Genomic DNA, 92,306 nt, shown 5'->3' with positions numbered 1-92,306 from the left:
ATAGCGGCAGGCGGGGGCGTCGCCGGTGCGGGGTACGATGGCGTAGCGCACCGGCAGGATGGGCACGCGTGCGCTGCAGGCAGGGCCGGAGGTGGCGCTGCTGACGGAGGCATTGGTCATGCGAGCTCCTTGCTCAGAGAGACAGTCTTTTCGAACCAGAGACGCACTGCGGCAACTTTCAGTACTGACAAGACTGAAATGCCGTTATTCATACTGTGCTGGATTTCAGGCCCGACTCTATGCTGTAAGAAGTTTCCTACTTACTTGCTGAGATGAGTCGGCGATCAAGTATCTGGAGTTCAAGTGAAAGACAATGCCTCGATCGCTGCTTTTGGGTCGAGGCTGAAAGTGTAAGATTTTATTTGAATGTATAAGTATTGTGTTTGCGCAATATCGTGTGAAAGGTTGCGGTATTTTTGTAGGAAGTTTCGTACTTTGAGATTGTTATATGTTCAGTTTTTGCACTTGGCCATCACTACCTGGCAAGTCCTGGGCGTGCCTCCCGAGCGGCTGGCATAACGCACGCAGTTATTCAGGGATTTCTGTCGCGCAATGCTCAATGTATTGCCCCAGGCCAGGCCACCTTCCCCGGTAGTGGGGACGGCCTTGGCAAAGCAGTTGGAGCCCACTGCAGGCGTGGCGTAGCGTGCCTTGCTGGCGTTGCTGGAGCAGCCGGCGAGAGCCAGGCTGAGGCCGAGCAGGGTGGCCAGGGCCCAGTACGCGTTTGGTCTGCTCATGTATTCCCCTTCTGCGCTTGGCAGCAAATGCCTTGCAGGATATTTCATTACAGCGAAGCGGTGAACTATCGGGGCGTCAAGGGCTCCTTTGCTAAGCGCACCCTGCGCTTACCTGATGGCGCAAGACCATCAACCCTGGGTCACTGAATGAAAAGGAGGCACCGTGACCGCACCTGATCAAACCCTTTACCGCTGTACGCCCAGCCCGCTGCATGCCCTGCTGCTGGCGGGCAGTGTACCGTTGTTCCTTGGCGCGCTGCTGAGCGATATCGCCTACTACAACAGCTACCAGATTCAGTGGAGCAACTTCGCCGCCTGGCTGATCGCCGGTGCCTTGGTGTTCTGTGGGCTGGCTCTGTTGTTCGCGCTGGCCAACCTGATCCGCGCCGAGCGCAAGGGCGGGCGCGCTACGCTGTACTTCGTGCTGCTGCTGGTGACGTGGGGGCTTGGGCTGATCAATGCCTTTGAGCATGCCAAGGACGCCTGGGCGGTTATGCCGTCTGGGTTGGTGTTGTCGGTCATCGTGACAGTGCTCGCGGTGGTGGCCGCCTGGACCGGTTTGAGCAACCTGCGTTCAGGAGGTGTGGCATGAAGCCTTTGCATGCATTTAGCCTGTTGGGCGTGGCGCTATTGCTGAGTGCCTGTGGTGGCGACGGCGAGCCGACCCAGGCCCATGGCCCGGACCCGAAGTTGCCGGAGCCTCAGCGCGGCTTGCTGCCGAGCATGAAGATTGCGCAACCGGCTGCCTGGGGCGAACTGAAACCGACCGTGCCGGAGGGCTTCAGTGTCACCGCCATTGCCACCGGCCTGAAAATTCCGCGCCAGAGCCTGGTACTGCCCAATGGCGACATTCTGGTGGCTGAGGGCCGGGGAGGCAGCGCGGCCAAGCTCAAGCCCAAGGATGTGATCGCCAGCCAGATCAAGGCCAAGGGCAATACCCAGGTCAAGGGTGGCAACCGCCTGACCCTGCTGCGCGATGCTGATGGCGATGGCAACTACGAGGTACAGGCCGTGTTTGCGGATAACCTCAACGCACCGTACGGCCTGGCCTATGCCAACGGCAAGCTGTATGTAGCCAACCAGGATGCGCTGGTGCGCTTTGACTACAAGGAAGGCCAGACCCAGGCCGACGGCCCGCCAACCAAGGTCACCGACCTGCCGGCCGAAATCAACCACCATTGGACCAAGGCGCTGACCATCAGCCCGGATGGCCGCTTCTTGTATGTGGGTATCGGCTCGAACAGCAATATCACCGAGCGCGGCCTGGAGGTGGAGATCGATCGGGCCATGGTCTGGCAGGTCGATGCCGAGACCGGCGCACACCGGCCCTATGCCACCGGCTTGCGTAACCCGACAGCTTTGACCATCCAGCCGCAGACCGGGCAGTTGTGGACGGTGGTCAACGAGCGGGATGAGCTGGGCCCCGACCTGGTGCCGGACTACCTCACTTCGGTACGTGAAGGGGGCTTCTATGGTTGGCCTTACAGCTACTGGGGCCAGCATGTGGATGAGCGGGTGCGGCCGCAGAACCCGGACAAGGTGGCGGCGGCGATCAAGCCGGATTACAGCCTGGGTTCGCATGTGGCTGCACTGGGTGTGGACTTCTCGTCCTCGGCAATGGGCGAGCGCTTTGCAGACGGTGTGTTCGTGGGCGAGCACGGCAGCTGGAACCGGCCCAACCCGGTAGGTTACAAGGTGATTTTCGTGCCGTTCAGCAATGGCAAGCCTGCTGGGGAACCCATCGACTTCGCCACGGGCTTTCGCGGTGAGGATGGCAAGACCCGGGGGCGACCGGTTGGGGTGACGGTGGACCCGCGGGGAGCGTTGATCATTGCCGATGACCTGGCGAATACGGTGTGGCGGGTGACGCGTAATCGCTGAATGCTATCTGATCAAATCGTCAAAGCTAGCTGGCGATGGGCCGCAGAGCGGCCCAATTGCTGACTGACAGGCATTGCGCGTGGGTCAGAAGCGGTAGTTGAAGCTGGCTTCCAGCGTGCGCGGTGCCCCTGGGGTGATCAGGTCGACCGAGCCATGTGCCGAGGCATAGTAGTCACGGTCAAACACGTTCTTCAGGCGCAGCGCGGCATCCCACTGCGGCACGCTGTACAGCAGCGCGGCGTCGAAGGTGGTATAGCCTGGCATCACCACCACATTGTCGAGCGCTGTGTAGCGTTCGTCGACGTAGTTGGCTCCGGCGGCCACACGCCACTCTGGTGTCAGGGTACGTACCAGCCAGACGTTGGCGCTGTTGCGCGGCGTCAGGGTAGGGGTCTGGCCTTCGTTCGCCACGCCATTGGTCTTGCTGTTGGACTTGGTGATTTCGGCGTCCAGGTAAGCGTATCCGGCATAGATTTGCCACTTGTCGGTGAGATGCCCGCTGACGGTGGCTTCAAAGCCATCGGTACGCTGTTCGCCAGCCAATACGGTCAGGTTGGGGTTGGCCGGGTCGGCAGTCTTCATGTTGGTGCGCTCAAGGCGGAACACTGCGGCGGTCAGTGACAGGCGGCTGTCGAGCAGGTCCCATTTGGCGCCGATTTCATAGTTGGTGGTTTCTTCCGGCTCCAGGTGCTGGTTGCTCGGGCTCACCGCGAACACTTCGCCCGAAGGCTGATAGCTGCGGCTGACCGACACGTAGTAGGACTGGATGGCGTCTGGCTGGTAGACCAGACCCGCACGCGGGCTCCAGGTCTTGTCGGTACGATCCAGGTCGATGTTTTGCACGCGGTCGTCGTCGTACTCCTGGCCAAAGATGTCATAACGCACACCGACCAGTGCCTTCCAGTGCGCGTTCAGCTCGATCATGTCCTGCACGTACAGACCGGTGGTCTGCTGGAAGTTGGTGCCCTTGGAAGACAGGTTGGCGGCGTGTTCCGGTACCGGCACCAAGGCATCACGGTACACCGGTACCTGGGCCACGTTGGTCTGGCTCAGCACGCGCTGGTACTTGTCCTGAAAGCCTGCTTCCACGCCGTACAACACGTTGTGCTGCATGCCGGCCAGTTGCGCTTGTTGCTTGAGCTCCGTCTGGTTGAACACGCCGTACTCATCGCGGGCGACGTTGCCACGGTTGAGCTTGATCAGCAGTTCACCGTCGGGCGCGGTGACGAAGCGCGTCGGGCTGCTGTCGGCCAAGGTGTTGTTGCGGTCCAGGTCGTAGCGGTAGTAACGGCTGGTGTTGGTCAGGGTGAAGTTGTCGTTGATGCGGTAGTCCAGGCTGGCTGTAAGCGAGAACACCTCGCTGCGGGCGTAATCCTGGTCCGCATCGCCAGAGCCAAAGCGCTTGTCGCGGTCCACGTCCACCGGGCGGTTGCCCAGGGCCGGGATGCCGAAGTCGATCAGGCGCTTGTCGTACAGGTAGGTGGCGCCCAGGTTCAGTTCCAGGTCGTCCGAGAGACGGAAGTAGGCCGACGGCGCGATGGCCTTGCGGTCGATGTAGCCATCATCGCGGAAGGTGTCGCTGTCTTCGAAGGCACCGGTCACGCGATAGGCCTGGTTGCTTTGCGGGTCGGCCCAGCCGGTGTCGAACTGGGTTCGGCGTTTGCCTTCGCTGTCGACGTTCATGCCGACTTCACGCTTGGGTGTGAAGCTTGGTTTTTTGCTGATGCTGTTGATCAGCCCGCCCGAGGAGCCACGGCCATACAGCACCGCGGCCGGGCCCTTGATCACCTCGACACGCTCGATGTTGGACAGGTCGCGAAAGTACAGGGCGTCGTCACGCACGCCGTCTATGTACATGTCGCCAATGGCGCTGAAGCCACGGATGGTCACCTGATCGCGTTGGCCGTCGCCGTTGGACAGGCCGATGCCGGGCACGTTCTTCAGCACGTCTTCCATGGACTGTGCGCCTTGGTCCTTGATCACGCTTTCGGGAACGACGTTGACGGTTTGCGGGATATCGCGCAGCGGCGCGTCGATCTTCATGGCGCTGCGGCTTTCACTGGCCTTGTAGCTTTGCTGCTCATAGACGCTGCTGACGGCGGTGGCCGGCAGGGCGAGGCTACTTTGCGTATCGGTTTGGGCGGCAGCGTGGACAGCAGTCACAACGAGCAGGCCCAGCATGGAAATGGATGCTGGGGCAACAGACCTTTTTGCCATTACAGGCGACTCTTTGTTGTTATCGGGAGTCACGAATAGTAATGATTTGCAAATGTAAAGCAAGTGTAAAGAATTCGTATTAGCTATAACGGTGATTTCGGCGACGAAATGCGTCGCCAACCGGGAGGGCCGGCAAGGCGGCCGGTAATGGCTATGCTTGTCAGCGCGTGAGCCTTTCACGCGCCTATTCGGACTTGATCACAGGGAAGCTCGCCTATGAACCCCATTCGTACTCTCGCTCGTGCTGTAGCCCTTGCCACGCTGGCCTCTGCTGCCAGCTTCACGGTACAGGCTGCCGGTATCCCCATCGGGAGCGAGGCGCTGGAAAGCCATGTCACCACACAGGTAACGGCTATCGACCTGGCCACCCGACAAGTCACGGTGAAAGGCCCTGACGAGAAGAAGGATGTGACGTTCCAGCTGACCGAAAAGGCCAAAGCGCTGCCCAACCTGAAAGTCGGTGACCAAGTCGACATCTACGTGACACGCGCCGTGGCCTATGTGCTCAATCCGGAAGTGGGTGGGGCGCCGAAAGCGACTGAAGAGTCCGGTACCATTCGTGCAACCGAGCAAAACCCCAACCCGGGCGGCGAGGCGTTCCGCCAGGTCAAGGTTACCTCTCAGATCAAGAAGATCGACCTCAAGACGCATGAGGTGAGCTTGTTGCCACCGGAGGGCAAGCTGCAGGTGGTCAAGGTCGAGAACCCAGACCTGCAGAAACGCATGAAGAACCTCAAGGTTGGCCAGACGGTTGACGCGATCTACACCGAAGTGCTGCGCGTCGAAACCTCGCGCTGACCTCGGCCGTTGCCGACCTCGGTTACTCGCCTACGATCGGCCGTTTGCGGTCCGGGCAGGCTGGTGCCGGGGAGAGGGCCTCAGTAGCCGGCGGCTTCGATCAAGGCCTGGGGCTCTGCACGATAGGGGTAGTCGACTTGTGGTGTGTCACTGCCGCAGGCTTCGGGTAGCCCGGGTCTGGATGCGCTGTGAGGCCTTGCAGGCCGGGGGATGGCGCTGAAACAGCTGAAGTACCCAGTCGGGGCGGGTCTTGCTGGCATCGTTGAGCCAATTGGCGACTGAGTCCTGGGCGTATTTCTCAGCTTCGGCCAGCAGCGGTACCAGCAACGGCTCGGCCACTTCTGGTTGTTGCTTGAGCGTGGCAATGTGCTCGCACCAAACGCCGCGCGGGCGCAGGATCTCGATGCAGAACCGACGTACCAGCGGGTCTGCATCGCCGGTATGGCGGCCGAGTAGCGCCAGGGCCGCTTCAAGATGCTGGGCCAGGCGCGGGCGCAGGGCAATCCATGCCCATTCACGCACGCCGAAGTGCTCATCGCGGGCGAAGCGAAACTGCGCCAGCAGGGCATTTTCCGCAGGCTGCGAGCGTGACAGGTACGCCTGGGCGAACGCTGCCCAACTGCGCACGGTATCGGACGGGTGCGTGCAGCATTGCTCGAACACGTGCTGGCGCAACGACTCGGCGGCTTGCTCCAGCCACTTGCCCAGCGCCAGGCCAATGGCCGCCACTTTTTTTGACAGGCCCAGTGCCTGGGCCTGGTCCGCACTGGCAGCGAGGTGCTCAACCAATGCTGCTGGCAGTTGGCCTGTCAAGGCGTTGACCAAGGCGGCTTGATCCACCGCCAGGCATTCGGCCAGGTTGCGGGTTGGCAGTTGGCCAAGGTCGATCAGGGACCTTCGGTCGTCGCTCATGGCTAAGGCTCCATGGCAGTGGCACGGTGCAGTCGATTGCCGGCCAGGCGCACGCCGGCCGGAAGGAATGTTTCAGTATGCAGGGTACGAATAGTTCAAGTGCAGGATTTTGATTTCTATCAGTACTGGGGCATGCAGCATCATGGTTGCCATCGATACCTTGGATGAGGACTGCCATGTTCAGTAAATCAATGCTTCTGCTGGCGCTTCCTGCGGCCATGGCGTTGCTTGCCGGTGCGGTGTTGCCGTTTCAGGCCGCAGGTAATGCTGCGGTAGGCCGGGCCCTTGGGCACTGGCTGTGGGGGGCTTTCACATCGTTGACGGTGAGCATGCTGGTGGTGATCGCCGCGCTGTTGATTATCCGGGTACCGGCGCCAGACATGGGCAAGGCCTTGCAAGGGCCTTGGTGGTTATGGATTGGAGGCGTGCTGGGGGCACTGTATGTAGCCGGCGCCGCAGCACTGACCCCGAAACTTGGCGCAGCAGGGTTCCTGGTACTGGTGGTGGCAGGGCAGATCATCACGGCAGTGCTTGCCGACCACTACGGGGCGATGGGGCTGGGTGGCAAGCCGCTTAGCCTGGCCAGGGTGGCTGGCGTGGTGCTGATCCTGTGCGGAGTGTTGCTGGTACAAGGCCCTTGGGCAACGGTGTCAGCGGCCCATTCCTCGGCAGCTGTGAAGGGGCAAGAAAACTGATCAGCGCCCTGCTTGGCTGCAGGCCCATACGGTTTCGCGCAGCCAGCGATGCCCGGCGTCACTGTCCTTGCGGTTGTGCCAGGCTTGCTGATAGTCGAACGAGGGGATGGCCAGTGGCGGCGTGAACTGGCGCAGTGTCCTGTGCTGGCGCAACGACCCCACGGCGCGGCTGGCCACCGTCAGGATCAGGTCGGTGCCGGCCAGCACTTCGACCGCAGCACTCCAGTGTGGCAAGGCCAGGGCAATACGGCGTTGCAAGCCCCGGGCGGCCAGTGCGCGCTCAATTTCATCGAAAGCATCCGGGCGCATGGCCATCAATACATGTGGGCGTGCCAGCCAGTCTTCCAGGGCCATGCCGCCGCTGGCAGGCAGGACCTGGCGATCGGCAACGCTGATGAAGCGATCGGCAAACAGGGGCTGGACGGTGATGTCCTGAGGCAGTTCGGGGAACAGGCCCAGGGCCAGATCCAGCTCGCCATCGAGCAACTGCGCCAACATGGTTTCACGGCTGGCCTGGCTGATGGCCAGGTCCACCCCGGGCGCGACTTGGCGCAGGTGGCGCAGCAGGTGCGGCAGGATGATGCGCGAGGCGTAGTCGGACAGCGACAGCCGGAACCGGCGCTGGGCCCTGGCTGGCTCGAACAGCGGGGTGGCCAGCAGGCTGTCGAGATTGCTCAGTGCATCCTGTAACGGTTGTGCCAGCGATTGGGCGCGGGCGGTAAGGGCCATGCCGCCACCTTGGCGTACCAGCAAAGGGTCGTCGAAGTGTTTGCGCAACTGCGCCAAGGCGTGGCTGACCGCCGGTTGGCTGCGGTGCAGGCGCAGGGCTGCGCGGGTCACGTGCCGTTCACTGAGCAGGGCATGCAGGGCGAGCAGCAGGTTGAGGTCGATCTTGCGCAGTTCATCCATCAGGTGAATGGCCTTGGTCAATTCTGGCGACTCGGATCAGCTTAACAAATGCTTGAGTCTTGCACGCGCATATAAGCTGCTGGCGATAGAGGCTTCTTCGCGGCACATGGATTCTACTAAATGGCTTTATGTTTGATCTGTAATTTACTGATAAAAAAGACTTATCTTCTTGCAGTTGCATGCTGAACACACTGTTCAAAGTAAGTCCGCTTTATCGCTTCAGGCTTGAGCCGCGAGCGGCTGTTGTACGTCTGCTCGGTAATACCGAAGGCAGTCATGCGCATCCAGGGTTTGGGGAATTTGCGTACCTGCAGCTTCTTGCGCGTGGCATACAAGGTCACCCCGGAAAGCTTGGCCTGTTGGGCCTCGGCGGCTATCTGCGCGCCCCAGCTGCAGGTGTGGCGATCGTTCTGGCTCAGTGCCCTGGCTTGGGCGCCGAAAGCGAGGGTGGCCAGCAGGCAGCCGGCCATCGTTGCTAGAAGTACTCGCATGTTGCTGTCCTAAGCATCTGAAAGAAAACGGAGTTTGCCTTCGCTTTCCGCAGCCGTGGGCCAGCAATTTGCCGTCAGGTCACAGCCATGCGCAGAGGGCTGGCCACGGGCCTGCGCAGGCTTGTCCAGGCCAGGCTGGCAACCCAGAGCACCGAAACACCATAGTTAAGGCGTTGATAGAGGCCGAACAGCTGGCCACTCTGCGCCGCCTGGCCCATCAACGCGACGGTGATGATAGCCAACACCACGCAAGCCAGGGAAAACAGCGCCAGGGCGGGGGAGCCGGCAATGCGGTTGCCTAGCCACGCCCATAGGGCGCTGGCCAAGGTCAGCGAGAGGAACATCAGCAGACCAAACAGGTTATGCAGTTGCTGCGAGGTAGATGGCTGTACCGGTGCACAGCCCTGGTCGCAGGGGAACCAGCCGGTGCCCAAACTGCCCATGCCATGCAGCAACACCAGGCCCGCACTCAGCAGCGCCAGCTTCGAGCTGTGCCAGCGCCGCACCAGGCCCCAGGCAAACAGGGCAAACAGCAGGGCCAGAGGGAAATTGTTGACCCGTGGCGACCAGCTGTGGGTTGGCGAACCGGCCGCGCCAAGCTGGCTCATGGCCTGTTGCAGGTGATCATAGCCAGGGTAGGCCTGAGCGGTGAGCCATACCCCCACCAGCAGCCAGAGGGGGATCAGCAGGCCACTGCCGAGCAAAAGGCGGTCGAGGGTTTTCATACTGCAGATTCCTTCCATGGATCAGTGAGCGTGAAGGCGTACAGTACAGACTCGCGCGGACCATGGGCCAGTGATTCTGCGCGTTTTTTCATGGGCCAGGGTCTGCAAAGAGGGGTAATAAATACCGCACGGGGTGTATGTGATCGTACAACTGCTTGCGCTATGATGAGCGCTGTCTTTCAAGGTGAAATACAGGGCAATGACAGAGCAGCAGGTACAGGCAAGGACCCGGCGCAAGCCGCGCAGTCTGGCCCAGGAACTGGTCACGGTGCTGACCGAACGCATTCGCAGCGGCCAGCTCAAGCGCGGCGACAAGCTGCCGACCGAATCGCAGATCATGGCCGAGGAGGGCGTCAGCCGCACGGTAGTGCGTGAGGCGATCTCGCGGTTGCAGGCCGCCGGGCAGGTAGAGACCCGCCACGGCATTGGTACATTCGTGCTGGATGCGCCGGCTACGGGCGGTTTCCGTATCGACCCGGCCACCGTGGTCACCCTGCGCGAAGTGCTCGCGGTGCTGGAGTTGCGCATTGCCCTGGAGATCGAGTCGGCCGGGCTGGCAGCCCAGCGGCGAAGCGACGAAGCCCTGGCCGGTATGCGGGCGGCGCTGGACGAACTCAACGAGGGGGCGGCCCACGCCACTGATGCGGTGTCGGCGGACTTCCAGTTCCACCTGCGCATTGCCCAGGCCAGCGGCAACCACTACTTCGCCGACATCATCAACCACCTGGGTACCAGCATCATACCGCGCACCCGGCTGAATTCGGCGCGCCTGGCCCATGATGACCAGGCGCATTACATGAGCCGCCTGATGCATGAGCACGAGGCGATCTATGAGGCGATTGCCCGGCGTGACAGCGAAGGGGCGAAGATGGCCATGCGCATGCACCTGAGCAACAGCCGCGAGCGCTTGCGCCAGGCGCATGAGGCGGCTGAAGCGCAAGGGACCTGAAGCCTTTGCTGCCAGTACTGGCCTCTTCGCGGGCAAGATAGCCCTGTAGGAGCGGGCTTGCCCGCGAAGAGGCCGGTACAGTCAAAAAGAAAAGCCCCGCCGTGCGCAGGGCTTTCTTGTTGCGTGCAACCGGTCAGATCGCCCCGTCACTCCACTGCCCGTTCACCAACCGCCGCAGCCCCAGCGGGTTGCCGTCGCGCAGTGCCTCAGGCAGCAGTGTCTGCGGGTAGTTCTGGTAGCACACCGGGCGCAGGAAGCGGTCGATGGCCAACGTGCCGACCGAGGTGCCACGCGCATCGGAGGTCGCCGGGTACGGGCCGCCGTGCACCATGGCATCACAGACTTCGACACCGGTCGGGTAGCCATTGACCAGGATTCGCCCGACTTTCTCCTCCAGCAGCGGCACCAGCCAGGCGAAGGCATCGAAGTCCTCCGCCTCGCCGATCAGCGTCGCGGTCAGCTGGCCGCGCAGGCCGAGCAGCGCGTCGCGCAGTTGGTCGTGGTCCTGCACCTCTACAGCCACGGTGGTGGGCCCAAACACTTCTTCCTGCAACAGCGGGTCGGACTCGACCAGCAGGCGTGCATCGGCCTTGAACAGCTGAGCGCGTGCCTGGTTGCCTTCCTGCGCCTGGCCGGCCACATGCTCGATACCGGCATGGGCATGCAGGTGTTCAAGGCCGCCAACGTAGCTGCGCAGGCCGCCAGCGTTGAGCATGGTTTGCCCGGCTTGCTGGTCCAGGTACTGGCCAAGGTCGGCGAGCAGCTGGCTGTACTGTGGTGACTGCAGGCCAATCACCAACCCAGGGTTGGTGCAGAACTGCCCGGCGCCCATGCACACGGACCCCGCCAACTCGCGGGCAATGGCTTCGCCACGCTTGGCCAGGGCGCCCGGCAGGATGATGACCGGGTTGATGCTCGACATCTCGGCAAATACCGGGATTGGCTGCGGGCGCTCAGCGGCCATGCGGCAAAGGGCATCGCCGCCTTTGAGCGAGCCGGTGAAGCCAACCGCCTGGATGGCGGGGTGCTTGACCAGCCACTCGCCCACACCGCCACCAAATACCATGTTGAAAACGCCCTTGGGCATGCCGGTACGCTCAGCGGCGCGCACGATGGCGCAGCCGACCAGGTCGGCCGTGGCCATGTGGCCGCTGTGCGCCTTGAATACCACCGGGCAGCCTGCGGCGAGGGCAGCGGCGGTATCACCACCGGCGGTGGAGAAGGCCAGCGGGAAGTTGCTGGCCCCGAACACGGCGACCGGGCCCACGCCGATGCGCATCTGGCGCAGGTCTACGCGTGGCAGCGGTTGGCGCTCGGGCAATGCCAGGTCGATGCGCGCGCCGAGGAAGTCGCCGCGGCGCAGCACTTGGGCGAACAGGCGCATCTGCCCGCTGGTGCGGCCGCGCTCGCCCTGAATACGGGCGGCGGGCAGTGCAGTTTCGCGGCAGACGATGGCGACGAAGGCGTCATCCAGTTCGTCGAGTTCAGCGGCGATGGCGTCGAGGAACTCGGCCCGACGTGCCGGAGCCAGTTGGCGGAACTCGGCGAAGGCAACGGCAGCGGCCTTGGCGGCCTGGTCCACTTCGGCTTCGGTGGCCTGGGCAAAGCTGTAGGGCAGGGCTTCGCCAGTGCTGGCGTCCAGGCTCTGCAGGCGCTGAGGGCCAGCGGCACTGCGCTGACCGGCGATGAAGTTATGGCCGAGGATTTCAGGCATGGGGTGCTCCTGTGGGATTGAGAGTGGCGTGTGTGAATGCGTGGTCAGGGCTGCGGCATCAGGTAATGGGCGCCGGGTTGAACAGGGTGATGTCGTTGTGCAACCGGTGTTGTTCGGCCCAGGTCTGCTTGCGGCCGCTGGCCACGTCCAGGTAGTAATGGAACAGCTCCCAGCCCAGCTCCTCGATGGTCGAGCGACCACTGGCGATGCGACCGGCGTCGATGTCGATCAGGTCGGGCCAGCGCTGGGCCAGTTCGCTGCGGGTACACACCTTGACCACCGGCGCCATGGCCAGGCCATATGGGGTGCCGCGGCCGGTAGTGAAGACGTGCAGGTTCATGCCGGCCGCCAGTTGCAAGGTGCCACAGACAAAGTCGCTGGCCGGGGTGGCGCAGAAAATCAGGCCTTTGCGGTTGACCCGCTCGCCTGGGCCGAGCACACCCTGGATAGCGCCGCTGCCCGACTTGACGATCGAACCCAGCGATTTCTCGACGATGTTCGACAGCCCGCCTTTCTTGTTGCCCGGTGTGGTGTTGGCGCTGCGGTCGGCGGCGCCTTGCTGCAGGTAGCGGTCGTACCAGTCCATTTCGCGCACCAGCGCGTCGGCAACGTCCTGGTTTTCCGCGCGCGAGGTCAGCATGTAGATCGCGTCGCGCACCTCGGTCACTTCAGAGAACAGCACGGTGGCGCCAGCGCGGACCAGCAGGTCGGCGGCATAGCCCAGTGCCGGGTTGGCGGTGATGCCCGAGAAGGCGTCGCTGCCACCGCATTGCATTCCGAGGATCAGTTCGCTGGCCGGGACCGTTTCGCGGCGGCGCTGGTCGAGCTTCTTCAGGCGGGTTTCGGCCAGGTCCATGATCTGCTCGATCATTTCAACAAAGCCAAGGCTGGCATCTTGCAGGCGGTACAGCCATGGGTCGCTGAGGTCCACCGAAGGGTCGTTGTCGTGCATCACCTGGCTGGCTTGCAGTTTTTCACAGCCCAGGCTGATCACCAGTGCCTCGCCGCCCAGGTTGGGGTTGCGCGCCAGGTTGCGCACGGTGCGGATCGGGATGTAAGCGTCGCGGGCGTTGATTGCCACACCGCAGCCGTAGCTGTGGGTAATGGCTACCACGTCATCGACGTTGGGGTATTTGGGCAGTAGTTCGTTGCGAATGCGCTTGACTGCATGTTCCAGCACGCCGGTCACGCACTGCACGGTGGTGGTGATGCCGAGGATATTGCGGGTGCCGACAGTGCCGTCGGCGTTGCGATAGCCCTCGAAGGTGAAGCCCTCCAGCGGCGGCAGCGGTTGTGGCACTGCATCGCAGCGCGGCAGGCTGTCCAGTTCCGGGGCGGCCGGCATGGCCAGCTGGCTTTCCTGAACCCAGCTGCCTTGGCGCAGGTCTTCCAGCGCGTAGCCGATGATTTGCCCGTAGCGGCGCACGGGCTCGCCCTTGGCGATGGCCACGGTGGCCACCTTGTGGCTTTGCGGCACGCCTTCGATCAGGGTCAGGCCGTCGGCGAAGCGGGCGCCTTCGCCCAAGCCGCCGTCGTTGACAACGACCACGACGTTGTCGTCGTCGTGCAGGCGGACGTAGCGGGGCGAGTCGGAATGTTCGATCAACTGCATGTTTGGGCCCTACTTGTCAGGTTCTCAGGCTTTTGTACATCCGCCCATGCCGGGTGACCCGGCGCGGGCGTGTTTTTTCAGTGACGGGAGCTGGCCAGTTCGCCGTCGGTGGCAGGCTCAGCGTGTGGCTTCGGGGCAGCATCACGCAATTCGATACGCTTGATGGGGCCGACGATAACCAGATAGCTGAATACCGCTACCAGCGCGTTGGCACCCACGTACACAAGCGCCCACTTGAACGAGCCGGTGGCGCTGATGATGTAGCCGATCACGATAGGGGTGGTGATCGACGCGATGTTGCCGAAGGTGTTGAACAGGCCACCGGACAGCCCGGCAATCTGCTTGGGTGAAGTGTCCGCGACCACCGCCCAGCCCAGTGCGCCGATGCCCTTGCCGAAAAACGCCAGCGTCATGAAGCCAACCACCATCCACTCGGCATCGACGTAGTTGCAGAACACCATGGTGGTGGACAGCAGCAGGCCACAGACAATCGGCAGTTTGCGCGAAAACGTCAGCGAGTTGCCGCGGCGCAGCAGCCAGTCGGAGATCACGCCACCCAGGACGCCGCCGATAAAACCACACACCGCCGGCAGCGAGGCGATGAAGCCGGCCTTGAGAATGGTCATGCCACGTTCCTGCACCAGGTACACCGGGAACCAGGTGAGGAAGAAGTAGGTGATGGCGTTGATGCAGTACTGGCCCAGGTATACGCCCAGCAGCATGCGGCTGGTCAGCAACTGCTTGATGTAACCCCATTTCGGGCCGTCGCTGCCGCGCTTCTGGTCCATGTCGACCAGGCCGCCGTTCTGCTCGATGTGCTCGAGTTCGCTTTGGCTGATGCGCGGGTGTTGGCGCGGATTGTAGATGGTCTTCAGCCACACCATCGAGAAGATGATGCCCAGCACACCCATGACCACGAAAACGTGCTCCCAGCCGAAGCTGAACACGATCCAGCCCATGATCGGGGCGAACAGTGCAGTGGCGAAATACTGCGCCGAGTTGAAGATGGCCGACGCCGTGCCGCGTTCCTGGGTCGGGAACCATGCGGCGACGATGCGCGCGTTACCCGGGAATGACGGGGCTTCGGCGAAACCGACCAGGAAGCGCAGGGTGAAGAGGGTGACCACGGCCCAGGCAACCGGCAGGCCACCGACAAAACCCTGCAGCAGGGTGAACAGCGACCAGGTGAAGATGCTGAAGGCGTAGACGTTCTTGGAACCGAAGCGATCGAGCAGCCAGCCACCAGGAATCTGGCCAGCCACGTAAGCCCATCCAAAGGCGGAAAAGATATAACCGAGGGTTACGGCGTCAATGCCGAGGTCTTTCTGCAGGCTGGAGCCTGCGATAGCAATGGTAGCGCGGTCGGCATAGTTGATCGTGGTCACCAGAAACAGCATGAACAGGATCAGGTAGCGCACATGCGTTTTCTTAGTCGCTTGCATGCTGGCAATACTCCCACTAGTTATTTTTGTGCGGGCTCACGAATTGTAACCGGAGTGGGGCAGGCCCACTCCGGGTGCGGCATCTGGCAGGCCGCGGGCCGCGCTTACTGCGGGCCCATCTTGTCCATCAGCGCGGCGAGCATTTCGTACTCTTCGGCGGTGAGGTCGGTCAGCGGAGTGCGCACCGGGCCAGCGTCGTAACCGGCAATTCTGGCGCCGGCCTTGACGATACTCACGGCGTAGCCGGCCTTGCGGTTGCGGATGTCCAGGTAGGGCAGGAAGAAATCGTCGATCAGCTTGGCCACGGCGGCGTGGTCGTCACGGGCGATGGCGTTGTAGAAGTCCATGGCGGTTTTCGGCACGAAGTTGAACACCGCGGAGGAGTAAACCGGTACGCCCAGGGCCTTGTAGGCGGCAGCATACACTTCGGCGGTCGGCAGGCCACCCAGGTAGCTGAAGCGCTCGCCCAGGCGCCGACGGATCGACACCATCAGTTCGATATCACCCAGGCCGTCCTTGTAGCCGATCAGGTTCGGGCAGCGCTCGGCCAGTTTTTCCAGCAGGTCGGCGTTCAGGCGGCAGACGTTGCGGTTGTACACCACCACCCCGATGTTTACCGATTTGCACACCGCTTCGACGTGGGCGGCGACGCCGTCCTGGCTGGCTTCGGTCAGGTAGTGCGGCAGCAACAGCAGGCCCTTGGCACCCAGGCGCTCGGCTTCCTGCGCGTATTCGATGGCCTGACGGGTAGAGCCACCGACACCGGCGAGGATCGGCACCGAGGTGGCGCAGGTGTCGACCGCGGTCTTGATCACCTGGCTGTATTCGCTGGCGGCCAGGGAGAAGAATTCACCGGTACCGCCAGCGGCGAACAGCGCGCTGGCGCCGTAGGGGGCCAGCCACTCAAGGCGCTTGATGTAGCCAGCCGGGTTGAAGTCGCCCTGGGCATTGAAGTCGGTGACCGGGAAAGACAGCAGGCCGTGGGAGAGGATGGATTTAAGTTCTTGTGGATTCATTGTTGTTGGCATCCTGTGGCGCTTGGGTGAGGGGGTGTTGTTTTGCGTTGGAGGTAAGTTATCGTACAACCTGTGCGATGACCAGTCCTTTTTCAGAATTTTGTGTTCTCGCCAGGGTGGCCGTCTGGATAGGTGTGTTGTGGCGCAGATCGAGCGCCGCCCGCGCGGCGCTTCGCGGGTAAACCCGCTCCTACGCTTGTTTCGGGCCAGTTATGCCTGTGGCATTTGCGCGCGGACGCCTTGGCGCATGCCTCGATATCGCGTCGTACAAACAAGGCGGTCGCGCGCGTCTGGCACAGGCGATACTGGCCCGAAACAAGCGTAGGAGCGGGTTTACCCGCGAAGCGCCGCGCGGGCGGCGCTCGATTTCACAGGCGCAGCAGGTACGACGACAAACACATGACGGTCATCGTATCTCTTGATGGGGGGGAGGAAAAACGATCGCGGAGACAGGCACAAGCCCGCCGCCCGATTCCACGGGAAGTGTTCTGGGACCAGCAGAGGGTGACCGGGGAAACGGGGGCGGCCTTGCACCGCCCCGCGATCAAAGCAGAGGAAACTGAAGGTCAGGCCGCGTGCTGGCGCTTGATTTGCGCCTTGCGTACCTGGGCCCGGCAAGCATCGCCGAAAGCCTGGAAGATCTTTATCGAATCAGGGTTCTTCGCCGCCTGCCATTCAGGGTGCCACTGCACGGCGAACAGGAACGGCGAAATGCTTGGCGCGTGAATCGCTTCGACCAGGCCATCTTCGGCACGGGCGATGGCTTCAATACCGGCGCCGAGCTTGTGCAGGCCTTGACCATGCAGCGAGTTGACGCGAATCTCGTCGGTACCCAGGGTGTCGTGCAACCAGCTGCCCGGCTGGATCTTCACCCCATGCACCTGGGCGTACTGCACGTCGACCGGGTCTTCCGGGTTTTCCCGGTGGTCATTGAACCCAGGTTCGGCATACACCTTCTGGTAAATGTCGCCACCCAGGGCCACGTTGATTTCCTGCATCCCGCGGCAGATGCCGAAAATGGGCAGGCCACGCTTGATCGCCGCCTTGACCAGCGGAATGTCGAACAGGTCGCGGTTCTGGTCCTGGCCTTTGCCTGGGGTCTGGTTTTCCTGGCCATACAGGGCCGGGTCGATATTGCTGCCAGCGCCAGTCAGGTAAACGCCGTCGGCCATGTCCAGGTAGGTCTCGAGGTCGTCAGTGCCGCAGCAGGTAGGCACCAACACCGGGACGCAGTCGGAGAACTCGACCAGCGGGGTAATGTATTTGTGGGTCATGACCTGGTAGTCATGGCCTTTGCGCTCTTGGCTGCCCATGGTCATCAGGACGACGGGTTTGCGCAGGGAAGGTTGCTTGTTGCCAATGTTGCTGTTGGACATATGTCACCTTGGGACAGGTTCGACCTGTCGTTGTTGTGCAGGCGCACGGCTCGGGGCCCTGGGTGCTGCCTGTAGCCCCGAGCACTGCCGGCTCGTCAGAGGCGACGATTCCGGTCGGGGCTTGTAGATAGCTTGCCAGAGCCGTTCGATATGTCAAACGACGGAAGTGGGCTTTAGCGCGGGGGATACGCCGTTTTCTGGGGGGTGAAACCGATGCGGGCCTGTGGCGACGTGGGTTTGGCAGGGTCTGCGGTCAATAATATTTAACGATGCAGTTGGGTCATTGCAGCGGTGCAATGAATAGGTCGCTTGAAGTCACCTCGCTCCATGTGCGGCCTTGTGTCGCGAAGCCAACACCGTGGTGGATGGCACGGGCATCGCCCGTGTTCGCGGGCAAGCCCGCTCCCACAGGGAAGGCGCCAGCTTTTAGAAATTGAGCAAGACAGTTGCTCCCACACGCTATCCGCGTTACACCCCCAGGTTTTCAGCGCGGCTTGCGCAGCGCTGCATGCTGGGGGTTGAAGGTGAGGATCGCCAGCAGGGTGAACAATGCGGTCAACCCCAGGCACACCGCCAGCGCCAGCAGGTTCAACCGCTCATAAAGCGCAAACCGCACCAGCTCTACGGCATGGGTGAACGGGTTCACAGCACACAGCCAGTACAACCACTGGCTGGCCTCGCGCATTTTCCACAACGGGTACAGCGCCGACGACAGGAAGAACAGCGGGAAGATCACGAAGTTCATCACCCCGGCGAAGTTCTCCAGCTGGCGGATGGCGTTCGACAGCAATAGCCCCAGGGCACTGAGCATGAAGGCCACCAGCAGCAACGCTGGCAGCGCCATCAGCAGGCCTGCAGCCGGTGGCTGTACCCCGTATAACCAGGCGATGGCGAGGAAGGCATAGACTTGCAGCAGGGAAATCAATGAAGTTGCCAACAGTTTGCTGCCCAGCAGGAACGGGCGTGGCAGCGGGCTGGTCAGCAACACGCGCATGCTGCCCATCTCGCGGTCGTAGACCATCGACAATGAGCCCTGCATGCCGTTGAACAGCAGAATCATGCAGGCCAGGCCGGGGATGATGTACACCTCGTAGGGGATGTAGGTGTCGTAGGGCTCGATGATGGCAATGCCCAGCGCTGCGCGAAAGCCGGCAGCGAACACCAGCAACCACAGCAGCGGGCGTACCAGCGCGCTGAGCAGACGTGTACGCTGCAGCACGAAGCGCAGCCATTCGCGCAGCATGATGCCGTTGAAACATTGCCAGTAAGCGTTCATCGGGCGTTGGCTCCTGAGGGGGCGTTGGTCAAGCGGGCAAAGGCGTGATCGAGGTCACCGCCGTGCTCAAGGCTCAGCGCATCGGCGGTGCCACTGGCCACCAGGCGCCCCTGATGCAGAATCAACAAATCATCGCTGGGCTGCACTTCGTCCAGCAGGTGAGTGGCCCACAGCACACTGAGCTGCTGCTCGCGGCACAACCGGCGCAGGTGCTGGTTAAGCGCCAGGCGGCTGGCCGGATCGAGGCCGACGCTGGCTTCGTCCAGCAGCAGCAGGCGCGGTTCATGCAGCAGCGCGCGGGCAATTTCCACCCGCCGCCGATGGCCGATGTTCAGCTCACGCACACGATCGCGCCGGCGTTCACCAAGGCCTTGGCGGGCCAGTTCGGCTTCGACCCGCAGGTGGCTCTGACGCCGCGACAGGCCATGCAAGGCGGCGTGGTAGCGCAGGTTCTGCTCAACGCTCAGGTCCAGGTCCAGGGTGCTTTGCTGAAACACCACGCCCAGCTGGCGCAAGGCCGGGCGTGCAGCGTTGCGTAGCGAGCAGCCGCACACGCGGATGTCGCCATGCTGCAGGTCGTACAGGCGCGTGAGCAGGGCGATCAAGGTCGACTTGCCGGCACCATTGGGGCCCAGCAATGCGGCGAAGCGCCCAGGTGCCAGGCTGAAACCGACCTGCCTGAGTGCCTCGCGCTGGCCATAGGCAAAGCTCACGTCACTGACGTCGAGGGCATTCATGGTGTCACCACCACGCCCCAGGGGTAGCGCCCGACCTTCACCGACTTGAGCACTTTGAGCTGCTTCACATCGATGACCGAAACGTCACCGCTGACACCGTTGGTGGCCAGCAACTGGCGCTGGTCCGGGGTGAATGCCAGCTGCCAGACCCGCCGCCCGACCAGCAGGTAGTCGAGCACATCAAAGGTCTTGGCATCGATCACCGCCACGTGGTTGGCCGGGCCCAAGGCGACGAAGGCGTACTTGCCATCGGCGCTGAGCTTGATGCCCACTGGCTGGACTTTGTCCGGGTGCACGCCCTTGATCTGGAAGTTCAGGGTTTTCAGCACCTGGCGCGTGGCCACGTCAAGTATGGTCACCGTGCCGCCGATTTCTGCCGAGGCCCACAGGCGCGAACCGTCTTTGCTGAACTCGACGAAGCGCGGGCGCTGGTCGACCAGCGTGCTGTCGGCCAGGGTCTGGGTGCTGGTGTCGATCCAGTGCAGCATGTTGGTGGTTTCACTGGTGTTGACCGCCCACTTGCCGTCAGGGCTGACCGCCATGCCTTCGGGTTCGATGCCGACTTCGATCTGCCCGAGCACCTTGTCGGTGACGGTGTCGATCACTGTCACCAGCGCATCGTCCTCGTTGGACACATACAGCCAGCGGTCGTTGGGGTGCAGGGCGAACTGCTCGGGGTCCTTGCCGGAAGGCAGCTCCTTGATGATCTTGCGTGTGGCCACGTCCATCACCTGCACCCGGTCCGAATCGCTGGCGCAGATGTACAGCAGCTTGCTGTCGTGTGACAGCAGCAAGCCACGCGGGCGCTGGCCCACCGGCAGGGTTTCGGTGACTTCCAGCGTTTGCAGGTCGATCAGGCTGAGGCTGTTGTCCTTCTCGTTGGAGACCCAGGCGGTGGCAGCCATGGCGTGACTGCTGGCCAGCGCCAGGGCGCCCGACAGCAGGCTGGGGTAAATCAGGGCCCGGTGGAAGAGGGGGCGGCGCATGGCGGATTCCTTATTGTTGTGGTTGTCGGGTCAGGGGTAGCTACACGTCACTTCGGGCTTGTCATAGCCCAGGCTGTCCATTTCGTTGAAGGGATGCAGGAAGCCCTCCTGCGGCGAGGTGCTGACCAGGGCGCGGGGCTGAACCAACGGGATCGGCTGGCGCAGTTCGCCGTTCCACGGGCGGTAACTGAGCTTGCGCCCCTTGAAACCGTCCAGCGGCAACTGCTCGCTGAGCAGCAGTTGCTGCAGCGCGCGAGGTTCGGCCAGGCGCAGCTTGCTGGCCGCACTGGCGACACTGCGCACAGCCATCCAGGCGGCGAAGTCACGGTCATTCATCCAGCGCCCGGCCTGGGCCTCGAAGCGTTTTTGCAACTGCGCCGCCCCGAAGGTTTCCACCGTCTTGTGCCAGCCCGTGGGGGTCAGGCCCTGGGTACCGGCCACCGGGCGTGGATACCACGTCTGGTAGGGCAGGTATTCGCCGAAGTCACCGCGCTCGTCGGCCACCAGTACCACGTCGTATTCGGCAGTCTGGGTGAACAGCGGCATGTCGGCCTGGGCGCTGCGGCGCTGGTCGTTGTCGAACGTCCAGGTTTTTTCCGCGACCAGTTGCACGCCAAAACGCTTCACCGACCGCCGCAGGGCAGCGGCGTACGCCTGATCGTCCGGGGTCTGGCCGACCACCAGCAATGCCCGTTGCCATTTGCGCAGCACCAGAAACTGCGCCAAGGCATCGGCCAGCATGGCCCGGCTCGGCAGGCTGTGCAGGACATTGCCCAGGCACTGGCTGCTGCGCAGGCTGTCGTCGGGGCTGCCGGCGTTGAACAACAGGCTGTCGGGCAGGGCGGTAGACAGCGCGCGCAGGCTGGCGGCCGGGGCATTCACCACGAACAGGCGCAGGCCTTGTTCATGCTGGGCCCTGGCGGCTTGCAGCAGGGCCTCGGGGCTGTCGACATTGGCGCTGGTCAGCTGAAACTGCTGCTTCAGGAAGCGCCCGGTGCTGTTGCTGTCGACAATGGCCAGTTCGGCACCTTGGAGCCCGGCATCGCCGGGTTCGGGGATGACGTTGGACAGCAGCGGGCCAGCGGCGGGGCGATAGCCCAGGTAGCCGATGCGTATGTGCAACGGGGCTGCGGCCTGGCCCTGAGCGGCGGGCGCCTGGGGCGTAGCCAGCGTTGCGGCCAAGGCCAGCAGGCAGGTCAAGGCAAGGTGGGCAGGCTGGCGCATAACACACTCCACGGCAGATGGCGCCAGCATAGGAAGCCCGCCGGGAGGGGGGAATATGCAGAAAGTAGCGCTCGGCCGGTACCAAGGTAGTAATTCAGTGCGGGGGCCGCAGTTTTACGATGGTCCACAACGGCCTGAGGAGAACCGCTTGTGCGCCTTGTCAACTTGTCGGCCCTGTGGCGAGTCAACCTCTGGGTCACGTTATGCTTCGCCTTGGTGACGCTGGCTTGTGCCGGGGTGCTGTTGCACCAGGCGGTGGCCGACGTCGAGCGTGAGTTGCAGTCAGCCGAAGCCGTGGTGGCATACCTGGGCGACACCGCCGAACGTGACCCGGCAAACCTGCAGCCCGGCTTGACCAAGAGCCTGCGCCATGTGCGGGTGCACTGGCTGGCAGCGGGTGAGGTGCCAAGGCTGCCGCAAGAGGCCGGTATGGATGCCTGGCTTGGCCGCCAGTTGTTCGGCGAGCGCTACCACAGCAGCCGGCTGCTGGACTTGAGTGATGGCCGCCGCGTGTTGATTGCCGTGGATGCGCGGGATGAAATCGATGAAGTCTGGGACTCCCTGCAACAACTGCTTGGCGTTTGTGGCCTGGCATTGTTGCTTAGCCTGTTGACCATCCGCTGGGCGGTACGGCGGGCCATGGGCCTGCTGGATGAGCTGCTGGGCGCCTTGCACCAGGTCTCAGGCGGGCAATTGACGGCACGCCTGCGCGAAGCCGGCCTGCCGGAAGCGCGCCAGCTGGCCAAACACTTCAACCGCATGGCCGCAACCCTGGAGCAGGCTCAGGCCGACAATGCCCACCTGACCCAGGCCCTGCTGGCGGTGCAGGAGCAGGAGCGTACCCAGCTGGCGCAGACCCTGCACGATGATCTGGGGCAATACCTGGCAGGCATGCGAGCCCAGCTATGCCTGCTGCGTATGGTGGCCGAACAGCCTGAAGTGGTGACGCAGACGGCGCAGGCCCTTGAATTCAATTGCGAGCGCCTGCAGCAGGGTTTTCGCGCGCTGGTGCACAACCTGTATCCGGTGGCGCTGCACTACATGCCGTTGGCCGAGGCCTTCGGGCTGTTGGTGAGCCAGTGGCAGGCCAGCCAGGGCATCGAATGCCGGCTGCGGGTTGGCGAGCACTTGCCGGCGCTGCCTGGGGCGAGCCGAACGCATTTGTACCGCTTGCTGCAGGAGGCGTTGACCAACGTCGCCCGGCATGCCGGTGCCAGCCAGGTGCGGGTGCGCCTGCAGCGCAGTACCAAGGGCTTGCGCCTGTTCATTCGCGACAACGGCTGCGGCGGGTGCCAGCCCCAGCGCCCAGGGGTAGGCCTGCACTCGATGGCCGAGCGCGCCCGCAGCCTTGGGGGGGAGTTACGCATTTTCAGCCGCCCGGGCGGTGGCTGGGCGCTGGCCCTTAACATTCCCGAGGAGGTGCGATGAATATCGTGTTGGTCGATGACCACGCCGTGGTCCGCCAAGGCTACGCCAGCTTGCTGCGGGCGGTGCTGCCATTGGTGCAGGTGCGTGAGGCCGCCAGTGGTGAAGAGGCGCTGGCCAGGGTACAGGAGCAGGTGCCCAACCTGGTGATCATGGACTTTGGCCTGCCCGGTATCAGTGGCCTGGAAACCACCCGGCGCCTGCGCCAGCGCCTGCCGCAATTGCGGGTGCTGTTTTTCAGCATGCACGACGAGCTGCCGCTGGTGCGCCAGGCGCTGGATGCGGGGGCTTCGGGTTACCTGACCAAGAACTCGGCGCCCGAGGTGCTGATCGAGGCGGTACAGCGGGTGTTGGCCGGGCATGCCTACATCGAGCAGCCCCTGGCCACCCAGCTGGCTTGCCTGTCACAGCAAAGCACCAGTGACCCCCGGTTGCAGCGCATGACCCAGCGCGAACTGGAGATATTCACGATGCTGGCCAAGGGCACCCCGGCGCGGGTGATTGCCGAGCAGTTGTGTATCAGTGCCAAGACCGTGTCCAACCACCTGACCTTGCTCAAGAGCAAGTTGCAGGTCAGCTCGCATGCCGAGCTGGTGCATCTGGGGATTGACCTGGGGGTGGTGCGGGTGGCGGGGTGAGGTATTTCATTGCACCTGTTGGGGCTGCGTCGCAGCCCTCCGCGCACAACGGAATGTGTCCAGCCCCCGACATGTGTCCACCCCCGATCTGTGTGTGTAGGAGCGGGTTTACCCGCGAATACGGTGGCGGCAGCAACAGTGAACGGCGGGTGGAAATTGGCCAGCAGGCCCGGCCCTTTCGCGGGTGAACCCGCGCCTACGACGGAATGTGTTCAACCACCGATGCGTGTCCACCACCGATCTGTGTGTAGGAGCGGGTTTACCCGCGAATACGGTAGCGGCAGCAACAGTGAACGGCGGGTGGAAATTGGCCAGCAGGCCCGGCCTTTTCACGGGTGAACCCGCGCCTACAGGCCGCTCATTTGTCCCAGGTTTCAGGGCACCCCTTGCACCCCTCCATGTTGGCCTCCTGAAAATTCCCGTAATGCTGCCGCGCCCCGCGCAAATCGGCGTGTGCCAGGTTGCTCTGGCCAAACTTGGCCTCCTGCAGGTTGGCATCGCCCAGGTTGGCCGCTTGCAGGTCGGCCTTGCTCAACCAGGCCATCTCCAGGTCCGCCGCCTGCAAGTTGGCCTGCTGCAGCTTTGCCCCGGACAGCCTGGCGAACTGCAGGTAGGCTGCGCGCAGGTCCGCCTTTTCAAACTGTGCACCCTGGGCGAACAAGCCCCAGCCTTGAATGGCCACCAGCCTGCTGTTGCTCAGGTCAGCCAGGCGCAGATTGCTCTGTTGCAGGCTGGCGCGGGTCAGGTTGGCACCTTGCAGGCGGGCTTTTTCCAGATTTGCCAGGTCCAGCTGGGCATGACGCAGGTCGGCATCGCGCAGGTCGGCACCGGCCAGGTTCATCTTGCGCAGGTCCTGGTTGGCCAGGTTGGCGCCGCGCAGGTTGGCCCCCGGGCACTGGCTGGCTTCGGCAATCACACAGCCGTTGATGGTCAAGGGGGTATCGTTGCCGGCGTCGTCGGCGCTCACTGCCAAGGCAGGGTATAGCGCCAGCAGCAAGGTAAAGGGCAGGTAATTCATGGCAAAAGCCTCTGGGCAGGAGAAGGGCAGAAACGGGGAGGGGCGCAGGCCGCTCCCCGCTGCAGGTCAACGCTGTGCAGTCTTGTTGTCCCAGCTCGGGATCTTGAACACCCAGAACGAACCACCCTGAGCCACCGGTTTGGTCAGCTCGGCCATGTCGCCGCCCCACAGCGGTACTGCACCGCCGTAGCCCACGGTCACGCCGATGTACTGCTCGCCGTCCTGCTCCCAGGTGATGGGCGGCGAGACGATGCCGCTGCCGGTCTGGAACTTCCACAGCTCTTTGCCCGTCTTGGCGTCGAAGGCCTTGAAGAAGCCGTCGCCGGTACCGGTGAACACCAGGTTGCCCTTGGTCGCCAACACCCCGGCCCATAACGGCAGGTGCTCCTTGTGTTCCCAGACCAGCTTGCCGGTGGTCGGGTCCATGGCGCGCAACGTGCCGACGTGGTCGTCGTACATGCGCTTGATACGGAAGCCCATGCCCAGATAAGCCGAGCCCTTCTTGTAGTTCACTTCCTCGGTCCAGTATTCCTCTTTCCACTGGTTGCCGGGGATGTAGAACAGCCCGGTGTCCTGGCTGTAGGCCATGGGGTTCCAGTTCTTGCCGCCCAGGAACGGTGGCGAGACTTCCACCGGCTTGCCCTTGGTTTCACCCGGCAGCGGCTTGGCCGGGCGTTGGCCGGGGTTTTCCACCGGGCGGCCGGTCTTCAGGTCGATATGGCTGGCCCAGGTGATGTTGTCGACGAAGGGGAAGGCGTTCTGCAGCTTGCCGTTGTTGCGGTCGACCACATAGAAGAAGCCGTTGCGGTCGGCGTGGGCGGTGGCCTTGACCACGTTGCCGTTCTTGTCCTTGTAGTCGAACAGCACCAGCTCGTTGTTGCCGGAGAAGTCCCAGGCATCGTTGGGGGTGTGCTGGTAGAACCACTTGACCTCGCCGGTACTCGGGTCGACGCCGACCTGGCCGGAGGTGTACAGGCTGTCGAAGTCATGCGGGTTGCCGTCCTTCGACGTGCGCGCCCAGGTATTCCAAGGGCCGGGGTTGCCAGCGCCGACAATGATGGTGTTGGTTTCGGGGTCGAAGCTCGCGCTTTGCCAAGGGGCGCCGCCGCCGTGGCTCCAGGCTTCGACTTTGCCGGTTTCGGTGTTTGGGTCGTCTGGCCAGGACGGCGCCTTGACGTCACCGGTCGGGGTGCTGTCCTTGCCGTTCAGGCGGCCCATGTGGCCCTCCACGAAGGGCCGCATCCACACTTCTTCACCGGTGTCCGGGTCGCGTGCGAACAGCTGGCCGACCACGCCGAATTCATCGCCGGAGCTGCCGTGGATCAGCAGCACCTTGCCGCTGGTCTTGTCCTTGATCAGCACTGGCGCACCGGTCATGGTGTAGCCGGCGCTGTGGTCGCCGAACTTCTTGTTCCACACCACTTTGCCGGTGCGCTTGTCGAGGGCGATGACACGCGCATCGAGGGTGCCAAAGTAGATCTTGTCGCCGTAGATCGCCGCCCCGCGGTTGACCACGTCGCAGCAGGGACGAATGTTGTCGGGCAGGCGGTGGTTGTAGGTCCACAGGCGTTTGCCGGTCTTGGCATCGAGGGCGAATACCCGTGAGTACGAACCGGTGACGTAGACCACGCCATCGCTGACGATGGCCTGGGATTCCTGGCCGCGCTGCTTCTCGTCGCCGAAGGAGTAGGACCAGGCCGGGGTCAGCTTGAACACGTTCTTGTCATTGACCTGGGCCAGCGGGCTCCAGCGCTGGGCATTGGTGCCCATGCCGTACTGCAGCACGTCCTGGGTGGTCAGGTGGTCATTGGCGATGTCTTCCCAGGTGACGTTCTTGCCGGCAGGTGCAGCGGGTGTGCTGGCCGCTGTTGCCACATTGCCCAGGGCCAGGCTACCGGCTATCAGCAGGACGCGCACGCTCAGGGCCAGCGGGGAAAGGGCGGGTAGCGATCTTATTGTCATGGTTGCAGTTCCCAGTGGAGGTTTTGGCCTGCACAGGGTGGGGCGCAGCGGCCATCGCGGGATACGGAAAAAGTCCCGCCCTTGCCGGGAATAGTTCCCGCACGGCACCTCAATTGGCCCTTCGCCACAAGCCCTACTACCAAGGGATTAAGGCCCGGCCACCAAAGCAGCATTCGGCCGCCCGCGGGCTGTTTCTAAGATGGCGGCACGGCCTCTGTGGTTGAGGCTTTGTGTGCAATGGTGAGGGCATAACAATGACAACAAAATGCAATGTGTTGCTGGCTGCTGGGTTGCTGGCCGCAGCCGTGCTGACCGGTACAGCCTGGGCCCATGGCAACGTGGTGCCCCAGGCAGTGGAGACCAAGGGCCTGACCCCGATCAAGGACACTGGCGTGAGCCTGGACGGCGACGGCTGGGCCGCGGTCAATCCGTACCGCAGCTCGCCCGAGCACGAAAAGGCCGTGGAAATCGGCGCCTCGGCCTACAACCAGAACTGCGCTGCCTGTCATGGCCTGGAGGCCAAGTCGGGTGGTATCGCCCCTGACTTGCGCATGCTCGATGCGGGTGATGCCGGCGATGAATGGTTCGTCGAGCGGGTACGCCACGGCGCGGTTCGCGACGGCCGCGTGTACATGCCGAAGATGGCCGACTACCTCAGCCAGGAAGCCCTGTGGGCGGTGCGCACCTACCTGGACAGCGTGCACGTCGAGGAGTGACGGCCATGCGTCTGTGGGCGGTGCTGTTGAGTGGCCTGCTGCTGTGTTGCGCGGCGGCCCAGGCGCAGGTGCGCAACTATGACGCGATCATCGCTGCCGGCGAGCTCAAGGTGGCAGTGTACAAGGATTTCGCCCCCTACAGTTTCCAGGACCACGGCCAGCCGCGTGGTGTCGATGTGGAGCTGGCGCAGGCCCTGGCCACGGCCTTGGGGGTACGCCTGCAACTGATCTGGGCGCCACCCGGAGAAAAGCTCGACGATGACCTGCGCGACTACATCTGGCGTGGCAGCCCGCTGCGTCATCAGCAATTGGCCGACCTGATGATGCGGGTGCCTTACGATCGCGCCTACGCGCAGCGGCGCAACGAGCTGGGGGAGCTGGAAAACGCCCAGGTGGTGATGTTCGGCCCCTATCAGCAGGAGCGTTGGCAGGTGGCCTACGATCGCCGTCGCCTGGCCTCGGTGGCCAGTGTCGCGGTATTCCAGCAGCATCCTATCGGGGTCGAGGTGGACAGCGTGCCGTCGTTCTACCTGACATCGGTGTTCAACGGCATGCTCAGCGCCAGGACCCACCATTACCCCAGCGTGCAGCAAGCTTTCGCTGCCATGCAGGCCGGCCAGGTGGACGCAGTGATGGCGATGCGCGGCGAGGTTGACTGGCAGCTGCACCAGGCCGCCGACCCGCAACTGGCCCTGGCAGAAAACGCTTACCCGAACCTTGGCAAACAGGCCTGGGAAATCGGCATGGCCGTACATGAAAGCAACCGGCAGCTGGCCTATGCCGTGGAGGAGGCCATGGAAGCGATGATTCGCGATGGCCGGCTCAAGGCGATGTATGCCGCATACGGCCTGCGTTACGAGGTCCCGGAGATGTATCAATAGGAGTGGCCATGAACTGGCGAGCAACTTTCCTGCTGGCCTGCTGGATGCCCTGGGCCGCCCAGGCTGCGACACAAGGCACCCACACAGACCCGGTGCCTTCTGTGATGTGGGACTTCTACCACAAGCAGTTGCTGGGGCAGGCGGCGTTCGTGTTCGATGACCGTGTGAAGCTTCTGGCGCCGCCCTTTGCCGAGGATGCACGGCAGGTACCGCTGGAGATCGACGCCCGGGCGTTCACGGGCGATGTGGTGCGGATTATCGCCTGGGCAGAACTGAACCCTCTGCCGCGCATCGTCGACTTTCAGCCCGGCGAGCGCGTATTGCCCTGGTTGTCGATCCGCATCCGCATCGAACAGGCCACACCGTTGCGCGCCGCCGTACTGACACGCGATGGCCTGTGGCACGTCGGTTCGACCCTGATCGATGCTGCCGGCGGCGGTTGTACCGCACCCAGCGTGGTGCGCACCCAGCCCGGCTGGGAGGAGCACCTCGGGGAGGTGCTGGGCGGGCGCTACCCGCGTGGCGACAGCAGCCGCCTGCGCCTGCAGGTGGCCCACCCGATGGATAACGGCCTGGTCAGCGGCATTCCTGAATTCTTTCTCAACCATGCCGAGTTGCAAGGTGCAGATGGCCAGCGCCTGGCCAGCCTGGAGCTGTACCCGGCGGTCAGCGAAAACCCCAACCTGGGCTTTGACATTCAGGGCCCTGGGCCAACACGGCTGCTGTTGCAGGACAACAGCGGCAACCAGTTCGAGGCGGCGCTGCCCTGAGCGCGTTGTCTGATTTCACCCTGACCCGAGGCACCGCCATGCGTTGGATCCTGCTGTTGCTGCTGTGCCTGGGGCTGCCGGCCCAGGCTGATCTGGCGTACCGGCTTACCCCCCGGCAGATCGCCGAGGGCACCTGGTTGCTGGAAGGCAGCACCGACAATTTCGCCAAGGCCAATGGCGGCAATGTGGTCAACACCGCGTTCATCGTCACCGACAGCGGTGTGGTGGTGATCGACAGCGGGCCGTCGAAGGGCTATGGCGAGGCATTGCGCAAGGCAATTGCCACCCTCACCGACAAGCCGGTAGTGGAGGTGCTGCTGACCCATCATCATCCTGACCATGTGCTGGGCAACCAAGCCTTTGCCGATGTGCCGATCGGTGCCCTGGCCGGCACCCGCGACCTGCTGCGCCAGCAAGGCGATGCCATGGCCGAGAACATGTATCGCCTGGTCGGCGACTGGATGCGCGGTACCGAGGTGGTGCTGCCGACCCGGGTGCTGCAGCCGGGCGTGCATGAGGTGGGTGGGCACCGCCTGAGGTTGCTGGGACTGGGCGGGCATACGGGTGCCGACCTGGCGATTTTCGATGAAAAGACCGGCGTGCTGTTTGCCGGCGATCTGGTGTTCTACGAACGCGCCCTGACCACGCCCAACAGCCCGGGGCTGGACGTGTGGCTCAAGGACCTGGATACCCTGCAGGCACTGCCCTGGAAACAGCTTGTACCCGGGCATGGCCCGTTGGCCGGTGATGCGCAGCCGTTCGTGCAGATGCGTGACTACCTGGGCTGGCTCGATGGCCTGATGCGTGATGGCGCGGCGCGCGGTGACGACATGGCCGAGATGATCCGCAGCCCCATTCCCGAACGGTTTGCCGGGATCAGCCTGACGCGTTATGAGCTGATCCGCAGTGTCAGCCACCTGTACCCGCGTTACGAGCGCCAGCAGTTGCAGCGCTTGCCATGACATTTACGGTGCCTGTGAGCCCCTGCGCCGTCCGTGCCGCGCTCTATGGCTGCCCCCGTCCATCGCTCAGGCCCCTACCAAGGAACTAGAAAACTCCGCACTGCGGGCAATTGTTGGCAATCGGGTCGGGACCAAGAATTCCCAGCACACCGGGAAATTTTCCCGGGCACAACAAAAAAACCAAAGGTAGCCGTCATGACCCGATCCCCACGTCGCCCCTTGTTCGCCGTGAGCCTGGTGCTCAGCGCCATGCTGCTTGCCGGCGCGGCGCACGCCGCTGTCAGCAATGAAGAAATCCTCCAGGACCCGAAGAACCCGCAGCAGATCGTGACCAATGGCCTGGGCGTCCAGGGCCAGCGCTACAGCCCGCTGGATCTGCTCAACGTCAATAACGTCAAGGAGCTGCGCCCGGTCTGGGCGTTCTCCTTCGGCGGGGAGAAGCAGCGCGGCCAGCAGGCCCAGCCGCTGATCAAGGACGGGGTGATGTACCTGACCGGCTCCTACTCGCGGGTGTTCGCCGTGGACGCCCGCACCGGCAAGAAACTGTGGCAATACGATGCACGTCTGCCGGATGACATCCGCCCCTGCTGCGACGTGATCAACCGCGGCGTCGCACTGTACGGCAACCTGGTGTTCTTCGGCACGCTGGACGCCAAGCTGGTGGCCCTGAACAAGGACACCGGCAAGGTGGTCTGGAGCAAGAAGGTTGCCGACCACAAAGAAGGCTACTCCATCAGTGCCGCGCCGATGATCGTCAATGGCAAGCTGATTACCGGCGTTGCCGGCGGCGAGTTCGGCGTGGTGGGCAAGATCCAGGCGTACAACCCGGAGAACGGCGAGCTGCTGTGGATGCGCCCCACCGTGGAAGGGCACATGGGCTATGTGTACAAGGACGGCAAGGCGATCGAGAACGGTATTTCCGGCGGTGAGGCGGGCAAGACCTGGCCTGGCGACCTGTGGAAGACCGGCGGCGCCGCGCCGTGGCTGGGCGGTTACTACGACCCGGAAACCAACCTGATCCTGTTTGGCACCGGTAACCCGGCCCCGTGGAACTCGCACCTGCGCCCCGGTGACAACCTGTACTCCTCCTCACGTTTGGCACTGAACCCGGACGACGGCACCATCAAGTGGCACTTCCAGAGCACGCCGCATGACGGCTGGGACTTCGACGGCGTGAACGAGCTGATCTCGTTCAACTACAAGGACGGCGGCAAGGAGATCAAGGCTGCCGCTACGGCCGACCGCAACGGTTTCTTCTACGTGCTCGATCGCACCAACGGCAAGTTCATCCGTGGCTTCCCCTTCGTTGACAAGATCACCTGGGCCACGGGCCTGGACAAGGACGGCCGGCCGATCTACAACGACGCCAGCCGCCCGGGTGCCCCCGGCAGCGAGGCCAAGGGCAGCTCGGTGTTTGTCGCGCCGGCCTTCCTCGGCGCCAAGAACTGGATGCCGATGGCCTACAACAAGGACACAGGGCTGTTCTACGTGCCGTCCAACGAGTGGGGCATGGACATCTGGAACGAAGGCATCGCTTACAAGAAAGGTGCGGCGTTCCTCGGCGCCGGTTTCACCATCAAGCCGCTCAATGAAGACTACATCGGCGTGCTGCGCGCCATCGACCCGATCAGCGGCAAGGAAGTGTGGCGCCACAAGAACTACGCGCCGCTGTGGGGCGGTGTGCTGACCACCAAGGGCAACCTGGTGTTCACGGGCACGCCAGAGGGCTTCCTGCAGGCATTCAACGCCAAGACCGGCGACAAGGTCTGGGAATTCCAGACCGGCTCAGGCGTGCTTGGCTCGCCCGTCACCTGGGAAATGGACGGTGAGCAATACGTTTCGGTGGTCTCCGGCTGGGGCGGCGCGGTGCCGCTGTGGGGCGGCGAAGTGGCCAAACGGGTCAAGGACTTCAACCAGGGCGGCATGCTCTGGACCTTCAAGTTGCCCAAGCAGTTGCAGCAAACGGCAAGCGCCAAGCCATAACGCCTGCCTACTGCCGCTTGCTGCCGCTGATCGGTGGCAAGCGGCCCTACTACCAAATGACGAGAGCCCCGCTGCCAACGATGCATTCGCCCGGCACGCGGGGCTTCTTACCATCGGTGCATCGCCTGTCGTGGGACAGGCACCGACCCGCAGAGGCTCAGCATGATCTACGCACAACCCGGAACTCCAGGCGCCGTCGTATCCTTCAAACCCCGTTATGGCAACTTCATCGGTGGCGAGTTCGTGCAGCCGTTGGCTGGCCAGTACTTCACCAACAGCTCGCCGGTCAATGGCCAGCCGATTGCCGAATTCCCGCGCTCCACGGCCCAGGACGTCGAGCGCGCCCTGGACGCCGCGCATGCCGCCGCCGAAGCCTGGGGCAAGACCTCGGTGCAAGACCGTGCGCGGGTACTGCTCAAAATTGCCGACCGCATCGAACAGAACCTGGAAGTGCTGGCGGTTACCGAAAGCTGGGACAACGGCAAGGCCATACGCGAAACCTTGAATGCCGACGTGCCGCTGGCAGCGGACCACTTCCGCTATTTTGCCGGTTGCATCCGCGCCCAGGAGGGTGGCGTAGGCGAGATCAACGAAGGCACCGTGGCTTATCACATCCACGAGCCGCTGGGTGTGGTGGGGCAGATCATCCCGTGGAACTTCCCGCTGCTGATGGCCGCCTGGAAGCTCGCCCCGGCCTTGGCCGCTGGCAACTGCGTGGTGCTCAAGCCCGCGGAGCAGACGCCGCTGTCGATTACCGTCTTTGCCGAACTGATCGCCGATCTGTTGCCGGCAGGCGTACTGAACATCGTCCAGGGCTTTGGCCGTGAGGCCGGCGAGGCGCTGGCCACCAGCAAGCGCATTGCCAAGATCGCGTTCACCGGGTCCACCCCGGTGGGCTCGCACATCATGAAGTGCGCGGCCGAGAACATCATCCCGTCCACCGTCGAACTGGGTGGCAAGTCGCCGAACATTTTCTTCGAAGACATCATGCAGGCCGAGCCGGCGTTTATCGAGAAGGCTGCCGAAGGCCTGGTGCTGGCGTTCTTCAACCAGGGCGAGGTGTGCACCTGCCCGTCACGGGCGCTGATCCAGGAGTCGATCTACGAACCGTTCATGGCCGAGGTGATGAAGAAGATCGCCAAGATCACCCGCGGCAACCCGCTGGATACCGAAACCATGGTGGGTGCCCAGGCGTCCGAGCAACAGTACGACAAGATCCTTTCGTACCTGGAGATTGCCCGGGAGGAGGGCGCGCAGCTGCTCACCGGCGGTGGTGCCGAGCGGCTGCAGGGTGACCTGGCCAGCGGTTACTACATTCAGCCAACCCTGCTCAAGGGCAACAACAAGATGCGCGTGTTCCAGGAAGAAATCTTCGGGCCAGTGGTGGGCGTGACCACCTTCAAGGACGAAGCCGAAGCGCTGGCGATCGCCAACGACAGTGAATTCGGCCTGGGCGCCGGCCTGTGGACCCGCGACATCAACCGCGCTTACCGCATGGGCCGCGGGATCAAGGCCGGGCGAGTGTGGACCAACTGCTACCACCTGTACCCGGCGCATGCGGCGTTCGGGGGGTACAAGAAGTCCGGTGTTGGCCGTGAGACCCACAAGATGATGCTTGACCATTATCAGCAGACCAAGAACTTGCTGGTGAGCTACGACATCAATCCGCTGGGCTTCTTCTAAACCGCGTCGCGGCCTTCGCGGGCTCGCCCGCCCCCACAGGTTCACCGCTGGTTCCAGAACCGGTGCAGAACCTGTGGGCGCGGGCGAGCCCGCAAAAGGGCCGGCACATGCATGGGCTACCCGTACCAACGCACCCCGCCAGCTCGTTCCAAAGTAGCATTCGGTCCGGTCCGCCCCCGTGCATTAATGCTTCTACCGGAATCCTCCGGCACAAGAAGAGGACTTGCCCTATGTGGACTAAACCCGCCTATACCGACCTGCGCATTGGCTTCGAAGTGACGATGTATTTCGCCAACCGTTGATGACGGCCCGGCCATCGCCACGGTGGCCGGATCCTCCTGGAGCATGTGCCTGTGAACCTGATTGATCGCCAGCAAGCCCTTGCCTTGGGGCGAGGCTTGCGCCTGGACTGGGAGCCACAGAAGGCTTGCCACGTGCTGTTGTACGCCGGGGGCATCATCGAGCTCAATGCCAGTGCCGGCTGGGTCCTGGCGCTGCTGGACGGCCACAGTACGGTGGCAACGGTCATCGACCGCCTGGCACAACGCTTCCCCGATGTACCGGGGCTCGAAGAGGACGTACTGGCGTTTCTGGAGGTGGCCCGCGCCAAGTCCTGGATAGAATGACCGGTAGCCCCGCTTTGGTCTGGTTGCTTTCGTGGTGGGATGCTTTACGCTGGCGGTTATCTTCCAGAACAATAAGAACAGGCTTACCAATGAGCCAGAGTTTCAGCCCCCTTCGCAAATTCGTATCGCCTGAAATCATCTTTGGTGCCGGCTGCCGGCACAATGTGGCCAATTACGCCAAAACCTTCGGTGCGCGCAAGGTACTGGTGGTCAGCGACCCTGGCGTGATCGCGGCCGGCTGGGTGGCGGATGTGGAGGCCAGCCTGCAGGCCCAGGGTATCGACTACTGCCTGTACACAGCGGTGTCACCCAACCCGCGGGTCGAAGAGGTGATGCTCGGCGCCGAAATCTATCGGCAGAACCACTGTGACGTGATCGTCGCCGTCGGTGGCGGCAGCCCGATGGATTGCGGCAAGGCCATCGGCATCGTGGTGGCCCATGGGCGCAGCATCCTCGAATTCGAGGGCGTGGACATGATCCGCGTGCCCAGCCCGCCGCTGATCCTGATTCCGACCACCGCCGGCACCTCGGCGGACGTGTCGCAGTTCGTGATCATTTCCAACCAGCAGGAACGCATGAAGTTCTCCATCGTCAGCAAGGCGGTGGTGCCGGACGTGTCGCTGATCGACCCGCAGACCACCCTGAGCATGGACCCGTTCCTGTCGGCCTGTACCGGCATCGATGCGTTGGTGCATGCCATCGAGGCCTTCGTGTCGACCGGCCACGGGCCGCTGACCGACCCCCATGCGCTGGAAGCCATGCGCCTGATCAATGGCAACCTGGTGGAGATGATCGCCAACCCCACCGATATTGCACTGCGTGAAAAGATCATGCTCGGCAGCATGCAGGCGGGGCTGGCGTTCTCCAATGCGATCCTGGGCGCAGTGCACGCCATGTCGCACAGCCTGGGCGGCTTCCTCGACTTGCCCCATGGCTTGTGTAACGCGGTGCTGGTGGAGCACGTGGTGGCGTTCAACTACAGCTCGGCGCCGGAGCGTTTCAAAGTGATCGCCGAAGTGTTTGGTATCGACTGCCGCGGTCTCAATCACCGGCAAATCTGCGGGCGGTTGGTGGAGCACCTGATTGCCCTGAAGCGTGCCATCGGTTTCCATGAAACCCTGGGCCTGCACGGGGTGCGCACGTCCGATATCCCGTTCCTGTCGCAACACGCGATGGACGACCCGTGCATCCTCACCAACCCCCGTGCGTCGAGCCAGCGTGATGTCGAGGTCGTTTATGGCGAGGCCCTCTGACGAGCAGCAGCGGGCGTTGGCCGGGCTGCTGGGGCTGGGTGACCACTCGGCGCGCAAAAGCCATTACCCGGAGCTGTCCGCCCGCCTGGACGAACTGGAAGCCGAACGCAACCGTTACAAATGGCTGTTCGAAAACGCCGTGCACGGTATTTTCCAGGCCAGCCTTCAGGACGGCATGCGTGCCGCCAACCCGGCGTTGGCGCGCATGCTCGGCTACGACGACCCGCAAGCGGTGCTGTTTTCCCTGACGGACCTGGCCGCCAACCTGTTTGACGGCGGTGCCGAGGAGTTACAGGCCATTACCGCAGTGCTCGCCCGTGAGCACAGCCTGCACGGCTACGAAACCCGTTTGCGGCGCAAGGACGGCAGCCATCTCGATGTGCTCATGAACCTGCTGCTCAAACCCGGCCATGAAGGGCTGGTGGAGGGGTTCGTTGCCGACATCACCGAGCGCAAGCTGGCCCAGCAACGCCTGCAACAGCTCAATGATGAACTGGAGCAACGGGTCGCTGCGCGTACCGATGAATTGCTGGAGGCGCGCGATGCTGCTGAAGCTGCCAACCGCAGCAAGGACAAATACCTCGCCGCCGCCAGCCATGACCTGCTGCAACCGCTGAACGCCGCCCGCTTGCTGATCTCGACCTTGCGCGAGCGGCCATTGCCAGAGGCCGAGCATGTGCTGGTGGAGCGGACCCACCAGGCCCTGGAGGGCGCGGAAGACCTGCTGACCGACCTGCTGGACATTTCCCGGCTCGACCAGGCGGCGGTAAAACCGGATGTGGCCGTGTACCGCCTGGACGAGCTGTTCGCGCCGCTGGTCTCGGAGTTCAGCTCAGTGGCCGATGCGGCGGGCCTGAAGCTGCACGCACGGATAGCCGACTACGCCATCAGTACTGACCTGCGTTTGCTGACACGCATCCTGCGCAATTTCCTCAGCAATGCCTGCCGGTACACCGACGAGGGGCGGATCCTGCTCGGGGCGAGGCGCCGCGGTGGTCATTTGCGGCTGGAGGTGTGGGATACCGGGCGGGGCATAGCGCAGGATCGGCTGCAGGCCATATTTCTTGAGTTCAACCAGCTGGACGTTGGCCGCGCTGCAGATCGCAAGGGCGTTGGCCTGGGGCTGGCCATCGTCGAGCGGATCGCCAAGATTCTCGGTTACCGGATTGAGGTACGTTCGTGGCCGGGGCGTGGTTCGGTGTTCAGCATCGAGGTCCCGCTGGGTAAAGAGGTGCCGCTGGCCGCTCACCAGGTTGTGCCGCTGCCAAGCGTCGGCAACCCGCTACCGGGCCGCCGCCTGTTGGTACTGGACAACGAAGTGAGCATCCTCGAGAGCATGGGCGCGCTGCTTGGGCAGTGGGGCTGCGAAGTGGTGACCGCGACCGACCAGGCAGGTGCCTTGCTGGCCTTGCAGGGGCAGGCCCCGGAACTGATCCTGGCCGACTACCACCTGGACCATGGCGTGGTGGGTTGCGAGGTGGTCAGGTATTTGCGTGAGCATTTTGCGGTTGCCATACCGGCGGTGATCATCACCGCCGACCGCAGCGATCAATGCCGGCGAGGCTTGCAGAAATTGGGGGCGCCGCTACTGAACAAACCTGTAAAACCGGGAAAATTGCGAGCTGTATTGAGCCAGTTGCTCCTGGTGCATTGATTGCGCAGGGCTCATTGGTGGCGCGGGTACTGCATTTGCCTGAAGTCTGCGCTGTACCTGTGGGAGCGGGCTTGCCCGCGAAAAGATGAAATGGGGTGGCGCTGTATAACCCCCTGATTTGCCCTGCGAACAAGTAGAGCCGTGAAGGCCCGTTGCGAAGTTTGGATCCAGTGATCAGAAAACTTTACCATTCGGTCAGCTTGCAAGAAATTAGCAAGCTAACTAATGCGGTTTTAAATACCGCTGGTCGGTGCTTTTGCTCAAGAAATGAACGATTACCCTGTTGATGGCTCATATTGGCCAGCAGGTGTATTCGCATGAACTGCACCTGGCATCTCTCAGGAAGTTATCAACCTTAAAACTCATGTGGGTCGCAGGGACTCACATGGGGATTTTTATTGTCTCTGATCATGGAGTAACGCCTATGCCCAACCGAGGCTCAACGGTTGAGTCGCTGTGTATTCATGTTTCAATCCGCTGTTTCAATTAACGATATGAATGGGGTCTTGCCGTTGCGATCACGCCGTTCGCACGCCTGTAGCACGGCCCGCTAGCGCTAATGCATTACGTGGAGAATTCGACGTGGAGTTTAATACAATTATTAGCCTGTTCGGGCAGAAAGAATCCATGGAGCTGGTGCGGTTGTCGGTTATTTATGTTCATTTGCTGGCCTGCTGCGTTGCCATTGGGCTGGTGTTTGCCAGCGATGCCGAGATGGTCAGGGACTTGTTGAAGGGGCATCAACAGGCCGGGCATGACGGTAGGCATATGGCACGTTTACAGAAGTCTGTAACGAACGCCTTGATGTTCTTGTGGCTCACGGGGGCTGCCGTCATCGGTATCGACTACCTTGAAAAAGGCATGGGTTACTTTGCCAATCCGAAACTTCACGCCAAAGTTATTATTGTCCTGTTGCTGACATTCAATGGCATGTTGTTGCACCGTTATGTCCTGCCGGCGTTACTCAAGGCGGGCTCTTTGCTTGACCTGAATATCGGCGTGCGCATGTTTGCACTGTTCTCCGGCGCGTTGTCCGGTGTGTCCTGGTTATATGCGGCAATGTTGGGTGTCGGTCGGCCGCTGGCCTGGAAGTATTCGCTGACCGAGTTGCTGCTGGCCTATCCAGTCATGATCCTGCTCGGCTTTGCCCTGATGGCCGCACTGACCCAGTGGGCGCGCAAACGCACCATGGCCAAAGCGACGCAAGCACCTGTCTGGCCGCTGGCGGGCATTCCTTGCTGATGGCCTGAGGCACTGCGACGGCGCCACGAACCGCAAACCTGGTTTGCGGCGCCGTTGCAGTGCCTGATGTGATTCAGCACGGCAAGCGTGCAACGCTTCCATGATCCGTTGCAAGACTGCGAACCGGCGCTCGCGGTTACAGGTTTGCCTGCACGCTGCGCCCTTTGGCCAGATAGGCGTTGAACTCATCTTCCGGCACCATGCTGCCCCCCGTTCCCCAGACGAGGTGTGTAGCCTGCTGCAGCTGGGTTGGGGTGAAGCCCTGGCGAGCCAGGTACTCGCCGGCTTGCAGCACCCGTAGCATACCGGGTACGCCGGCCAGGGCAGAGGGTTCCAGTTTGACCTTGTCCTGCTCATGGGCGATGACCATCAAGCGGTACAGCTCTTCGTCGGTCACGGTGTAGTAACCATCGATCAGCCGCTGCATGGCTTTGCCGACAAACCCTGATGGGCGCCCGACCGCCAGGCCGTCTGCGGCGGTGATATTGTCGATGCCGAAGTCCTGCACGCAGGTTTCATCATGCAGGCCGGTATAGACACCCAGCAGCATGCAGGGGGAGTGGGTGGGTTCGGCAAAGATGCAGTGCACCGCATCGCCGAACACCAGCTTCAGCCCGAATGCGACACCGCCCGGACCGCCCCCTACGCCGCACGGCAGGTAGACGAACAAGGGGTGATCTGCGTTCACCTGGATGCCAGCCAGGTCGAATTGCCGCGCCAACCGTTCGGCGGCGACGGCATAGCCGAGAAACAGCTGTGGGGAGTTTTCGTCGTCGACAAAATAACAATTGGGGTCTGAAGCCGCCTGCTGGCGACCCTGCTCGACCGCTACGCTGTAGTCGCACGCATGTTCTACCACGGTCACGCCGTTGGCCCGCAGCCTGTCCTTCTTCCATTGCCGGGCGTCTGACGACATGTGTACGCTCACCTTAAAACCCAGCTTGGCGCTCATGATGCCAATCGACAGCCCCAGGTTGCCGGTCGAACCCACGGCGATCGTGTACTGGCTGAAGAATGCGCGGGCCTGGTCGCTCGCCAGTTTGGTGTAGTCATCCGTTGACGTGATCAATCCGGCCGCCAGGGCCAGGTCTTCGGCATGCTTGAGCACTTCATGGATACCGCCCCGGGCCTTGATCGAACCGGAGATGGGCAGGTCACTGTCCGCCTTGAGCCACAGGCTGCCTGCGTTCTGCAGTGATCCTTCTTCGACAAGCACCCGGCGCAGCTGTGGCAGCGGGATGACAGGCGACTCGATGACCCCGCCGGCAGCGGCTGTTTCGGGGAACACAGTGGCCAGGTAAGGCGCGAACCGCTGCAGCCGCGCGCTGGCCGCTTGCACGTCGGCCGCCGTCAGGCCCACATCGTGCAGGGCTTCTGCAGCCTTGGCGATACCAGGGTTGAACCAGCTGGTCTGCTTCAGGGCAACCAGCTCGGCGATGATCGGGTGGCTTTGTTGCCAGGCTTCCAGGGTTTTTCCGTGAATCATGATTTCACCTGCAGTGCAGTCTGTGGGCCGCCAGCAGCAGTCTCGTGACAGGGGGAAGGCGCAGGATAACCCACGGAGTTTCGAACATTACACATTGGTTTTACTGAGGTGTTGCCTGTACCGGCCTGTTCGCGGGCTCGCCCGCTCCCACAGGCCATCACCGCCTTCAAGGCTTGCACAGTACCTGTGGGCACGGGCCAGACCGCGAAAGTGCCTGTCCAGGCACCAGAGGATCTGTACAGTTCGCTTACTCAGCCATAAGGCGGCGCTGGCAGTTCGGCCAGCAGGGTTTTCAAGCCGTCGCTCCACTGCCTGCGAATCTGCTGGTAATAGGCATCGTCGCTGGTAATGCGCTTGCGCGTCATGCTTTCCAGGCTGTTGTTGCGGTACACCAGCAAGTCCAGCGGCATGCCCACCGACAGGTTGCTGCGGATGGTGGAGTCGAACGAAATCAGGCCGCAGCGCAGCGCTTCATCGAGCGGCGTGCGGTAATCCAGGTTGCGGTCGAGTATTGGTCTGCCGTACTTGCTTTCACCCAGTTGCAGAAACGGGGTGTCCGGTGTGGCCTGGAAGAAATTGCCTTGTGCATACACGTTGTAGATGGCCATGGGGCCGCCGGCTATCTGGCCGCCGACGATGAATGAACTGCTAAGGTCGATATCGGCCGTGAGCTTGCTGCGGTCTCTTTTGACCACCTCGCGCAGGGTGTCGGCGACCAGCACCGTTGCATCGTAGAGCGTGGCAACGTTCAGCAGGTGGGGGCCGTTGCCCTGGGTGCGTTGCTGCAGCAGGTTTACCACCGACTGTGAGGTCGCCAGATTGCCGGCGGTCTGCAGCACGATCAGCCGCTCGCCCGGGGTGCTGAAGACGAACAACTTGGTGAACGTGGAGATCTGGTCGATGCCGGCGTTGGTGCGTGAGTCGCTGATGAAGACAAGCCCGTCCTCCAGGTGCATGGCGACACAGTAAGTCATGCGGTTTCCCTTGTGTTGCGTGTGGAAGGGTCTTGCCGCACTCGCGCGGCAAGACCGGTCTGACGCCAGCCTGTCACTGGCGATGCACGTGGACGCTGGCCTGCATCGATTCGGCGCCGCCGCCGCGGCGTACGCCCCTGACCGGACAGGCATCGAGGTAGTCCAGGCCCACCGCCAGCTTCAGGTGACGCTCTGGCCGGGTCAGGCGGTTGGTAATGTCGAAGCTGTACCAGGCTTCGTCGACCCAGGCTTCGGCCCAGGCGTGGCTGGCCAGGTGTTGTTCGTCCTCGGTGCACAGGTAGCCGGACACATAGCGTGCCGGCACCCCCAGGCTGCGTGCGCAGGCCAGGAAGGCGTGGGTGTGGTCCTGACACACGCCTGCGCCACCGTTGAAGGCTTCGATGGCCGTGGTGCCCACCGACGTGGCCCCAGGGCTGTAGGGCATGTGCTCGGCCAGGCCTTGCATCAGCCCGATCAGTGCTGCCCGGTCGCGGTGACTGCCACATTGCCGGGCGGCGAAAGCAATCAGGTTGTCGTCGGCCTGTGTCAGGTGGCTGCCGCGCAGGAACGGCAGGGGCGACTGGCTCTCGGTTTCGTGTTCGCAATCCGGGTCGATCTCGACCTGGCCGTGTGCGGTAAGCGCCAGGTGGCCATGGGGTTTGTCCAGCGTCAGCACATGCAGGATGTTGCCGTAAGGGTCGATCTGGCCCTTGACCTTGCAGGGCAGGTCCAGTTGCCATTGATTGATACGCTGGCGTTCGCTGCTGCGCGGCGTCAGGCGCAGGAACTGGATACTGTTGCACACGTCGCTGGCGTAGCTATAGGTCGTGTCGTGGCGAATGGACAGTTTCATACAACCTCCAGGTAGGAGTGATGGACGGCCTGGCCCAGTTGGTTGATGCGGCCAATGAAGTCGCTCAGCCAGGGGTGCAACCCGGCATCGAGGATTTCGTCGATTGCGGTGTAGCGCAGGCGCGCATTCAGTTCGGCGGCCATGCGCTGGGCGGCACGCCCGGTACTGCCCGGCAGGCCCGCCAGGATCAGGTCCAGTTCCTCGATGCAGGCATGCAGCGAGCGCGGCACGTCTACCCGCAACAGCAGCAGTTCGGACACCGGCCGGGCACTGGGCGCGGCGCGATAGAGCTCGTTGAAGGCCTCATACGAGGTCAGCGCGCGCAGCAGGGCGCTCCATTGGTAATAACCGCGGGCGGAGTCGTCGCTGACCTCTTCGGAAGCCTCGCCGAACATTTCATAGCGCGAATCGAGCAGGCGCAGGGTGTTGTCCGCCCGCTCCAGGAAGGTCCCCAGGCGAATGAAGCTGTAGGCATCGTTGCGCATGATGGTGCCGGAGGTCGCACCGCGGAACAGGTGCGACCGTTCCTTTACCCAGTCGCAGAACTGGCTGATGCCATAGCGACCCAGGCCGTTGCTGGCAATGTTGCGCATTTCGATCCAGGTGGCGTTGATGTTCTCCCACATGTCGGCGGTGATACGGCCGCGCACCGCATGGGCATTGGTTCTGGCGGCCTGCAGGCAGCAATAGATGCTGCTGGGGTTGGTGGCGTCGAGGGCGAAGAAGTGCAGCATGCGCTCGGTGTCGAGTTCATTGTGCCGACGCAGGTAGTCGTCCAGCATGCCCGAGGCCATCAGCGACATTGCCAGTTCGGCATGGCCGTCGCTGCGCCCGGCCTGGGGCATCAGCGACAGCGAGTAGCTGACCTCGAGCATGCGCGCGAGGTTTTCTGCGCGCTCCAGGTAGCGGGACATCCAGTACAGGTCGGAAGCGGTTCGCGAAAGCATGGCTCAGTCCTCCACCACCCAGGTGTCCTTGGTACCGCCGCCTTGCGACGAGTTGACCACCAGCGAGCCTTCCTTGAGCGCCACGCGCGTCAGGCCACCGGGCACCAGGCGGGTTTCACTGCCCGACAACACGAACGGGCGCAGGTCGATGTGACGCGGTGCGATGCCGCTGTCGACGAAGGTCGGGCAGGTTGACAGGCACAGCGTCGGTTGAGCGATATAGGCGTGCGGGCGGGCTTTGATGCGCGCGCGGAAGTCCTCGATCTGGGCTTTGGTCGAGGCGGGCCCGACCAACATGCCATAGCCGCCGGAACCTTGGGTTTCCTTGACCACCAGTTCGGGCAGGTGGGCCAGTACATGGGACAGGTCCGCCGGCTTGCGGCACTGCCAGGTCGGCACGTTGTTCAGGATCGGTTCTTCGCTCAGGTAAAAGCGGATCATGTCGTCGACAAAGGGGTAGATGGATTTGTCATCGGCCACGCCAGTGCCGACCGCGTTGGCCAGTACCACATTGCCGGCGCGGTAAACCGAGATCAGCCCCGGCACGCCCAGCATCGAGTCAGGGTTGAAGGACAGCGGGTCGAGGTAGTCGTCGTCCAGGCGACGATAGATCACGTCCACCTGGTGGGGGCCGGCCGTGGTGCGCATGTACACATGCTCATCACGTACGAACAGGTCGGCGCCTTCGACCAGCTCGATGCCCATTTCCCGGGCCAGGAAAGCATGCTCGAAATAGGCGCTGTTGAAACGGCCGGGCGTGAGCAGCACCGCGGTAGGGTTGTCCAGTGGACTGGCGCTCTTGAGCGTGTCCAGCAGCAGGTTGGGGTAGTGATCGATGGGCGCGATGCGCTGGGCGGCAAACAGTTCGGGGAACAGGCGCATCATCATCTTGCGGTCTTCGAGCATGTAGCTGACGCCGCTGGGGGTGCGCAGGTTGTCTTCCAGCACGAAGTAGCTGCCGTCGCCGTCACGTACCAGGTCGACACCGGCAATATGCGCATACAGCCCACGGTGAAGGTCCAGGCCCTGCATGGCGATCTGGTAGCCCTCGTTGGCCAGCACTTGCTCTGGCGGGATGATGCCGGCCTTGAGAATGTGCTGGTCGTGGTAGATGTCCTGCAGGAACAGGTTCAGCGCCTGTACCCGTTGAATGCAGCCACGCTCGACTGTGCGCCATTCGCTGGCGCGGATGCTGCGCGGGATGATATCGAAGGGGATCAGGCGCTCGGTATCCTGCTTGTCGCCGTACAAGGTGAAGGTGATGCCAGCGCGGTGAAACAGCAGGTCGGCCTCGCGTCGGCGCTGTTCCAGCAACTCCAGCGGGGTGTTGGCCAGCCAGCGGGCGAACTCCTGGTAATGCGGGCGGCAAGTGCCGTTCGCTTCGTACATTTCATTGAAAAAAGCCCGGGACATACCCACTCCTTGCCGCCGTTGCCGGCAGCTTCATTGCGGTTCATCTGCGTCTTTCAGGGTGCTGCCTTGCTGGGGTAAGTGGGAGCTGTGTCTCGCGTTAACCTCGGTTTCGGTAGATTGCCTGTGCGTTGAGTACAACCAGTCTGTGCAATAAAAGTGCCGAATACGCCAGGCGGTTCTGGCGATGCAGGAAATGTGAGGGGCGCACCCGATGTGTGCTGCCTGGCCGCAAGGGCCGGCGCATCAAAAAAGGGCGCTTTTGATCCGGGCGCGGGTTTTGAACCGAAATGGGGCGCAGGCCGGTGCCCGGCGGGACAAAAAGGAAATAGTCCGGGTGCATGACTTGGGGGGAAGGGGGCATGCATCGAGTGCCGCGCGGGCGGCACCCGATTGAACACACGCTGAATATCGCGAGGCGAGCGCCTTCAGGCCCTCAGAGGCAGGCGTAGACCACCAGCTCCACCAGCATTTCTTCCCGGGCGAGGCCCGCCACCACGACGGCAGCGCGGTTGGGGTAGGGTGCCTGGAAATACTCAGCGTACACGGCATTTACAGTTGCCAGATAGCGGCGGTCAGTCACGTAGATCAGTACCTGGGTCACGGCATCCAGCGAGCTGTCAGCGGCTTCCAGGGTGTGGCGCAGGTTGTCCAGTGTCTGGCGGGCCTGTGCCTCGATGCCGCCGGCAACCACCTGGCCCTGCGTATCGATTGGGATCTGGGCCGTGTACAACGTACCGTTGCCGACGACCGCCCATTCCAGTGGCGCCCTGGAGGCGAACAGCTCGGTCTTTATTGCATGCTTCATGGGTTGTTTCCTCAGTGGCAAGGGTGTTCAGTCGGCGTCGCTGCCGCCGCCTGCACCGTGGCGGCGTGAGGCATCGGTGCTCTCGACAAGGATGTGTTCGGCCAGCTGCCTGAGCCTTTGCCAGGTATGTTCGTTGACGGTAAAACCTTGCTGCAGTGAGCGTTGCGGGTCGGTTATCGCCTGGGCGGTCTGGCCTGCTCGGGTGAACAGCACCGTTACGTCTTGCGCGGCCGCTTCAATGCCCCGGGGCCGGGCTTCACTGCTCAGTTCCGGGCGCGGCATGCCGGCGGTAAAATCGGCCAGGTGGTATTGGCGGGCGTCCTCCCAGCGGGCTTGCACGTGCAGCCCCTGCACAGCTGCCCGGCTCAGGTAGCCCAGCAACAGCAAACGGTTGTGGCAGTGGCGGATGCGCAGTTCGGCCTGACCACAGCGCATGGCCTTGGCGGCCGCCAGTTCCACCACCGTCGCGGCGCAGCGCAATACGCTCTGGCCCTTGGCGTCGATCACCAGCAGGGCGTTATCCTCATGGCACAAGGCGTATGGCCGTGCAGCTTCGGCTTGCAGATAAAGCAACGCCTTTTCCAGTGCACCGACGCCATCGAGCCCCTGCAGTTGCAACCAGCCCACGAGTTCGGCGGCATCCTCGCAGTCGCCCGGGGCGAAGCCCATGCCTTCGAATGCCTTGCGGCACATCACCTGTAATTCGTTAAGCGATACGCGCATGGTCAAAGCTCCCTTTGCGGCATGACTGCGAAATTCCAGTCGTCTGCGAACGGCTGACCGATGTCGCTGACCAGCGGCGCGCCCTGGAACAGCGTGATACGCACCCAGCGGCTTGACTTGGGGTCGAATTTCCCCGCGCCGAAAAATGCCAGTTTGCAGCGCAGCAGGTGAATCGGCAGCATGTCCCGGGCCAGCAGATTGGCACGGATTTCACCGAAGTTTGTTTTTGCCATGCCCTGCAGGCGGCGTACCGCGCCCTTGAACCTCGGTTGGGCGATCAGGAAGTGAGCGGTCAGCGCCTGAGGCTGCCGTTGCAGGTGCTCCAGCAGCGCGCCATGGCACTGCTGGATATTGCGGGCAATACCCAGCTGCATTTCTTTTTCGGCCCCTGGCTCCTCTGCGCGAATGCCCAGGCGCGGCTCTTCTTTTTCAGCTGAGCGGTACCAGAAGAAGTGCTCCGCATCGGCAGCACTGAAGTCGTAGCGCAACGCCCAGCCATACTGCTGCTCGATGAGCTGGCGCAGTTGCCCAAGGGGCATCTGGGCGTCCAGCTGCCAGCTTTCGTTGACCCCCATGTGCTCGGCCAGGGGCGTGACCTGCTCGGGGTACAGCTCCAGCAGCAGGCTGACCAGAAGCTCCTGGCAGCCCACCCCCGTGTGTAATTGCGCCCAGGCCAGCAGGTGCGGCCAAAGGCCCGCGCCGTCGGCTTGCGTGCCAAGCCAGGTGGCCAGTAAAGCAAGCTCGGCCAAGGTTTGCAGGTTCTGCTCATGCTGGCGCTGGTCTTCGGTCCGGGACTGGCTCAGGTGCAACTGGGCGCGCGCCAGCAATTGCTGCAGGCGTGCCAATTGGTCGGGCTCCGCCGACTGCGCCAGCACCAGGGCCAGGGCCGTTTCCCGCGTACTGATCCAGTGCTCCACCAGTTGAGGGTGGTTGATCAGAAAAGGGGCCATTCCCAGCCCGGTCGCGTTGCCGACCCCCAGGTAGCGTTGTAGCGCCGGGGCCAGTTGCACTGCCCGCTGCGGGGCGAGTGCCCGGGCCATGTGGTTGATCTGCTCGATGCTGAAGTGTCGCAGCAGGTAGACGGTGAACATCTGCGCGCTGAACGGCTGGTTGAAGTCCGGGTTATCTTGCAGGCAACCAAAATCGGCGATGCCGAACTTGCCGTTACCGTAAACCGCTGTGGTGCGATACAGGTAGCCGACTTCAGCCAGTTGTTGTGGATCGGGCTGGCGTCCTTCTGCCAGCGCCGCCAGAAACCGGTCGAAATTGCGCAAGCTACGGTTGGCCCGCGACAACACCAGCACGCGTGCATCGAAGCGACCGGCTTCCTGCAGCGGCACGTTGCGTTGCAGGTCGGCCAGTTGTGCCGAGTCGACATCGCCGGCCACCAGCACGAAGCTGACGTCCCACTGGTCGGCGATGACTCGATCGCTGCGCTTTTCGGGCGGCAGGTAGGCCGAGAAGATCACGCAGTGGTAATGGCCGTTTGGCGTTTCGATGCGGTAGATCGCAGTGCCGAAGCCTTGGCCATCGAGGTCGAAACAGCTGCGCCGGATTTGCCAGCGCTGCTGCATCATCCGCCGCATGCTGCTGCGCACGAAGCTTAGCGGGCTCTGGAAGTGGCTACCCAGCCGGGCCAGGTCCATGACTTGGCTGGCAGGGCGCAACGCGGGTATTGCAGGCACGCTGTTGGGCATTGTTGTTGTACCTGGATGGATCATGTTCAGACGCCTTGTTCACGGGCCATGTGTCGAGCGATGCGCACGGCATCCCACAGCGCTGGCAGGATCACCAGCGACACCGGCACCGCGGTGATGACAATGAAGGATTGCAGGGCCGTCACCCCGCCTGCGCCAATGGTGATCAGTACCACCGCCGCCAGGCCCATGCCGATTGCCCAGAAACCGCGCAACCACTTCTTCGGTTTATCGTTGCTGGACATCGCCAGCGCCACGGTGAAGGCCATAGCGTCGCCATTGGTGGCCACCGAGATGAAACTCAAGAACAGGAACAGCGCGCTGACAAGGCCACCCAGTGGCAGGTTCTGCGTCACTCCCAGCAACAGGTCTTCAGGCTTGGCGCCATGGGCGGTGACGATGCCTGGTGTTTGCAGCTCCAGGCCGATCCCGGTACCGCCCACCACAGTGAACCAGAACATGGTCACCAGCGGTGCGATGATCGACAGCGTCATGATGATCTCGCGGATGGTGCGGCCCCGCGAGATCCGCGCGACATACAGGGCCACCATGGGCGCGTAGCCGATGAACCAGCCCCAGTAGAACACCGTCCACCAGTCCAGCCATTTGGGGTCGGCGCGGAACATCGTCAGGGGGATGAAGTGCTCCACGTGCAGGGCAAAGGCCGCCGGGAAACCGCCGAGGATGAACAGCGTCGGTCCGAATACCACCATGAACAGGGCCAGGCCGATCATCAACCAGACGTTGATCTCGCTGACAAAGCGGATGCCTTTGAGGCCCACCAGGCACGAGACGGTGTACATCGCGGTCACCAGGACAATGGTCAGCGACTGGGTGACGATAGTGTTGGGCAGCCCCCACACAGCGTGCATGGCGCTGCTGATCTGCAGGCCAAGGAAACCGATCGGACCGATGGTGCCGGCCACTACCGCGATGATTGAGGCAGCGTCGGCCAAGGTGCCGATCGGGCCCTTGAGCGCTCGCTGGCCGAACAGGGGGTAAAGCAGGGTGCGCGGCGCCAGCGGAAGGCCTTTATCGTAATGCAGGTGCATCAGCACGATCGCCAGCAGGCTGCCCAGCACGGCCCAGGCCAGGAAGCCCCAGTGCACGAACGATTGCGCCAGTGCCGCGGTGGCCGCCGCTTCGCTGTGCGGTTGCAGGCCGGCGAAGAAGGGCGGTGGGCTGGCAAAGTGCATCAAGGGTTCGGCAGCGGCCCAGAAGGCGCCACCACCTGCCAGCAGGGCGCACATGATCACGGCGATCCAGTTGAAGGTGCTGACGTCCGGGCGCTGGGTGACCCCGCCCAGGCGTACACGCCCGCATCTGGAAAAACCAATGAACAGGCTGACGGCGAAGGTTGCCAGCATCAGCACTTGCCAATAGAGGCCAAAGGCCTTTGTCGACCATGCGAACAGGGTATTGACCAGCGCCGACACGGTGTCGATGTCGATCAGCGCCGCCAGCAGGAAGGCGCCTAGGAATCCGCCGCTGATCAGGAACAACGGCCAGTCGATATCGCGTGCCATAGGCAGGCCCATGGCCTGGCCGTCGGCCTGCAAGGTAGTTGGGTTTTTCATGAAACCTCCGGAACCTGCGATTCTTTTTATTGTTGATGCTGTCCGTGCAAGGGGTTCAGGCCTGTGCCGTGGTGGCGGTCTCCAGCAGGCGCAACCAGTTCAGCCCCATGATGTTGCCCACGTCGTGCTCGGCAAAGCCGCGGGCGCGCAGGCCCTGGGCAATGTTGCGGAAGTCGCGGCTGTCGCGGAACCACTGCAAGGGCGCCGGCCAGTTGGCGTTGTCCCTGGAGCCTTCGCCGTAGTCCTTGTCCTTGCTCCAGCGGCCGTTGCGCATCCATTCCAGCACCGACAAGGGTTGCGCCTGGCACAGGTCGGTGCCGATGCCGATGTGCTGCACACCCATCAGGTCGGCGGTGCGCGCGACCATGTCGCAGAAACTTTCCAGGCTACAGTCCGAGGCACCCTTGAGGTGGAACGGGTAGGTGCTGAACCCCAGTAGCCCGCCGGACTCTGCAATCCCGCGTAGCACCGCATCGGATTTGTTGCGCTTGGCGGCGTGGAAGCTGGCAGGGTTGGCGTGGGAGATGATCACCGGTCGGCTCGACAGTTCGATGGCCTCAAGCGTGCTTCGCTCGGCGCTGTGAGACATGTCGATGAGCATGCCGACGCGGTTCATTTCGGCGATCACCTGGCGGCCGAAGCGGCTGATGCCGTTGTCCTCGCGCTCATAGCAACCGCTGGCCAGCAGGCTTTGGTTGTTGTAGGTCAGCTGCATGACGAACACCCCGAGCTGGCGGAAAACCTCCACCAGGGCAATGTCGTCCTCGATCGGCGAGCAGTTCTGGAAGCCGAAGAAGATACCCACCCGGCCCTCCTCGTGGGCCAGGCGGATGTCGCTGGCCGTGCGCACCGGGCGGATCAGCTCGGGCCATGTCTCGAAGCGGCGGTTCCACTCGCCCAGGCGTGACAGGGTTTCGCGGGCGTTTTCGTGGTAGGCGATGGTGGCGTGCACCGCGCTCAGGCCACCGGCCTGCATCTGCTGGAATATTTCCTGGCTCCAGTTGGAGTACTGCAGGCCGTCGATCATCAAAAGGTCGTGCATGGCATGTATTCCTTCAGGGCCGCAGGTAGGTGGTCTTGACCACGGTGTAGAAGTCGCGAGCGTATTGCCCCTGTTCCCGGGGGCCGAAACTCGAGGCTTTGCGGCCCCCGAATGGCACGTGGTAGTCGGTCCCGGCGGTGGGCAGATTGACCATCACGCAGCCGGTCTGGGCGCGGCGCTTGAAGTGGCTGGCGTGGCGCAGCGACTGGGTGATGATCCCGGCTGTGAGGCCGTACTCGGTATCATTGAGCGTGGCCAGCGCCTCTTCAAAATCGCGCACGCGGATCACGCAGGCGATGGGGCCGAACACTTCCTCGCGGTTGATGCGCATGTCGTTGCGGCTGTTGATGAACAAGGCCGGGCGCATGTAGTAGCCATCGCAGGCCAATTGCAGGCGCTCGCCGCCTTCTATCAGGGTGGCGCCTTCGGCCTGGGCCAGTTGCAGGTAGGCCAGGTTCTGTTCCAGCTGGCGCGCGTCAGCGACCGGGCCGATCTGGACGCCAGCCTCCAGTGCATGGCCGACCTTGAGCTGGCGCATGCGCAGGCGCAGCGCCTCGACGAAGCGGTCGTGGATGCCGTCGCAGACGATCAGCCGTGATGACGCAGTGCATTTCTGCCCAGTGCCAAAGAAGGCCCCGTTGAGCGCGCATTCCACGGCCAGTTCGAGGTCGGCGTCGTCCATGACCACCAGGGCATTCTTGCTACCCATTTCCAGCTGGCAGCGCACCAGGTTACCGGCGGTGGCCACCGCTACGCGTCGGCCCGTCTGCAGAGAACCGGTGAACGTCAGGGCATCGATCTCGGCGGACTCGATCAGGGCCTCGCCGACGTCGGCACCGCTGCCCATCACCAGGTTGAAGGTACCGCTGGGCAGGCCCTGACGGCTGATGATCTCGGTGAGCGCCCAGGCACTGGCCGGCACCAGGTTGGCCGGCTTGAACACCACGGCGTTGCCGAAGGCCAAGGCCGGGGCGATTTTCCAGGCGGCGGTGGCCATGGGGAAGTTCCATGGGGTAATGATGCCCACCACACCCACCGGTTCGCGATGCACTTCGATGTCCACCCCTGGGCGCACCGAGGCGGCAGTCTCGCCCATCTGGCGCAGCACTTCGGCGGCGTAGTAATGGAAGAACTGGCCACTGCGGTTGACCTCGCCGATGCCTTCGGCCAAGGGTTTGCCTTCTTCTCGCGACAGCAGTTCGCCGAGTTCTTCCTTGCGGGCGATCAGCTCGTCGCCGATGGCCATCAGCACTTGCTGGCGGCTTTCCAGTCCACTGGCGGCCCACAGGGGTTGAGCGGCGCGGGCGGCCTGAATGGCCTGGCGGGCCTGTTCGGCGCTGGCCTGATGGTACTGGCCGATCAGGTCGCCAGTGTCCGAGGGGCTGTAGTTGCCCAAAGTGGCGTGGCCTTCACACCACTGGCCATCGATGTAGTTGTTGTAGGTCTTGTGTGACATGGATGAACGCCTCCGTTTGCATGGCATTCATCATGCGAGCAATATGCAGCAAATAAAAATTAATAAAAAAAATGCTTTGATAAGGAATGCTAACCATGTTGCCCGAGCTGAAAATCGCGCAGTTGCGTTACTTCGTACTGGTCGCCGAACACAAGAGTTTCCACGCGGCCGCCCGCCAGGCCTTTCGCACCCAGCCTGCGATATCCCTGGCCCTGCGTGAACTGGAGCAGAAGCTGGGGCAGGCACTGGTCGAAAAGGGCGGTGGCCGGGTAGAGCTGACGCCATATGGCGAGCATTGCCTCCCGTTGTTTCGTGGCTTGATCGAGCACCATGACCGTATTGCGCGTGAAGCCATGCTGTTTGCCCGGCATGAAATCGGCCAGGTCAGCATCGCCACCGTGCCTTCTGTGGCCAGCCGAATGCTGCCAGGGCCGCTGGCCCGCTTTGTGGCCGCGCACCCCAATGTGCAGGTCAGCATTCAGGACGGCACGGCCGAACGTGTGCAGCAGTTGCTCGCTCAAGGGCAGGTTGATTTCGGCATCAGCAGCCTGTGGGTGGACGATGACCAGCTCGAATTCGCCCCCATCGTGAATGATCAGGTTGGCGTGGTGTGCCGCAGCGACCACCCGCTGGCGCAGGCGGGGGGGCAGCTGCATTGGGCGCAGTTGCTGGGCGTGCCGATGATCCGCAACGGTACCTCGCAATTACTGGCGGGTACCGAGGCCGAGGGTTTGCTGGCCGATAGCCGGCTGTTCATTTCCAACATGATTTCGTTGATCGCCATGCTGGAGGAGGGGGTAGGGATCAGTACCTTGCCGTACCTCGCTTTTCCGCAGGAGAACGAAAAACTGGCGTTCGTGCCCCTTGTGGAGCCCAAGGTAGAACGGCACATCGGCATGCTCACCCGCAAAGGGCGCAGCTTGTCACCTGTGGCGGGGGCACTGATGGCGTTTCTGCAAGTGCAGTTGGCGAAGGCTGGCTGATTCGTTGGCGGTAGGGGCATGGCGCGCCATGGCCGGCACTGAGGTTCGCAAACGCACGCCCGGCTTTCAGAGAACCGGGCCTGAAGGCACGCTGACACCTGCCAGCGTGGTGAACGAAATATCCTTGGCCGTCAGCAGAAAATCACGCACGTACGGCACCTCCAGCATGTCACTGCGCAGTGCCGCATAGAGATTTGCCTGCAGGCCGTGTTCGCCAAGGCGCTTGGCAGTTACATAGCCGCGCGAACTGTATTCGTGCACGGCCCAGTTGGGCAGGCAACAGACGCCGCGCCCGGACGCAACCAGTTGCATCATCATCACGGTAAGTTCTGAGGTGCGGACCTGTGCGGGCTCGACGTCGGCGGGGTCTAGGAAGCGGGTGAAGATGTCCAGGCGGGGGCGTTCGATCGGGTAGGTGATCAGTGTCTGGGTGGCGATATCGGCGGGCTCCAGGTACGGCTTGTGGCGCAGGGCGTGGTGGTTGTCGATGGCCAGCAGCGCCTCGTAGCTGAACAGAGGCACGTAGCTGATACCCGGCAATGTCACCGGGTCGGAGGTGACCACCAGGTCCAGGTCGCCGCGCTCCAGGGCTGGCAGTGGCGCGAAGGAAAAACCGGAGGCGAGGTCCAGTTCCACCTCAGGCCAGGCGCCGCGGAACTCATCCACTGAAGGCATCAGCCACTGGTAGCAGCTGTGGCACTCGATGGCGATGTGCAACCGTCCGGCGCAGCCCCCGGCCAGCTTGCCCAGGTCCCGTTCGGTATTGCGGATCTGAGGCAGCACCTGATCGGCCAGCTGCAGCAGCTTCAGCCCGGCGCTGGTGAAGCGCACCGGCCTGGATTTGCGCACGAACAGTGGCATGCCGATGCGCTCTTCCATATCGCGGAACTGGTGCGACAGGGCTGATTGTGTCAGGTGCAGGCGCTCGGCGGCCTCGTGCAGGCTGTCGGTTTCACGCAGCGCGTGGAGGGTTCGCAGGTGGCGTAAATCGATCATGAGTAAAATGGCGGATCAACGCAGTAATGGCGGGTTTTCTTCACTGCAGCGTGATCCTGACAATTCCTTTGCTGGGTTTTCCGTGAGTGGGGTGAGGCTCAAGCCGCGTGAGGCGCGGCGAGGTTGCAGTACTGCCCCTTGAAATACAGCAGCGGCTGCGTGGCAGCAGTGGCCTGCAGGTTCAACGCTTTGACTTCGCCAATCACGATCAGGTGGTCCCCGGCGGCATGTTCGGCGTGAATTTCGCAATCAAGCCAATGCAGGCTGCCGGCAATGATCGGGTTGCCCAACGGCGATGCTTGCCATTCGACGCCGTGCCACTTGTTGGCGCCGCGCCGGGCAAACTGGTTGGAAACGCCGACCTGTTCACCTGACAGGATGTTGACCGTGAAGCGGCCAGCCTGGCGAATCTTCGGGTAGCTGGCCGAACGGGACATCACACTGAATGACACCAGCGGCGGGCTCATCGATACGCTGTAGAACGACTGGCAGGTGAAGCCGATCGGCTCACCTTCGTGGTGCGATGTAATCACCGTGATGCCGGATGCGTAGTGCCCGAGTGCCTGGCGAAAAGTCGACGGCTCGATCGCCGTACCGGAAAGCAACATGGTAGGTCCTGTGGCTGCATTGATTTCAGCGTGCGTTAGCGAGTTCCTGACGGACGATGGCTGCGCCTGCACTCAAGGCCTTGAGCTTGCCGCTGGCTACCTGGCGAGGCAGGGGCGCCATGCCGCAGTTGGTGCAAGGGTAGAGCTTGTCGGCATCGACGAATTGCAGTGCCTTGCGCAGGGTGGCGGCGACCTGTTCGGGTGTTTCAATGACATGAGTGGCCACATCGATGGCGCCGACCATGACTTTCTTGCCGCGAATCAGCTCGAGCAGGTCCATCGGAACATGCGAGTTATGGCATTCCAGCGAAATGATATCGATGCTGGACTGCTGCAGTTTGGGGAAGGCCTGTTCATATTGCCGCCATTCTGAACCGAGGGTCTTTTTCCAGTCGGTGTTCGCTTTGATGCCATAGCCATAGCAAATATGGACGGCCGTTTCGCACTTGAGGCCCTCGATGGCCCTTTCGAGGGTAGCCACGCCCCAGTCATTCACGTCGTCAAAGAAAACATTGAATGCCGGTTCGTCGAACTGAATGATGTCCACGCCCGCGGCTTCCAGTTCTCTGGCTTCCTGGTTGAGAATCTTGGCGAACTCCCAAGCCAGTTTCTCGCGGCTTTTGTTGTGGTTGTCATACAGTGTGTCGATCATGGTCATGGGGCCGGGCAGCGCCCACTTTATCGGCTGTGTGGTGTGCTGGCGGAGGAACTTGGCATCTTCGACAAACACCGGCTTTTGTCGAGCGACAGCACCCATAACCATTGGTACGCTTGCCTCGTAGCGGTCACGGATTCTGACGGTTTTCCGTTGCTCGAAATCAACGCCGCTGAGGTGCTCGATAAATGTGGTGACAAAGTGCTGGCGGGTTTGTTCACCGTCACTGACGATGTCGATACCGGCGTGTTGTTGTTCTTGCAAGGCCAGGCGCAAGGCATCCTGTTTGCCTTCGATCAGTTGCTCGTCTTGCAACTTCCACGGGGACCAGAGTGTTTCGGGTTGAGCAAGCCAGGCGGGTTTAGGCAGGCTGCCGGCCGTGGAGGTGGGTAGCAATGTGTTCATGAACAGTGACCTTGTGCTTTGAATGTTCAACGTGCGTATTGAGCGGACCATCGCGCCAGCGTGGCCTGGTAGGGTTTGACAAATTGCTCCTCGGCAAATTTGCCCTGCTCGATCGCCAGGCGGCTGCGCTCTTCCCGGTCGTAGACAATGCGCGTGAGCGAGTAGTCCTGGTTCTTCAGGCTGGGCTGGTAGGCCTTGCCTGCAGGAGAATTGGCGTTGTAGATCTCGGGTCGGTAGATTTTCTGGAAGGTGTCCATGGTGCTGATGGTGCTGATCAGTTCAAGGTCGGTGTAGTCAGCCAGCAAGTCGCCGGCAAAATAAAACGCCAACGGGGCGACGCTGTTCGGCGGCATGAAATAGCGCACCTTCAAGCCCATTTTCTTGAAGTATTCATCCGTCAGCGAGTACTCATCCTGCAGGTACTCAACACCTAGCACAGGGTGCTGATTTTCGGTGCGCAGGTAAGTCCTGCTGCTCGATACGCTCAGGCAGATAACCGGTGGTTTGCTGAAATGCTCCTGGTAGGTTTGCGAGTTGACGAAGCATTTGAACAGGTTGCCATGCAGCTCGCCGAAATGATCGGGTGTGCTGAAGGTCGACCGATGCTTGTTATGCTCCAGTAACAGCACGCTGAAGTCGTAATCGCGCACGTACGAAGAGAAGTTGTTGCCTACCATGCCTTCGAGGCGCGTATTGTTTTGGCGGTCGACAATATGGGTTTTCAATATCTCGATCAGCGGCAGTGCATGGCCGTGCTGCGCATTTTCAATATTCATTTCCACCGATATGATGTCCAGCTCTACGCGGTAGCGATCATGTTCGGGGTTGTCCCAGTGCGCCAGCGCGTTGAAACGGTTATTGATCATCGTCAAGGTATTGCGCAGGTTTTGCTGGCGGTTTGCACCCCGTGCCAAATTGGCGAAGTTGGTCGTGATGCGGGTGTTTTCGGCAGGGAGATAATGTTCGTCGAATGCAATGCGCTTGACGGTGAATGTTGGCGCTTTTTCCATGGTTATGGCTTCCAGGTGCCTGAGTGTGAGCAACTCAGTGCTTGTCAGTTGCGTAGGCTGAGTCGTTCACACCGTAATCTTGATGTGTTTGATTGAGGCGTATCCTAGGCGGGGCGCTGCATGAATGATATTGAAGTTATTTCACAGGTTTTTTAGCCCTGTTCATGATGCGTTGCCTGGACGACTGCGGCATCATGGCTGCCTGGCCTTCACCCCACCCAGGAGACAGCGATGATCAAAACCGGCGATCAACTGCCCGACGTTACCCTTTATCAATACAACAGCGACGCAGGCGCCTGCGCGATCGGCCCAATGGCCTTTTCCATTCGCGAGCGTTGCAAGCACAAGAAGGTGCTGATATTCGCGTTGCCGGGCGCGTTCACGCCGACGTGCTCTGAACGTCATGTTCCCGGTTATGTCGCGGCGGCCCCTGCGTTATTCGCGGCTGGCATTGACGAAATCCTGTGCGTCTCGGTGAACGATGCCTTTGTCATGAACGCCTGGGGCAACAGCATGCAGGTCGGGGATGCGGTCAAGATGATCGGCGATGGCAATGGCGAATTCAGCGAGGCGCTGGGCCTGACCCAGGACCTTTCGGCACGCGGTTTGGGGCGGCGCTCGCAGCGGTATGCAATGTTGGTCGATGACCAGGTAGTCCAGTACATCGCGGTTGAAAGCCCCGGCAAGTTCGAGGTCAGTGATGCGGCCAGCCTGCTGGCTGTGTTGCGCTAGCCATACCTTTCAGGCCTTGCCGACAACGGCTGTCAGGGCTGCCAGAACACTTTTCGAACCGGCCGCTAACAACAAGGTATAAACGGTTGAAACTTCACCAACTCAGGGCGCTGGTCGCCATTCATAACGCAGGCAGCATCCTCGAAGCCTCCAAGCTCATGCACATTACTCAGCCCGCGCTGAGCCGTTCGATCAAGGAGCTGGAGCGGGAGGTGGGGTTTACCCTGTTGCAGCGGTCGCACAAAGGCATGGCCCTTACCGAGGAAGGCAAGCGTGTCATCCGCCATGCCAACCTCGTGGTAGAGAGCATACGCCGCCTGCAGATCGAAGCGGCGAGCATTCAGGATGCGGCGCTGGGCGCCGTGTCGATCGGGGTTACGTCGTTGACGGCGATGCTCGATGGCGTCGATGAAAGTATCCTGGCCTTTCGGCGCAAGTACCCGCGGGTGAAGATCACCATCACCGACCTGCGTCCCAGCCAGATCCTGCAGCGCTTGCGCGATGGCAGCCTGGACTTTGCCATTACTTCGCAGCAACCGCTGAGTCGGCTGAGCCTGGACTGGGAGGCGCTGGGCAGTATCAAGGGCAGGGTGATTTGCCACGCCTCGAATCGGCAGAAGTTCAGCCAGTCACTGCGCACCTTGCAATACGCCCCCTGGATCAGCCTGGACGAGTTGTCGGACCAGGCTTCGCAGTTTCACCAACTGTTCGAAGCCAATGGCCTTCGGGTGCCACAGAACACCGTTGAATGCACTTCAGTGATGATGGCGCTAAAGCTGTTGAAGAACACGGAATCGTTGATGACCATCAGCGAGCTGGCGGTGGACCAAGGGTCTACCTACGGTATCGATTGCGAGTTCGTCGCCATGGCGGTGCAGGAGTTGATTCCGGATTACCCCATCAACCTGGTCTGCATTGACCGCCACAGCCTCACGGCGCCTGCCCAGGAGCTGTTCCACAGCTTGCGCGGGCAGGTGCTCAAGCAGACCCGACCCGTGGGGTCAGAAGTGGTAGTACATGCCTAGCGAGACGTTGCTTGGGTTATCGCCCGCCTGGTCCACCGGGGTCCCGGCGTAGGTGACCGACGAGGCGCGCTGGTTGGCGATCATGCCGAGGCGTCCATAGAGGGCCCAGCGAGGGTTGATGAAATGGTCATAGCCGATCATCACACCCCACGCGTCCTTGTCGCGGGCGCTGACCAGGCGTTGCATCACCGCCAGGCGCAGCACGTCCAGTTCGCCCACTGGCGCCATCATGCCGAAAGTGTACAGCGTGGTGCTGGGCGTGCCGGCCTGGTCCACATCCTGACGCTGCCAGGTGAGGCTGGTGGCCAGCGGGCCGAAATCGTAGAACGCCGACAGGCTCTTGAAATCGTTGGCGGTCTGGCGTGAAACGCCGCCGTCGTCCCACGGGTCGCTGTAGTAACGGTTGTAGGAGGCCAGCAACATCACCCGGCTGTTGCGGTACTGCAGCCGGGCGCCACCGCCACGCACGGTGCGCCCAGCGCTGGCGGCATCGTCGAAGCCGAAGCTCAGCGCGGTACCGAGGCTGAAGCCGCTGAAGGTCGGGCTGGTGTAGGCCAGGGTGTGCTTGGGGCGCAGGTCAAGGTAAAAGGCGCCCTTGCCGGCGGCAGGCAGGGCCAGGTAGGTGTAGGGCGAGCCATAGGTGGCCAGGAACGGGTCGGCGTAGGTGGGCGTGGCCATGCCGTAGGTCTTGCCGAACTCGAGCTTGCCCAGGGTGCGCGAGCGCAGGGCGACTGTCGCCAGGCGCAGGGTACCGACGGTGTCCCAGGTGCCCTCCAGGGCCTCGCCATTGAGGTTGAAACCCTCCTCGACGTCAAGCTCCACGACGGTATCGGGGTCAAGCGCCTTGCGTGCGTACAGCCCGAGCTTGTTGGTCCAGGCGCCGCCACCGGCCAGCCTGAAACCCGAGTGGTGCTGTGAGTCGTGATAGCTGGCGAATGCGTCCACGGTGCCGTACACCTTGAGCGTGTCATCGAAGCCGTAGTCCAGCCCGTAGTAACCAAAACCCGGCGCAATCCGCGCGAGCGTCGGAAAACCCTCTGCCTGTGCCTGCGCAGCAAGGCAAGCCCCTTGGATCATCAACAGCAACGACGTAATGCGAGTGTTCATTCACGACTCCAGGCCAGCACGGTGATGGGGTGGCTTTAGCGTCGGTGAACAGAACGTTGCAGCGTGATTGCTTATTCGGTCAGGTCATGCCGTTTGGTTAATCAGGGGCTGGCGCGGCGTGTGGATTGGCGAGCGCATCCGCGTTAGACAGGCTTGGTACCCGCGTCAACGCTGCGCTACGGATGCTGATCTGTGGGCGTTATTGGGGCCGCGCGCGGAGCGAGGGCGGACTGTGCGCCAGCTCAGGGCAATTTGGCCAACGATCGCGCCAGCTAATTAATCATTGGTTATCCCTATGCCGAAACTGCAAGTGTATTGGGTGCCCGATTGGCTGATATTCGCTGCACGCCGCGATTTGCCAACGGAGACAACAATGATCAGACCGCTACCCACATCGCCGAGCCTGCAAAAAGGTGCGCATTCAGCCGCGCAGGTATCGTCCTCCCGTAAAACCTTGGTCGCCTGCTCGTTGGGCAATGCGCTGGAAATGTACGACTTCACGATCTACAGCTTCTTCGCTGTACTGATCGGCAAGCACTTCTTCCCCTCCGACTCGGCCATGGCGTCGTTGTTGATGTCGCTGGCCACCTTTGGCGTCGGTTTCCTGATGCGCCCGGTCGGGGCGATGGTCATCGGCCGCTATGCTGACCGGCATGGACGCAAGGCCGCTTTGAGCCTGACCATCGGGCTGATGACCCTGGGCACCGCAATGATTGCCTTTGCGCCCACGTATTCACAGATCGGGATTTTCGCCACCTTGCTGCTGGTGACCGGCCGGCTCATCCAGGGCATGTCGGCAGGCGGGGAGATCGGTACCGCGTCGGTGTTCCTGATGGAATCCAGTGCAGTCGGCAATCGCTGCCAGAGCGTCAGCTGGCAGGCCGCCAGCCAAGGCTATGCCGCCTTGGTAGGGGCCGGCTTTGGCCTGGCCCTCAGCCAGTTGCTCGACCCCACGGCGCTGGAAAGCTGGGGATGGCGCATACCGTTCATCTTCGGCCTGCTGATCGGGCCGGTCGGTTGGTACATACGCACGCGGTTGCCGGAAACCCATGAGGCCGCACCGGCGCAGAAGGCAGAGCAGGGGCTGGATGCCGAACTGCTCAAACGCATCGCCCAAGGCATCGGCCTGATGGCCAGCTCGACCATTGGCATGTACCTGTTCGTGTTCTACATGCCGACCTACCTGACCACCGCCTTGCATTATCCACCCGGCAGCGCGATGGCGATTGCCTGCATCAGTAGCGGTTGCATGGCTGTCATCTGCCCGTTGGCCGGCAAATTCGCCGACAAGTATCAGCTCAGAAAACGCCTGCTGGTGTGGGCGGTCGCCGCGCCGGTGGTGTTGACCCTGCCCGTGTTCTATCTGCTTGGGCACGTGCAGCACATGGGCCTGGCCATGATGGGCGTGGCGATCCTGATCTTGCCGACCTGTATCGGTGCCGGTGCGTTCTTCGCGCTGATCATGGAGGGCTTCCCGAAGGCCAGGCGCTCGTTCGGCACCTCGGTCAGCTACAGCCTGGGTGTGACCCTGTTCGGTGGTTTTTCGCCGTTGGTGGCCACTTGGCTGATTGCAGCGCTGGGCACGCCGTTGGCGCCAGCTTACTTCTTGCTGGCCGGCGGCATCGTCAGCCTGGCCTGCCTCAGGTACTTCCCCGAAAACAAAGGATGCGAGTGATATGGGTATTTTGCAGAGCAATCAAACACGGGGCTCAGCTGCCGAGCTGAATGAGTTCGTCATGCTGCGCCGGCAGATCCACGCTGCGCCGGAAATTGGCGGCGACACCCCCGATACAGCGGCCCTGGTAGCCGACAAGCTGCAAGCGTTGGGCTATGAAGTGCATCGCAATGTAGGTGGGCATGGTGTGGTCGGCGTGCTGAAAGTGGGGGACAGCCCGCGCAGCATCGGTTTGCGTGCAGACATGGACGCACTGCCCATGGGCGAAAAGAATGCGTTTGCGCATGCCAGCAAGATCCCCGGCCGGATGCATGCCTGTGGCCATGACGGGCATACCGCGATCCTGCTGGCAGCCGCTGCGCAACTGGCGGCTACACGCCAGTTCAACGGGACGTTGAACGTGATATTCCAGCCCGACGAGGAAGGCCTGGCGGGGGCCAAGGCGATGATCGACGACGGCCTGTTCGAGCGTTTTCCGTGCGACTCGGTGTATGCGCTGCATAACATGCCCGGCCTGCCGGTGGGCACGTGCGTGGTGCAGGCGGGGCCCACCATGGCGTCTTCCGAACGCGTCAGCATTCGGATTACTGGCAAAGGCGGGCACGGTGCGATGCCGGAGCTGTCGGTAGACCCGGTGATGGCGTTGAACAGCCTGATCAGTGGCATCCAGACCATCAAGTCGCGCAACCTGAGCGTCGAGGACTACGCCGTGATCAGCATCGGCATGATCCAGGCCGGCACCGTCTACAACATCATCCCTGACGAGGCCTGCATGTTGCTGAGCGTGCGCACCGACACGGCCCAGACCCAGCAGAAGATCAACAGCCGCATTGACGCCCTGGCCAAGGGGCACGCAGAAAGCTATGGCGTGGAGATCGAGGTGCAATTCACCCAACTGGCGCCCGCCTTGTGCAACAGCGATCACGAAAGCGCGTTGCTGCGTGACAGCCTGAGGCCGTTGTTCGCCGACGGCGCGCTGCTGGACAAGATGCCGAAGAAGGTCATGGGCACCGAAGACTTTGCCTACATGTTACAGGCGCGGCCTGGCTGTTACTTCATGCTGGGCAATGGCACGGGCGAGTTCCATGGGTGCTCGGTGCATAACCCCCACTACGATTTCAATGATGCGTTGGTGAAAATTGGCGCTGATTGTTGGGTGAAGTGGGTTCAGGACTATCTGCGTTGACCCCTTTGTCGGGGCTTGCCGGGGCTTGCACAGCTCCGGCAAGTGCCGCCTTTGCCGTGGAGAATGCCCTGCGGTGCAGGGCACCGGCTTCGCCGGTGTTCGCGGGCAAGCCCACGGCTGCAGGCTGGACTGCCTTTTGACCCTGGGGCATCTGCGTCGAAATAGTCTACGCTTCCAGCCGAAGCGCATCGTGACAGGCTTCATCCCGTTATCGTCGCTCTGGCGATTCACACCGACGGACCAGGCTCGGTCCAAAGAGGGTGCTGCAATGGCGACTATCGACACCGAGAACCTTGCAAAGGGGCTGCAGCAGGTTGAAGCCTGCTGGCAGGCGTATACCTCCTCACAGCGACTTATTGAGGGCCTTGAAGGGTGCGACCTGAGCAGTGCCATTGAAACAGCCAACCGCGATTTCACCAGGTTTCAGAACCAGTGCCAGCTTTTTTATGCCGAAGTGCGCAAGAGGGCCGCGGATGCGGACAAGCTGGAGAGCGACATGGCACGGTATCCCCATTACTTTCAGTGATGCCTGATTGAACGTCGCGCTGTGCCTGGGTTCTGACAAGCAAAGGGTACAGCGAGGACGCTTTCATGAGCATCGAACGCAGCATTCCCGAGCTTGAAGCCTGGTACGCCCAGTACGACGACATCAGTTACCGGCGCGCGTCACCGGATGCCTACCACCATGAACTGCTTCGCACAGCCGAGGCCCTGCGCGACGATGGCGCCATCGACTGGGACGACTGGTTGGCGCTCAAGGCGCTGGCCGATGAAGCGCATATCCGCGCGCTGGAAGATGCCGTGCAGGCCCATGTGAGCGACCCGGACGCATGAAAGCGCTGAAGATTGCCACCTTCAACATCAATGGCATCCGCAGCCGTTTGCCGGCGCTGCTGGCCTGGCTGGAGCGGGAGCAGCCCGACATTGCCTGCCTGCAGGAGCTGAAGGCGGCCGATCAGCAGTTCCCTCGCGCGGAGCTGGAGGCAGCAGGCTATGGCAGCCTTCATCATGGGCAACCGTCATGGAACGGCGTGGCCATTCTGGTGCGGGGCAGTGATCCGCTTGAGGTTCGCCGCGGCTTGCCCGGCCTGGAAGAGGACAGCCAGAGCCGCTATCTGGAAGCGGCAGCACACGGGGTGTTGGTCGCTTGCCTCTACCTGCCGAACGGCAATCCGCAGCCCGGGCCCAAGTTCGATTACAAGCTGCACTGGTTCGAATGCCTGATCCAGCATGCGCGCAGCCTCTATGAAAGTGGCCACCCCACGCTGCTGGCAGGGGATTTCAATGTCGTGCCCACCGACATGGACATCTATAACCCGCGTTCCTGGCTGAAGGACGCACTGCTGCAGCCTGAGTCGCGAGCGTGTTACCAACGACTGCTTGATCAGGGCTGGCTCGATGCCATACGCCATCTGTACCCGGACGAGCGTGTCTACACCTTCTGGGACTATTTCCGTAACCACTGGGCCCGCAATGCCGGGTTGCGGATCGACCACCTGTTGCTCAACCCCGAGCTTGCGCCTTATCTGAAGCGGGCGGGTGTCGATGCGTGGGTGCGTAACGAGGCCAAGGCCAGCGACCATGCACCCGTCTGGATCGAGCTGGGCACGCGTCGTGCCCGGTCATAGTCAATTCAGCACATGAACGAGCGCCGGGCTGAGGCGTTGCGAGAGTAACCGACTTCAGATTGCATTCAGATTCGACCCCGATAATTTCCTCCGTCGCACCCAGGCGGGGAAATTTCATGACTCAGACTCATCAATGGCACAGTTTGCTTCCGTTACCCATCGGTAGCCATGCCGATCATCAGGCGCATCTTTCTCTTCACCTCAGCGGCGATCATGGGCGAGGCGAGCTGGAGCACTTCATACACGAGCGCTTTGCCAGTGTGCATCAGGCGGATGTGCAGCATTACCTGCCGGAGCTGCTTGCCTTGCAGGGTAGCCACGGTCGCCTGATTGCGGCGGCGGGCATGCGACCGGCCAGCGAGGGGCCGCTCTTTCTCGAGCGGTACCTGGACGAGCCTCTGGAATCCGCTGTTTCACGGGTAACCGGTGCCTCACCGGATCGCAACTGCATGGTAGAAGTAGGCAACTTGGCCTCACTCAGCGCCGGCAGCGCTCGAATAATGATCATCGCCGTGACGTGGTTGCTGGCGATGCGCGGTTTGGAGTGGGTCGCATTCACGGGCGCCGCGACACTGTTCAACAGTTTCCGGCGACTGGGGCTGGTGCCCACTGTGCTGGCCTCAGCGGATCCTGCGCGCTTGCAGGGCCAAGTCGACCAGTGGGGGACCTACTACGACCAGCGACCCCAGGTATTCGCCGGCAACATAGGCTTTGGCTTCGATGCCCTGAAGCAGGCGGGCATGTTCGAGCGGCTTGGGTTTCCCATGTTAGCCCTGGAGACCGGCCATGCGGCATGACCTGTCTGCCTTTCAGGCACTGTTGCGCCAGCACGCGCTGGAACATCCTGACGCCGTGGCCGTCCAGGGCGATGCGCAGCGTTACACCTACCGGCAACTGCTCGACGAAGTCGAATATCGTGCGGGCTGCCTGCGTAGCCAACCACCGGGAACCTTCGCCGTGGTGCTGGATAACGGGCCCGAGGCGCTATTCTGGGATTTGGCGGCACTGTTCGCCGAACGCGCCAGCGTGACAGTGCCTTCGTTTTTCAGCGCGACCCAGTTCCAGCACTGCTTGCAGCAAAGCGGGGTCACGGCGGTCGTGTGCGAGGCGCAGTGGGCCGAACAGCTCATGGCGCTTGGCTTTGACCTGCAGGCACCCGCTGGCGTCTGGCTGCGTGACAGTTTTATCGCCCCGGCGCTGCCTGAGGGCACTGCCAAGATCACTTACACCTCCGGTAGCACCGGCACGCCCAAAGGCGTGTGCCTGAGCGCTGAAACCCTGCTGCGTGTGGCGCATGAGCTGGAGGCCGCCAGCCGCCCAACCGAGCCGCAGCGATACCTGGCGGTATTGCCACTGGGTGTTCTGCTGGAAAACCTGGGCGTCTACGCCGCGCTCATGGCTGGCGCTTGTGTCCAGCTCTATCCGCAGCAGCAGTTGGGGATGGGAGGCGCGAGCCAGGTCGATTTCAAGCGCCTGCTGGGCGCAATCGCCCTCAGTGGTGCGCAGAGCCTGATCCTTGTGCCGCAACTGCTGATGGGGTTGGTGACAGCGATCGAACGCGGGCTGATGCGGGTCGGCCCTCTGCGTTTGGTGGCGGTAGGCGGTGCTCGGGTATCGCCAAGCCTGCTCGCGCGGGCCGAGGCGGTCGGTTTGCCAGTGTTCGAAGGTTACGGCTTGTCTGAGTGCGCCTCGGTAGTGGCGCTCAACCGCACAGGGGCTGTGCGCCCTGGGAGCGTCGGCAAGCCATTGCCGCATGTGCAGGTGCGCATTGCCGACGATGGCGAAGTTTTGGTGGCCGGCTCGATATTGCTGGGCTACCTGGGAGAGCCGCCGGTAACCGGGCAGTGGTGGGCAACAGGCGATGTAGGGCACCTCGATGAGGAGGGCTACCTCTACCTGGATGGCCGCAAGAAGCATCAGTTCATCACCAGCTTCGGGCGCAATGTCAACCCGGAGTGGGTAGAAGCCGAGCTGAGCCAAAGTGGCGTGATCGCCCAGGCTTTCGTGCATGGCGAGGCCTTGCCACGCAACCTTGCCTTGCTCTGGCCGCTGGATCCCGGCATCAGCGACGAGGCCATCGAACAGGCCGTACAGCAATGCAACGCGCGATTGCCCGATTACGCCAGGGTGCACGCCTGGCGCCGCTTGCCAGTGCCTCTGAGCACGCTTGACGAAACCCTGACTGCCAATGGCCGCCCGCGACGTGAGGCGATCTTGCAGCGTTACCACACCCTATTGTCCGACATCTCGTTGTGAGGTTCACAATGTCCTTTTTCGACACCCTGCAAGTACAAACCGCCCAAGAGCGTCAGGCGCTGTTCGCCGTACCGGTGATCCGCGAAGCGCTGGCCGGCCAGGTCAGCCTGGACAGCTACGTCGCCTTCCTGACCCAGGCCTATTACCACGTGCGCCATACCGTGCCGCTGATGATGGCCTGTGGGGCTCGATTGCCGCTGCGGCTGGAGTGGCTGCGCGGCGCGGTCTGCGAATACATTGAAGAGGAGTACGGCCACGAGCAGTGGATCCTCAACGACATCAAAGCGTGCGGCGGTGACTGGGAGGCCGTGCGCGATGGCCAGCCGGTGCAATCCATCGAGCTGATGGTCGCCTACCTGTACGACCTGATCGCCCGTGGCAACCCGGTCGGGTTGTTCGGCATGGTCAACGTGCTCGAAGGCACCAGCATCGCCCTGGCCACCCAGGCGGCGGGCGTTATCCAGAACACATTGGCACTGCCAGACCAGGCGTTCAGCTACCTCAGCTCGCACGGAGCGCTCGACCAGGAGCACATGGTGACCTACAAACAGTTGATGGACCGCCTCGACGATGCCGGAGACCAGCAGGCCGTTCTCCACGCGGCCAAGGTCGTCTACCGCTTGTACACCGAAATGTTCCAGGGCTTGCCGCGTGCCGGGCAGCAAGAGGTGCACCATGCGTTTGGCTGAGTCCGCGGTGATCCTCACCGGCGCCAGTGGGGGCATAGGCCTGGAGCTGGCTGAACAGCTCTGCGCTGCCGGTGCCCAGGTGTTGGCCGTCAGTCGGCATATGGGCAAGCTGGCTGGCCTGATGAACCGGTACCCTGATCGTCTGCGCTGGCAGGAGGCCGACCTGCGCAGCCCGTCAGGGCGCGAACATGTCATCGAGCGGGCACGCGAGATGGGGGCTGTCAATGTGCTGATCAACGCGGCTGGCGTGAATCGCTTCGCTTTGCTCGACCAGCTGGATGAGTATGCGCTGGATGAGCTATTGGACATCAACCTGAAGGCCCCCCTGCAGCTGACACGCGCCTGCCTGCCGTTGCTGCGCGCTCAGCCCAAGGCGTTGGTGGTCAATGTCGGGTCGACCTATGGCTCGATCGGCTACCCCGGCTACGCCACCTACTGCGCCAGCAAGTTTGCGCTGCGTGGTTTTTCGGAAGCGCTGCGCCGCGAGTTGGCCGACACCACAGTGAACGTGCTGTATGCCGCCCCCCGGGCGACCCGCACAACGATGAACAGCAGCGCTGCGACTGCGCTCAATCAAGCGCTGAAAGTTGGCATGGACGACCCGGCGGACGTCGCCCGTGCTGTGCTCCAGGCGGTGCAATCCGAGCGCACCGAGCTTTATCTGGGGTGGCCGGAAAAGCTCTTCGTGCGTATCAACGGCATGTTGCCGGGCATGGTCGATCGCGCACTGCGCAAGCAATTGCCAGTCATTCGCCGCTATATCGGTAGCCACTCCAAGGAGTCGAACAAATGAAGCGTCTGTTCATTGCCAGCTTGCTGGCATTTGCACCCTTCACCTGGGCATTGGACCAGGCAGGCAGCCAGCGCCTGAGTGATCTGCAGCAGCGCTGGGCGCAGATTCAGTACCAAATGCCCAAGGACAAGCGTGCCGACGCTTTCGAAAAGCTGGCCGGCGAAGCAACAACGTTTGTTCGTCAGTATCCCGGCACACCTGAACCCTTGATCTGGGAGGGCATCATCAACAGCAGTTGGGCGGGGGCGACGGGTGGCCTCGGTGCACTGGGCAAGGTCAAGGCGGCGAAAGCCAGCCTGGAGCAGGCCATGAAGCTGGACCCCAACGCTCTGCAAGGTTCGGCCTACACCAGCCTGGGCACGCTGTATGATCAGGTGCCCGGCTGGCCTATCGGTTTCGGTGATGCCGAAATGGCCGACAAGATGCTGCGCAAAGCCCTGCAGATCAACCCCAACGGTATCGACAGCAACTATTTCTGGGCTGATCATCTGTATCGGCAAAAGCGCTACCCTGAAGCTACCGCAGCCCTGCAGAAAGCCTTGCAGGCACCGCCCCGGCCGGGGCGTGAGTTGGCTGACCAGGGCCGGCGTGCCGATATCGATGCTTTACTCAAGGCCATCAAGGACAAACAGGACTGAACATGCGGCTGTTGCTGGTTGAGGATGACATTGCACTGGGGGAAGGGATCTGCGATGGCCTGCGCCAGGAGGGGTACACCCTCGACTGGTTGCGTGACGGTGTCAGTGGCTTGCATGCGCTGCAGCACGAGACCTTCGACCTGCTGATCCTGGACCTTGGATTACCCCGTATGGATGGCATTGAGCTACTCAGGCGATTACGCGCCGGCGGCGACAGCTTGCCGGTGCTGATCCTCACCGCGCGGGATGCCCTCGATGATCGCATTGCCGGCCTGGATGCCGGTGCCGATGACTACCTGGTCAAGCCTTTCGACCTCAACGAGCTCAAGGCACGCTTGCGTGCCTTGCTGCGGCGCAGCGTCGGGCGCGCCAAGGTACTGATCGAGCATGCCGGGGTCAGCCTGGACCCGACCACCCAGCAAGTGCATTACAACGGCGTCGACGTTGTGCTCACCCCCAAGGAGTACGTGCTGTTGCATGAGTTGCTGGCACATCCCGGCAAGGTATTCACGCGTGAGCGCCTCACTCAACTGCTGTATGGCTGGGATGAAGAGCCGGAGAGCAACACGCTGGAGGTGAACATCTACCATCTGCGCAAGAAGCTGTTCAACGGCCTGATTCGCACGGTGCGCGGCATTGGCTATCTGGTCGAGGTCAAGGCATGAGCTCGCTACGCCAGCGTACGCTGTGGCGCGTGATGCTCTTGCTGCTACTGGGCACCGGCCTGCTCGCGCTCTATAACTACCATGACAGCAGCCACGAAATTAACGAGGTGTATGACGCGCACCTGGCCCAGAACGCGCGTTTGCTGCAAGGCGTCATGAGCATGCCGGTACAAGAGGGCTCGCGTGAGGCGCTGTATCAGGCCTTCAACGATGCCTTGGGCAAAGCGGGGCGGCACCAGGTGGGGCACCCTTACGAAAGCAAGCTGGCATTCCAGGTCTGGGGTGAAGGCATGGCGTTGCTGGTGCATACACCCAGTGCGCCGCCCATTGACCCACCACCCACTGCTCCAGGGTTCTACGACTTTTCCAGTGGCGGTGAACAATGGCGCGGGTTCGTTTTGCCGGTGCCGGAAAAGCACTGGCTTATCTGGGTGGGTGAGCGTGATGATGTGCGCTACGACCTGATCGACCGCATCGTTCGCCACACGCTGTTCCCGTTCCTGCTTGGCAGCCTGGCGTTGGCACTGCTGGTGTGGGCTGCGATCGGCTGGGGGCTGCGGCCACTGCAGAACATGGCCAATGTCATCCGCAGGCGCCATGCCGATTCGCTGGAGCCGCTGCAACTGGTACCGCTTCCCACTGAACTGGAGCCCATGCAGGCGGCCATCAATCGCTTGCTGGCGCAGATCGACGATCTGCTGCGGCGTGAGCATCGCTTCATTGCCGATGCTGCCCACGAAATGCGTACGCCTCTTGCCGTACTGCGGCTGCACGCGCAGAACGCGCTGGCCGCCAGCAATGATGCCGAGCGCCAGAAAGCCCTGGGCTTTCTTGTGGGCGGGGTCGATCGGCTGACACGGGTGGTCAACCAATTGCTGACATTGGCCCGCGTCGAGCCAAGACTGGGGCAGCGAGCCAGCACCCGGATCGACCTGGCCGAGGTCGTCACCGAAACCCTGGCTGAACTCACCCCATGGATACTGGACCGTGGCCTGGAACCCTCGCTGGACATTGACGAAGGGGACCACCACCTGCAGATCGACGCCGGCGCGCTGGGCATTGCGCTACAGAACCTGGTGTCCAACGCGGTAGAACACTCACCGCCTGGGGGGCGCATCGCCGTGTCACTGCGGCGTCTGGACAGCAGCATAGAACTGGTCGTCGAGGATGAAGGGACGGGTATCGATGAGGAGAGCCTGTCCCGTGTATTCGAGCGCTTTTACAGCCGAAACAGCCCAAATGGTGCTGGCCTCGGGCTGTCCATCGTCGCGACCATCATCGACCGTATGGGGGGGCAGGTACGCCTTGAAAACAGAGCGGGCAGCGGGCTGGCCGCTACCTTGTCGTTTCCACTGTCTTGAATCACCTTTGCTTCAGATGGATCGCTGATTGACCCGCTCAGACAGCTGCTCGGCGCTTTCCTTGCGCTCTGAATAGCGATCGACCAGGAATGCCTGGCGGTCGCGCAGCAGCACGGTAAACTTCACCAGCTCCTCCATGACATCAACCAGGCGATCGTAGTACGGCGATGGCTTCATCCGCCCGGTGTCGTCGAACTCCAGATAAGCCTTGGGTACCGAAGACTGGTTCGGGATGGTGAACATCCGCATCCAGCGGCCCAGCACGCGCAACTGGTTGACCACGTTGAACGACTGCGAGCCGCCGCACACCTGCATCACGGCCAGGGTCTTGCCTTGGGTGGGACGCAATGCCCCCAGCGCCAAGGGAATCCAGTCGATCTGTGCCTTGAACACCGCCGACATCGCCCCATGGCGCTCCGGCGAGCACCACACCTGGCCTTCTGACCACTGCACCAGTTCACGCAGCTCCTGCACCTTGGGATGCTCCACGGGTACATCGTCAGGCAGCGGCAGACCCGACGGGTCGAAGGTGCGGGTTTCGGCACCGAAGTGCTCCAGTAGGCGTGCGGCTTCTTCTACCAGCAAGCGACTGAAGGCGCGTTCTCGGGTAGACCCATACAGCAGCAGGATGCGTGGTTTGTGTTCGCAGGTCGGGGTTGCCGAAGGCGGCAGGTCGAACAGCGTGAGGTCGAGGTTAGGCAGTTGCTCGGACATGTTTTCTTCCTGTTCAAAGCGAGCCGATGCGATCCAGCGCGTGCTTGAGCTGCTCGCGGTCGAGGTGATCGAACGGCAGCGCGAAGAAGGCCTGGCAGCGAGACTCGATGCGGGCCAGTGTGGCCCGGAACGCCGCATCGACCGATGCTTCGTCACCCACGACATCGGAGGGGTCTTCCAGCCCCCAATGCGACTTCAGCGCAGGGCCGAAATACACCGGGCAGGCTTCGCCCGCTGCCTTGTCGCAGACGGTAATGACGATGTCGGGTGGGTTGCCCTCGAACGCATCGTTGCCTTTGCTGCTCAAGCCCTGGGTCGAGATATTGGCCTGCTGCAACGTGCTCAGGCTGCGTGGCAGCACCTGGCCCTTGGGGAAACTGCCAGCGCTGACTGCCTCGAAACCGGGCGGTGCCAGGTGGTTGAACATTGCTTCGGAAAGGATGCTGCGGCAGCTGTTGGCCGTGCACATGAACAGGACTCGCATGGAGGGCTCCTCCGCTGGGGGGCGAACGTCAGAGGCTCAGGCGCAGTGCCAGAGCAGAAAGGGTGATCAGCAAAACCGGTACGGTGAGCAGCAGGCCGACCTTGAAGTAGTAGCCCCAGGTGATACGCATGCCTTTACGCGCCAGCACATGCAGCCAAAGCAGTGTGGCGAGGCTGCCAATCGGGGTGATCTTCGGGCCGAGGTCGCAGCCAATGACGTTGGCGTAGATCATCGCCTCACGTACCACGCCCTCTGCGCCGCTGGCCTGGATCGACAAGGCGCCGATCAGCACGCTGGGCATGTTGTTCATGACTGAGGACAGCAGCGCGGAGATCAACCCGGTGCCAATGGCCGCGCTCCACAGGCCCTGCTCGGCAAGCCTGTCCAGCAGGTGGGTGAGCATGTCCGTGAGGCCGGCGTTCTTCAGGCCGTACACCACCAGATACATGCCCAGAGAAAAAATCACCACCTGCCACGGCGCTTCCCGCAGCACGCGACGGGTTGAGATGCGGTGACCGCGAGCGGCCACGGCAAAGAGGATTGCGGCACAGACGGCGGCCACCGCACTGATCGGGATGCCCAGAGGTTCCAGTACGAACAGGCCTGCAAGCAACACCAGCAGCACCCACCAACCGACTTTGAAGGTAGCGTGGTCATGAATTGCCTCGCTCGGCGCCTTCAGCGCATCGAGCGCGTACTGCCTGGGGATATCACGACGGAAGTACAGAAACAGCACCAGCAGGGTGGCCGCCACGCTGGCGATATTCACCGGCACCATCACCGATGCGTATTCGGCGAAGCCCAGGCCGAAGTAGTCGGCCGAGACGATATTGACCAGGTTGGAGACCACCAGCGGCAGGCTGGCCGTGTCGGCAATGAAGCCTGCGGCCATGACAAAGGCCAGTGTCGCTGCAGGTGAGAAGCGCAGCGCGAGCAGCATCGACATGACGATGGGGGTGAGGATCAGCGCCGCACCGTCGTTGGCGAACAGCGCCGATACAGCGGCGCCGAGCAGTACGCAGAAGGCGAACAGGCGGTAGCCGCTGCCGTTTGCCCAACGCGCCACATGCAATGCGGCCCATTCGAAGAAACCTGCCTCGTCCAGCAGCAAGCTGATGATGATGACCGCGATGAACGTGGCGGTGGCGTTCCAGACAATGGCCCATACGGCAGGGATGTCATGCAGCGAAACGGCGCCTGTAGCCAGGGCGATGATGGCGCCTAGCGCGGCGCTCCAGCCAACACCGAGCCCCTTGGGCTGCCAGATGACCAGTATGAGGGTGAAGACGAAGACAGCAATGGCGGGCAGCATGAAAATCTCGCTTGGTGATGATCAGCAGCAGACGGAATCACGCACGGGGCGACCGTCCATGTTCTTCAGCCGAAGGGCATTGTCAGCCAGCCATTGCGAATTGGCGTGCAAGGTGACCTGAAGCATTTCGTGAACCCAGCAAGGCAGTTCCGGATTCAGGCGGTAATACACCCATTGGCCCTGACGGCGGTCCAGCAGCATGCCATTGCTGCGCAGTTGTGCCAGATGGCGACTGATCTTGGGTTGGCTGTCGTCCAGCGCGCACATCAGTTCGCAGACGCACAGTTCGCCCAGGCTGGCGATAAGCAGCGTGGCGCGAGCGCGGGTTTCGTCAGAGAGGCTCTTGAAGACATCGGGCGGTGTGATCATGGGGGTGCCTGTACATACGGAAAGCCGAATATACGTATTTCCATATGTTCGAGCAAGCATTCCTGGGCTTGTGCGCTTGCAGCTCACCATGGCCACGCCCTTCGGTCGACAAAAGCAGGGTTTTGGCAGGCTTCAGACGCTGATGGCACTGCAGGGTGTATAGTGCTTGCTCGGGTGACTGTCGTTCAGTGGCTCATAACCGAGAGGCCAACATGTCCCAGACGTACCCCAGCGCGGCCCAAAAAGCCCATGTGCGCATCTGCGAGCAGGTCGAGGCCTTCCTTCAGCATGGCGGCCGCATTCAGCAGGTAGCGATCGGTGTCACCGGCTACGCTGAAGGTGTTTCCAGGGCGCAGTGGAAAAAAGGGCGCACTGCAAAGCCTTGAGGATGTCGGCAGTGCGCCTTTGTGGTGCTCGGCGTCCCAAACATTGACCCATGGCGCCAGGCCGGTCGCACCTGAACCGGCCTGGCGCTTTTGATTCAAGCGGCCCGTTGCTCACCCTTAAGCAGTTTTTTCTGCGCTTGCATGGCGAGCCCCAGCTCGTCCAGTTGGTCTTTCCCCAGCAGCTTTTTCGCGGTAGGGAAGAGCGCTTCTTCCTCTTCCTCAATGTGATGCTCAAGCAGCTCCTTCATCACCTTGACCCGACCGGCGAACTCAAGGGTGCCTGTGTGCGTATGAAGCAGATCAGGGAGCACCAGGGCGTCGACAGTCCGGTGTTCTTCCTTGGCTTCGTAATACATCTTGGCTTCCTCTTTACCACCGGCTTGCTTGATCGCCGGGTAGAGGATGTCCTCCTCCAGAGCAGTGTGGATCTGCAGTTCCTGCCCAATGCGCTGCAGCAGTTCGGCGCGCTTCTTCACGGCACGTTCTGTGGTCGCGCAGAGCTCTTCCAGCAGTTTCTTGACCAACTTATGGTCTTGAATCAGCAAATCGATAGCATTCATGGTGTCACCTCGTCGCGGGCGAATGAACAATGGCTTGCATGGAATTGAGTGACAGTGGGCGGCAGGGTTCAACGTCGATGATGGCTGGCAAAGCGCGCTTCGAGGTCACGGTGCGATTACGCGCTGCCAGAAGCCCCAAGGCCCGCGTATGCAGGCCTCGGCCGCACATTCAAAGGATAGGTTTGCCCCCCGTCACGGCGTACCGCGAACCCGAGATGTAGCTGGCTTCATCGGACCCCAGCAAGACATAGATTGGCGCCACTTCCACAGGTTGACCCGGCCGCCCCATCGGGTAACCGGAACCGAAGTTCCTCACCGCCTCATCAGGCATGGTGGCCGGGATCAGCGGGGTCCAGATCGGGCCGGGTGCGACGCTGTTGACGCGAATGCCCTGCTTGCCCAGCAATTGCGCAAGGCCTGCAGTGAAATTGGCAATGGCACCTTTGGTCGCGGCATAGGCCAACAGGCTGGGTGACGGGTCGTCCGAGTTGACCGAGCTGGTGTTGATGATCGAACCGCCTTTTGGCATCGAGGGCAAAGCGCGCTGGCAAATGCGGAAAATGGCGGTGATGTTGGTATCGAAGGTCTTCACCCATTCATCGTCGTCAATGTCGTCCAGGCTTTCATGGGCCATCTGGAACGCGGCGTTGTTGACCAGGATATCGATGCGACCAAACTGCGCCACGGTCTTGTCGACGATGTCATGGCAGTGCTGTTTCTGTGCCAGGTCGCCGGGTAGCAGCAGGCACTGGCGGCCAGCCGCTTTGACCCAGCGCGCGGTTTCCTGCGCATCGTCGTGTTCATTCAGATAGGCAATGGCAACGTCAGCGCCTTCTCGGGCATAGGCAATGGCCACCGCACGCCCGATGCCGCTGTCAGCACCGGTTATCAAGGCGATCTTGCCTGCGAGGCGATTGTTGCCGGTGTAGCTCTGCTCACCGCAGTCCGGATAAGGATCCATCTCGCGCTGGGAACCGGGAACGCTTTGCGGTTGGGAAGGGAATGGCGGGGTAGGGTAGTCGCTCATGCTGGAAGCTCCTGCAGGTTTGGAACGCTCATTCCCATTCGAAAGGCGCGCCAGGCCGGTGTTGAAGTGGATCTTCGTGCTGAGCGACGAGCGGTTGATGCACCCATTCCCAGTGAATTTTTACCCACCGCATGGCTCTACCGCTGACGGGGCTTGCTGGCATGGGTGAGGCCCACGTTATCAAGGAGTCTGCGGTGCCTCGAATCATCACGCCTTCCACGCCGGAACATGAGATCGATCAGACGAACGAGAGGATGTTCGGTACGCCCAAGGAGAGGCTGGATTTCTATCGACGCGAAATTCAGTATGAGACCACCATCCTGGCCAACCGTACCGACGCTTATCTTGCGGCCCAGTCGTTCCTGGTGATCGCCTACGTGTCATCGATGGGTAACCTGAACCAAAGCTGGGGCGAAATGTTCACCCTGATGGTCCCGGCTTTTCTCGCACTGCTCGGCGTGCTCAGTACACTGAATGCCTGGCCTGGCATCCGCGCGGCCTTCCGGATTATCGAGCACTGGCAGATGAAGCAGAGCCACTTGCTGCGCAGCGAACCGCTGATGGGGCTGGCCTATGACGAGTCGCCGCTGTTCTGCGAGGCCGAAACCTCTCAGGCGGGGCACCGCAAATCGCTGCTGTTTTCCTTGCGCACGCCCTGGATTTTCCTGTGCTTCTGGGTGTTGCTGGGCAGCTATTCGGTTTTCATCCAGCTGGCGTGATCAGTGCGTGCTGGTCGGCATCATGGGCGACCAGCACGCGCTGAGCAGTAGCAGGGTCAGTCTGCCAGTGCCTTGATCAACTGCTCATTGAAGGCGGGGATATCGTCCGGCTGGCGGCTGGTGATGAGGTTGCCATCGACCACCACTTGTTCATCCACCCACGTACCGCCCGCATTGCGAATATCATCTTGCAAGGTCTTGTAGCTGGTCATTCGCTTGCCTTTGGCCAACCCGCTCGATATCAGCAGCCACGCGCCGTGGCAGATAACCGCCAGTGGCCTGCCAGCCGCATCATGGCTTTTTAGCAGTTTCTGCGCACCGGGGATCAAGCGAATCGTGTCGGAGTTCTGCACACCGCCGGGCAGCACCAAGGCGTCGTAGAGGTCAAGCTGCGCACTGTCGAAAGTCGCATCCACGCTGAACGCGTCGGCGGGTTTGTCATGGTTCCAGCCACGTACCGTGCCTTCTTTCTCGCTCAGGATATCGACCACCGCGCCGCTGTTTTCCAAGGCTTCACGCGGGCCGGTCAGTTCCACCTGTTCAAAGCCATCGGTGACCAGAAAGGCCACGCGCTTGCCGTTCAATTGTGCACTCATCATTTTCTCCTCGTGCTGATAGGCCTTTCATAAGGGCCTGCAAACAGCGAGCAAAGTTCCTGCTCGATGCCTGGCGGTATGGGGAGAACCTGCTAACGGTTGCGCACGGTATCCAATGCAGGCGACCAGACCGTATGACCGCAACGTGAACACGCCAGGGTGTCATGAGGCTCATGGTAGGCCGGGAAACCACAGCTCACGCAGCAATGCACCCCGGCGCCGGGCGGGGATGTGTACTCCGGGCGATGCTCGACCGGCAGCACTGACAGGCCTGGGCGTGTGTCTTGCTGATCGTAGAAATACAAACTGAGATCGCCATCGGTTTCCAGAAGGCCCAGTCGAACCTGGCCCAGGTGCTCGACACCTTGCTGGCGTAGCTCCATGAACAGCTCATTTGGTGAAATGTTCATGTGACGCAGCGAATGGATTTCGTACATGCCCTCTTTCACTACCGTGACTGGCAGCCCGTCGATCCAGGCTTCGCAGGTTCTGTTTCGCCTCATGAGGTAGACCGTTCCTCGGTAAAGCATGAACAGGGTGAGGAAAACCAAGGCCACCGGAAGCAGCGGTACGTCCTCGTAAAAGGTCACATCGCCGGCAGCTGAGCCCAGGGTGAGAATGACCACGAGCTCGAACCGGGACAGCTGTCTGATCCCGCGCCGGCCACTGAATTTCAGAAAGAAGAACACGGCCAGGAAGGCCGCTGAAACACGCACAGCGACCTCCAGCAGAAAGGTAAAGGGAAAGTCGCCTATCAGCATCCGCTGCAGATCAAACGAAACCATTCGTTCCACCCTTCCTTCTGCCGTTGTCAGATAAAGGGTTGACCGTTCTCGCTCAGGGCTGGTTCATCGACTTGGCCTGCAACTCTCCGCGCGCGTCACCAGGGAATCGGCGTGCCGTCCCACGCCCAGAACGTTCCGCTCTGCGCCGGGCCGTGACGGCTCACAAGCGCCAGGATGCAGGTGGCGGCAAACGCGGGCGAGAACAGTTTGCCTGGCGGCACATTGCCCTGAAAGGGTCGGGAAAGCTGGGTGTCGGTGGTGCCGGGATGCAATGCAAGTACCGTCGACGCGGGGTTCAGTCGCTTCAGCTCGATGCTTGCAGTGCGCAGAAGCTGGTTGAGCGCGGCTTTGCTGGCACGGTAGCTGTACCACCCACCCAGGTGATTGTCGCCGATCGACCCAACCCGCGCCGACAAGGCGACGAAGGCCATCGGTTGCCGACGCAGCAGCGGCAGCAAATGCTTGAGCAGCAGAACAGGGGCGAAACAGTTGGTTGTGAAAGTGCTCAGCAACCCCGCCATGTCTAGCTGGGTCAGTGCTTTTTCAGCCTGCGCCGGGCCGTCTTGCAGCACGCCAAGCGTACTGAAGACCAGGTTCAGTTGGTCGCAGCAGGCGCCCACCTGCGCGGCCAGTGTTTGCAGTGCCTGCTCGGATCGGGCGTCGCAGTCGAGGCGAACCAACCGTCGCGCGTGCTCTGTGAACAAGGTATCCAGCGCAGGGCTGGTGGTGGCGCGTCGCGAAACGGCGAACACCAGCCCGATGTCATCGCGCGCCAGCAACTGCGTGCACAATGCCAGGCCGATCCCTCGGCTGGCCCCGCAGACCAGCACGTTGGCGGGTGTCTGAAGGTCGTTTATCAGGCTCATCGGCGTGTCCTCTTGGCTGGGCGCTGGTGCCTCGTCCTGTGATGCCTGCCAACGTTCTTGCACATGGCAGGGGCGAGCTCACAGCAGGATATAGTCGCTGTACTGCCGTAAGCCGTCATGGGGCCCTTCGATCAAGTGCACGTAACGGCCGTTCACCCAGTCGATCGGCAGGCAATCGTCGACGTCCAGTACCGCATCGGTATGCGGCTTGAGCCAGTCTGCCTGCAGGCGCTGCTTGGCCAGTTGCTTGGCCTCGGCCTTGTCCCTGGCCACCACCAGCAGGTAGCGGTGTGCCTCGCCAAACACCCCGGGCTCGTAGCCGCCCAGGTTGATGAAGAACAACCTGGGATCGTGTGGGCCAGGCGCTACCTGACTGAATTCGAGGCGGTAGTGGTCAATACCGTGGACTTCCATCCACGCGTCGATGTGCAGGCCCGTTCGGCTCCCGAACCAGGCTCGGCGCAGATGTGGGTAAGCTTGTTCAAGTGAGTCCGCCTGCGCGAACAACACATCGTGGACCTCGATATTGGCCCGTGGGTGGCGTCCACCGAGCATGACGACGTACAGCATGAGCAATTCCTTCTATCTCGACTTTCATGGGTGTTCGATAACGGGGCGCGAGGCTTGCAGAAATATGCATGCTGGGCATTAAAAACTATACATGACTCGTCAAATATCTGTACAAGCGTCTACTATTGTATAGTATTTAGCAAAGTGCTCGAGGTCAGAATGGCGCACCCTGCACGTTGGACCTGTCTATGCCTGCTGCTAGCCGCCATGTCGTCGGCGGCAGACTGGCGAGCGGAGCTGCCTGCGGCGCAACGGCTGGGCGCCGGTGATTTCACCTGGTTTGGCCTGCGGCTGTATACCGCCCGGTTATGGGCAGTTGGCCCGGTTCAGGACTGGAACCAACCGTTCGCCCTTGAGCTGCTCTATCACCGTTCATTGTCCAGGGACACGCTGGTCAAGGCCAGCCTTGAGGAAATGCAACGCCTGGGTGGCGGCAGCATGACGGCACAGCAACGCGCGGCATGGACCAGGGCGATAGAGCAGGCATTCGTGGACGTGACGCCTGGTATGCGCATCACGGGCCTATACCTGCCGGGGCAGGGTTGCCGCTTTTACGTCGACGGCAAACTGAGCCATGCGATCGACGATCCGGTGTTCGCCCGGGCCTTCTTCGCCATCTGGCTTGACCCGCGGGCCAGAGATCCCCAATTGCGTCAGCGGCTGCTTGGGCTGGCTGGCGATGACCGAGGAGCCTGAACATGTACAAAGCGCTGTTGCTGGCTGCCTGCCTGCTTCTGGGCAGTTGTGGCAATGTCGGTATCGAGCACTATGCCCAGGAGCAGCCGAAGCTGGACCTGGCGGCGTTCTTCTCGCGCCCGGTTCAGGCGTGGGGGATGTTCCAGAAGCGTTCCGGGGAGGTGGTCAAGCGCTTCCACGTGCGCATCGACAGCCGCCGCGAGGGTGAGCGGCTGATCCTCGACGAACATTTTCTTTATAGCGATGGCACACGCCAGCAACGTACCTGGACGCTGGTGCCGGACGGCCCCGGGCGCTGGCGGGGAACCGCGGGGGACGTGATCGGCGAGGCGCGTGGCGAAGTGGCGGGCAACGCGCTGCGATGGCGTTATCAACTGGACCTGCCGGTCGATGGGCGGCACTGGCAGGTAGACCTGGACGACTGGATGTACCTCATGGATGACGACACCCTGATCAACCGCTCGAGCATGAGCAAGCTGGGCGTTGAGATTGGCCAGATCACCTTGTTCTTCCGCCGCCTGCCAGAGGGCACACCATGAACCTGATCGCGCTGACCCAGCTGGTTTCGACCGGCGAAGCCAAGGAACTTGAACTGCTGTCGCTAGAGGGGGGCTTCTACCTCCTGCGCGCCCTGACCGACGCCGGCCCTGTGACATTGAGCGATGCCCAGGGGCAGCCCGTGCGCGTGCGCTCCACGACCGAACTGCGGCAGTTGCTGGTCGACCTGCCGCCGGTGCCATGCATGCTGGTGCAGCAGGTGGTGCACGATGAGATGTGCGGACAACGCGACGGCCCCATCGCGCCGCTGCGCGTACCGGTAACGCTCACCAGCCAGTGGTAGCCCGGACGATGCGCCTGGGCCTGGTGCTGGGTGACCAACTGTCGTTCGACCTGGCAAGTCTGGCGTCCCTTGACCCTGCTCGCGATGCGGTCCTGATGGCGGAAGTGGAGGGGGAGGCCCGATACGTACCGCATCATCCGCTGAAGATCATTCTCATCTTCAGCGCCATGCGGCATTTTGCCCAGGCCCTGCGTGAACGGGGTTGGCAGGTGCACTATGTCGAGCTGGATGCCGAGGGTAACAGCGGCAGCATCGTGGGTGAGTTGCGTCGATGGCAACAAGCCTTGGGCGCCACCCACATTCACTTGACCGAGTGCGGTGAGTGGCGCCTGGAGCAGGCCTTGCGTGATGCCGCACTGCCGCTTGTGTGGTTTCGCGACACGCGTTTTCTGTGCTCCCGTGAAGCCTTCGGGCGCTGGGCTACAGAACGTCGCCAGCTGCGTATGGAGCACTTCTACCGTGGCATGCGCAAGCGAACCGGCCTGCTCATGGAGCCTGACGGCAGCCCGGCAGGTGGGGCCTGGAATTTCGATGGCGACAATCGCAAACCGTTGCCACGGCAGCTGCGTGGCCCGTTCGCTGCGCATTTCGCGCAAGACGACATCACCGCAGCGGTGGTGGCCTTGGTGCGTCAGCGCTTCAGCGACCATTACGGGGGCGTCGACGGTTTCGACTACCCCGTGACCCACGCCGAGGCACAACAGCTGTGGCAGCATTTTCTGGATTTCGGCCTGGCGGCTTTCGGTGACTACCAGGATGCGATGGCCGAAGGCGAGCCGTATCTGTTTCATGCGCGCATCAGTGCGGCGCTCAACATCGGGCTTCTGGATGTGCGTCGTTTGTGCGACGACGTCGACAAAGCCTGGCGCGAGGGGCGGGTGCCGCTCAATGCAGCCGAAGGCTTCATTCGCCAGTTGATCGGCTGGCGTGAGTATGTGCGTGGCATCTATTGGCAGCGCATGCCGGCGTATGCCGGGCTCAATCACCTGAACAACGACCGGGCGCTGCCAGATTTCTACTGGACCGGGCGCACCCGCATGCGCTGCATGGCGCAAGCCATCGGGCAGACCCTGCGGTTGGGCTACGCTCACCATATCCAGCGGTTGATGGTTACCGGCAACTTCGCCTTGCTGGCCGGTATCGTGCCAACCGCGATTTGTGAGTGGTACCTGGCGGTCTACATGGATGTCTTCGAGTGGGTCGAACTGCCCAACACGCTTGGCATGGTGATGCACGCCGATGGCGGCTACCTGGGGTCCAAGCCGTACTGCGCCAGTGGTCGTTATATCCAGCGCATGTCCGATCATTGCAAGGCTTGCAGTTACAGAGTCGACCAGGTGACCGAAGAGGAGGCCTGCCCGTTCAATGCCTTGTATTGGCATTTTCTCATTCGCCATCGCCCCCAGCTCTCGGCTAACCCGCGCCTGGCCCTGGTTTATCGTAGCCTCGATGGCATGCCCGCTGGCCGTCGCGATGCCGTGTGGCAACGTGGCCAGTCATTGCTGGCGCGGCTCGATGCGGGGCAGGCGTTATGAAAAAGAGCCTTCTGCCCAGCAAGGTTTGCGTGGTGTGTGGCCGGCCGTTCACCTGGCGCAAGCGCTGGGCACGCTGTTGGGAGCAGGTGCGTTACTGCTCCGAGCGATGTCGCCGGTCAGCGCCGCGCCGCGATGCGCGCCAGCAGGGGCAGGGCCAACGCCCAAATCGGCATCAGTAGCAGGCCGGTTTCCAGCGCGCCCAAGGGCAAGGCGACACCTGCCAGCCTTGCGCCGCCTACATAGGCCAGAGGGCCGCCAATCGCCCCCAGCAGTGCGCCGATTCGCCAGTGCCTGCCGGCCCATGCCAGGCTGTGACGCATCCCGCTGGCCAGCACCAACCACAGCAGCGCTAGCCACAGCGGCAGGGGCCAGGCGTCGAAACCAAACACCCCCAGTGCTCCCAGCACGCTGTCGAGCACACAGCCGATAAAGGTGACGCGCACCAGCGCCTTGACCTCGGCATGGATGTCCGGGCACAGGCGCAGGTGCACTGCCACGCCCGGAATCACCAGCAGCAACAACAAGGGCCGCTCGGCCCCCAGCACGCAGACCCACCAGCCGGCTTGCAGCCAGAGGGCATTGGCGATCAGCCAGCGGCTGCGCATCAGGCACTGCCAGGCAAGGGCGCGCGGCGTGCCTGGGGTGCTGCCCAGAGCAGGTGCGCAACACCGATGGCGCGTTCCTCGAAACCGCCTTGGCAGTAGCAGAGGTAAAACTCCCACAAGCGCTGGAACATGTCATCGTAGCCAAGGTCCGTCAGCGCAGTGCGTGCCTGACGCAGGTTTTCGCGCCAGTGTCGCAGGGTGTGGGCGTAGTCCAGGCCAAAATCTTCCATGTGCACAAGGTTCAGGCCAGTGTGCCGGCTGGCGGTGTCGAGCAACACGCTCAGCGAAGGCAGAGCGCCACCGGGGAAGATGTAGCGCTGGATAAAGTCGACCGAGCGCTGCGCTTGGGCATAGCGCTGGTCGCGGATGGTGATCGCCTGCAATAGCATCAGGCCTTCAGGCTTGAGCAGCGAAGCACACTGGCGGAAATACACCGGCAGGTAGCGATGGCCAACCGCTTCGATCATCTCGATGGAAACCAGTTTGTCGAACGTGCCTTGAAGGTCGCGGTAGTCTTCGCGGAGCACTTGCACACGCTGCCCCAACCCCAGGGCCTGAACGCGCTCCAGGGTATGGCTGTACTGCGCCTCGGAGAGCGTCGTGGTGGTGACCCTGCAGCCGTAACGGGTGGCTGCGTGGATAGCGAGGCTGCCCCAGCCGCTGCCAATTTCCAGCAGGTGATCGTCGGGGCTCAGTTCGAGCTTCTGGCAGATGCGCTCCAGCTTGTGCAGCTGGGCCTGCTCCAGTGTTTGCCCAGGGTGTTCGAATTGCGCAGCCGAATACATCATGGTGGGGTCCAGCAGCCGCTCGAACAGGGCATTGCCCAGGTCGTAGTGGGCCAGAATGTTGCGCCGGGCTCCACGCTTGTCGTTGCGGTTGAGCCGGTGCAGCAGGCGCAGGGCAGGGCGGCCCAGGCGGGCCAGGCCGCCCTCGAGCGCATCGAGCACTTCGAGGTTGGCGACGAACAGGCGGGTCACCAGCGCCAGGTCGGGGCTGCGCCAATAGCCGTGAATGTAGGCTTCGCCAGCACCGATCGAGCCATTGCCGGCGATCAGGCTCCAGGTGGCGTCATCGAGGATCTCCACCTCGGCCTGCAACGGGCTGTCGGCATCACCGAAACTCCACTGCTGCCCGTGGCTGAGCAGGCGCAGGTGGCCGTGACGCAGCTTGCCCAACTGGGCGAGCACGGCGCTTCGTGCCAGCCCGCCGAGCAGTGGCGCAAGGCCTGCGAACTTGCTAACGCTCAGGGTGGGATTTGACATCATCAAGGTCCTCGCAAGGTTGGCCGAGTGCCAGGTCACCCTGGCAGGTGGTGTGGTCGTGCACGGGGGTGCGTTTGAGTAACAGGCGAAGCGCTTGCCAGTAGATGGCCGAGACAGTGCGCAGGCTCATCCATGGGAAGTTCAGGACATACCGCCGCAGCGCTGCTCCATCCAGTGGCTTGCGGCGCAGGGCGAGGTCGGCCTCGAACACCTTTGTGCCGCCTTGCCAGTTCTGCATCTGAATGCGTACATGGTCCGTGTCCAGGAAGAAGCGCAGGCGATAGTCCATGTCCAGCGGCATGAATGGCGACACATGGAAGGCCTTGGCCACGCTGAAGGGCTTGGCAAGGTTGCCTTGCACCGGTAGCACGTAATGAAAGCGTTCACGCCAGGGTGTGTTGCGCACTTCCATCAGGATCGCGCTCAGGCGCCCGTCGCGGTCATGGCAGAAATAGAAACTCACCGGGTTGAACGACAGCCCCCAGCAACGCAGTTGCGTGAGCAGCTGTACCCGGCCTTCGGGCAGATGCCCCGTCGCCTGCCCGACCAGCAAGCGTGCAGCCTGGGCCAGCGATTCGCCTTGGCGGGTCAGGGCGGGCAGGTAGTCGGTCTCGCGCCAGCACAACGGCGCCAGGCGCCAGTGTCCCAGCAAGCGTGACAGGCCCATCAGCCAGGATTGTTCGTCCAGGTCCAGGTAGAACATGCCGATCCGGTAGCGGAACGCGTGGACCCGCGGCGTCAGCCGTCGGTGGCTGATCCAGCCCAGGCAGAGGCTGCTGTTCACAGGTGCTCTCCGAAGTGCGCGGCCACCTTCAGTGCGCTGACCACCCCGTCTTCATGAAAGCCATTGCCCCAGTAGGCACCACAAAAGTAACTGTGCTGCTGACCCTGCAGTTGCCCTTGGCATGCCTGGGCAGCCGACGCTGCAACGCTGTACTGGGGATGGGCGTACTGGAAGCGGGCGATGACCTGCGCCGGGTCTATCAGTGCGGTTTGGTTGAGGCTCACACAGAAGGTTGTCGGTGCCTGGATACCCTGCAGAATGTTCATGTTGTAGGTCAGCGCGGCGGGCGCCCGCTCAGGGCCGCCCAGGCGGTAGTTCCAACTGGCCCAGGCGCGCTGGTGGCGTGGCAGCAGGCGGGTATCGGTGTGCAGCACCACGTCGTTGCTGGCGTAATCGATGGCGCTGAGTACGGCGCGCTCCTGGTTGCTGGGGCTTTCCAGCAGCGCCAGGGCCTGATCACTGTGACAAGCGAACACCACATTGTCGAAGCGTTCGGTGCCGGCCGCGCTCACGAGGGTCACGCCACCTTCGTCGCGGCTGACGCGGTAAACCTTGCAGTTGAGGCGGATGCGCTCAGCAAACGGTCGGCACAGCGGCGCGACATAGCTGCGCGAGCCGCCTTTGATCACCCGCCACTGTGGGCGTTGGTTGACCGACAGCAAGCCGTGGTTGCGACAGAAGCGCACGAAGAACTCAAGCGGGAAGTGGAGCATGTCTGCGCGAGACATCGACCAGATCGCCGACCCCATTGGCACGACGTAATGATCGATGAAGCGTTGCCCATAGCGGTTCGCTTGAAGGTAGTCGCCCAGCGTGGTGCTGGCATCGATACGCTGGTTGTCCAGGTCGGCCAGTGCCTGACGGTTGAAACGCAGAATGTCCCGGATCATCCCCCAGAACCCTGGGGACACCAGGTTGCTGCGTTGGGCGAACAGGGTGTTCAGGTCGTGACCGTTATATTCCAGGCCCGTCATCGGGTCATGCACGGAAAAACTCATCTCGGTCGGCTGTGAAGGGACCTTGAGCTGGTCGAGCAAGCGGATGAAGTTCGGGTACGTCCAGTCGTTGAAGACGATGAAACCGGTATCTATCGCATGCTGCTGGCCTTTCCAGACCACATCAAGGGTGTGGGTGTGGCCCCCGACCCATTGCTCGGCCTCGAAAACCGTGACTTCGTGCTGGCGTGACAGCAAATGGGCGCAGGTCAGCCCCGCGATGCCACTGCCGATGATTGCTATACGCATGGATCATCATTCCTGTTCATGACGGGCGAGGCGTTGGCCCAGCGCCAGGCGCAGGCGCGCGGGCAGCGCCCCGAGCAGGCGCAACACCCAGGTGAAAAGACCGGGGAAGTTGATTTCCAGGGGGCGGCGGGGCAGGCGCCTGGCGATATGCCGGGCGGCACGCTGCGCAGACCACAGCTGTGGCATGGGGAAATCGTTGCGACGGGTCAGTGGCGTGTCCACGAAGCCTGGGCTCACCAGGGTGACCGCGATGCCTTCGCGTGCCAGGTCGATTCGCTGTGACTCCACCAGATAGCGCACCGCGGCCTTGGACGCGCCATAGGCGCCGGCGCGGGGCAAGGCCAGCCAGGTTACCGAACTGCCCATCACCACCAGGTGGGGGCGCTGGCCTGCGCGCAGCAAGGGCAGTGCTGCCGCCAGGCAGTAGCTGACGCCCAGCAGGTTGGTGCGCATGACGCGCTCGACCAGCGCCGGATCGAAATGCCCAGGCTCCAGGTATTCGCAGGTGCCGGCATTGAGAATGGCCATGTCCAGGCCTCCCCAGGCCTGCTCGATATGCGCAGCGATGCCGGCGACCTGCTCCGGGTTGTCAAGATCGCCAATGGCCAGCAATACCTGCCCAGGAAACCGTTCGGCCAGCGGGGCAAGGCGGTCGGCGTTGCGCCCGCCCAAGGCGACCTGGTGGCCTTGTTTCAGGAGGATTTGTGCGAGCGCGGCACCGATACCGCTGCTGGCGCCGGTCAGCCAACAGCGGCTCATGCCAGCCTGCCTTTGAGCCAGCGGATCGCAGTGCCCATGACGGGAAGGTGTTCATAAAGCAGGGCACCGGCGTCGAAATAGTCCTGGTGAAAATGCACACGGTCGCGCCAATGCAGGCAGCTGCAGCCTTGCAACGTGATCGGCTGGCCCCCCGCCAGGCGCGGGTGGCAAAACTGCAGTGTCCAACGCAGGTACCCCTGCCCGGGCTTTACCTCGTCGGCGCTGGTGAAGGCGTAGCGGATATCGGTGGCGTTGGCGTACAACTGCTCGAAGTAGGCGCGCAGGGCCTGCAGCCCCTGTATCTGGTGCAGGGGATCACGGAAGGTGACATCGTCGCTGTACAGTTTATCCAGCGTGTCGAGGCTCGCCCCATCAAGGCGGGCGAAGCGCTCGGCGAACTGCTGTAGGTACGCTGACATACTGGGCTCCAGGAATCCTGTACAACATTGAATTGTTGTACAGGTATAACTGAAGCCTAAGCTTTTATCTATACAAGTCAACGTCCTTGTATAGGTTTTTTGTCAGCGCTTGGCCTGGCCCTGCTGCCGGCGCAGTTCTGCCACTTCAGCCTCCAGCTCGCGAACCCTTTCCTCGGCGAATATCTGCGCTGTGACATCGCGCTGGATGCCGATGTAGTAGGTTAGCTGGTCCGCCTCGTTGTGCACGGGTGTGATGGACAACTCGTTCCAGAACAGGCTGCCGTCCTTGCGGTAGTTGCGCAGCACCTGGCAGCAAGGGCGGCCTTCGCGGATCGCCTCGCGGATAATTGCGATGCCCGGCTGGTCGTGATCCTCGCCCTGAAGAAAACGGCAGTCCTGATAGAGGATATCGTCGGCGCAATAGCCGGTCAGGCGCTCGAAGGCCGGGTTGACGTAGATAAGGATGCTCTCATTGCCTTCCTGCTCGGCGACAACGATGCCATCGTTGGAATGTTCGACCATCAGTTGCAGGAGTTTTGCATTGATCATGGGGCTCACCTACAGGCATTTCGTATGCGATGTGCGCCAAAGGCTTCCGTGCAGTAGCTTTTGGCGCTGTTTGTTGCATGATGAACCAAGGAGGCTCGCCGCAGAAGGTGCATCTGGGTTTAGAATGTATCACCCCTTGAATGACACCTCGTTATGACCGACGCCACCCCACCCGAATTGCTACCCATGCGCGATGTGGTCAGCCTGACCGGCATCAATCCGGTGACCTTGCGTGCCTGGGAGCGGCGTCATGGGTTGATTCGCCCGCAGCGCACCGAGGGCGGCCATCGCTTGTACACGGCCCAGGATGTCCAGCGCATACGTGACATCTTGCGCTGGACCGCCAACGGCCTGCCCATCAGCAAGGTGGGTGACAGGCTCGCCGGCCAGCCTGAGGCGCCTGTGCAGCAGCCCTCGGCCTTTGACGACTGGCGCGCCGCCGTTGCGCGCGCTTCCAGGGCATTCGATGCGCAGGCGCTGGAAGCTATCCATGGGCAGCTGTTCACACTCTTGCCAAAGGCCACGGTGCTGCGGGACGTGCTGATGCCGGTTTGGCATGAGCTGGCTTCAGGCACTGCGCCAGGCCAGCGTAGCCAATGGTTGTTTCTCGATACGTTCTTGCGCGCCCGGCTGCTGCTGCGCTTGCAGATGAACCAGGTCGATGCGCCGCGGGTGCTGCTGGCGGGTACCGAGGGTCAAGCCGAATGCCAGGTGTTGTGCGCCGGGCTGCTGTTGAGCAGCGAGCGACAACGCATCGAAGTGCTCGGCTGCGGGCAGCCGCTGGAAGAGCTCCCGCTGCTGTGTGCGGCGATGCAGCCAGCGGCACTGGTGATCGCGCTGCAGCCACCGGTGAGCCCTGCCTTGGCCAAGCGCCTGCGCTCCCTGCAGATGGACATTGCTTGTCCGCTGGCCTTGACGGGCGAGGGGCTGGCCGGTGTGCAAGCGGCCTTGCACGGGCTGCCGGTGTGCCTGCTGGACGAGCAGGGTGCTGACGTCGCGCGTGTGCTTGACGCCTTGCTCAGGGGGGCGCTGGACGTTTGAGCCTGGCCCTGCGCGATGCTCAGGGTGGTTGGGTCGTTGCTCGGCATGCTTTTGGCCCTTATCGGCGTCGATGAACAAGATCCTCAAGCAGTCGGGGAGCAACACGCCGGTCATCGGCTTCCGTCTGCTACGCCGTTTCCAATGTCCTGTTAGCGGTCTGTGGGCCGGTGATCATTGCGCTGACCGGCACCTGAGGCCTCATTGCTCACGCGGTGTTTTCAGGTTTGGACGGGGCCGCGTGCCACTGCTCCTTGGGCACCCATTTGGGCTGCTCGGGATCGCTCAGGTAGTGAGGCGACATGATTTGCACCCCATACTCGTTGAACACGTCCTGGATATTGGCGTGCAACAGGCTCAAAAGCTGCGCGCGTGGCCTGGGCTCTGACGGGATGGCCTGGGCCACTAATCGATACTCGGGGTAGAAGTCCGACAGTGCCGTCTGGAATACCTGGGGCATGGGCGTTTGCAGCACGCCGTCGGTGCGCCGAGCCGCTTCCAGTAACATCGCCTCGACCTGACGCCACGGGGTGTCGTAGCCAATGGTCACCACGGTGTCGACCACATAGCCTGGCCCTTGCACGATTCGTGAGTAGTTCTTGGTCACCGAGCCGGTAATCATCGAGTTGGGAAGTGTCAGCACCTCGCCAAGCCCGGTGCGAATGGTCGTGGTGAACATGCCCACTTCGGTCACCGTGCCCTCGTAATCACCCACACGTACAAATTCACCGACGCGCAGCGTGCGCGTGTAGGTGAGAATCAGTCCGGCGGCGCCTTGGCCGATGACACTGGTCGCCCCCAGTGAAACCATCAGACCGAGCAACACTGACAACCCCTTGAAGGCATCGGTACCCGAGCCGGGTAGATAGGGGTAGGCCATCACCAGGGCGAAGAGCCAGATCGCCAGCGACGTCAGGCGCATGGTCGGTTGCAAGGTTTCGGCGGTCAGCCATTTCAATGTGCCCGGGCGTGCCATGCGCCTTAGCACACGTTTGGAGAAAGCGCTGATGCCCCGGGCGATGAAGAAGATCGACAGTGCAACGGCCAGGCCGGGCATGGCACGCAAAATACCGCTGATCAGGTAGTTGAGCAGCGCCATCAGGTGGATATTGAGGCTTTCCCCCCAAGACCTTGTGTAGGGGAACTGAGACAGCACGAAGCCCAGCCACTGGTAGCAGAACAACAACACGACCAACCAGTACAGCAGCCAGAGAGAGCGGTCTATCAGGTAGTACAGGTTCTGCAGGTCGAACAGTTGCGTGTGGCCGACCTTGAGGCGCTCGGAGTGTTTGCCCATCAGTTTAGGCAGCAGTCCCAGGAGCTTGCGTCGACAGTAGCCTGCGGCCTTTACCAGCATGAAAAAGACCAAGGTTGCTGCAGCGCTGTAGCCTATCGCGGTGAGCAAGAACCGCAGGCTACGCGCCTGGCGGGTTTCCTCGACAACAAGGCGCAGGTTCTCGGCGGCCTGCTCGGCGGCTTCGCCTGTGGTAATGGTATCGGCCGCAGCATCCAGTGGCGTCACGATGAATGCACGGCGCCCGCCCAGCAGCACCAGGTAGCTGTGCAGGATAGGGTCGACGCGAACCTCCAGATCGTTTGTTTCCTGAAGCGTATCCTCGATGACCTTCTTGGCGCGCTGGGCACGCACCGTGGGTGTTTCGCCCAGCAGCGTCGCACGAAAGACCAGCACCGTGCGGTTGATGACGGTCAGCGGCGCGGGTTCGGCAATCACACCCTCTATCTCTGGCCCAGGCTGAGGGGTGTCCGCATGGAGCAGGGGCGAGAACAGCACGTGGATCAGTAGCATTAGCCCAGCAGCCCGCCCGAACCTGCGCTTGTTGCCCATTTAACAGCCCCTGTGCCGGCGTGTGGATTGCTACCAGCATAGTCGGCTTCAGCCAGCATTCAGTGGCTTAGTTCGCGGGCACGAGGATCACGAAGTTCTTCTTCATGTCTTCCACTACGGTCCATTTGCCCTTGGCGCCCGGTTCGATAATGAACGTGTCGCCAGCGGCCAGTGTGACCGGGGCGCAACCCTCAAGCTCAATGACGCAGCATCCACTCAGGACGTGGCAGAACTCCCACACTTTGTAGTCAATGCGCCACGCCCCGGTGCTGGCTTCCCATTCTCCGGAAATGCGACCTTGCTGTTCATCGTGATAGTACTTGGACGTCAGCGTGTGAGGGGTACCTTCCAGGACTTCTTCAAAAAACGGAAGGTCGCGCAGCGGTTGGATATCCAGTTCGCGGAACACGGTCAGTTTCTGGTTCATGGCTGTTTCTCGAGCACGTTGTGAGTAGGGCGATACATTAAATAGGCTTCACCGGTGACGCCCAGCATCGGGTGCGGAACGATCTGGCAGGTTTTAACAATTTGAAAACCATGACGTTCGTAGAAGCGGCGTGCACCATGGTTTTCTGCGTAATCGATCAGGCACAACCCATCAAGGCCCGCGTCGTCAGCGCGCTGCTGGGCGTGGCGAAGAAACTGGGCGCCCAGCCCCTGGCTCCGCCAGGCCTCATCCAGCGCCAGGCTGGATATGTACAAGGTATCGGGTATTTCCATGTCGGAATAAGGCGCGAGGACGGGGTCGGTCTCGACTGGCCTGTCAGGCGTTGCGCGCAAGGCATAGCTATGCATCATGCCGATGACGCGCCCTTCGAAAGTGGCCATCAGGCAGTTCTTGTATGAAAAGTCGCCCTGTTCTCTGGCATAGCGAGACGCACCGACACTCAGCAAGGCTTCTCCAGGTGCGGCGAGCTTGCTCCATATGTAATCGGCCATGCCCTCCGATGTCAGTTGAAAGAAGCGCGCAATATCATGCGCGTCCGAGACTCGAGCGGGTCTGAAGTCGATAGGCATGCACAGTGCTCCTATGGTGCCGGGGGTCAGTATTCAAGGGCTACGCCTTTGGCAGGGAGGCAGGGTAGACGGTTATAGCGGTTCCCATGATGCTCTGCGCGAACACCATCAGCATGGCCTGCGACACGCCTCATGGCCCGACCGATTTCAGGAGCAGGGACGCTCCGCCGGCGCCACCTGCACCGGGGTTATGCGCCAGTGCCCGGGCGGTTGGCAAGCAACTCGGCGACCAAGGCGCTGGTATCGACGATATCCAGTTGCGCCAGGCATCGCACGGGCAGGCGAAAGGGGGCGATGCTGTCGGCCACCAGTACCCGTTCGAACGCGCCGCTGTCGAACAGCTCGCCACCGGTGGTGAACAGGCCGTGGGTGGCCGCAGCCAGTAGGCGGCTGGCTCCGGCCTGCCGGCAGGCCTGGGCAGCGCGCAGCAGCGTCTGCCCCGTACTGATCAGGTCGTCGAACACGATAACGGTGCTGCCTGCCACGTTACCGACCAGGTGTTCGCCGCTCAGGCCAGCCTGTTGGCGGTGTTTTTCCATCATGGCCACCGAGACCGGGCGCGCCAGCAGGTGCGCCAGGACCTGGCGAAACTGCTCCGCACGTTTGACGCCACCCATATCTGGCGACACCACCGTGACCGCCTGCTCACCGAGGAGCGGGGCCAGGCGTTGGGCGAACAGTGGGGTGCATTGCAGGTTCCAGCTCGGGATTCGGTAGGCGTTGTCGAAGGCGCTGGGGTTGTGCACGTCCAGCGCCACAATGCGGTCCACGCCGCAACTTTCCATCAGCCGAGCCACATGGCGGGTGATGATAGCGTCCTGAAACTCCACCTTGCGGTCCTTGCGACCGTAACAGAGGTAAGGCGTGACTGCCGTCACCTGGCGGGCAGCAGCGTCCTTGAGCGCGCCACAGAAGAACAACAACCGGCATAGCTTGTCATGCGCGCTGTGGTGCGCGTCACCATACAGCGAGTGGAAGACGATGACCGATCGACCGTCCACCGATTCGCCAGGCCAGCACTTGTGCTCTCCGTCCTCGTAGTCGCGCTCTTCATGTGCAGACAGTGTCCTGCCCAGGCGTTGCGCCACGGCATTCCCATAGGCCTGGCTGCCTTGCAAGGCGAACAGTAACGGCGGTGTGTCATTCATGCCCTGCGCTCCAGAGGTCGTTCACAGCAACATGAGCTGCATGGCACTGTGCGGTTTGATGAATATCTAGTCGAGCATAGCCAGCGGGCGATCGTTCAACCGTGAATCGCCAGAATACTGGAGTGAACCTTGTACAGGGTTTGCTCGGTAGTACTGCCGACGACCTTGCTCATCCCCTCGTGGTAGAGCGTGCCCATCACCACCACATCGAAGCCTTGCTGGTTCGCGTATTCGCTGACCACGTTACGGGCAGCGCCCCGCACCAGGTGCAGGTGATCTG

General features: G+C 62.3%; 96 protein-coding genes (1 of these 96 running past the window's edge). 41 read left to right on the top strand and 55 right to left on the bottom strand.

Annotated elements, in window-relative coordinates:
- Nucleotides 1–452: 452 nt before the first annotated feature.
- Nucleotides 453–737, bottom strand: coding sequence for a hypothetical protein (locus I8746_RS04005; protein WP_003247660.1), 285 nt, complete (start codon nucleotides 735–737; stop codon nucleotides 453–455).
- Between the two features lie 163 nt (nucleotides 738–900).
- On the opposite strand from I8746_RS04005, the gene I8746_RS04000 reads away from it, so the two are divergent.
- Together I8746_RS04000 and I8746_RS03995 are read left to right on the top strand one after the other, a co-directional pair.
- On the top strand, nucleotides 901–1,329 hold the full coding sequence (locus I8746_RS04000) for a DUF2231 domain-containing protein (protein ID WP_003247665.1): 429 nt from the start codon (nucleotides 901–903) through the stop codon (nucleotides 1,327–1,329).
- A complete protein-coding gene (locus I8746_RS03995; protein WP_012052795.1) occupies nucleotides 1,326–2,618 on the top strand; it encodes a sorbosone dehydrogenase family protein in 1,293 nt (430 codons plus the stop codon). Before I8746_RS04000 ends, I8746_RS03995 begins: the two co-directional genes overlap by 4 nt.
- Nucleotides 2,619–2,702: 84 nt before the next feature.
- Here I8746_RS03995 and I8746_RS03990 read toward each other — a convergent pair whose 3' ends face one another.
- The gene (locus tag I8746_RS03990; RefSeq protein WP_221100172.1) at nucleotides 2,703–4,835 is read right to left on the bottom strand and encodes a TonB-dependent siderophore receptor; all 2,133 of its coding nucleotides are present in this window, start codon (nucleotides 4,833–4,835) and stop codon (nucleotides 2,703–2,705) included.
- A 216-nt stretch (nucleotides 4,836–5,051) separates the two neighbouring features.
- Between I8746_RS03990 and I8746_RS03985 the strand changes: the two genes are divergently transcribed.
- Entirely contained in the window at nucleotides 5,052–5,633 is a 582-nt protein-coding gene (locus I8746_RS03985) for a hypothetical protein (RefSeq protein ID WP_003247673.1), read from the top strand.
- A 147-nt stretch (nucleotides 5,634–5,780) separates the two neighbouring features.
- Here I8746_RS03985 and I8746_RS03980 read toward each other — a convergent pair whose 3' ends face one another.
- Entirely contained in the window at nucleotides 5,781–6,545 is a 765-nt protein-coding gene (locus I8746_RS03980) for a hypothetical protein (protein WP_014756296.1), read from the bottom strand.
- A 176-nt stretch (nucleotides 6,546–6,721) separates the two neighbouring features.
- On the opposite strand from I8746_RS03980, the gene I8746_RS03975 reads away from it, so the two are divergent.
- The gene (locus I8746_RS03975) at nucleotides 6,722–7,240 is read left to right on the top strand and encodes a DMT family transporter (protein ID WP_014756297.1); all 519 of its coding nucleotides are present in this window, start codon (nucleotides 6,722–6,724) and stop codon (nucleotides 7,238–7,240) included.
- Here I8746_RS03975 and I8746_RS03970 read toward each other — a convergent pair whose 3' ends face one another.
- The 3 genes from I8746_RS03970 to I8746_RS03960 all read right to left on the bottom strand — a co-directional run bounded on the left by I8746_RS03970 (nucleotide 7,241) and on the right by I8746_RS03960 (nucleotide 9,365).
- Nucleotides 7,241–8,149, bottom strand: a complete 909-nt coding sequence (locus I8746_RS03970) for a LysR family transcriptional regulator (RefSeq protein ID WP_014756298.1) — start codon at nucleotides 8,147–8,149, stop codon at nucleotides 7,241–7,243.
- Between the two features lie 161 nt (nucleotides 8,150–8,310).
- Entirely contained in the window at nucleotides 8,311–8,640 is a 330-nt protein-coding gene (locus I8746_RS03965) for a hypothetical protein (RefSeq protein WP_017147702.1), read from the bottom strand.
- 74 nt (nucleotides 8,641–8,714) lie between these two features.
- Nucleotides 8,715–9,365 (bottom strand): DUF998 domain-containing protein, encoded by a 651-nt coding sequence (locus I8746_RS03960; RefSeq protein WP_017147701.1) that lies wholly within the window; start codon nucleotides 9,363–9,365, stop codon nucleotides 8,715–8,717.
- Nucleotides 9,366–9,564: 199 nt separating this feature from the next.
- Between I8746_RS03960 and I8746_RS03955 the strand changes: the two genes are divergently transcribed.
- Nucleotides 9,565–10,314: a FadR/GntR family transcriptional regulator gene (locus I8746_RS03955; protein WP_003247694.1), complete on the top strand. Its 750-nt coding sequence runs from the start codon at nucleotides 9,565–9,567 to the stop codon at nucleotides 10,312–10,314.
- Nucleotides 10,315–10,447: 133 nt separating this feature from the next.
- Here the strand turns inward: I8746_RS03955 and I8746_RS03950 are convergent, their stop codons facing one another.
- From I8746_RS03950 to I8746_RS03910, 9 genes are all read right to left on the bottom strand, one after another.
- A complete protein-coding gene (locus tag I8746_RS03950) occupies nucleotides 10,448–12,028 on the bottom strand; it encodes an aldehyde dehydrogenase (NADP(+)) (RefSeq protein WP_221100171.1) in 1,581 nt (526 codons plus the stop codon).
- Nucleotides 12,029–12,086: 58 nt separating this feature from the next.
- On the bottom strand, nucleotides 12,087–13,640 hold the full coding sequence (gene garD / locus I8746_RS03945; RefSeq protein ID WP_014756302.1) for a galactarate dehydratase: 1,554 nt from the start codon (nucleotides 13,638–13,640) through the stop codon (nucleotides 12,087–12,089).
- Nucleotides 13,641–13,717: 77 nt separating this feature from the next.
- Complete coding sequence (locus I8746_RS03940) at nucleotides 13,718–15,082, bottom strand: MFS transporter (protein WP_003247701.1); 1,365 nt, start codon at nucleotides 15,080–15,082, stop codon at nucleotides 13,718–13,720.
- A gap of 104 nt (nucleotides 15,083–15,186) precedes the next feature.
- The gene (gene kdgD, locus I8746_RS03935) at nucleotides 15,187–16,098 is read right to left on the bottom strand and encodes a 5-dehydro-4-deoxyglucarate dehydratase (RefSeq protein WP_003247703.1); all 912 of its coding nucleotides are present in this window, start codon (nucleotides 16,096–16,098) and stop codon (nucleotides 15,187–15,189) included.
- Between the two features lie 566 nt (nucleotides 16,099–16,664).
- Complete coding sequence (locus tag I8746_RS03930; protein WP_012052788.1) at nucleotides 16,665–17,474, bottom strand: gamma-glutamyl-gamma-aminobutyrate hydrolase family protein; 810 nt, start codon at nucleotides 17,472–17,474, stop codon at nucleotides 16,665–16,667.
- Between the two features lie 484 nt (nucleotides 17,475–17,958).
- Nucleotides 17,959–18,750: an ABC transporter permease gene (locus tag I8746_RS03925; RefSeq protein ID WP_010953586.1), complete on the bottom strand. Its 792-nt coding sequence runs from the start codon at nucleotides 18,748–18,750 to the stop codon at nucleotides 17,959–17,961.
- The gene (locus I8746_RS03920) at nucleotides 18,747–19,487 is read right to left on the bottom strand and encodes an ABC transporter ATP-binding protein (protein ID WP_003254104.1); all 741 of its coding nucleotides are present in this window, start codon (nucleotides 19,485–19,487) and stop codon (nucleotides 18,747–18,749) included. The genes I8746_RS03925 and I8746_RS03920 overlap by 4 nt, the downstream gene beginning before the upstream one ends.
- The gene (locus I8746_RS03915; RefSeq protein ID WP_088512309.1) at nucleotides 19,484–20,473 is read right to left on the bottom strand and encodes a YVTN family beta-propeller repeat protein; all 990 of its coding nucleotides are present in this window, start codon (nucleotides 20,471–20,473) and stop codon (nucleotides 19,484–19,486) included. The genes I8746_RS03920 and I8746_RS03915 overlap by 4 nt, the downstream gene beginning before the upstream one ends.
- 30 nt (nucleotides 20,474–20,503) lie before the next feature.
- Complete coding sequence (locus I8746_RS03910) at nucleotides 20,504–21,697, bottom strand: ABC transporter substrate-binding protein (protein ID WP_221100170.1); 1,194 nt, start codon at nucleotides 21,695–21,697, stop codon at nucleotides 20,504–20,506.
- Between the two features lie 150 nt (nucleotides 21,698–21,847).
- Here I8746_RS03910 and I8746_RS03905 point away from each other — a divergent pair, with 150 nt between their 5' ends.
- Entirely contained in the window at nucleotides 21,848–23,125 is a 1,278-nt protein-coding gene (locus tag I8746_RS03905) for a histidine kinase (RefSeq protein WP_221100169.1), read from the top strand.
- A complete protein-coding gene (locus tag I8746_RS03900; protein ID WP_003254098.1) occupies nucleotides 23,122–23,760 on the top strand; it encodes a response regulator transcription factor in 639 nt (212 codons plus the stop codon). Before I8746_RS03905 ends, I8746_RS03900 begins: the two co-directional genes overlap by 4 nt.
- 358 nt (nucleotides 23,761–24,118) lie before the next feature.
- Here I8746_RS03900 and I8746_RS03895 read toward each other — a convergent pair whose 3' ends face one another.
- Nucleotides 24,119–24,778, bottom strand: a complete 660-nt coding sequence (locus I8746_RS03895; protein WP_070095502.1) for a pentapeptide repeat-containing protein — start codon at nucleotides 24,776–24,778, stop codon at nucleotides 24,119–24,121.
- A 66-nt stretch (nucleotides 24,779–24,844) separates the two neighbouring features.
- Nucleotides 24,845–26,740, bottom strand: coding sequence for a quinoprotein ethanol dehydrogenase (gene exaA / locus I8746_RS03890; protein ID WP_033724318.1), 1,896 nt, complete (start codon nucleotides 26,738–26,740; stop codon nucleotides 24,845–24,847).
- Between the two features lie 254 nt (nucleotides 26,741–26,994).
- On the opposite strand from exaA, the gene pedF reads away from it, so the two are divergent.
- From pedF to I8746_RS03835, 11 genes are all read left to right on the top strand, one after another.
- Nucleotides 26,995–27,456: a cytochrome c-550 PedF gene (gene pedF, locus I8746_RS03885; RefSeq protein ID WP_014860448.1), complete on the top strand. Its 462-nt coding sequence runs from the start codon at nucleotides 26,995–26,997 to the stop codon at nucleotides 27,454–27,456.
- A gap of 5 nt (nucleotides 27,457–27,461) precedes the next feature.
- Complete coding sequence (locus I8746_RS03880; RefSeq protein WP_012052781.1) at nucleotides 27,462–28,337, top strand: ABC transporter substrate-binding protein; 876 nt, start codon at nucleotides 27,462–27,464, stop codon at nucleotides 28,335–28,337.
- A gap of 8 nt (nucleotides 28,338–28,345) precedes the next feature.
- Complete coding sequence (locus tag I8746_RS03875) at nucleotides 28,346–29,107, top strand: quinoprotein dehydrogenase-associated SoxYZ-like carrier (RefSeq protein ID WP_047603008.1); 762 nt, start codon at nucleotides 28,346–28,348, stop codon at nucleotides 29,105–29,107.
- Between the two features lie 38 nt (nucleotides 29,108–29,145).
- The gene (locus I8746_RS03870; protein WP_004576474.1) at nucleotides 29,146–30,069 is read left to right on the top strand and encodes a quinoprotein relay system zinc metallohydrolase 1; all 924 of its coding nucleotides are present in this window, start codon (nucleotides 29,146–29,148) and stop codon (nucleotides 30,067–30,069) included.
- Nucleotides 30,070–30,264: 195 nt separating this feature from the next.
- Complete coding sequence (gene pedH, locus I8746_RS03865) at nucleotides 30,265–32,052, top strand: PQQ-dependent alcohol dehydrogenase PedH (RefSeq protein ID WP_004576475.1); 1,788 nt, start codon at nucleotides 30,265–30,267, stop codon at nucleotides 32,050–32,052.
- A gap of 162 nt (nucleotides 32,053–32,214) precedes the next feature.
- A complete protein-coding gene (locus I8746_RS03860; protein ID WP_003254088.1) occupies nucleotides 32,215–33,735 on the top strand; it encodes an aldehyde dehydrogenase family protein in 1,521 nt (506 codons plus the stop codon).
- A gap of 230 nt (nucleotides 33,736–33,965) precedes the next feature.
- A complete protein-coding gene (pqqA, locus tag I8746_RS03855; RefSeq protein ID WP_003243383.1) occupies nucleotides 33,966–34,037 on the top strand; it encodes a pyrroloquinoline quinone precursor peptide PqqA in 72 nt (23 codons plus the stop codon).
- A gap of 51 nt (nucleotides 34,038–34,088) precedes the next feature.
- The gene (pqqD, locus tag I8746_RS03850) at nucleotides 34,089–34,361 is read left to right on the top strand and encodes a pyrroloquinoline quinone biosynthesis peptide chaperone PqqD (protein WP_003254087.1); all 273 of its coding nucleotides are present in this window, start codon (nucleotides 34,089–34,091) and stop codon (nucleotides 34,359–34,361) included.
- Nucleotides 34,362–34,450: 89 nt separating this feature from the next.
- Nucleotides 34,451–35,614: an alcohol dehydrogenase-like regulatory protein ErcA gene (gene ercA / locus I8746_RS03845; protein WP_004576476.1), complete on the top strand. Its 1,164-nt coding sequence runs from the start codon at nucleotides 34,451–34,453 to the stop codon at nucleotides 35,612–35,614.
- Complete coding sequence (locus I8746_RS03840; protein ID WP_012052777.1) at nucleotides 35,598–37,268, top strand: NahK/ErcS family hybrid sensor histidine kinase/response regulator; 1,671 nt, start codon at nucleotides 35,598–35,600, stop codon at nucleotides 37,266–37,268. The genes ercA and I8746_RS03840 overlap by 17 nt, the downstream gene beginning before the upstream one ends.
- A 627-nt stretch (nucleotides 37,269–37,895) precedes the next feature.
- Nucleotides 37,896–38,510 carry a hypothetical protein gene (locus I8746_RS03835; RefSeq protein ID WP_017147696.1) on the top strand — a complete coding sequence of 205 codons (615 nt, stop codon included), beginning with the start codon at nucleotides 37,896–37,898 and terminating at the stop codon, nucleotides 38,508–38,510.
- A 136-nt stretch (nucleotides 38,511–38,646) separates the two neighbouring features.
- Here the strand turns inward: I8746_RS03835 and I8746_RS03830 are convergent, their stop codons facing one another.
- From I8746_RS03830 to I8746_RS03780, 11 genes are all read right to left on the bottom strand, one after another.
- On the bottom strand, nucleotides 38,647–39,996 hold the full coding sequence (locus I8746_RS03830) for a D-serine ammonia-lyase (protein WP_221100168.1): 1,350 nt from the start codon (nucleotides 39,994–39,996) through the stop codon (nucleotides 38,647–38,649).
- Between the two features lie 251 nt (nucleotides 39,997–40,247).
- The gene (locus I8746_RS03825; protein ID WP_003254077.1) at nucleotides 40,248–40,970 is read right to left on the bottom strand and encodes a proteasome-type protease; all 723 of its coding nucleotides are present in this window, start codon (nucleotides 40,968–40,970) and stop codon (nucleotides 40,248–40,250) included.
- 73 nt (nucleotides 40,971–41,043) lie between these two features.
- Nucleotides 41,044–41,823: a transglutaminase family protein gene (locus I8746_RS03820; RefSeq protein WP_012052765.1), complete on the bottom strand. Its 780-nt coding sequence runs from the start codon at nucleotides 41,821–41,823 to the stop codon at nucleotides 41,044–41,046.
- Complete coding sequence (locus I8746_RS03815; protein ID WP_012052764.1) at nucleotides 41,820–42,770, bottom strand: alpha-E domain-containing protein; 951 nt, start codon at nucleotides 42,768–42,770, stop codon at nucleotides 41,820–41,822. Before I8746_RS03815 ends, I8746_RS03820 begins: the two co-directional genes overlap by 4 nt.
- 3 nt (nucleotides 42,771–42,773) lie before the next feature.
- Nucleotides 42,774–44,183, bottom strand: a complete 1,410-nt coding sequence (locus I8746_RS03810) for a circularly permuted type 2 ATP-grasp protein (protein ID WP_012052763.1) — start codon at nucleotides 44,181–44,183, stop codon at nucleotides 42,774–42,776.
- A 433-nt stretch (nucleotides 44,184–44,616) separates the two neighbouring features.
- Nucleotides 44,617–44,988, bottom strand: coding sequence for a RidA family protein (locus tag I8746_RS03805; protein ID WP_012052761.1), 372 nt, complete (start codon nucleotides 44,986–44,988; stop codon nucleotides 44,617–44,619).
- A 27-nt stretch (nucleotides 44,989–45,015) separates the two neighbouring features.
- Entirely contained in the window at nucleotides 45,016–45,711 is a 696-nt protein-coding gene (locus I8746_RS03800; RefSeq protein ID WP_012052760.1) for a DUF3726 domain-containing protein, read from the bottom strand.
- 2 nt (nucleotides 45,712–45,713) lie between these two features.
- Entirely contained in the window at nucleotides 45,714–47,408 is a 1,695-nt protein-coding gene (locus I8746_RS03795; protein WP_012052759.1) for a hypothetical protein, read from the bottom strand.
- Nucleotides 47,409–47,434: 26 nt separating this feature from the next.
- Entirely contained in the window at nucleotides 47,435–48,985 is a 1,551-nt protein-coding gene (locus I8746_RS03790; RefSeq protein ID WP_012052758.1) for a BCCT family transporter, read from the bottom strand.
- Nucleotides 48,986–49,040: 55 nt separating this feature from the next.
- A complete protein-coding gene (locus tag I8746_RS03785; RefSeq protein ID WP_014756329.1) occupies nucleotides 49,041–50,027 on the bottom strand; it encodes a dipeptidase in 987 nt (328 codons plus the stop codon).
- A gap of 13 nt (nucleotides 50,028–50,040) precedes the next feature.
- Complete coding sequence (locus tag I8746_RS03780) at nucleotides 50,041–51,483, bottom strand: aldehyde dehydrogenase family protein (protein ID WP_014756330.1); 1,443 nt, start codon at nucleotides 51,481–51,483, stop codon at nucleotides 50,041–50,043.
- A gap of 95 nt (nucleotides 51,484–51,578) precedes the next feature.
- Between I8746_RS03780 and I8746_RS03775 the strand changes: the two genes are divergently transcribed.
- Complete coding sequence (locus I8746_RS03775) at nucleotides 51,579–52,466, top strand: LysR family transcriptional regulator (RefSeq protein WP_014860458.1); 888 nt, start codon at nucleotides 51,579–51,581, stop codon at nucleotides 52,464–52,466.
- 66 nt (nucleotides 52,467–52,532) lie between these two features.
- On the opposite strand, the gene I8746_RS03770 is transcribed toward I8746_RS03775, so the two are convergent.
- The 4 genes from I8746_RS03770 to I8746_RS03755 form a co-directional block, all read right to left on the bottom strand.
- The gene (locus I8746_RS03770; protein WP_221100167.1) at nucleotides 52,533–53,462 is read right to left on the bottom strand and encodes a LysR family transcriptional regulator; all 930 of its coding nucleotides are present in this window, start codon (nucleotides 53,460–53,462) and stop codon (nucleotides 52,533–52,535) included.
- 98 nt (nucleotides 53,463–53,560) lie between these two features.
- Entirely contained in the window at nucleotides 53,561–54,070 is a 510-nt protein-coding gene (locus tag I8746_RS03765) for a flavin reductase family protein (RefSeq protein WP_088512297.1), read from the bottom strand.
- Between the two features lie 25 nt (nucleotides 54,071–54,095).
- Entirely contained in the window at nucleotides 54,096–55,130 is a 1,035-nt protein-coding gene (locus I8746_RS03760) for a methionine synthase (RefSeq protein ID WP_221100166.1), read from the bottom strand.
- A gap of 26 nt (nucleotides 55,131–55,156) precedes the next feature.
- Nucleotides 55,157–56,140, bottom strand: coding sequence for a DUF1852 domain-containing protein (locus tag I8746_RS03755; protein ID WP_012052752.1), 984 nt, complete (start codon nucleotides 56,138–56,140; stop codon nucleotides 55,157–55,159).
- A 231-nt stretch (nucleotides 56,141–56,371) separates the two neighbouring features.
- On the opposite strand from I8746_RS03755, the gene I8746_RS03750 reads away from it, so the two are divergent.
- On the top strand, nucleotides 56,372–56,872 hold the full coding sequence (locus I8746_RS03750) for a peroxiredoxin (RefSeq protein WP_012052751.1): 501 nt from the start codon (nucleotides 56,372–56,374) through the stop codon (nucleotides 56,870–56,872).
- 86 nt (nucleotides 56,873–56,958) lie between these two features.
- The gene (locus I8746_RS03745; protein WP_004576494.1) at nucleotides 56,959–57,897 is read left to right on the top strand and encodes a LysR family transcriptional regulator; all 939 of its coding nucleotides are present in this window, start codon (nucleotides 56,959–56,961) and stop codon (nucleotides 57,895–57,897) included.
- Here I8746_RS03745 and I8746_RS03740 read toward each other — a convergent pair.
- A complete protein-coding gene (locus I8746_RS03740) occupies nucleotides 57,874–59,004 on the bottom strand; it encodes a porin (protein WP_221100165.1) in 1,131 nt (376 codons plus the stop codon). The genes I8746_RS03745 and I8746_RS03740 overlap by 24 nt on opposite strands.
- A gap of 373 nt (nucleotides 59,005–59,377) precedes the next feature.
- Here I8746_RS03740 and I8746_RS03735 point away from each other — a divergent pair, with 373 nt between their 5' ends.
- The 12 genes from I8746_RS03735 to I8746_RS03680 all read left to right on the top strand — a co-directional run bounded on the left by I8746_RS03735 (nucleotide 59,378) and on the right by I8746_RS03680 (nucleotide 69,895).
- Entirely contained in the window at nucleotides 59,378–60,679 is a 1,302-nt protein-coding gene (locus tag I8746_RS03735; protein WP_221100164.1) for an MFS transporter, read from the top strand.
- Between the two features lies 1 nt (nucleotide 60,680).
- Nucleotides 60,681–61,865, top strand: coding sequence for a M20 aminoacylase family protein (locus I8746_RS03730; RefSeq protein ID WP_012052748.1), 1,185 nt, complete (start codon nucleotides 60,681–60,683; stop codon nucleotides 61,863–61,865).
- Between the two features lie 268 nt (nucleotides 61,866–62,133).
- Nucleotides 62,134–62,391: a hypothetical protein gene (locus tag I8746_RS03725; protein ID WP_014756338.1), complete on the top strand. Its 258-nt coding sequence runs from the start codon at nucleotides 62,134–62,136 to the stop codon at nucleotides 62,389–62,391.
- Nucleotides 62,392–62,456: 65 nt separating this feature from the next.
- Nucleotides 62,457–62,699, top strand: a complete 243-nt coding sequence (locus I8746_RS03720; protein ID WP_012052746.1) for a hypothetical protein — start codon at nucleotides 62,457–62,459, stop codon at nucleotides 62,697–62,699.
- Nucleotides 62,696–63,493 (top strand): exodeoxyribonuclease III, encoded by a 798-nt coding sequence (gene xth, locus I8746_RS03715; RefSeq protein WP_012052745.1) that lies wholly within the window; start codon nucleotides 62,696–62,698, stop codon nucleotides 63,491–63,493. The genes I8746_RS03720 and xth overlap by 4 nt, the downstream gene beginning before the upstream one ends.
- A gap of 116 nt (nucleotides 63,494–63,609) precedes the next feature.
- Nucleotides 63,610–64,290 (top strand): thermostable hemolysin, encoded by a 681-nt coding sequence (locus I8746_RS03710; RefSeq protein ID WP_161773677.1) that lies wholly within the window; start codon nucleotides 63,610–63,612, stop codon nucleotides 64,288–64,290.
- Nucleotides 64,280–65,749, top strand: a complete 1,470-nt coding sequence (locus tag I8746_RS03705; protein ID WP_012052743.1) for an AMP-binding protein — start codon at nucleotides 64,280–64,282, stop codon at nucleotides 65,747–65,749. Before I8746_RS03710 ends, I8746_RS03705 begins: the two co-directional genes overlap by 11 nt.
- An 8-nt stretch (nucleotides 65,750–65,757) precedes the next feature.
- Entirely contained in the window at nucleotides 65,758–66,438 is a 681-nt protein-coding gene (locus I8746_RS03700; RefSeq protein WP_003254035.1) for a TenA family transcriptional regulator, read from the top strand.
- Complete coding sequence (locus tag I8746_RS03695; RefSeq protein ID WP_012052742.1) at nucleotides 66,425–67,231, top strand: SDR family oxidoreductase; 807 nt, start codon at nucleotides 66,425–66,427, stop codon at nucleotides 67,229–67,231. The genes I8746_RS03700 and I8746_RS03695 overlap by 14 nt, the downstream gene beginning before the upstream one ends.
- Nucleotides 67,228–67,869, top strand: a complete 642-nt coding sequence (locus I8746_RS03690; protein WP_012052741.1) for a hypothetical protein — start codon at nucleotides 67,228–67,230, stop codon at nucleotides 67,867–67,869. The genes I8746_RS03695 and I8746_RS03690 overlap by 4 nt, the downstream gene beginning before the upstream one ends.
- A gap of 2 nt (nucleotides 67,870–67,871) precedes the next feature.
- The gene (locus tag I8746_RS03685) at nucleotides 67,872–68,534 is read left to right on the top strand and encodes a response regulator (RefSeq protein WP_012052740.1); all 663 of its coding nucleotides are present in this window, start codon (nucleotides 67,872–67,874) and stop codon (nucleotides 68,532–68,534) included.
- On the top strand, nucleotides 68,531–69,895 hold the full coding sequence (locus I8746_RS03680; RefSeq protein WP_012052739.1) for a HAMP domain-containing sensor histidine kinase: 1,365 nt from the start codon (nucleotides 68,531–68,533) through the stop codon (nucleotides 69,893–69,895). Before I8746_RS03685 ends, I8746_RS03680 begins: the two co-directional genes overlap by 4 nt.
- A gap of 12 nt (nucleotides 69,896–69,907) precedes the next feature.
- On the opposite strand, the gene arsH is transcribed toward I8746_RS03680, so the two are convergent.
- Genes arsH through I8746_RS03660 form a run of 4 tightly spaced genes read right to left on the bottom strand, consistent with a single transcriptional unit; the run spans nucleotide 69,908 to nucleotide 72,774 of the window.
- A complete protein-coding gene (gene arsH, locus I8746_RS03675; protein ID WP_012052738.1) occupies nucleotides 69,908–70,609 on the bottom strand; it encodes an arsenical resistance protein ArsH in 702 nt (233 codons plus the stop codon).
- A 13-nt stretch (nucleotides 70,610–70,622) separates the two neighbouring features.
- Complete coding sequence (locus I8746_RS03670) at nucleotides 70,623–71,093, bottom strand: arsenate reductase ArsC (RefSeq protein ID WP_012052737.1); 471 nt, start codon at nucleotides 71,091–71,093, stop codon at nucleotides 70,623–70,625.
- Nucleotides 71,094–71,121: 28 nt separating this feature from the next.
- Nucleotides 71,122–72,405: an arsenic transporter gene (locus I8746_RS03665; RefSeq protein ID WP_019751182.1), complete on the bottom strand. Its 1,284-nt coding sequence runs from the start codon at nucleotides 72,403–72,405 to the stop codon at nucleotides 71,122–71,124.
- Between the two features lie 21 nt (nucleotides 72,406–72,426).
- Nucleotides 72,427–72,774 (bottom strand): metalloregulator ArsR/SmtB family transcription factor, encoded by a 348-nt coding sequence (locus tag I8746_RS03660; RefSeq protein ID WP_221100163.1) that lies wholly within the window; start codon nucleotides 72,772–72,774, stop codon nucleotides 72,427–72,429.
- A 212-nt stretch (nucleotides 72,775–72,986) separates the two neighbouring features.
- Between I8746_RS03660 and I8746_RS27450 the strand changes: the two genes are divergently transcribed.
- Nucleotides 72,987–73,160, top strand: coding sequence for a hypothetical protein (locus I8746_RS27450; protein ID WP_017147688.1), 174 nt, complete (start codon nucleotides 72,987–72,989; stop codon nucleotides 73,158–73,160).
- Between the two features lie 95 nt (nucleotides 73,161–73,255).
- Here I8746_RS27450 and I8746_RS03650 read toward each other — a convergent pair whose 3' ends face one another.
- Both I8746_RS03650 and I8746_RS03645 read right to left on the bottom strand, forming a co-directional pair.
- Nucleotides 73,256–73,720 carry a hemerythrin domain-containing protein gene (locus tag I8746_RS03650; protein ID WP_012052733.1) on the bottom strand — a complete coding sequence of 155 codons (465 nt, stop codon included), beginning with the start codon at nucleotides 73,718–73,720 and terminating at the stop codon, nucleotides 73,256–73,258.
- A 169-nt stretch (nucleotides 73,721–73,889) separates the two neighbouring features.
- Nucleotides 73,890–74,747: a glucose 1-dehydrogenase gene (locus I8746_RS03645; protein ID WP_017147687.1), complete on the bottom strand. Its 858-nt coding sequence runs from the start codon at nucleotides 74,745–74,747 to the stop codon at nucleotides 73,890–73,892.
- 194 nt (nucleotides 74,748–74,941) lie between these two features.
- Here I8746_RS03645 and I8746_RS03640 point away from each other — a divergent pair, with 194 nt between their 5' ends.
- Entirely contained in the window at nucleotides 74,942–75,466 is a 525-nt protein-coding gene (locus I8746_RS03640) for a hypothetical protein (protein WP_010953640.1), read from the top strand.
- 56 nt (nucleotides 75,467–75,522) lie between these two features.
- On the opposite strand, the gene I8746_RS03635 is transcribed toward I8746_RS03640, so the two are convergent.
- The 4 genes from I8746_RS03635 to I8746_RS03620 form a co-directional block, all read right to left on the bottom strand.
- Entirely contained in the window at nucleotides 75,523–76,062 is a 540-nt protein-coding gene (locus tag I8746_RS03635) for a type 1 glutamine amidotransferase domain-containing protein (protein WP_012052730.1), read from the bottom strand.
- Nucleotides 76,063–76,154: 92 nt separating this feature from the next.
- Nucleotides 76,155–76,847 (bottom strand): DUF421 domain-containing protein, encoded by a 693-nt coding sequence (locus tag I8746_RS03630; protein WP_012052729.1) that lies wholly within the window; start codon nucleotides 76,845–76,847, stop codon nucleotides 76,155–76,157.
- A 95-nt stretch (nucleotides 76,848–76,942) separates the two neighbouring features.
- The gene (locus I8746_RS03625) at nucleotides 76,943–77,713 is read right to left on the bottom strand and encodes an SDR family NAD(P)-dependent oxidoreductase (RefSeq protein ID WP_221100162.1); all 771 of its coding nucleotides are present in this window, start codon (nucleotides 77,711–77,713) and stop codon (nucleotides 76,943–76,945) included.
- 78 nt (nucleotides 77,714–77,791) lie between these two features.
- Nucleotides 77,792–78,283 (bottom strand): DUF1543 domain-containing protein, encoded by a 492-nt coding sequence (locus I8746_RS03620; RefSeq protein WP_088512288.1) that lies wholly within the window; start codon nucleotides 78,281–78,283, stop codon nucleotides 77,792–77,794.
- A 159-nt stretch (nucleotides 78,284–78,442) separates the two neighbouring features.
- Between I8746_RS03620 and I8746_RS03615 the strand changes: the two genes are divergently transcribed.
- From I8746_RS03615 to I8746_RS03595, 5 genes are read left to right on the top strand one after another with little or no spacing between them, the layout of a single operon-like run.
- Nucleotides 78,443–78,979 (top strand): chalcone isomerase family protein, encoded by a 537-nt coding sequence (locus tag I8746_RS03615; protein ID WP_012052726.1) that lies wholly within the window; start codon nucleotides 78,443–78,445, stop codon nucleotides 78,977–78,979.
- A 2-nt stretch (nucleotides 78,980–78,981) separates the two neighbouring features.
- A complete protein-coding gene (locus I8746_RS03610; protein WP_003254010.1) occupies nucleotides 78,982–79,518 on the top strand; it encodes a DUF3833 domain-containing protein in 537 nt (178 codons plus the stop codon).
- Entirely contained in the window at nucleotides 79,515–79,820 is a 306-nt protein-coding gene (locus tag I8746_RS03605) for a DUF6482 family protein (protein WP_012052724.1), read from the top strand. Before I8746_RS03610 ends, I8746_RS03605 begins: the two co-directional genes overlap by 4 nt.
- 8 nt (nucleotides 79,821–79,828) lie before the next feature.
- The gene (locus tag I8746_RS03600) at nucleotides 79,829–81,355 is read left to right on the top strand and encodes a cryptochrome/photolyase family protein (RefSeq protein WP_221100161.1); all 1,527 of its coding nucleotides are present in this window, start codon (nucleotides 79,829–79,831) and stop codon (nucleotides 81,353–81,355) included.
- Nucleotides 81,352–81,534 carry a DUF2256 domain-containing protein gene (locus tag I8746_RS03595; RefSeq protein ID WP_004576510.1) on the top strand — a complete coding sequence of 61 codons (183 nt, stop codon included), beginning with the start codon at nucleotides 81,352–81,354 and terminating at the stop codon, nucleotides 81,532–81,534. Before I8746_RS03600 ends, I8746_RS03595 begins: the two co-directional genes overlap by 4 nt.
- On the opposite strand, the gene I8746_RS03590 is transcribed toward I8746_RS03595, so the two are convergent.
- The 7 genes from I8746_RS03590 to I8746_RS03560 all read right to left on the bottom strand — a co-directional run bounded on the left by I8746_RS03590 (nucleotide 81,472) and on the right by I8746_RS03560 (nucleotide 86,977).
- Nucleotides 81,472–81,960, bottom strand: a complete 489-nt coding sequence (locus tag I8746_RS03590; protein ID WP_047602974.1) for a DUF2878 domain-containing protein — start codon at nucleotides 81,958–81,960, stop codon at nucleotides 81,472–81,474. The two genes, I8746_RS03595 and I8746_RS03590, sit on opposite strands and share 63 nt — an antisense overlap.
- Entirely contained in the window at nucleotides 81,960–83,222 is a 1,263-nt protein-coding gene (locus I8746_RS03585) for a cyclopropane-fatty-acyl-phospholipid synthase family protein (RefSeq protein WP_221100160.1), read from the bottom strand. Before I8746_RS03585 ends, I8746_RS03590 begins: the two co-directional genes overlap by 1 nt.
- Nucleotides 83,197–84,006 (bottom strand): DUF1365 domain-containing protein, encoded by an 810-nt coding sequence (locus I8746_RS03580; RefSeq protein WP_014756355.1) that lies wholly within the window; start codon nucleotides 84,004–84,006, stop codon nucleotides 83,197–83,199. Before I8746_RS03580 ends, I8746_RS03585 begins: the two co-directional genes overlap by 26 nt.
- On the bottom strand, nucleotides 84,003–85,250 hold the full coding sequence (locus tag I8746_RS03575; protein ID WP_221100159.1) for an NAD(P)/FAD-dependent oxidoreductase: 1,248 nt from the start codon (nucleotides 85,248–85,250) through the stop codon (nucleotides 84,003–84,005). Before I8746_RS03575 ends, I8746_RS03580 begins: the two co-directional genes overlap by 4 nt.
- A 6-nt stretch (nucleotides 85,251–85,256) precedes the next feature.
- On the bottom strand, nucleotides 85,257–86,009 hold the full coding sequence (locus tag I8746_RS03570; protein WP_221100158.1) for an SDR family oxidoreductase: 753 nt from the start codon (nucleotides 86,007–86,009) through the stop codon (nucleotides 85,257–85,259).
- Nucleotides 86,006–86,428 carry a nuclear transport factor 2 family protein gene (locus tag I8746_RS03565; RefSeq protein WP_003254001.1) on the bottom strand — a complete coding sequence of 141 codons (423 nt, stop codon included), beginning with the start codon at nucleotides 86,426–86,428 and terminating at the stop codon, nucleotides 86,006–86,008. Before I8746_RS03565 ends, I8746_RS03570 begins: the two co-directional genes overlap by 4 nt.
- Before the next feature lie 102 nt (nucleotides 86,429–86,530).
- Entirely contained in the window at nucleotides 86,531–86,977 is a 447-nt protein-coding gene (locus I8746_RS03560) for a PAS domain S-box protein (RefSeq protein WP_012052718.1), read from the bottom strand.
- A 153-nt stretch (nucleotides 86,978–87,130) separates the two neighbouring features.
- On the opposite strand from I8746_RS03560, the gene I8746_RS03555 reads away from it, so the two are divergent.
- A complete protein-coding gene (locus I8746_RS03555) occupies nucleotides 87,131–88,018 on the top strand; it encodes a MerR family transcriptional regulator (RefSeq protein ID WP_012052717.1) in 888 nt (295 codons plus the stop codon).
- Nucleotides 88,019–88,223: 205 nt separating this feature from the next.
- On the opposite strand, the gene I8746_RS03550 is transcribed toward I8746_RS03555, so the two are convergent.
- The 5 genes from I8746_RS03550 to I8746_RS03530 form a co-directional block, all read right to left on the bottom strand.
- The gene (locus I8746_RS03550; RefSeq protein WP_012052716.1) at nucleotides 88,224–89,861 is read right to left on the bottom strand and encodes a mechanosensitive ion channel family protein; all 1,638 of its coding nucleotides are present in this window, start codon (nucleotides 89,859–89,861) and stop codon (nucleotides 88,224–88,226) included.
- 67 nt (nucleotides 89,862–89,928) lie between these two features.
- A complete protein-coding gene (locus I8746_RS03545) occupies nucleotides 89,929–90,288 on the bottom strand; it encodes a cupin domain-containing protein (RefSeq protein WP_003253997.1) in 360 nt (119 codons plus the stop codon).
- A complete protein-coding gene (locus I8746_RS03540; RefSeq protein WP_012052715.1) occupies nucleotides 90,285–90,878 on the bottom strand; it encodes a GNAT family N-acetyltransferase in 594 nt (197 codons plus the stop codon). The genes I8746_RS03545 and I8746_RS03540 overlap by 4 nt, the downstream gene beginning before the upstream one ends.
- Nucleotides 90,879–91,066: 188 nt before the next feature.
- The gene (locus tag I8746_RS03535) at nucleotides 91,067–92,026 is read right to left on the bottom strand and encodes a ribose-phosphate pyrophosphokinase (protein ID WP_088512283.1); all 960 of its coding nucleotides are present in this window, start codon (nucleotides 92,024–92,026) and stop codon (nucleotides 91,067–91,069) included.
- 95 nt (nucleotides 92,027–92,121) lie between these two features.
- A protein-coding gene (locus I8746_RS03530) for a universal stress protein (RefSeq protein WP_088512282.1) crosses the window boundary here: on the bottom strand, nucleotides 92,122–92,306 show its final stretch. The gene runs 805 nt beyond the window's last position; 185 of the gene's 990 nt are visible here — the last part of the coding sequence; its start codon lies beyond the right edge, outside the window — the gene reads right to left on this strand; the stop codon is at nucleotides 92,122–92,124.

Source organism: Pseudomonas sp. USTB-Z (assembly GCF_019691255.1).
Lineage (GTDB): Bacteria > Pseudomonadota > Gammaproteobacteria > Pseudomonadales > Pseudomonadaceae > Aquipseudomonas > Aquipseudomonas alloputida.
Note: the sequence above shows the minus strand (reverse complement) of the source record. Positions and strands in the feature narration are given on the sequence as shown.

Bases quoted from the DNA above. Each gene is read 5' to 3' on its own strand.
- I8746_RS04005 (WP_003247660.1), bottom strand. From the start codon at position 737: ATGAGCAGACCAAACGCGTACTGGGCCCTGGCCACCCTGCTCGGCCTC.
- I8746_RS03995 (WP_012052795.1), top strand. From the start codon at position 1,326: ATGAAGCCTTTGCATGCATTTAGCCTGTTGGGCGTGGCGCTATTGCTG.
- I8746_RS03990 (WP_221100172.1), bottom strand. From the start codon at position 4,835: ATGGCAAAAAGGTCTGTTGCCCCAGCATCCATTTCCATGCTGGGCCTG.
- I8746_RS03985 (WP_003247673.1), top strand. From the start codon at position 5,052: ATGAACCCCATTCGTACTCTCGCTCGTGCTGTAGCCCTTGCCACGCTG.
- I8746_RS03980 (WP_014756296.1), bottom strand. From the start codon at position 6,545: ATGAGCGACGACCGAAGGTCCCTGATCGACCTTGGCCAACTGCCAACC.
- I8746_RS03975 (WP_014756297.1), top strand. From the start codon at position 6,722: ATGTTCAGTAAATCAATGCTTCTGCTGGCGCTTCCTGCGGCCATGGCG.
- I8746_RS03970 (WP_014756298.1), bottom strand. From the start codon at position 8,149: ATGGATGAACTGCGCAAGATCGACCTCAACCTGCTGCTCGCCCTGCAT.
- I8746_RS03965 (WP_017147702.1), bottom strand. From the start codon at position 8,640: ATGCGAGTACTTCTAGCAACGATGGCCGGCTGCCTGCTGGCCACCCTC.
- I8746_RS03960 (WP_017147701.1), bottom strand. From the start codon at position 9,365: ATGAAAACCCTCGACCGCCTTTTGCTCGGCAGTGGCCTGCTGATCCCC.
- I8746_RS03955 (WP_003247694.1), top strand. From the start codon at position 9,565: ATGACAGAGCAGCAGGTACAGGCAAGGACCCGGCGCAAGCCGCGCAGT.
- I8746_RS03950 (WP_221100171.1), bottom strand. From the start codon at position 12,028: ATGCCTGAAATCCTCGGCCATAACTTCATCGCCGGTCAGCGCAGTGCC.
- garD (WP_014756302.1), bottom strand. From the start codon at position 13,640: ATGCAGTTGATCGAACATTCCGACTCGCCCCGCTACGTCCGCCTGCAC.
- I8746_RS03940 (WP_003247701.1), bottom strand. From the start codon at position 15,082: ATGCAAGCGACTAAGAAAACGCATGTGCGCTACCTGATCCTGTTCATG.
- kdgD (WP_003247703.1), bottom strand. From the start codon at position 16,098: ATGAATCCACAAGAACTTAAATCCATCCTCTCCCACGGCCTGCTGTCT.
- I8746_RS03930 (WP_012052788.1), bottom strand. From the start codon at position 17,474: ATGTCCAACAGCAACATTGGCAACAAGCAACCTTCCCTGCGCAAACCC.
- I8746_RS03925 (WP_010953586.1), bottom strand. From the start codon at position 18,750: ATGAACGCTTACTGGCAATGTTTCAACGGCATCATGCTGCGCGAATGG.
- I8746_RS03920 (WP_003254104.1), bottom strand. From the start codon at position 19,487: ATGAATGCCCTCGACGTCAGTGACGTGAGCTTTGCCTATGGCCAGCGC.
- I8746_RS03915 (WP_088512309.1), bottom strand. From the start codon at position 20,473: ATGCGCCGCCCCCTCTTCCACCGGGCCCTGATTTACCCCAGCCTGCTG.
- I8746_RS03910 (WP_221100170.1), bottom strand. From the start codon at position 21,697: ATGCGCCAGCCTGCCCACCTTGCCTTGACCTGCCTGCTGGCCTTGGCC.
- I8746_RS03900 (WP_003254098.1), top strand. From the start codon at position 23,122: ATGAATATCGTGTTGGTCGATGACCACGCCGTGGTCCGCCAAGGCTAC.
- I8746_RS03895 (WP_070095502.1), bottom strand. From the start codon at position 24,778: ATGAATTACCTGCCCTTTACCTTGCTGCTGGCGCTATACCCTGCCTTG.
- exaA (WP_033724318.1), bottom strand. From the start codon at position 26,740: ATGACAATAAGATCGCTACCCGCCCTTTCCCCGCTGGCCCTGAGCGTG.
- pedF (WP_014860448.1), top strand. From the start codon at position 26,995: ATGACAACAAAATGCAATGTGTTGCTGGCTGCTGGGTTGCTGGCCGCA.
- I8746_RS03880 (WP_012052781.1), top strand. From the start codon at position 27,462: ATGCGTCTGTGGGCGGTGCTGTTGAGTGGCCTGCTGCTGTGTTGCGCG.
- I8746_RS03875 (WP_047603008.1), top strand. From the start codon at position 28,346: ATGAACTGGCGAGCAACTTTCCTGCTGGCCTGCTGGATGCCCTGGGCC.
- I8746_RS03870 (WP_004576474.1), top strand. From the start codon at position 29,146: ATGCGTTGGATCCTGCTGTTGCTGCTGTGCCTGGGGCTGCCGGCCCAG.
- pedH (WP_004576475.1), top strand. From the start codon at position 30,265: ATGACCCGATCCCCACGTCGCCCCTTGTTCGCCGTGAGCCTGGTGCTC.
- I8746_RS03860 (WP_003254088.1), top strand. From the start codon at position 32,215: ATGATCTACGCACAACCCGGAACTCCAGGCGCCGTCGTATCCTTCAAA.
- ercA (WP_004576476.1), top strand. From the start codon at position 34,451: ATGAGCCAGAGTTTCAGCCCCCTTCGCAAATTCGTATCGCCTGAAATC.
- I8746_RS03840 (WP_012052777.1), top strand. From the start codon at position 35,598: ATGGCGAGGCCCTCTGACGAGCAGCAGCGGGCGTTGGCCGGGCTGCTG.
- I8746_RS03835 (WP_017147696.1), top strand. From the start codon at position 37,896: ATGGAGCTGGTGCGGTTGTCGGTTATTTATGTTCATTTGCTGGCCTGC.
- I8746_RS03830 (WP_221100168.1), bottom strand. From the start codon at position 39,996: ATGATTCACGGAAAAACCCTGGAAGCCTGGCAACAAAGCCACCCGATC.
- I8746_RS03825 (WP_003254077.1), bottom strand. From the start codon at position 40,970: ATGACTTACTGTGTCGCCATGCACCTGGAGGACGGGCTTGTCTTCATC.
- I8746_RS03820 (WP_012052765.1), bottom strand. From the start codon at position 41,823: ATGAAACTGTCCATTCGCCACGACACGACCTATAGCTACGCCAGCGAC.
- I8746_RS03815 (WP_012052764.1), bottom strand. From the start codon at position 42,770: ATGCTTTCGCGAACCGCTTCCGACCTGTACTGGATGTCCCGCTACCTG.
- I8746_RS03810 (WP_012052763.1), bottom strand. From the start codon at position 44,183: ATGTCCCGGGCTTTTTTCAATGAAATGTACGAAGCGAACGGCACTTGC.
- I8746_RS03805 (WP_012052761.1), bottom strand. From the start codon at position 44,988: ATGAAGCATGCAATAAAGACCGAGCTGTTCGCCTCCAGGGCGCCACTG.
- I8746_RS03800 (WP_012052760.1), bottom strand. From the start codon at position 45,711: ATGCGCGTATCGCTTAACGAATTACAGGTGATGTGCCGCAAGGCATTC.
- I8746_RS03795 (WP_012052759.1), bottom strand. From the start codon at position 47,408: ATGCCCAACAGCGTGCCTGCAATACCCGCGTTGCGCCCTGCCAGCCAA.
- I8746_RS03790 (WP_012052758.1), bottom strand. From the start codon at position 48,985: ATGAAAAACCCAACTACCTTGCAGGCCGACGGCCAGGCCATGGGCCTG.
- I8746_RS03785 (WP_014756329.1), bottom strand. From the start codon at position 50,027: ATGCACGACCTTTTGATGATCGACGGCCTGCAGTACTCCAACTGGAGC.
- I8746_RS03780 (WP_014756330.1), bottom strand. From the start codon at position 51,483: ATGTCACACAAGACCTACAACAACTACATCGATGGCCAGTGGTGTGAA.
- I8746_RS03775 (WP_014860458.1), top strand. From the start codon at position 51,579: ATGTTGCCCGAGCTGAAAATCGCGCAGTTGCGTTACTTCGTACTGGTC.
- I8746_RS03770 (WP_221100167.1), bottom strand. From the start codon at position 53,462: ATGATCGATTTACGCCACCTGCGAACCCTCCACGCGCTGCGTGAAACC.
- I8746_RS03765 (WP_088512297.1), bottom strand. From the start codon at position 54,070: ATGTTGCTTTCCGGTACGGCGATCGAGCCGTCGACTTTTCGCCAGGCA.
- I8746_RS03760 (WP_221100166.1), bottom strand. From the start codon at position 55,130: ATGAACACATTGCTACCCACCTCCACGGCCGGCAGCCTGCCTAAACCC.
- I8746_RS03755 (WP_012052752.1), bottom strand. From the start codon at position 56,140: ATGGAAAAAGCGCCAACATTCACCGTCAAGCGCATTGCATTCGACGAA.
- I8746_RS03750 (WP_012052751.1), top strand. From the start codon at position 56,372: ATGATCAAAACCGGCGATCAACTGCCCGACGTTACCCTTTATCAATAC.
- I8746_RS03740 (WP_221100165.1), bottom strand. From the start codon at position 59,004: ATGAACACTCGCATTACGTCGTTGCTGTTGATGATCCAAGGGGCTTGC.
- I8746_RS03735 (WP_221100164.1), top strand. From the start codon at position 59,378: ATGATCAGACCGCTACCCACATCGCCGAGCCTGCAAAAAGGTGCGCAT.
- I8746_RS03730 (WP_012052748.1), top strand. From the start codon at position 60,681: ATGGGTATTTTGCAGAGCAATCAAACACGGGGCTCAGCTGCCGAGCTG.
- I8746_RS03725 (WP_014756338.1), top strand. From the start codon at position 62,134: ATGGCGACTATCGACACCGAGAACCTTGCAAAGGGGCTGCAGCAGGTT.
- I8746_RS03720 (WP_012052746.1), top strand. From the start codon at position 62,457: ATGAGCATCGAACGCAGCATTCCCGAGCTTGAAGCCTGGTACGCCCAG.
- xth (WP_012052745.1), top strand. From the start codon at position 62,696: ATGAAAGCGCTGAAGATTGCCACCTTCAACATCAATGGCATCCGCAGC.
- I8746_RS03710 (WP_161773677.1), top strand. From the start codon at position 63,610: ATGACTCAGACTCATCAATGGCACAGTTTGCTTCCGTTACCCATCGGT.
- I8746_RS03705 (WP_012052743.1), top strand. From the start codon at position 64,280: ATGCGGCATGACCTGTCTGCCTTTCAGGCACTGTTGCGCCAGCACGCG.
- I8746_RS03700 (WP_003254035.1), top strand. From the start codon at position 65,758: ATGTCCTTTTTCGACACCCTGCAAGTACAAACCGCCCAAGAGCGTCAG.
- I8746_RS03695 (WP_012052742.1), top strand. From the start codon at position 66,425: ATGCGTTTGGCTGAGTCCGCGGTGATCCTCACCGGCGCCAGTGGGGGC.
- I8746_RS03690 (WP_012052741.1), top strand. From the start codon at position 67,228: ATGAAGCGTCTGTTCATTGCCAGCTTGCTGGCATTTGCACCCTTCACC.
- I8746_RS03685 (WP_012052740.1), top strand. From the start codon at position 67,872: ATGCGGCTGTTGCTGGTTGAGGATGACATTGCACTGGGGGAAGGGATC.
- I8746_RS03680 (WP_012052739.1), top strand. From the start codon at position 68,531: ATGAGCTCGCTACGCCAGCGTACGCTGTGGCGCGTGATGCTCTTGCTG.
- arsH (WP_012052738.1), bottom strand. From the start codon at position 70,609: ATGTCCGAGCAACTGCCTAACCTCGACCTCACGCTGTTCGACCTGCCG.
- I8746_RS03670 (WP_012052737.1), bottom strand. From the start codon at position 71,093: ATGCGAGTCCTGTTCATGTGCACGGCCAACAGCTGCCGCAGCATCCTT.
- I8746_RS03665 (WP_019751182.1), bottom strand. From the start codon at position 72,405: ATGCTGCCCGCCATTGCTGTCTTCGTCTTCACCCTCATACTGGTCATC.
- I8746_RS03660 (WP_221100163.1), bottom strand. From the start codon at position 72,774: ATGATCACACCGCCCGATGTCTTCAAGAGCCTCTCTGACGAAACCCGC.
- I8746_RS27450 (WP_017147688.1), top strand. From the start codon at position 72,987: ATGTCCCAGACGTACCCCAGCGCGGCCCAAAAAGCCCATGTGCGCATC.
- I8746_RS03650 (WP_012052733.1), bottom strand. From the start codon at position 73,720: ATGAATGCTATCGATTTGCTGATTCAAGACCATAAGTTGGTCAAGAAA.
- I8746_RS03645 (WP_017147687.1), bottom strand. From the start codon at position 74,747: ATGAGCGACTACCCTACCCCGCCATTCCCTTCCCAACCGCAAAGCGTT.
- I8746_RS03635 (WP_012052730.1), bottom strand. From the start codon at position 76,062: ATGAGTGCACAATTGAACGGCAAGCGCGTGGCCTTTCTGGTCACCGAT.
- I8746_RS03630 (WP_012052729.1), bottom strand. From the start codon at position 76,847: ATGGTTTCGTTTGATCTGCAGCGGATGCTGATAGGCGACTTTCCCTTT.
- I8746_RS03625 (WP_221100162.1), bottom strand. From the start codon at position 77,713: ATGAGCCTGATAAACGACCTTCAGACACCCGCCAACGTGCTGGTCTGC.
- I8746_RS03620 (WP_088512288.1), bottom strand. From the start codon at position 78,283: ATGCTGTACGTCGTCATGCTCGGTGGACGCCACCCACGGGCCAATATC.
- I8746_RS03615 (WP_012052726.1), top strand. From the start codon at position 78,443: ATGGCGCACCCTGCACGTTGGACCTGTCTATGCCTGCTGCTAGCCGCC.
- I8746_RS03610 (WP_003254010.1), top strand. From the start codon at position 78,982: ATGTACAAAGCGCTGTTGCTGGCTGCCTGCCTGCTTCTGGGCAGTTGT.
- I8746_RS03605 (WP_012052724.1), top strand. From the start codon at position 79,515: ATGAACCTGATCGCGCTGACCCAGCTGGTTTCGACCGGCGAAGCCAAG.
- I8746_RS03600 (WP_221100161.1), top strand. From the start codon at position 79,829: ATGCGCCTGGGCCTGGTGCTGGGTGACCAACTGTCGTTCGACCTGGCA.
- I8746_RS03595 (WP_004576510.1), top strand. From the start codon at position 81,352: ATGAAAAAGAGCCTTCTGCCCAGCAAGGTTTGCGTGGTGTGTGGCCGG.
- I8746_RS03590 (WP_047602974.1), bottom strand. From the start codon at position 81,960: ATGCGCAGCCGCTGGCTGATCGCCAATGCCCTCTGGCTGCAAGCCGGC.
- I8746_RS03585 (WP_221100160.1), bottom strand. From the start codon at position 83,222: ATGTCAAATCCCACCCTGAGCGTTAGCAAGTTCGCAGGCCTTGCGCCA.
- I8746_RS03575 (WP_221100159.1), bottom strand. From the start codon at position 85,250: ATGCGTATAGCAATCATCGGCAGTGGCATCGCGGGGCTGACCTGCGCC.
- I8746_RS03570 (WP_221100158.1), bottom strand. From the start codon at position 86,009: ATGAGCCGCTGTTGGCTGACCGGCGCCAGCAGCGGTATCGGTGCCGCG.
- I8746_RS03565 (WP_003254001.1), bottom strand. From the start codon at position 86,428: ATGTCAGCGTACCTACAGCAGTTCGCCGAGCGCTTCGCCCGCCTTGAT.
- I8746_RS03560 (WP_012052718.1), bottom strand. From the start codon at position 86,977: ATGATCAATGCAAAACTCCTGCAACTGATGGTCGAACATTCCAACGAT.
- I8746_RS03555 (WP_012052717.1), top strand. From the start codon at position 87,131: ATGACCGACGCCACCCCACCCGAATTGCTACCCATGCGCGATGTGGTC.
- I8746_RS03550 (WP_012052716.1), bottom strand. From the start codon at position 89,861: ATGGGCAACAAGCGCAGGTTCGGGCGGGCTGCTGGGCTAATGCTACTG.
- I8746_RS03545 (WP_003253997.1), bottom strand. From the start codon at position 90,288: ATGAACCAGAAACTGACCGTGTTCCGCGAACTGGATATCCAACCGCTG.
- I8746_RS03540 (WP_012052715.1), bottom strand. From the start codon at position 90,878: ATGCCTATCGACTTCAGACCCGCTCGAGTCTCGGACGCGCATGATATT.
- I8746_RS03535 (WP_088512283.1), bottom strand. From the start codon at position 92,026: ATGAATGACACACCGCCGTTACTGTTCGCCTTGCAAGGCAGCCAGGCC.